The following is a 115,343-nucleotide window of genomic DNA, read 5'->3' as shown; positions in this document are numbered from 1 at the left end:
GGGTGGTGCATCACTGGATTCGTGTGATGTTGCTAAAGCATCCTGAGATGAGGAATGTGGAGTTGAATTAAGCCTTGGCCGAGGACTGAAAACGGGAAATGTATGCCGCTCACTTTACTGCGAGCGGCATTTTTATTTAAAACGGTCATCCTAAACATCGAGGAACGAGCGTGATTCAGGATCTACCCACCGAGAGCTTTGAAGTTCCTAGCTTATCGCCATCTCCCAGCGAGTTGTTAGCAGATTCCTAGTCTCGTCTAGACTCGCTGGAATGACCCAACTTTGAATACAAGCCAAATAGTTGGGTACGTGAGTAACGTATCTCTTAACAACCGTCATACTGAACAACGAGGGACGAGGTGATTCAGGAGCTACCCACCGAGTGCTGTGAAGTTCTAAGGTTATCGCCATTTCCTAGCGAGCTGTAATCAGATTCCTAGTCTCGTCTAGACTCGCTGGAATGACCCTAACTTTAGTTTATGGTGTCGAGCCCAAGTCTTAATATCAACCCACCAACTCTTTACGAATGATCTCCGCGCCCGCACTTAGCGCATTAAGCTTAGCGGTCGATACTTCGCGAGACAAAGGCGCCATACCACAGTTGGTACATGGGTAAAGCTTGTCGGCATCAACGTATTTCAATGCCTCTCGCAGTGTGTTCGCCACTTCTTCTGGCGTTTCAATTTCGTTGGTTGCAACGTCAATCGCACCAACCATCACTTTCTTACCGCGAATCAACTCAAGCAACTCAATAGGCACTCGCGAGTTATGACACTCAAGCGAGATAATATCGATATTCGATTGCTGCAATTTAGGGAATACTTCTTCGTATTGTCGCCATTCAGTGCCTAGCGTTTGCTTCCAATCTGTGTTCGCTTTGATGCCGTAGCCATAGCAGATATGCACCGCCGTTTCACATTTCAGCCCTTCAATCGCACGCTCTAAACATGCAATGCCCCACTCGTTCACATCATCGAAGAACACATTGAACGCAGGCTCATCAAACTGAATGATGTCGACACCTGCCGCTTCAAGCTCTTTCGCTTCTTGATTGAGGATCTTTGCAAATTCCCAAGCCAGCTTTTCACGGCTACCGTAATGATCATCATAAAGCGTGTCGATCATCGTCATAGGGCCTGGCAGCGCCCACTTGATAGGTTGCTTAGTTTGCTGACGCAAGAACTTGGCATCTTCAACAAACACGGGCTTTGTGCGGCTTACTGGGCCAACCACAGTCGGAACACTTGCTTCATAACGGTTGCGAATGGTCACCGTTTTACGGTTTTCAAAATCTACGCCGCTTAAATGCTCAATAAAGGTCGTCACAAAATGTTGGCGAGTTTGCTCGCCATCACTGACGATATCAACGCCTGCCAGTTCTTGTTCTTGCAAAGCGATACGTAGCGCATCGCGTTTGCCATCAATCAGTTCTTCACCTTGCAGTTTCCACGGTGACCAAAGTTTTTCTGGTTCGGCCAGCCAAGAAGGTTTCGGTAAGCTGCCAGCCGTTGAAGTCGGTAATAGTGTTTTCATCGTCATTCCTTTCTAGATTCTCGTTGTCGATTACGCGTAGTTTGCAGACCATTGTTCAAGCACAGATTGATAAGGTTTGATGAAATGCTCCTCGGCAAATTTCCCTTGTTCAACTGCCAGTTGGCTGCGCTCTTCTCGGTCGTAAACGATTTGAGTTAGCGAGTGGTCTAGGTTTTTTAGGTTTGGCTGGTAGCAATTACCGGCAACCGCATTGGCATTATAAATTTCTGGTCGGTAAATCTTCTGGAATGTCTCCATCGTGCTTATCGTGCTGATAAGCTCTAGGTTTGAATAGTCGTTCAACAAGTCACCGAAGAAGTAGAATGCCAACGGTGCAACGCTGTTTGGCGGCATAAAGTAGCGCACCTGTAAGCCCATCTTCTTGAAGTACTGCTCCGTCAACGAAGATTCGTTCGGCTGATATTCAAAGCCCAAAACAGGATGTTGGTTTTCAGTACGTCGGTATACTTTGTTGTCCGATACGCTCAGACAAATCACTGGCAACTTTTTGAAATGCTGTTTATAAGACTCAGAATTAACGAAAGCTTTGAACAGTTTGCCATGCAAATCACCGAAGTTCGCTGGGATGCTGAACTGTGGCTGGTTTTTGTTGTGGTCCAACAGCAAAACGCTAAAGTCGTAATCACGCACATATGAAGAGAAGTTGTTACCCACAATGCCTTCGATGAGCTCGTTAGTGTTGTGGTCAACAATGTTAGTTTTGAGCACTTCAATCGAAGGGAAGGCTTCGCCACTGCCTTGGATATCCATATCAACAGAGATGATTTCAAGCTCAACAGAGTAGCGGTCACCTTGCGCGTTATCCCAATATGCCAAGGCATTAAAACGATTGTCGATCATTCGGAGTGCATTGCGCAGATTCTCTCGGCGGTAGTTTCCTCGAGCCAGATTAGCAAAGTTGGTAGTGATTCGCGTGTTGTCTGATGGTTGGTAATTCTCATCAAAGCGAATGCTTTTGATAGCAAATGTGAAATCGTTATTCATCGTGAGTTGGTATCCTATTTCCTTAGATAAAGCAGACTTTTCCTAACTCTGTGCATGGGGACATTTTTGTTTTTTGGTTTTCCCAATAGTTAGGTTCAACAGCACTTACGACGAACAGTTCGTTCTAAAAATGACGGTCGCAGTGCCTAACACCAGAGCAGTCCTTTTTTTATACTTGCTTCACGAGTTGAGTAATATTGGTATTGTTTCACATTGAACATGAAAGAAATTCATAGTGGGAGTTCCAACCCTGATGGAACTACCGTAGATACTGTTTTTCATTTACATCAATACACATACCTTGGCGAGCATAGTAAATTAAGAAACTGGTAAGGGGTTAACAGTACGTAAACCAGTTTTAAGCCTAAAAAACGCATTATATAAACAAGACGCTAACTGGAATATAGGACAGCGTAGCTTAAATAGCACTTTTCACATTCAATCATTTATTCAAGCATTCGTTTAATCAGAAGTACCTTACATTTAATGTTTTCGGAAACATTATTATTTAATTATATTATTTATTTCTTTTCCTGTATTTGCCATCTCAAACGTAAAGTTTCATTTTTCTGTTGTAAAAGCACATATAACCTCATACACGAATATGACAACTTCATTGATGAGCTTTGTCACCCAACTATTACATGAAGCTCGAAAAAACCAATAATAAAACAAACATAAGCCACTGTTTTAATTTAAATTAAATTCAGGAAGCTGTAATGACCACATAACGACACTTTACTTAGTTTGGCATAACAAAAACCTCAACAATAACATGGTTAATACTTATAAATTTCACTTCTATCAATAAAGAAATTTAAACATAACATTAGAAAATAAAAATTAAGTAATAACTTAAAAAGGTAAGACTTAATAACTACATTCTTATTTATTATAGTTGAGTAATGAATTTAAAAACTATGAGACATTAATCCCACGAATCTATACTTTTCCTTTTTTTATTAAAATACAAGATGCAATATTTCACCGCTCAATTATTGAGCACCAATTAATAACCAGTCCATAATTATAAAACACCCATAGAGTTATTGTTAAAACCCAATAATAACCTTTATGGGCTGACTAATAGGAAAAAACAATGGAAAAACAGCATCTTTCCGCGAGTATTATCGCGCTCGCATTACTTGGTTCTCTAGCTCCAGCACATGCTGAAGATACATTAAAAGCTTACACTTCGACCTTGCTACAGCTCGATGATAGCGATGCACGCTCGAAGAAAATCCGCTTAATTTACTCCTTAGAAAATGTCTGGAATCAATCTTTGCTGCCGAATGGAGCTAAGGAAGCCAAGTTGCTTCTAAACGGAGGTTCTGGTTTCGACATGACTAATGTACCGAATAAAGAGCAGATCTATGGTTTTGCCACCGGTGGAGACTACCGTTACACAATCCCAACAGCCTTTAAACTGGCACTGAGTTATTTAAATGGTGCCCCTTTACGTCATATGAGCCATGCTCCAGAAAACACTATTGCAACAGCATCCGTAAGTGAGTCTCTGGACTTTAATCTTGGCTTCAGTGCTTCTGATTCTCCAAATATTAGCGGTGGTATCTCCTGGAGCAACCGCGTAACTTACGATCAACCAGAATTTCAGACGGTGGCTGATTTTGATCAGACCAATGAGAGCATTAATTGGCTTATCGAAAACCAAACTATCCGCCACAATACTCCACCTAAAGACTGGTTATTGTACCGTTGGACCAGCTGTGACATGGGCAACCTAATTGACTATAGCGAATTACCTGTCGTGATGCGCTCTGACTTTAAACCGCAAGTCGGTGTTGTATATCGAAAAAATGATATTCAAGATGGCCTAGATACGTCAGAAGTCAAGCTGGTTGCAGGTTGGCGAAAAACCAATTACTACTTTGGTCGTGACTGGTGTAGCTGGTATACCACCCCAGAAAATACCTGGAAGAAAAATCGTGATAGCAGTCAATGGACAGAGACTAGCCGAGCCGTAACTATCTCTTGGAATGACGCGCTCTACCACTAACTTATTAGCCTGCGGCCACGGAATGAATAAGTGGCCGCCGTATTTACTAATGAAATAAACGGTAAGACATGACAAGTAATAAAAAACTCTTGACTGGATCGGCGCTAGCACTTGGTGCAGTACTCGCCATATTTCTAATTAATTCAAATAACAAGAATACCCAGACCGAACCTGTTGCAAGCCTAGACGAGCAAATCAAGACAGAAGATGCTGCGACAATGAATGTCCCCCCTCCTGAGAGCGATGCTGCTCAAGAGGTGGTTACCGTTCCAACACGACAAAATAACAATGACGCCTCTTCCGACGTCATTTCATCTACACCTTGGATATCTGCTCCATTAAATGAATTGAGCAATGAACTGTACGATTTTATTGAAGCTGAACAGGTGAGTTACATCAGTACAACCGACTATCCATTCGACGAGCAAAAGCAAAAACAATTACGAACATTAGCGAAGCAAGGGGTTCCTATCTTGTTTGACAACACGGAGTCATCCTATTTGGATAGCTACGGTGTCAGCGAAACCAAAGTCGTTTCAGAGTATTTTGGCACAGCGTCAGAAGGTGATGTCATCATTGCTACCGGAGTGCAGAATGAAGATGGCAGCATTCATTATCTTGTTTTGCCTTTGAAGGGCAAAGATCTCAACGATAACAGTAAATTGATTGAGGACACTAAGCTCGCAATCACTCTACTTAAAGAACAGAAGCATGACTTGATAAAAGAGAGACAAGGCGAGCATAGCGAATAAAAATAAAGGAAGATAGCTTCTCCTATTCCATGGCTATCTTCCTTAAAATAACTCCAGTCTCAATCAAGAAAAATTCATTTATCTTCCCTCCGGCACCCTATCCGAAATCACCATGCCATCTTTGATGGTGATGATGCGTTTGGTGCGCTCTGCTAGGGCGTTATCGTGCGTCACGATGATCAAGGTTCTGCCTTCGGCGTGGAGTTGATTGAACAAGGCTTCAATCTCTGCGCCGGATTTTGAATCCAATGCACCCGTTGGTTCATCCGCTAAGATGATTTGCGGATCGTTGACCAAGGCTCTTGCAATCGCAACTCTCTGCTTTTGACCACCAGAAAGCTGGTTTGGTTTATGGTCTAAACGATCCCCTAGCCCGACTTGCTCTAGCAATTTAGCGGCGCGCTGGCGACGTTCCTTGGCTTTGATGCCAGAGTAAACCAACGGCAGTGCCACGTTATCAAGCGCCGTCGCGTATTCCAATAAGTTAAAGCTTTGGAAGACAAAACCGATCTTTTGGTTACGAATGCCAGCCAGCTCATTCGCACTTAAACTTGCGACGTTTTGGCCGCCAAGTTGGTACTCGCCATCGGTGGGCTTATCTAAACAGCCGAGCATGTTCATCAACGTTGATTTGCCTGAACCGGACGGGCCAAGAATCGAAAGAAACTCGCCTTGATTAATGGTTAAGTCAACGCCGTCTAGCGCGCGAACTTCCGCCTCCCCGCTTGAGTAGTATTTACAGATGTTGGTCAGCTCAACAAGCGACTTGTTCGACATGTTCTCTCCAGAGTTATTGTTGTTATTCACTTTGTAGCGCCTCCAACGGGCTGACTTTTGCGGCTCGGTTTGCAGGTAACCATGCAGATGCCACACCAATGATCACTAAGGTGAGGATGACAATCGCGACAACGACCCACGACAACTCAGGGACAGGTTTACCCAGTTGTTCATAAAAGGCATTGCCCTCTAAAGGAATGGAACTGATGGCAGACACCAGCGCGTACGTCACGCCTAAGCCAAGCGCGCCCCCCATCATCATTGTCAATAAAGACTGCACTAAATAGTGCATGCGAATGGCCGTTGGAGTTGCACCGACTGCCATGCGCACGCCGATATCACGCGTAGATCGCTTTACGGTGGCATACATCACATTGGCGATGCCAACGCCAGCAACAGCTAACGTCACGAAGCCGATAATGCCAAGAAAACTCTGCAAACCTATCAGAAACTGCTGCATACTCTTTTGTTTAAGGAACATATCATCGACTTGGACGACCTGTTCATCACTGACACTTGCCCCGTGCTTACGGGCAATCACTTGCCTGATCGTCTTTGCTAAGGCTTCTCGGTCTACATCGGCTTGTGGTTGCACATTGATGCCACCAATTTCACCGTTGACATGAAATCGCGTCCACGTCGCTAACGGCACAAAGCTGGAATAGTTGATAAGATCCCCCAGTTCTATTTGAGCGCTGTTTTTCTCCAATACGCCCACAACGGTGAACTCCTCATTGCCGATTTTTACCTTTTTCCCCACAGGGTTGACTTGCAATGTGACTGTCGCAAACCAACTAAAGTCCTCATTCGGGTTGAATAAGTCGGCTGCCAGTTCATAACCCAGTACAACGACTTTGCGCGTCTCTTTTTGATCGAGTGGATTTAACCATCGCCCCCCCGCCATCGGCACCAAATTGGTCATGGATTGAAACTCGCTCGTGACCGCTAACGGCTCTTGCCACGAGCTTCTGTCACCAACGGTGATACGCTCTTTCCACTTCGCAGTTGGCGCAACGCTTTTTACATCGGGTAACGCTCGAACGACCTCTGAATCGTCCATTTTTAATGTCAGAAACTTGCCTTGGTGAAAAGCACCGTGGTCGACGGTGGCCATCCCTCCGGTCAAATAGATCAAGTTGCCGTTACCATTTTGTGCGGTTTTCAATACGCCCTGACGAATGCCCTCACCTACCGCCAACATAGCAGCGATACAGAGGGTCGCCCACGCTACAGCCAGAATGGTCAAACCCAATCTCAACTTTTCTGCGGCCATTTCTTGGAAAATTTGTCTCATCGGTAACAACATGACTAGGCCCTCGCATTCAAAGCAATGACTGGTGTGAGACGTGATGCTCGCCTTGCTGGGAAATACGATGCCATCAATGCCAAGATAAGCGTCACAAGTAAGGACCAAGCAATGGAATCTGGCGTGATCACAGGTAAACCCATCCATTCCGGTAATGCCATGCTGCTTAGGACAGATACCACTGCATACGAAAACATCAGACCTAATGCCGTGCCCACGGCTACCAAAATAAGCCCTTCAAGAATAAACTGACTGAGTATGGATTTTTGAGTCGCCCCGATCGCTAAACGCACACCGATTTCACGCGTGCGCTCCGTGACAGATAAAAACATGATGTTGGCAACGCCAAGCGCACCGACCGCCATGGTCATCGCACCGCTCGCTCCGAGAAAAATCTGAATGCCACGTAAAATTCCACTGATGACCGCCGCACCTTCACTAAAATCGGGTAATTCGATCGCATCTTTATCACTTGGGTCAAAATGAAGCTGTTTGGCGAAAAAGTTCACGATATTTTGTCGAAACGACGGTGCATCCATCCCGTCTCTCGGCTTCATCAATACCATCCAAGGTTTCGCATCCCACAAATCGCGGTACGTTGTTTGAGGAATGAAAACCGTGCGGCTATCGCCGAATGAAATGCCAGTGTCCTCACCAACGGTTATCCCAATCACCAAAAACGGAATGCCGTTGATTTTGAGCCTATCCCCGATTTGGATTCCGCCCATTTGCGCAATTTGATCGCCTAACACCGCCACGCGAGTGTGGTTGTCCATATCACTTGGTGACAGATTTCTCGAACCGGATTGCAGCTTGCGTTGCATTAAAGGAAAGTAAGACGTATCAATACCGCTGACCGTACTCGATAAGTTCTGTCCTTTGAGATTGGTGATATTCGCATCCCATTTGGCGTAAACGCTCGACGCCTGTTGCACGAAGCCCGACTGTTTGATCATGTCGACTTTTTCTTGTGGAATATCAATTTGTCGTCTTGAAGGTAACCCTTGCCACGGTTTACTGGTACTCGACGGAAACACCACTTGCACATTGTTGATCATAAAGGAAAACGACTGGGTCTGATGGCGATAAAAGCCTTCGCCAAGTGCGATTAACACCACCACAGAGATCACGCCCCAAGCAATCGCGATAATGGCCAGCACGCTCTTCATGCGGTGCGCCATCAACGTTTGCCAAGTTTGCTGCAACAGGCTGCTCATGAATGAAAAGCCCGAGAGATCAACGCCATGGTATCGTCATCGAGTTTCCCTGCGGTTTGCAGTAAGCCGATTCTCTTACGCCAGTAGCTGTACAAGTTGGTTTGTAGACTGTTTTTCGCCTCAAACAAGCTGTTGTGTGCGCTGATAACTTCCGACACTTCAAGCAGGCCAGCGTCGTAAAGTTTCTCTTTGCTTTGCAACACTCTGGCGCGCGACTCAACCAGCTCGTTCGCTATCAAAACTTGATTCCAGTTGATATCGACCTGCGTAAACTGCTGAACAACTCGTTTCTGAATATCAATTTCCACTCTACGCATATCTTGCTTGGCGCTTAAAATGTTCAACGATGCTTCGTCCACTTTCGCTCGCACTGCACCATTGAGGTCAATCGGCAAACTCAAACTAATCCCAGCGTTAAACTCGCCGTTTGAACGATTGTCACCATCGCTGTAGCCCACACTGCCTTTGACGGTCGGGTAGTATCCACCTTTAGCTGAATCTTTCGCGAACTCGCTCGCTTTCACCATCTGCGCCGCCACCAACAGCTCTGGACTGCTGTCTTTCGCCAGCTTTAGCCATTGCTCCTGGGAGTCCACCAACATCGGCGGCTGAATCAAAGAATCCGTTCGAATTTGGTCGACACTCTCCGGCATTTGATTGATTAACGCCGCAAGCTCTGCTTTTTTCACTTCGAGATCGGCTTTTGCATTGAGGATACTTGCTTGCTCAGAGACTTGATTCGCTCGCATCTCTTCAACATCAACCGACTTCACTTTGCCTGCTCGATAGCGTTTCTCGATGATGTTGAGAAGTTCCTTCCCCTCCTCCAGCTTGGACTGCGCCAATTTGAGGTCGCCCTGTGCGCTTGCCACATCTAGGTAAGCGGTGAGCAACTTCTGCGCAAGCTCGTTATGTGATTGAGATAGCTCTAACTGTGCTTTGAGATAATTGGCATTCGCTTGATCCAGTTCCGACCACAAACTGCTATCCCAAATAGTTTGAGATAAGGTAGCGCCGTAACTGTTGGAATGGCTTGAGGACTCATTCCAATCCGCTGACGCACTGGCACTTAAACCCGGCAATAACGCACTGCGGCTACTCTGTACGCCAACCTCGCCAAGCTGGACGCCGATTTTCGCTTTTTCGTAATTTGGATCGTTCTGCTTTGCTTGTTGCCAAGCTTGTTCAATAGAAATTGCGTAGGTCGGCAAACTGAGCGTGGCAGCCAACAATGCAAAGGCGATTTTTGATCGTTGCAGCTTAACCATGCGTCGCTCCCATCATGCTGTTGTCGATGACCTCTTCATCAAGCTCCACGCCATCAAGCACTTCGACATTGATGCCATCTGACAGACCGAGTTTCACAGGTTGTTTATGAAACCCTTGTTCTGAGCTGTCGGGGATCAGAACATTCGGTGCGTCACCATCAAATTGCAGAGCGCGCTCCGGTAGAGTGAGCACATTTTCAGACTTCTTCAGAATGATTTGAGCCGTCGATGAAAAACCAGAACGAAGCAACACATCTTGTGGGATCTTGAGTTCTCCCACTTCAACCTCAAAACCGTTATCAAAACTTTTTGCCGAAGCATTGCCCTCTGGTGAGTTGAGGTTCTCAGATTGAATCGCCACTTTGGTTAGCACACCAGAAATCGCCACATCAGGATAAGGCGCCACCGTCAACATAACGGGCATTCCCGGAGACAACTGCGCAGCATCATGCTCACTGACGCTACCTTTAAAAATCAGACTGTTCATGTCGGCCAATGACATCATTTCAGTCGCTGCTTGGCTTGATTGAGTCGAGATGATCGGCTCTCCGACCTCAACTTTCTGGTTGAGTACCGTGCCATCAATTGGCGCGTAGATCGTCGACGTTAAACGCGCATCACCGATAGACGCCTCACCACTGCGGATGAGTTCGAGATTCTGGCGCTTTTGCAATACGTCCGCTTGCGCAGATTTGACTGCCGAGCGCGCACTTACGTATTCGTCGTAGTTACTTGGAATAATGTCCTGCTTGACCAAGCTTTCTAAGTTGGACAGTTTTTGTTTGGCGGATTCCAGATCGGCTTCACTACGCATGAGTTCTGCCGATGCATCCGTTAATGCTTGGGGGGTTGGGTTTGGACGCACTTTGATCAGCGGCTGGCCTTGCTTCACCTTTTCACCAACTTTCGCGTAAATTTCACCGACGATACCGTCGATTTGTGACTTGATAGACACAGAGTGTGCAGGGACAATTTTACCAACAGCCACAGCTTGCTTTTCAATCGTGCCTTTTTCCACAATCAATGTAGGCAGCAATTCTGGTTGAGCAGCAGATTGGAGATAGAAATACGTACCACCGCCGAGCAGCACGATGCTCACAGCGGAGACAAGCCAACGTTTCGTCATTATTTATTCCAACAATTATTGGGTAGTCTAATGACTACTCCTAAAACACAAAGTTGAAGGAATAATATCCTGCTTTAATAGCGGTTTGGTTGTCACAGTTGGTATGGTTTTGTCAGTCGCCTCTGACAATCAAAGATTAAAAAATCTCGACGAATCACTCAGCAAAGACGCAGTCTACGATGGCGACTAACAAGCTCTGTAACCGCTCGTTTCAACCGCCACCCATTTCATTCTGAACAATGTGCAAAATGACGCTACTCTATATCCTCCAATCGCATATCCATACAGTCTTGCGCCTCACGTCCTAAAGCAGGAAAAACCGCATGCGCTTTTAAAATGCCTTGGCTGATAAAGCCACATTTCTCCAACACACGAATACTCGCGTGGTTGCCAATATGCGGGCAGTGCGAATGCGCGTTATACCCAAGCTTTGCAGGTAAACAACGCCAAGTTTGCAGGCTTGGGTTGCATAGCCTTTTCCCTGATAGCGAGCAGAAATACCAAAATGGATTTCGCTGCTGTCTTGCTCAGGTATCAGCACCAGACAACCAATAGGAGTTTGAGAAGTGAGTTCTTCAATAGCGAAGACAAATCGCCCACCTTTTTCTAGGTGCTTTGATATTGAGCTCAGTGCGCCTGCCAGCATGTCGTCACTTAAAAAGGCTTGGAATGCATTCCCTGTCATTATGGCTAGGTCAAACTTCTTACCTAACGAAAACTGGGTTGCGTCGAGATGAAGAAAACGTAAGTTACTCCTACTTTTGGCTTTGTCCTTTGCGTGTTTGAGCATCCCTTCAGAAATATCAATGCCAATGGCTTCGTTGAGTTGCTCAGAGACTGGAATCGTGACAATGCCGGAACCACAACAGACATCCAGTACACTTCGAGCATTGGTTTCTTCGATTAACCTTGTGATGAAAGCAATGTCGTAATGGTAATGCTGCTCGTATTGGGCATCGTATTCAATGCCCGACCCGAACTCGGTTAAATCTTGTGTTTTCAAAAACAGTCCTTGTTTGTTACTTATTTCAGCGGTGTGACTTTTTCAGCTCTAGCATCAAGTATCGACACACATAACCAACACCAGATACGTAACCAATCACATTTTCTAAGGAAACCACTTCCAACCCCGCCTGCTGACAGAGTTGTTCAACTTCACTTTCGGTATATGCCGTATGCACGACCGATCCACTATAAGTATTTCGAGGCAAATCTTGTCCATCCGGATCGTGGTATTGAAAGCTGATAAAACATCGTCCATTCGCACTTAGCTTACGCGAAATGCACTCCAGCAGTTGTTGAGGCTCTGCTAGAAACTCAGTAAAACCAAGTGCGGTGATAAGGTCGAAGGTTTGCTCAAACAAAGGGGAAAATGGCTCATCGAGGTTATGCACCGCGACGCTTTGATAGAGGTTAGTTTGGCGCGCTTTATCAACCATTTTGGACGAGATGTCTAAGCCATGGATGGTGAGATCTGGATAGTGATTTTTTACGACATGACCGATACTGCCTGTCGCACAGGCTAGGTCGAGTGCCGAGCCTTGCTCGATGGGAAAGGTTTTTAACTTCCCAGAAATCCAACGTGGGCCGACGTAATGGCTGTCATCCACCAACTTTTGATAGCGCTCCGACACATCATCATACATTTTTGCTACGTTCATCGTTTCCTCCTTGATAACCATAACGATGCTCGAATGTAACACGTAATATGCACCTAAGCACTTATTAAATAGCTAATTTTTTATGAAACGTAACCGACTGGTTATTCAGCGCTAACCAGTAGAAATAGATGAAATTTTGAAAAGTATTGGCCTGTGATTCCGATGGGATTTTTAAGTGCATAAAGAGAAAATATGTCCTGATAATCTGTCTTAGATTATTCAACTAATCTTATTTCCATCATTCTATTCGCTGTATATAAAAACAATATTTAAATTAACATAACAAACCTATCGCTTATTATTTTTCATTTAAATAATGATTCTTATTGTTAATATCACTCTATAATTAAAGTGCTCAAATTCTCATGTTGTATTAACTTGAGGTTTAATTTATGAAACTAACTCCTTATTTAACTGCTGTTGTTTCGGTCAGCTGCGCTTTTGGCGCATTCGCAGCCGATGATTCAAAAGCACTTTTAGAAGATGCACTGAGTGCTGCACCACCGACTATTCGCGATAAAGTAACAGTGATGGACTGGAACAATAATGTTCTGCAAGAAGGTTCTAGCCAATACACTTGCTTCCCAACGCCTCCTCAATTGGAAGGCACAGCGCCAATGTGTATGGATGGTCCTTGGATGGAGTGGGCAGACGCTTGGATGAACAAAAAACCTTTCCAAGCCAAAGCATTAGGTATTTCTTACATGTTAGCGGGTGATGGCGGTGCCAGTAACACCGACCCATTTGCAGAAGGGATGACGGACGATAATCAATGGATTGTGGAAGGACCACACTTGATGATTATTACGCCAGACCAAGCGTTGCTCGACTCTCTACCAACCGATCCAAGTTATGGTGGCCCATACGTGATGTGGAAAGGCACTCCATACGCACACATTATGATTCCCGTTGGAGCGAGAAAATAAAAAGAAAAAATCCGATATTCAGTATTTTGAATATCGGATTTTTATTTCGTTATCGAGCCAACCAAATTCTCGCCAATATTCCTATCGGCGTTGTGATGCCTGTCGTAATAGAGGTCACTTCACCATTTCTTAAAATATAAATGGTTGGAGTCACGCTAATTTTCCATTCACGCATAATATCGCTTGAAGGATCGTTTATGTTTTCAAAACGATATTCTTTTGCCTGCATAAACTGCGCCACGCGCTCATTCGGTCCCGATGAGCCAGAAACGCCAACTACGGCATAGTCATCACTCAGCCAGCTCACGCTTGGACTTACAAATTTACAAGCGGGACACCAAGTCGCCCAAAAGTAAACAACGACAGGTTGTTCATGACTTTGCGCGATTGCATCGAAATATTCACCATCGCTCAATACGGAGCTCAATGGTGGTGCCTCCTGTTTAGGAATATCTTTAGTGCGATACCAATCCATCACGATGGAAATGACGGTGACAATGAGCACCATCTGTACGATTTGAATGAGCCAATATCGGAATGTTCTACGCTGCTTTGTCGAACTCATTGAATGGTTCCCCCACTCGCTTGTTTCACCGCGCTTAAAACAACATCATCAGTCAGAATCACAGGTAACGGGATACCTTGTGGCGCCGCCGGGCCATAGACGATGTTAAACGGCACACCGTAACGCCCATGAGCTCGTAAAAAGTCCGTTACCGAGCCGTCCGGATGTGTCCAATCCCCTTTTAACGTCGCCACATTAGGACTTTGAAGCAAAGAATAAACCGGGTCTTGCCATAAAACGCCGATCTTGTTCGCTTTACACGTGACACACCAATCCGCAGTCACATCAACAAACACCACTCGCCCATTATTGACGTGCTCTTCAATCGCTGAATTAGAAAGCTTCTGCCACGCTAAGTCCTCAGGAAGCGGTGTCGCCCATTGATTTGCGGTGACACTGCCAAGTAGCAGCCCGCCAGCAATTAAGATAAGCGATGCAGAACCGGATACCACGAGTGCTTTATCGCCATGAACGCGTTTAACGCGAATCATCAGAACAATAAACGCGACTAAACCGACGAGAATGACCCAAAACACTGGTAAGTGATTGGCCATCAAAGACAGTAGCCAAACGCTGGTGGCCAACATCATCACACCAAATACGTTTTTGACCACGTTCATCCACTGACCCGGCTTCGGCAATTTAAGCGCAATGCTTGGGAAAATTGCCACCATAATCCAAGGCAACGCCATCCCCAACGCTAAGGCGGTGAAAATTGCAAACAGCGTAACTACATCCGCACCCAAAGCAAACGCCACGGCTGTTCCTAGGAAAGGCGCAGAACACGGCGTAGCAAGCAAGGTTGCAAACATCCCTTGCACATAGTGTCCAGCTAACGAGTTGTCGCCTTTCGACGCGAGCCATGTACTGGTGCCAGACGAAAGACGGATTTGAAACAGTCCTAGCATGTTGGCGCCAAACAAACCTGTTACCAGAACCATCAATCCTAAAAACCAAGGGCTTTGGAACTGAACGCCCCAGCCAATGGCACTACCTGTCAGTTTGAGCGCCAAAATAAAGCCAGCGAGAATCCAAAACGACGTTAAGATGCCAAGTGAAGACGCAACAAACTGAGCGCGGATTTGACGACGCTCGATACCTTGAGCGGCAACAATACTACTGAGCTTCATCCCCAAAACCGGAAGAACGCAAGGCATGATGTTGAGAATCAAACCACCTAGCAACGCGAACAGAAAAATACTCACTAAAGACGTGCTCGGCAGTGGGTCTACTATCGCCTCAGCTATTGCTTGAGTGGTTTCTTCTGCCAACAAGTTGGCGTCTTTGATGGTCACAAACAGCGACTGATCACTTAACTCCACATCGCCTAACCAAGTATCCACCAAATAGCTCGCGGTAACGGTATTTCCCTCTTGATGTATACCTTCAAGCTTGAAGCTATAGTCTCGCGTTGCCTCATCGACACCGTCCACCAACACTTGTGGTTGGTTCCAACCTTGAGTGTTCGTGAGCTTGATTTGCAACTTCGATTGGTTTGCATCCCAACTTGCTTGAGTGACATCAATAAACGGCGATGGCTGGGGCACATTGCTCACCGCTTGGGCGTAACTGAACATCACCTGCTCGTCGATTTGCAGCTCAGAAGGCAGGAAGGTCAGTTGAATTTGATAGTCCGTCAACACACAGATGGTGGTGCAGGAAGAGAGCGTGAGCACTGCATCAATCGTGACGGGTTTCGACATATTGTCGATATGCAGCGTCATTGGGAACAAAGTGTCACCTTTGTAACCGAGAGTCTCAATGCCCAATAACTCGAACTTTTGCGGATATGGCCATTGCCAATCAACCTTGCTCAGGTTTTGCGAGTTTTGCCAATCTATCGATGGCGCGACACCACCCTCGCCCGGCGATCGCCAATAAGTTTTCCAGTCTCCGGTTAACTTGACATCCAAATAACCTGTAAGTGTTTTGGCTTGCGGATCTTGCTGACCAGTCAAAACAAAACGCGTTTGCACAGGCGGATGCTGTGGATTGGTCATCCATCCCGTGTCGGTAGTTTGCGCCGAGAGATTAAGAGAGAACAAACCCAACACCAACGCCATAAAGAATATGGACGCGAGTTGAGTCAGTTTGGTAGTTTGATTCATAGTAATTCCTAATAATAAAAACAAAATGTGTTAAATCGCTGACGTTATTGGTCAGAAAACACGTTTTTATTCTTGGAATACACAGAAAGTCAGATGGACTCGATACTTACGACCTATCGGCTCCGTCCAATATTGTGCGCGAATATAAGCGCAGCACATCCAAATAGCCGACGCCAAAAGACCGACAAACAGAACAACAATAAATGCATCGATCTGATGTTGAGAAAATTGAATTAACTTTTCAGACAATTCGCATTTGCTAGTTTCTTTAGCATCAATCGACTTGACGCTCGAACCCTCATCAGTAAGTGAAACAGCAGGCGATACCGTCTCGTACTTCATAGAGCATGACGATGCAAAACCTGAATTTTGCATCAGACACACGACAACCACCCAGCCAATAATCGCTAGTAGCCATTTCACCCGTTTATGTGGTGTGTGATGTCGTTTAGTCAATAAACTCATAAGAATTCAGATAAAGTAGGAACGAAGAAGATAATACGCGAGTCGTCATAAAGCTCAAGTTGTATCCACAAATAACATTAAGAAGCTTCACTCACTAAGCTCTAATCTAGCTTGCCATAAATATATGCCAACTCTGCGACGGTTTTCGCTGAGAACTTTTTCAATAGGTTAGCGCGGTGTACTTCAACCGTGCGCATTGCAATGCAAAGTTCGTCAGCAATTCGAATGTTGCGCTTGCCTGCAATGATCAAACGTAAAATGTCTTTTTCTCTGGGAGTGAGCGATTCATACGCCGATTTTGCCGCCGCCATATCAAGGTTTGCAGCCGACTGCGCTTGTCCCTGCAAAATGGCTTGTGCCAACTCATCGCCTTTGACTGGCTTTTGGAAAAAATTGACCGCGCCAGCTTGTAATGCATCGACCGCCATCGGGACATCACCATGCCCCGTCAGGTAAATAACGGCCAAGGGACTGTTGGCTTGATTTAAAATTTGATGGACTTGCTGACCACGAAGATTTGGCATTCGACTATCAAGAATGATACACCCCGCTTGCTGAACGTCCACCTCATCGAGGAAAGACTGCCCATCAGCAAAAGTGGTGACGTTGAAGTCATGTTCTTCCAACATAAAAGCGAGCGAGTCACGCACCGATTCATCATCATCGACTACAAAAACAGGTAGCTGCTTTTCACCGCTGCTCATTGAATGCTCCTATGCCTAGTTCAGATTAGTTTTGATATGGAAACACGAGCTCAACCAAACAGCCATGTGGCGCTGTCGAGCTGATGAGAAACTCGCCACCATGCATTTCCATTACATCACGACAAATGGCTAACCCCAGCCCGAGCCCCTCTTCTTTGCTACTCACAAACGCTTGAGTCGGATTCTCTTTCTGCAACCCTGTGCCGTTGTCCAATACTCGAATGGAAAGTTGATTGACTTGGTAGTCACTATGCAGGGTAATTTTACCTTGATAACCTGACGAGTGATATTTCTCTTGGAACAAAGTACACGCATCAATCGCGTTACTGATCACATTAACTAAAACCTGTTGAACGCCCACAGCGTCGACAAGTACCGGACGGACGTTCCCTTCTATACTGGTCACAATCGAAATATTTTGCTTCTGCATTCGAAAATGGAGCAACTCAATCGTGTCATCAATGAGTAGTTGAAGGTCGCACGGCGCTTTGTCGACACTACGCTTGCGGATCAACGTTCTTAAGCGCTGAATAATTGCATCGGCTCGTTCAACTTGCCCCTGTATTTTCTCAAGCACTGGGACAATATCTTCATGAGGGCGCTTTTTGGCCAAGCGAAGTAAACCGCCTTCACTATAATTGCGAATAGCTGCCAATGGCTGATTGAGTTCATGAGCAAGACTAGTGCCGATTTCTCCGACAATCGCGACCCTTTGTGAATGTTCTAACTGTTCACTTTTCTCTTTTAATCGTAACGATGTCTGCTCCAACGCTTGCTTACTCTTACTAAATCGATACTCAAGCCAAAAGTGGTACGCGTTCAACACAATCACAAACATGAACAGCGCCCATGCCCATTCTTGATGACTACGCAGCCAGCGCAGCGCCTCACTCCACCAAGGTTGTTGCAACGGATGGAGGTCTAGCGCCTGATAAAGTTTGTCGATGCTCAGCAAGCTGACGGGTGACGTCCAACCTGACGCGCCTGCCGCAATAATCGCAGGGTGATCTGGCGGCATAGCAAGCAAGACTTGCGCAATCTGTTTGGCGAGCTGAGCTGAGCCACGCTCTGTTTTAGCAAATGACCAGTTTGGATATAACGGCGTAGAAACAGCGCACGAAGAATGTTCATTTAGCTGTTGATTTAGGACTCGAAAATCACCTTGCTGTAACAGACCTTCATTTTGCATCTGTTCCAATAAACAAGCAGGGACGACAGCGGCTTCCACATTGCCATCACGCAATTGATACAGGTTGGCGTCAATAGGAAAGCCAAGGTAACGGACATCAGCAAAGAAATCGTTCGGATTAAGACCCATTTCCAAGATTTGATAGCGCATCGTTAGATAACCACCAAAGGCTTTTTCTGATACTGCCGCAACGGGAAGCCCTGAGACATCTTGCAATGTTTGATGGCTTGAATTGGCTCGAACCACCAGCACCGAACCAATGCCGTAGTTCGAATTTTGCGGCACTCGGCTGGTTAGCGTTACCATCCACGATAGCGCGTATTGCCTGCCCAATCGCACGGCTTGACCGGGGTTAGTTAAGATGAAATCCATCGTCTGAAACTTCACCGCTTGGCCCATTTCATCCAAGTTAAGGGGATGAAGAACAAAATGCACATCGGAAATTTGCTGATTGAGCCAATCAATGGTCGGTTGCCATCTCTGCTCAGCATAAAGATGACCGCGTATCGCTAACACGCCCACTTCGACTTTCTGCTTGGCCTCTGGCTGCACTGCCTTTTGCTCTTGCAGATCTGCTTGTTCAGAAACAGCGCCCTGAGCTAAAGATGCAAAGGCAACCAAGCAAACAATCCAAAGCTGAAGCCACAGTGCTTTTTTCATGATGAGTCGAATCGTTCCTTCGAAAATAATGAAGCAAGAATAACAGCTACCTTCCCTAAACCACATTTGTTTTAGATCAAGTTTGATCTGGGTATGTGGAAATCCACAATATAAGCCTCGCGGTGCATTTCTCACAATGGAATCAGTCAATTCAAATACAACAAAAAAGCAGGTGAGTTATGGATTCCACCAAACGTCGCTTTCTCAGCGCGGTCACAGCTGGAGCCGCGTTAATTCCAGTCGCGGGTATTGGCACGGCAACCGCGGGAAACATTATTCGCAATAACCAGTCCGCCGATCGAAAAGGACAAGTGGGGAAACGTTATGCCATGGTGGTGGATTTACGAAAGTGCGTCGGATGCCAGGCTTGCACCGTGGGTTGCAGCATTGAAAACCAAGCACCTATCGGTCAGTTCCGAACCACAGTAAAGCAGTACGAAGTCACGCTGGATGATGGCTCTACAACCACACGAGAAGCGAAAGCCTTTATGCTGCCTCGCCTTTGTAACCACTGCGAAAACCCACCCTGCGTGGCTGTGTGTCCGGTTCAAGCGACCTTTCAGCGCGAAGATGGCATCGTCATGGTGGATAACAGTCGCTGTGTCGCCTGCGCGTATTGCGTACAAGCCTGCCCTTACGATGCGCGTTTTATCAATGAGGACACCCTCACCGCAGATAAATGTACCTTCTGTGCTCACCGTCTAGAACAAGGTCTATTGCCTGCCTGCGTGGAAACCTGTGTTGGCGGTGCACGTGTAATTGGTGATTTGAATGATCCATCAAGTGAAGTCCGCCGCTTAATTGCGAAGCACCAAGACGACATCAAAGTGCTAAAACCCAATGAAGAGACCAAGCCACACGTGTTTTACATCGGCATGGATGAACGCTTCACCAGCCATATCGACGGGCAGCCAGCTATTTATGACCCACAAGGAGAGCACGCATGAACATCACCGAAGTGTTAGTCCAACCTCAAGCGATGGCTTGGCTACCGTGGGCGGTGCAGTATTTCTTCTACATCGGTTCGGCTTATGCTGCCGCTATTTTATTCCTAATCGCCCTATTATTTGAAAAACACACCAGCCACAGACTGCGCGCTGCGCTTGTGCTGACGCTGGCCATCGGCGCCATCGTGGGGCCATTAGCGTTAACTGGTGATTTACACCAACCGGGACGCGCTTGGCATTTTTACGCGCACATCACGCCGTGGTCATGGATGTCTTTAGGGTCGCTTTTCTTGCCTGTTTTCTCAGGTTTAGCGGCAATAACCGCATGGCTGTATCTCCGCCAGGATCTGATCAAATTACGTGATCAGCCAGGGAAAGTACTGCCTCTAATTTCAAAGCTGTCACTGGGTGAATGGGTGCTCTCTCGTAGAGCCATGCTTATGGTGTCTGCCATCACTGTGCTATCAGGCATCACCATTGCAGTCTATACAGGCGCTGAAATTGCGGTCGTTAAATCACGCTCGTTATGGCACCAACCAGCATCACCGATTCTTTGGTTTGTTACTGCTTTTATGGGCGCGGTTGGCTTCTCTCTGCTGATTTGGCTCTTGCTGCCTAGTCAGTCAAAGACGCTAACATCTGGCGATACTAATTTACTAAAAAAATCGGTGGTTACCAGCGGTGTATTAACGCTGATACTGCTACCCATTTGGGCATCCAACAATTCCGCATTTTCGCTCTATTCCAGCGCGCAATGGATACAAAATATAGCTCTGCTCACTTTGGTTATTTTAGGCAGCATCATCTTCGCGCTTATGACGATGAGAAACGCCAAATCGTCAACAACGTCTCGTATGCATCGTGTCATGGGCACGTTTTGTCTGTCGTTGATCACGTTGGCAAGTGCGTGGCTGATTCGCTGGTTTACCATCATGGAAGTACAAACCATCGCCAAGTTCGATGCAGGGCTGTATCCATACCAACTCACTATGGATGGAAATGGCTGGATAGGCATTATCGGCATGCTCGGATTATGGCTTGCACTGGCATTGCTCGGATCAGAGCTGGTTCAACCAAAACGAAATATAGAAGCAAAAGCATCATCACTCACCTTAACTGAACGCTAATCAAAGAGGATTTCATTATGGATAACAAACGCCGTCAGTTTTTGAAATCAGGCATTGCAGTGGGTGGGCTTGGCGCATTCGCTGCGGGTTACGCCACCACCACCAAACATATGGTCGAAGGTGCGCTCGAAGGCACCGCAGGAGAAAAAACGCGTGATATTCACCACGGTAACTCGCTTGAACCAGAATACACGGTCAACAACAAAGGCAACCTGATCCCGAATCCAAATCAGCGCGTTGCGCCATCCATGTGCTTTGGTTGTTGGTCACTGTGCGGGTTGCGTGTACGCATTGATAACCGCAACGACGAGATCTTGCGTATCAGTGGCAACCCATATCACCCGCTGTCTCATCAGCAACACATTCCTTTCGAAACGCCAGTCAAAGATGCTTATTTGAGTTTGGCAGGAGAAGCGGGCCTTGACGGCCGTTCCACCGCCTGTGCAAGAGGAAACGGGATGCTAGAAATTCGCAACAGCCCGTACCGCATTACTCAGCCGCTGAAACGAGTTGGCAAACGCGGCGAAGGAAAATGGGTTCCCATCAGCTACGAGCAATTGATAGAAGAAGTCGTTGAAGGTGGTGATTTATTTGGTGAAGGCCATGTTGATGGCTTACGCGACATTCGCGATTTAACAACGCCCGTTGATCCTGAAAACCCAGAATATGGACCGAAAGCCAACCAATTGTTAATGACCAACGCTGGTAACGAAGGCCGAGACGACATTTTCAAACGCTTCGCGTTCAATAGCTATGGTACGCGTAACTTTGGGCATCATGGCTCTTACTGCGGCTACGCATTTCGTGCTGGCAGCGGTGCATTTATGAATGATTTGGATAAATTTGCCCATTTAAAACCAGACTTCGATAATGCCGAATACATCATCTTTATTGGTATGTCGCCTGCTCAAGCTGGCAACCCTTTTAAGCGTCAGGCGCGTCAACTCGCCAATGCGCGAACAGAAGGTAGCTTGGAATACACCATCATCACGCCAAGTTTGCCTGCGGGGTCATCGAGCTTGGCGGCCGGTGACAACAACCGCTGGGTACCAATCAAACCAGGCACCGACTCTGCCCTCGTGCTTGGCATGATCCAGTGGATCATCGAAAACCAACGCTACAACAAAACCTTCTTAGCCCAACCGGGGGCGAACGCAATGAAACGAGCTGGCACCGCGCACTGGTGTAATGCTACGCATCTCGTGATAAGCGATGAGCAGCACCCGAGAAACGGCACGTTTTTACGCGCGTCGGATCTGAATCTGCCATTCGAGGGCGAAGCGTTGTCTGACTCCGACCCGTACGTCATCGTGGATGATCAAAGCGGCGAATTTGGTGTTCATACCCAAGCTGAGGAAGCGACACTGTTTGTCGATAAAACGGTTTCGCTTGCATCAGGCAAAGTGCGCGTAAAGTCGTCTCTACAAAGACTCAAAGAAGAGGCGTTTAAATACAGCCTTGAGTTCTACAGCCAACAATGTGAAATCCCTGTCGAACAAATTGTTGAACTAGCAAAACGCTTCACCAGTCACGGAACCAAAGCGGTGGTCGATACCCACGGCGGCAACATGCACACCAATGGGTTCTATAACTCGTTTACCATCATGATGCTCAATGCGTTGATTGGTAACATCAACATGAAAGGCGGCGCGATGGCCAAAGCGGGTGGCTACCCAACTTCCGCTGCGGGTCCTCGTTACGACTTCACCAAGTTTGCTGGCAAAGTCGGCCCGAAAGGCGTCTTTTTATCGCGCAGTAAATTCCCATACCACAAAACCAGCGAATACAAACGTCGCGTTGAGGCAGGAAAATCCCCTTACCCAACTCGCGCACCTTGGTATCCGTTTGCCGCGCCACTGCTGACAGAACACCTATCTGCGGCTATTGATGGTTATCCATATCGCGTTAAAGCGTGGATCAACCACATGGCGAACCCGATGTATGGTGTACCCGGTTTGAAAACACTACTGGAAGACAAGCTTAAAGATCCAAAGCAGCTCGGTTTGATTGTGTCTGTTGATGCATTCATTAACGAAACCACCGCGTTGTCGGATTACATTGTGCCAGACACCGTGACTTACGAAAGCTGGGGCATGGCAACGCCTTGGCACGATGTTCCAGTGAAAACCGTCACCGCTCGTTGGCCGATTGTGGAAGCGAGAACACAGAAAACCGCCGACGGCCGCTCGATTTGCTTAGAGAACTTTCTGATTGATGTCGCTAAGAAAATGCAACTAGGCGGCTTTGGTGACAACGCGATTCAAGATGCGCAAGGGAATTGGCACGCTCTCCACAGCGCTGAAGATTTCTACTTACGTTCCGCGGCAAACTTGGCGTATGTGAAAGGCGGCGTGCCTGAAGTTTCGGCAGAAGACATTGCGTGGTCCGGCCTAGAGCGTTTAATGCCAGCCATGCAGAAGACGCTGACAGCGGATGAGATGAAACGTGTGGCGTTTATTTTTGCTCGCGGTGGACGCTTTGAAAATGCAACCGAAGCGTATCAAGGTGAGCAAATGAAGCACAAATGGACACGACCAGTTGCGATATGGAATGAACGTGTCGGCAGCGCAAGAAACACCATGACCGGTGATTTCTACACCGGTTGCCCAACATGGCATCCACAAAAAATGGCCGACGGCACACCAATGGAAGACCAGTTCCCAAGCTCAGAATGGCCTTTCAGCCTGACTAACTTTAAATCCAACATTCACAGTGCGGTATCCAACCTATCGCCAAGGTTGAACTCGATAAAAGGCGTAAACCCAGTGTACATCCATCCAATCGATGCCGAACGCGCAGGCATTAAAACGGGTGATGAGTTTGTTATCGAGACTCCATCTGCAAGCACCAAAGCACTTGCGATGATAGTCAGCGGGATTCGCCCTGGCACACTAGGATTTGAACATGGGTTTGGTCATACCGAGCTAGGACAACGCTCGCACTGGATCGGCGATAAACAGCAACCCGTAAAAACTCGCAGCCAAGATGGTGTCAACATTAACGACATCGGATTAATTGACCCAACCCGAGAAGGGAAAGGCGTGTTGTTAGACTGGGTGGTAGGGGCCGCGGCTCGTCAATCATTACCAGCCAAAATCCGCAAAGCTTAGTAGACAACCAAACCTGAAGAGCTGCCATTTAGCAGCTCTTCACATCCTCTAAATATGTGGAAATCCACAATACCTTTCCTTATTGACAAGGCCGACAATATCGTCCCAGTGACTACCAAGTAGCACTTGGACATATTAATAAGAATTAAAGTGAGTCAGCATGTCAAAGATTCTTCCAGTGGTGACAGCCTATTTGCTAGCCACCACTATGGGCGCAAGCGCCTCGTCTATTCCGGAAAAAGCCAGCGTGTGTAGTGGTTGTCACGGCCAAGATGGTATGGGACAGCCAAATATCGCTCCGATGATCGCTGGTTTAAACGCGAATTATCTCAACACTCAAATCGAACTATTCCTTAGTGGTGAACGCCAAAATGTGGTCATGCAAGGCATGGCGAAGGAGCTTAGCGATCCTGCCGTTCGTAAAGAAGTCATGGATTACTTTGCTAACCTTCCAAGCTACGAGTTCACTAACCCAGAGCAACGCGGCGACCAAGCCGACATTCGTAACCCGTATCGTAAATTAATCTTCCAAGGTGATTGGGATAGAAACATTCCAGCTTGCGCGACTTGTCATGGAGCCAGCGGAATGGGCGTCGACAAATTCCCTCGCCTCGCAAGCCAACATGCTGATTACTTAAAAACGCAATTGATGGAATGGAAAAACGACACTCGCAGTGGTGACCCGCTCAATATGATGGGTACTATCGCGAAAAATCTCACTGACGAAGAGATTGAAAACCTTTCCTACTACTTTGCCTCATTACGTTACTAGGAGCAGTCATGAAACGTTTCTATTCTTTGTTCGCATTGCCTCTCATCTCTGCTGCTACTTTGGCCAACGAGCCACTGCCGGATCGTCAAACTGAACTGCCCGCGGTGAAAAAAGAGAATCACGGTGAATACTTAAAACCGCGTGATCTAGGCACCATTCCAAATACCGAATTTGGTGAGCAAGTAAAACGTGGTTATTCCCTATTTGTTAACTCGCAACAAATGCGCGGAAAATACGTTGGCAACGAACAAAACTGTGTGAATTGCCATATGGAAGCAGGACGAAAAGCCAACGCTGCACCTCTATGGGCGGCATACATGGCCTACCCTGCTTATCGCAAGAAAAACGATCGCGTAAACAGCTATGCTGACCGTATCCAGGGTTGTTTCGAATATTCCATGAACGGTAAAGCTCCCGCTTACGATTCGCCAGAAATTGTTGCCCTTAGTGCTTACGCCTACTGGTTGGCGATGGGCGGCTTGCTCGACAAACATGGTATGACGGATGAACCAATTCCGGAGCTAGACGCAAAAGCGTTGCAAGTTGGTGGAAAAGCAAAAGACTTCCCGCTGCCAGAAGCCATCGCGCAAGCATTACCAATTGAAGAACGAGGTAATGTCTCTGGACGTGGCTACCCAAAAATCGCCGCCCCTGAGCAAGAACCATCACCAGAGCGAGGGGCATTAGTCTACGAAAAGAACTGCGAAACTTGCCATCGCGCCGACGGTTCAGGCATAAAAGGCACCGACGGCCATTCTTACATTCCACCACTTTGGGGCGAATATGCGTATAACTGGGGTGCAGGTATGCACCGTATTAACACCGCGGCCTATTTTATTTACGAAAACATGCCGCTTGGGAAAAGTGTCCAGTTAAGCAAACAAGAAGCGTGGGATGTCGCGGCATACGTCAATAGCCACGAGCGTCCACAAGATCCACGATTTAAAGGCAACGTGGCCGCAAACGCAGAGAGATATCACCAACATCAAGGCTATTACGGAAAAACAATTAGTGGTAAGCAAGTCGGCTCGAATGCTTTCAAGAGCGGTACCGTCGAGTAAAAGACAACCATTCATCTTAAATACCAGTGCTCCCTGCTCAGGCTCTCTGGGCAGGGTTGTTTTACTCTCCTGAAGCAATCACTGCCCCCTCCAAACCAGCAACGTTAAGTGGTTTTCGGCTTCCAACATACCAATCTTCGCAGTAAAATAATGCGCCAAACGCGACTTTGTTTATATCTTAGAGCTTCCATATACTATGATGCCAAAAGTAAGAAACTCGTAAACTCCTGAATCAAAACAAGCGTGTCTAATAAAAAAAGAGTATTCTTAGGACAAATGAATCCAAAACCTACCCGATGAGTATTCAACCTAATTCCCGTCAGTTAATTTCATGCGAAGAATGCGGCCTTGTTGTTCGTATTCCCGATATCGATCAAGGGCAAAAAGCTCAATGTCCTCGATGCGCACATTCTCTGACAAAAGTGAATGCTAAGCCCTATCAAAGCGTGATCGCCATTTCATCGGCATGTTTGATCATGTTGGTGTTAAGTATCTCTTTTCCTTTTATGTCGTTCAGTGTGCAAGGGCTATCGCAAGAAATCACCTTATTGCATGCAGCCAAAATGCTGGCTGAATTTCAAAATGTACTTTTAGGTGTGTTGCTTCTCGCAACGGTCGTCGTATTGCCTGCTATCTATGTCGGTCTCATTCTCTTTCTTCATCTCGAAGCATTAAAAGCGCGTAAACATACGCCATCCAAAAAACAGCAACGAATGGCGAAAGTTTTATGTCGCCTTCTGTTTCGAGTCGAACCCTGGCTGATGGTCGATGTATTCTTGATTGGCGTATTAGTCAGCTTAATTAAAATCGCTTCTCTGGCAGACATTGGAATGGGGACTTCATTCTGGGCGTTCTGCGTTTATACCGTACTGGTAGTCAAATGTATTTCTATGGTTGACAAAAGCTGGCTCTGGGGACACTTCATTCCAGCCATCGTGCTGCCCGATGTAAATGAGGGCGATACGCACCATAACCACAACCATATTGGTTGCCATACGTGTCACCAACTCAACCCAATTGAAGCGAAAAAGCACCAATACTGCATTCGTTGTAAAAGCCCTATTCATAAATACAACCCAGCAGATAATTTACAAAAAGCTTGGGCGCTTTTGTTTGCGTCAGTCATTTTCTATATACCCGCGAACCTTTATCCAATGATGTATACCGTAAGCCTTGGACATTCAGAAGGTTCAACTATCATGGAAGGGGTAATACTGCTTTGGCATTTAGGTTCTTACCCTATTGCGATGGTAATTTTCTTTGCTAGCGTATTCATTCCAATGGCGAAAATGCTGGCACTCGCGTGGCTGTATTACAATGCGCAAAAAGCGCGATACCTTCCTCCCAAAGAAAGTATTTCACGCTTAAAGATATACCGCTTAACTGAGTTTATTGGTCGCTGGTCCATGATCGATATCTTTGTCGTTGCCATCTTAGTTGCACTGGTTCAGTTGCAAAACTTAATGGCGATTTATCCAGGCCCTGCTGCGCTCTCTTTCGCGGCAGTGGTCATTTTCACTATGCTTTCTGCAATGATATTTGACTCACGTTTGTTGTGGCAGTTGCCACAAAACGAAGTGCAGGAGCCGATTTCTGACAACTTAAACGAGAAAGCCAAATATGAGTGATGAGAACAACGTAACCGCTCAAATAAAACCGCAAAAGCAGATTTCTGCGATCTGGATTGTCCCGATCCTTGCGCTAGCCATGGGAGCGTGGATGCTGTTCCAATACATCAACAGTACAGGCCCACAAATTACTCTCCAACTGCCAACCGCAGATGGGATTGAGGTTGGTAAAACCGAGATCCGAGCACTGAATGTTAAAGTCGGTCTGATTACCGAAGTCACTCTCAGTGAAAACTACGATCACATCATCGCTAAGGCTCAGATGAATAAAGACGCGAAGCGCATGCTGCGAGATGACACCATGTTCTGGGTGGTGAAGCCTCGTATTGGCCGTGATGGTGTTTCAGGTTTAGAGACCTTGCTCTCTGGCGCTTACATCCAACTTCAGCCGGGTAAATCTAAAGTAGAAAAGGAGTACTTTACAGTATTAGATGTACCACCAGTCGCTTCTCCTGATGCAGAAGGCCTGCGTCTTGTATTAACGCACCGCGAAGCTGGCAAACTAGGTGTTGGTGACCCGGTTATTTATAAAGGCTTTACCGTTGGTCGTGTAGAGAAAACCAGCTTTGATGTTGATACTCGCAAGGCGCTGTATCAACTCTTTATTTTCAAACCTTATGACAGCTTAGTGCGCACTCGTACTAAGTTTTGGCTGAATTCTGGTGTTGATTTACAGCTCAATGCCGAAGGGTTTGAAGTTAAGTTTGGCTCGCTAGAGAGCATGCTAACGGGTGGCGTTACCTTCGATACCGTTCCAGGTCTTGAGTCCGGTGAACAACTCACAGAAGACATGGTTAATTTCCGCTTGTACGATGATATTAAGCAGCTGAGAGAGGGTATGTACGATGACTACATTGAGTTCGTCATGTTATTTGATGAATCGGTACGTGGCTTAAAAGCGAATGCGCCTGTTGAGTACCGCGGTCTTCGTATCGGTACCGTGACGAGAGTACCGATGCGTTTACCAACACCAGAAGAAAACTTCTCTGCGAAAAAAATTCCAGTTTTGGTGCGCGTTGAGCTCGGTCGAGTGTACGGAGATTTAGAATCCCAATCTTTATCTATGTTCAAAGAAAAGTTGAAGGAAGAGTTTGCTCGCGGTCTCCGTGGCACCTTAAAGACTGGTAACTTGTTAACTGGCGCGCTTTATATTGATGCAGACTTTTATCCTAATGATGATCAGTACGTTCCAAGTGAATATGAAGGTTTAGATGTATTTCCAACCATGCGTGGTGGTTTTGCCCAAGTTCAGCGCCAAGTTAATGACTTCCTAAATAAGATTAACAGCTTACCAATGGAAGAAACGCTTAACTCTCTCAATGCAACGTTAAAAACGTCGGAAAAGACGTTGGCGTCAGCAGAACGTGTCGCGGACAGTATTGATAAACTTTTAAATCAAAAAGAGACGCAAGAGATCCCAACAGATATTCGCCAAAGCTTGCAGCAGTTGCAAAAAACACTCGATGGTTATGGACCAAACTCAACCATGTACAATGAAATGGAAGCCACGCTCAAAGAACTAGAAAGCGTGATGACAGAGTTTAAACCCGTACTTAAACAGCTAAACGAAAAGCCAAACTCTCTCGTGTTTGGAGAAGATGAAATCAGTGACCCAATCCCAGTTAAAGGCCAAAACTAATGAAACGAGTATTCTTTTTGTCTATCGCGCTATTTGTCGGTCTAACGGGTTGCAGTAGCGCTCCAGAAACTAAAGGGGCTTTGTACCTTCTACCTAAGGCGGAACCAATGACGCTGAGCTCTTCTGATATCTCACAGCGCCCTACTTTAGTTGTTCGTCCAGTAAAACTGGCAAGTTATTTAAACGACAGTGGTATCGTTTACCGAACCTCTGAGACTCAAGTTATCCAGGCAAGAAACAATCAATGGGCGCATAGTATTTCCGAGCAAATCACTCAGAGAGTCGTCACAGAACTACGCCACAAACAGACTCATTACTGGCCGACTGAAATGAACAACCTGTTGGATCAAAATGATGAAGCCAAACTACAGCTTACGTTAAATAAATTTAATGGTAGCTACAAAGGCAATATCGAAATTGAGGGGGAATGGTTACTCATTAATGCTGAAGGTAAGGTAGAAAACAGTGCACCAATACAAATCTCTCAGCCTCTACAGGACGAAGGCTATGGAGCACTTGTCGACGCACTATCCGTCGGGTTGGAAGAACTGACTTCGGACATTGCCAAAAAAATCTAAGATCGATGTTAATTACAGGGAAGCAAGTTGCTTCCCTTTTTTGTGCTGCGAGAAGTTTTCCGATCGAAATAGATGTAGATAATCAAGCGAGACAAATTGATCTTAGTCAGACTGCAATCCGTTCTTTGGTGCTACTCTACGGCAAAATATAAAGCCCCATCCTATGACCTTATGTAGAGGTCTTGTTGATAAGGTTCTTGAGTAGCAATGTCGATTAACATTTCCGATTTAACCACCGCCCTAAATAAGGTGGAGCATATTCATAAAGTTCAGCTTGAAAATGTGCATCAGTTCTTTAAAGCAAACGAAGCTTTCTCGGTAAAAACGTTCAGCCAACTTATATCTAGTGACTCACTTGATGAGCGATTTAAAACCATCGACAAGGCCTTCTCTTTGCTTGGTGATGTGAAAACCTACCTTTTAGAAGCGTCTTACTTAGTTAAGTAAAAATCAAAAAGCCCCTGTAACTTAATTACCGGGGCTTTCATTTGTATCGCCGCTAAGTTGTGGAGTTACAACTTGTAGCGATCATCAATAACCGTTGTCTCTGGGAAGGTTTTACCCTCGTCCATCGCTTCCTCAGTCTCTTCTTTTACTTTGGTATCGATCCAGAAATTACCAATATCCATTGGATGAAGCACCCATTCTGTCGCTTTTGTCATGCCATCTTTAGGAATTTTAACCCAGCGCCAATGTGCAACTCGAGAATAAGGCACCATGTATCCAGGAACGATGATATTCGCTTTGCTGACATAGTTTTGGATTTGATGCGATAAATCGTAACGCTTCTCCTGATCAAACTCAGAGTCATAAGCTTCAATCAACTTGTCCAACTCAGGGCTGCTGTAGTTGGTGTGAGCATTCGTTTGTGGTCGATTCGCATTATCAGAGTGCAGGTATTCCCAATACGCAGGAATCTCACCAGAACCCATATTCAAGAACGCTAACTGATGCTTTTTCTCAAGAATGTATTTAAACGCAGATGAACCATCCACCAAGTTTAACGTGAACTCTAGACCAGCAAGTTTCGCTTGCTCTTTCAAGTACGCAATACGCGGTGTCCAAGAGTTGTATCCATAGGTGATAGCAAAGCTCAAGCGTTGGCCCTTGTCGTTGACACGAATACCATCTGCGCCAACTTTGTCAAAGCCCGCTTTTTCGAAATGTTTAACCGCCGCATCGGCATCAAACTTAGGCGGTGTATTGTTAGGATCATCGTATTCGCCATGACCAAAGCCGAGTCCATGTGGTTTACGTGAATAATCTCCACGCATGATATTTTCAATCATGCCGTCATAGTCAGTGGCTGCCATAACGCCTTTGCGAACTTCTAGGTCATCCAACATCGGCATCGCGGTGTTCATCCAAAGGCCACCAGCGCCTTGTGGTGCTTCGTTAAAGCCCCAGTACTTTTGGATATAGCCTTTTTTGTACACATCACTATCGGTTTTGTCATGCCAAAAGCTTGGTAGCACCATCTCAAAGTAGTCCAAGTTGCCTTTCTCAAAGTGCTTCATGGCAATATCAGGATCGCGAATCACCTTAATGCGGACTTTTTCTACGTTGTAGCGGTTTTTATAGTAGCGGTTGTTATACCCCCACCAATCTTCACCGACGTGTTTGAATGTCACGCTCTTACCTTTCTTCACTTTATCAATGTAGTAAGGCGCCGCAGTTGGCTCAGATTTAAAGTTGAACTTTCTGACGAAGTTATCAGGCATGCCATCGTTATTTGCGTCCTTTTCTCCTTCAAAGAAGTGTTCCGGACGAGGCTGAAAACCATTACTCGGCATGTTAATCATAACCATGAGCGAGTCATGACTTTGAGCTACAGCGAGATTGACTTTGATGGTGTAGTCGTCAATTTTTTCAACACCAACAACGCTGTTCGTGAAGAAGTCGTTGTACCACGGGTCGATAATGTCTTTTGACGTGTAGTACTTCATCATAAAGACGTAATCATCTGCCGTAATTTTTTCACCATCTGACCACTCGGCCGTTTCATCAAGCTTAAAGAATACGGTTTTGTTGTCCTCTCCAAATGCCCATGACTTAGCAAGTTGGGGGATCCATTTACCAGTATTTGGATGACGCTGAGCAAGCTTTGGTGAACCATCCATTAAATATTGGCGCAAGCCGGAGTTCGCATCTGGACCAACACTTCGTAATGTCTGAGGAAAGCTCTGAATGTAAGTACGATAAGTACCACCTCGTACCGCTTCTTCAGAGGCGAACAGAGGTTCATTGTTATTTGAAATCCATTCTATATCAGCAGGTAGCTCTGCCGCACTCAGTTGAAAACTGGCAGCGGTCAGTGTTGCAAGTACTGAAAATGGCAGTTTTTTAGTCATGTTTCTTCCTTGTTGTGTTTGCGATTAAGGTCGTAGCAAGGAAGACGGAGTGTGAAAGCTGCAAATAGAAAATACGCAGATAGGAAATAATAGGAGCGTAATATGAAGTGACTTCCTGCCAGCTTCTATATTAATTTCAAAGAGTTTCACTAGGTCATCCTAGACCTTACAACGCAGTGAATGCATCCTCGCCATAGTATTCTTTAGGCTTTTGTAACGCAAGTCATCAATAATACATGGTCGCATTTTCTATGCATCACAGTGAGTCATGTTACAAAAGTGTGATCGATACAGTACCAAGCCCTACTTTTCTCATAATAAACCGTAGAACCTTTATCCGAATAAGCTCCCCCCCTACACCAATTAAAGCAAGCAAGTAAGCGAGCAGATATAACTGGTTAAAATGAGCAGTTACTTACTACGGTTGGTATTTTTATTAGATACAAAAAAGGTGAGGCATCACAGCCTCACCTTTCTTTATACAATACAAGACTGTGCTTACATACTAGACAAGCTATCATTGATCGATTTCAACACTGCAGCAGGATCCACAGCTTGAGTAATTGGACGCCCAATAACAAGATAGTCAGAGCCTGACTGAATAGCCTCTACTGGTGTCATGATACGGCGCTGGTCACCTTGCTCAGAGCCAGCAGGTCGGATTCCTGGTGTAACTAACTTAAAGTCTTGACCAAGTTCGCTCTTAAGCAATGAAGACTCTTGAGCTGAACATACGACACCATCTAAACCAGCGTTTTTGGTCAATGTCGCCAGACGAATAACTTGATCCTGAGGCGCAATGTTCAAACCAATACCCACTAAATCACTTTGTTCCATACTGGTTAGTACCGTTACTCCAATCAGAAGTGGGCGATCTTTACCGTATGGCTCAAGAATTTCACGTGATGCCGTCATCATGCGCTCACCACCGCTCGCATGCACATTCACCATCCAAACCCCTAATTCCGCGGCTGCGCGGACCGCCTTAGAACACGTATTTGGAATATCGTGAAATTTCAAATCCAAGAAGACTGAGAAACCACGTTTGTGGAGTTCACGTACGAAATCAGGACCAAATAGCGTAAACATTTCCTTGCCAACTTTTAGGCGACATGACGCAGGATCAATTCTATCTACAAACGCAAGTGCGTCTGCTTGGTTATCATAATCCAGTGCGACAATAACTTTTTGGTCGATCATTTCATCTCCTAACTATTTTGGTTCTTATTAAATAAAAAGTTAAAAAAATGCAGCGGACAGAAACTCTGTCAGCTGCATTAAAATTATTCACCATCCAATCCGCGGATTGGCTTGATCGTCCCCCACCCTTTACAGGATGGGCAGTGCCAATAAAGGGAATGAGTAGAAAACCCACACTTCCGGCATCGGTAGTGTGGTTTCACTTTTAACTGTTCACCCACCATCGCTTGTAGCGTCGATAGACTGTCCTTCGCGCGACCGTCTTCTGCTTCAGCAATGTGGTAGTCAATTAATCGATAAAAGCCCTTCATGGTTGGATTTTTCAGCAGCTGTTTGGTCAGCAGCTCTTGTGCAGCCCCGACGTTCTCGTGGTGAGCAACCAACTGAGCCAACATTAACTCGGCTGATACGCCTGCTTTCTTATCAATACAAGCTCGCAGAAACTCTACAAGTTCATCTTCCTGGCCCAAATGATGGTAGCACTCTGCAATGGTTGGTAAGACATCGCTGATAAAGTCTTTGTCTTGCTCAAGCACACCCGTCAGGTATTTTATCGTGTGTTTATAATCTTCGGACTCTAGATAAATTCGTCCCAAAGCAATACTCGCTCGAACACACTTTGGGTCTTCTGCTAGGGCTTTTTTAAAGTGCTGTATTGCCTTATTAGTATTACCATCGGCTTGGTCGAGCATGGCAATTTCACACCAAAAATGAGCAATATTCGCACGCATTCTGGAGCGTTTATTACCCAACTTAGCCAATTGATTAGCGTAATAAATTGCTTTTTCCCATTCACGTGTTTGTTGGTAAATGGTTACCAATTGCTGAAGGGCCGCTTCTTTGTAATCTGGCTCTTCGACTAACTGTTCGAAGATTTTCTCTGCACGATCGAGAAAACCAGAGACCATGTAATCTTTCGCCAACTGTTGAAGTGCAAGATTCTTTTGATCCAGTGTTAAGCCAGAGCGAGAAATGAGATTTTGGTGAATTCGGATTGCACGGTCGACTTCGCCACGAGACCGGAATAGGTTACCCAACGCAAGGTGAGTATCGATGGTCTCGTTATCAACTTGGAGCAATTCAATAAAGTGATCGACAGCCTTATCTGATTGGTCAGAGAGCAGCAGATTAAGACCCGTCATATACTGACGAGAGATTTGATGAGATTGCTTCTGCTTGTCTTGCTGAGCGCTGCGATGCCCCATATACCAGCCATACGCAGCAGCTATAGGCAACAACAAGAAGAGTAGTTCAAGCATTAAAGTTAAGCCTTATCCTTATGCCTGTTTTTCGATGGCTGGCTTATCAGCAGGTTTGTTTGCATCTGTAGGTTCGTACTTTTTCAGTTTTTTCTTTAAACGACGAACTTGTAGCTGAGTTTTCAGCTGGATACTACCAAAGATAACCCACGCTAAAGCAAAGCCAACCACAAATACCACACCTAATAGTGTAGATAAGTGGAACTCTCCTTTGGCTAGAAGATAGTTAAAAGTCACGAGCTCTTGGTTTTGGGAACCTAACGCCAATGCAATTAAAAAGAGAGCTAAAACAGCAACGATTTTTATAATTTTCATTTACATCACCCTTCTAGGAGTAAATCGGTAAGATTATGCAGGAAAATGCTTCTTCAGACTACGTATATTAGCAATAATCTATACCCAAGTAACCTCAAGATGCTTAGTTTGTAGACACGCCTAGAAGTTAAAGTTACTTGGGTGTAGAAAGCTGCAAAGAAAACAGCCAGAATCAACAGCTCGCTTCGTAAACTGCTTGGATACATTACAAAAAAGCGGCATACACAAACGTATGCCGCTTTTTTCAAACTAATAAGAGTGCGTTAGCCAATATTTACACGCTCACGAAGCTCTTTACCAGGTTTGAAATGTGGAACGTATTTACCTTCCAATTCCACTTTATCGCCCGTTTTAGGGTTACGACCTACGCGAGGCTCGCGGTAATGAAGAGAAAAACTACCAAAGCCGCGGATCTCGATACGGTCACCGCTCTCTAGCGTAGAGGCCATGTGCTCTAAAATATCTTTTACAGCATCCTCTACCTCTTTCGCTGATAAGTGTGTTTGCTCAGCGCAGAGTCTTTCAATCAGTTCAGACTTAGTCATAGTTGCCCTCTTTGAGTATCTTTATCACTTATTATAGTAAGTAATACTAATTCCAACAAACACTTGCTGACAATTCTAGACAAATTTTATGCAAAATGCGCAATGAAGAAATGCCTTTTATTAAGATAGTTTACCGTCATTAGTATTACTACTTAAATATGCTCAAATATAAAAAAGGAGCCTTGCGGCTCCTTTTTTGCTTAAGCGAGTATATTATTCGCCTTTAGCAGCTTTGAAAGCGTCAGCCATTGCGTTACCGAATGCATTGTCATCTTGCTTGTTGATAGATGCCATTGCTTCTTGCTCGTCAGCTTCGTCTTTAGCTTTGATAGATAGGTTGATTACGCGGTTCTTACGGTCTACACCTGTGAACTTCGCTTCAACAACATCACCAGCGCTTAGGATTAGAGAAGCATCTTCTACGCGATCGCGAGATACTTCAGAAGCACGGATGTAACCTTCAACGCCTTCTGCGATTTCAACAGTAGCGCCTTTAGCGTCAACAGCAGTTACAGTAGCGTTAACTAGAACACCTTTCTTGTTGTCAGCAACGTAAGCATTGAATGGGTCGTTTTCCATTTGCTTGATGCCTAGAGAGATGCGCTCACGCTCAGCGTCTACTGCTAGAACAACTGCAGAGATCTCGTCGCCTTTCTTGTACTCACGTACAGCTTCTTCGCCAGCAACATTCCAAGAAATGTCAGATAGGTGAACTAGACCGTCGATGCCGCCTTCTAGACCGATGAAGATACCGAAGTCAGTGATAGACTTGATCTTACCAGTAACTTTGTCGCCTTTAGCTTGTGCTTCAGCGAATGACTGCCATGGGTTAGCTTTACACTGTTTCAGACCTAGAGAGATACGACGACGTTCTTCGTCGATTTCAAGAACCATAACCTCAACTTCGTCGCCAACATTAACAACTTTAGAAGGGTGGATGTTCTTGTTAGTCCAATCCATTTCTGAAACGTGAACTAGACCTTCAACGCCTTCTTCGATTTCAACGAAGCAGCCGTAGTCAGTTAGGTTAGTTACGCGACCAGTTAGTTTGTGACCTTCTGGGTAACGCTTAGCGATTGCTACCCATGGATCTTCGCCTAGTTGCTTAAGACCTAGTGATACGCGAGTACGCTCACGGTCGAACTTAAGAACTTTAACTTGGATCTCGTCACCAACGTTAACGATTTCAGATGGGTGCTTAACGCGCTTCCAAGCCATATCAGTGATATGTAGAAGACCGTCAACGCCACCTAGGTCAACGAACGCACCGTAGTCAGTAAGGTTCTTAACGATACCTTTAACTTCAGAACCTTCTTGTAGAGTTTCTAGAAGCTCGTCACGCTCAACGCTGTTTTCAGATTCGATAACAGCACGACGTGAAACAACTACGTTGTTACGTTTTTGGTCAAGTTTGATAACTTTGAACTCTAGCTCTTTGTTTTCTAGGTGAGCAGTGTCGCGGATTGGACGTACGTCTACTAGAGAGCCAGGAAGGAAAGCACGGATACCGTTTAGTTCAACAGTGAAACCGCCTTTAACTTTACCGTTGATGATACCAACAACAGTTTCAGCTTCTTCGTAAGCTTTCTCAAGTACGATCCAAGCTTCGTGACGCTTAGCTTTCTCACGAGAAAGTTGAGTTTCACCGAAACCATCTTCAACAGCGTCTAGAGCTACGTCTACTTCAGCGCCAACTTCAACTTCAAGTTCGCCAGCAGCGTTCTTGAACTGTTCAGCAGGGATAGCAGATTCAGACTTAAGACCAGCGTCAACAAGAACGAAACCGTTCTCGATAGCTACTACAGTACCTTTAACGATGCTGCCTTGTTGGAATTCTGTTTCGTTTAGAAACTCTTCAAAGAGTTGAGCAAAAGATTCAGTCATTTAATTAATCTTCAATAAATTAAACTTCCACGGGTATCCTACCGCATGGGGTTATTAAATTCGCCAGTCATCATCCTTGCGACCAACGCTCTTAGTCTAGCCGAGTATCATTACTCAGCTAGCTTCGATTCGATATATTGTAGTGCCTTTTCTACTACTTCGTCGATAGTCATCGACGTAGAATCTAGCACAAGCGCATCCTCAGCAGGGCGTAGTGGCGCCACTGGGCGGTTACGATCTCGGTCGTCACGCTCTTGGATCTCGCTTAAAAGGTCAGCAAATTTAACATCTAACCCTTTCTCTTGCAACTGTTTAAGGCGTCGATTTGCACGCTCTTCTGCGCTCGCATCAAGGAAGATTTTCGCTTGTGCACTTGGGAATACAATTGTGCCCATATCACGACCATCAGCCACTAGGCCCGGAGCGGCCTCAAATGCACGCTGACGACGTAATAATGCTTCACGAACACGTGGCAGAGCCGCAACTTTAGATGCTGCCATACCCGTTTCTTCTTTGCGAAGCTCCCCTGACACATCTTCGCCTTCTAGAACGACCTTAACTAAGTCACCCTCTGCGATAAATTGAACGTCTAGGTGTGTTGCCAGTGGGACAAGTGCGTCTTCTGACTCTGTGTCGACACCGTGATGAATCGCAGCGAGTGCAAGTACACGATAAATTGCGCCAGAATCTAAGAGTTGGAAACCCAACTTTTTCGCCAGCAACATACATAAAGTGCCTTTACCTGCACCACTAGGTCCATCTACGGTTACAACCGGAGTTTGAGAGGACATGTTCTTCTCCACCTATAGTTTCTTTTCAGCAATTTGCTCGGTTTTCGAGGCGCGCATTATACGGGTAATCGCCCTTTGGAGCGAGGAAAAATGTCGTGTAAAGCATTACACCTAATGCGCAATTGGATTCATCAATAAACATAAGGTTCAACAAAAACGGCGAGAGCTTCCACCCTCGCCGTTTTAAATGTCATGATCTTAGGTTCGATTAAACAATCGGTTTTTGACCACGCTCAGCTAACTTTAAGATCACGCTGTCAACAACTTTGCCCGCGACACCTGCTAGCTTGTCTGCCAGTTTTTTCTTCTGTACATAATGCACAGAAAGTACGGTTTTATCTTTGCATGCCGCAACAACGATATCATCAGATGTACTAATATCATCCACCAAACCAAGCTCTTTCGCTTGTGTACCGAACCAGTGCTCACCTGTGGCTACTTTGTCTAGGTCCAAACTAGGACGACGCTCGCGAATGAAGTCTTTAAACAAGACATGTGTTTCTTCAAGCTCTTGCTTAAACTTATCGCGCGCTTTATCGGTATTCTCACCAAACATCGTTAGCGTGCGTTTATATTCACCCGCGGTTAGTTGTTCGTACTCAATGTCATGTTTCTTCAACAGTTTGTTGAAGTTAGGAATTTGTGCGATAACGCCAATAGAACCCACAATTGCAAACGGTGCAGAAACAATCTTATCTGCGACACATGCCATCATGTAACCGCCACTTGCCGCAACTTTGTCAACAGAGATGGTCAGAGGAAGACCCGCAGCTTTGATTCGGTCCAGTTGAGAAGAGGCAAGGCCGTAACCATGAACCATACCACCGCCAGATTCTAAACGAAGTAATACTTCATCACCTTCACGTGCGACAGCCAAAATAGCAGTGATCTCTTCACGTAGAGACGCAACTTCTTTTGCATCTATACTACCGTTGAAATCAAGAACGAATAGGTGTGGTTCACGCTTGCTATCTAATGAACCGTCTTTGCTCGCTTGTTTGATCTCTTTTTCACGAGATTTGTTTTTCTCTTTCTCTTCTTTCTTGACCGCTTTATCTCGAGCTTTGATGAAAGCATCGTCGTGCAAATGATGTTCTAACTGCTCAACAGATTGTTTGTGTTGCTCTGAAAGGTTGGTAATCTCTAACTCCCCTTTCGCCGCACCCGATTTGCCACCAGCCGATTTTGCAATAATGAGCAGAACAATTATCGCAGCAACCACCGTGATAATTTGGGCCAGAAACAGACCATAATCTAATAAAAATTCCAACGAGAGCTCCTTTATCTCATTTCAGATGACGTTAGTATGTTACGCAGAAACATCAGCGAGAAGGCAGCGCGGTTTGTAACCACTTGTTCTGATTGATAGCATACCTAACGAAAGTTCTGGAATTGGTATAACACATGAATTGGTGTATTGTAACCATCTTGTCACGATTACCAAGATTTTCCATTGAGAAACAGGCGTTTTTTAGCGTCAATTAACTATCATGGACCCTCTTACAATAATAAGGATTTATCGCCGTGAACTACTCCGTTTCAGCTGATGCTCTAAAAGGTAAAGTCATTCTTGTTACTGGCGCTGGTAATGGCATCGGCCGTCAAGCCGCGCTTTCTTATGCCGAGCACGGTGCAACTGTTATTCTCTTGGGTAGAAATGTGCAAAACCTTGAATCTATCTATGATGAGATTGAAGCCGCTGGCTACCCACAAGCTGCTATCATTCCTCTGGATCTCAAGGGCGCAACTAAGCAAAATTACATTGATATGGCAGAGACAATCGAAGGACAGTTTGGTCGTTTGGATGGCCTATTACACAACGCAGGTGTCTTGAGTTCGCTGTGTCCATTTGATCAAATCAAAGAGGAAGATTTCGACGATATCATGCAGATCAACGTGAAAGCAGAAGTGTTAATGACTCAAGCACTACTGCCTGTGATGCGTAAATCAGAAGCTGGGCGTATTATCTTTACCTCTTCGACCGTCGGCCACTCGGGTCGCGCTTTCTGGGGGCCATACGCTATCTCTAAATTTGCCGTAGAAGGCATGATGCAAGTTTTGGCTGACGAGCTGAGTGATACGCCGATCCGTGTTAACGCAATTAACCCTGGTGCAACTCGTACTCGCATGCGTGAAAAAGCATACCCGGGTGAAGATGCAAATACTCTCAAAACGCCATTGGATCTCATGCCGCTATATTTGCACTTAATGGATCCAGCGGTTACCGATGTGAATGGTCAGTGCATCGACGCTCAACCGAAGCGTAAATAACGAATTCAGGTTACCTCACATAATCGATTGAAAAGGCAGCAAACGCTGCCTTTTTTCATTTCTCTCTTCATAAAAATCTTGCGACTTTCTGTCATAGAAATATACTGCACATATATACAGGTATTTATTATGCACGATATTATTCAGCACTTAAAAAGCCAGCACCTTGTTTGGCAAGCAAATTTAACGAAAACAGATCCTCAGCAGTTGCGGACTAGTTCCGGGTTTTCTGAATTAGATGATTTGCTCGGCGGAGGCTTTCCACCTCATGGCGTAGTGGAGATGGAATCTATTGGTAGTATTGGTGAATTGCGTTTGCTCGCTCCTTATTTAAAAGCCACTCAGACCAATGGTGTGACTGCATTTATTCAACCTCCCGCGTTAGTGAATTCTCTGTTCTTACACTACATCGGTTTGAATATAAACCAAGTGTGGGTCGTTAATCCAACTCACCCCAAAGATGCTCTTTGGGCTGCAGAGCAATGTCTGAAAAGTGGGGTATGCAGTAATGTTTTGTTATGGCAAGAAGAGCTTGAAATACATCAAGTGAAACGCTTACAGGTAGCGAGTGAACAAGGTACTTGCCCTCTCTTTATGCTTAAAACAGACACTATCAACCGCTTGTCTTTGCCTGTGTCACTCAGTTTAAAACTGAAAGGCGACGAGCAAGGGATTAATGTTGAAGTGCTGAAAAGGAAAGGAGGCTGGAATAGAGGTAGCGTTAGTATCGGCTTCCAACACCATTACCCGCAACTGGTGAAACCATCATCTGAAACTGTGCACTCGACTGTGGTCAATTTCCCACTGGCGAACCAAGGTTAGTGATATGGCTCTGTGGATTTACTTGCACTTCCCTCGCCTGCAGCTAGACGCATTCTTTGGTGATAACCAAGAACAACCCGTGGTGATTGTCGAAAGCCAACGTTGCCAGATTCTTCAATACAACGAGATTGCCGAACAACAAGGTATTAAGCCTGGTATGGGCTTAGGCAGTGCTGCGTCCTTGTGTCGAGATTTACAAGTGCATCCTTATCATCCACAAACCGAATTAAATAAATTACAAGAGGTAGCTCAGTGGTTGTATTTGATCACATCTGACGTTGTGTTGATGCCAAACCAAGGTATTTTGCTGCGTGCCACACCGATGCTCACCCTATATGAAGGGTTGGACAATTACTGGAATAAAGTCAGTAATCACTTAACTAAACTGCAGTTAAGCTTTCAATTTGGTTGTGGTTTTTCACCTCTGTCGGCCAAGTTAATGGCATTGGCAGGAGCGAATGTGCTTAGTGACGATAAATCTCTTATCGAACAAATGTTATTCCCATTACCGCTGCCTCTAACCGATTTATCGAGCTCTATGGTTGAAAAGCTGCACCGCGTAGGCGTTACTTCCTTAAAAGGGTTACTTGAACTGCCGTTGCAAGACATCGCACGACGCTTTGATATCGATTTGGTGAACTACGTTGGTCGACTGACTGGGCAGTTCAAGCATCCTGTCGACTTTTATCACCCTACCGAATCATTCCAAGTTTATTTAGAGCTGTTGTTTGAGATCGAAAACGTTCAGTGGATTGAAAAGCCGTTGGCCAAATTACTTCGTCAACTCGAAACCTTTCTTAAATTAAGAGATAAGGTCGCTTTTGAACTGTGTTTAACACTCCACCAGCGTGAGAAACAAGAGCAACACCTTCAACTCACTTCTGCGCAAGGTGATTACCTATGTCAGCGTTGGCAACAGTTAGCGAGTTTAAGCTTAGAATCACTCTCGCTTAATAGCCCAGTCACAGGGCTAACGTTAAAAGTCGTCCGTCAAGGTGAGTCTCTTAGTGCATCACGCGATCTCTTTGCTGGGCAAAAAGGGAACATGAATGCTTTAGAACTGCTCTCTTTACTGCAAGCTAAATTGGGGAAAAGTGCTGTGTTAAAACCCAACATCGCTTGTGATCCTAGACCAGAAAAGGCCAGTCAATATCGCCCTGCTGATGCTCCAGATGAAAAGGAGCACGCCATACCATCCATACTACGCCCCGCAATGCAATTGCCCACTCCCATTGCATTGCAAGAGCAAGTCTCTTTGGTCCACGGACCTGAGCGAATCGTTTCTGGATGGTGGGATGGTGATGAGATCATGCGTGATTACTACATTGCACACACCAAGCAAGGCCGCTGGTTATGGATATTTCGCGATCAGCACAAGCACTGGTTTCTTCATGGCTATTTTTGTTAAATCGACAGTTATTTTTGTTGGATCATTATGAGTTACGCGGAACTATTTTGTCAGTCTAACTTCTCTTTTTTGACTGGGGCTTCTCATGCAGAAGAACTGGTACTCCAAGCTGCTTTCTATCGCTATCAAGCTCTAGCTATAACGGATGAATGTTCGGTCGCGGGCGTTGTCAAAGCCCATGCGACCATCGAACAACATAAACTCGATATCAAACAAATCGTTGGAAGTATGTTTTGGTTAAATGATGAATGCCAAATCGTACTGCTTTGCCCTTGTCGCAAGGCTTATGCCGAGTTGTGTCGTATCATCACAAACGCAAGAAGACGAAGTGAAAAAGGCAACTATCAACTGTTCGAATGGGATTTGATGTCGATTCGACATTGCTTGGTATTGTGGCTGCCCACACATCAAGAGAGTGACCACTATTGGGGACGCTGGCTCAATCAACACCACGCTAATCGTTTGTGGGTAGCGATTCAGCGCCATTTGAGTAACAACGATACTGAGTACATTGCGCACTGCGAGCAGTTAGCACATGAATTTCAATTACCTATAACTGCCTGCGGAGGCGTTCTCATGCATGATGTTGAACGCTTGCCATTACAGCATGTACTTACTGCTATAAAGCATGGGTGTAGCGTCGATAACCTCGGTTTTGATCGTATTTCGAATACAGAGCGAGCGCTTCGTCCTTTTAAAAAGTTGATTCGGATTTACAAACCAGAATGGCTGGAAGAAAGTACTTACATCGCCGATTTATGCGAGTTTAAGCTCTCCGATTTAAAATACGAATATCCTACCGAGCTGATCCCAGATGGTTACACTCCCGACTCTTACTTACGTATGTTGGTCGAACGCGGTAAAAAGCTGCGTTTTCCTGAAGGCGTGCCAACAGAAGTCAATCAAACCATCGAGAATGAACTGGCGCTTATTCAAGAGCTGAAATACCACTACTACTTCCTTACTATTCACGACATCGTAATGTTCGCGAAACAGCAAGGCATTCTTTACCAAGGGCGAGGTTCCGCTGCAAACTCTGTGGTGTGTTATTGCCTGGAAATTACCGCCGTCGATCCTCGACAAATCGCTGTCTTATTCGAACGATTCATCAGTAAAGAACGTAAGGAACCGCCGGATATTGATGTGGACTTTGAACACGAGCGCCGTGAAGAAGTTATCCAATATATTTACAAAAAATATGGCCGTGAGCGTGCAGCACTTGCTGCAACAGTAATCAGCTATCGCTTTAAAAGTGCCGTGCGTGAAGTCGGTAAAGCACTAGGGATTGAAGAGACCCAATTAGATTTTTTCATTAAGAACGTTAATCGCCGAGATCGCAGCCAAGGCTGGCAAGCTCAAATTATTGAACTTGGCTTACAACCAGAATCTCTCAAAGGGCAGCAGTTTATCCAATTGGTCAACGAGATCACTGGCTTCCCACGCCATTTATCTCAGCACGTAGGTGGCTTTGTAATTTCATCTGGCCCTTTATATGAGTTGGTACCTGTAGAAAATGCCTCGATGGAAGATCGCACTATCATTCAATGGGACAAAGACGATTTAGAAAGCTTGAAGCTACTAAAAGTCGATGTGCTCGCACTCGGCATGTTAAACGCCATCAAAAAGTGCTTTCAGCTGGTCGAGAAACATCACCAGCGATCCCTCTCTATTTCCGAAATCACTCGCCGACAAGATGATCCACACGTGTACCGCATGATCCAAAAAGCCGACACGATAGGCGTATTCCAAATAGAGTCTCGTGCACAAATGAGCATGCTTCCTCGCCTAAAGCCTGCTTGTTATTACGACTTAGTGATTCAAATTGCAATTGTTCGTCCAGGCCCTATTCAGGGTGATATGGTGCATCCTTTTTTAAAACGACGAGATCACAAAGAGCCAGTCAGTTATCCATCGGAAGAAGTAAAAAGCGTTCTGGAGCGGACTATGGGCGTCCCTATTTTCCAAGAGCAAGTCATCAAGCTAGCCATGGTAGCCGCAGGGTTTAGCGGCGGCGAGGCCGATCAACTCCGTCGAGCGATGGCATCATGGAAAAAGAATGGCGATCTCGCTAAATTCAGACCAAAACTGATCAATGGTATGCAAGAGAGAGGTTATGACTTAGCGTTTGCTGAGCGCATTTTCGATCAGATTTGCGGCTTTGGTGAGTACGGCTTCCCTGAAAGTCATTCAGCGTCTTTCGCAGTGCTGGCATATTGTTCTGCATGGTTAAAATATTATTACCCAGCAGAATTTTACACTGCACTGTTGAACAGCCAACCAATGGGATTTTATAGCCCATCGCAATTAGTACAAGATGCTCGCCGACATGGAGTCGAAGTATTGCCGGTGTGCGTCAATCATTCAAAATATCAGCATCATCTCGTCTCACGCCCGAATGGCAGGCTCGGCGTGCAACTTGGTTTTCGCTTGGTGAAAGGCTTTAACGCAGAAAGTGCGCAAAGGCTTATTGAGCGCAAACCACTTAATGGTTACCGCTCGATTCAAGAAGTAAAGCAGATATTAAGAAGCCGAAGTGACATTGAATTATTGGCTTCAGCCAATGCATTTCAGATCCTATCGGGGAATCGTTATAACGCACGCTGGGCAGCAATGGATTCCTTATCTGACCTACCATTGTTTCACAAGGTCGAAGAACCCAGTGTTAGCTACCAAACTCAGCCCTCAGAATATGAAAATTTAATTGAGGATTACGCGAGCACGGGACTATCTCTTAGCCGCCACCCGATTAAATTATTAGAAGAAACGGGCAAACTCCCTCATTTTACCCGCATGAGGCAACTGGCAGAGAAACCGCATAGGTCATTGGTCACAGTGGTAGGCGTGGTAACGGGAAGACAATCTCCAGGCACCGCCGCTGGCGTGACATTTTTTACGTTAGAAGATGACACAGGCAACATTAATGTGGTCGTTTGGCAAGCGACAGCACGAGCCCAAAAGCAAGCGTATTTAGGCGCTAAAGTATTAATGGTGAAAGGCATTCTTGAAAGAGAGGGAGAAGTCACGCACGTTATTGCTGGCAAGTTGATTGATTGCACGCACTATTTGAATAATCTACAAAGTAAATCTCGCGACTTTCATTAGTACAGAGATATTAATAAGCGAGGCGTTAAAAAATCAGAGGGAGAGCTGCTCCCCCTCTGATTTCACTATATCTAATCATGCACTTTTAGAAAGCATCTGGCGTAATCGGTCTTGAGCAACTTCAACCAACAGATCTGGTTGGAATTTAGAGATAAAACGATCACAACCTACTTTTTGTACCATGGCTTCATTAAAGCTGCCGCTCAGAGAAGTGTTCAACGTAATAAACAACTTAGACATACGTGGATCTTGGCGCACTTCATGAGTCAGTTTATAACCGTCCATTTCAGGCATTTCAGCATCCGTAATCATCATCAACAGCTCTTTTTCTACGTCTTTCCCTTCATCACACCAGCGCTTTAAAACTGTTAGCGCTTCTAGTCCGTCACGACACTCGATGATATTCATACCCAATTGAGAAAGCGTATCGCGAACTTGATTACGAGCTGTAGATGAATCATCCACAATCAGAACATTACGCCCGACCATTGCTTGGGCAAGTTCTTGATCCAGAATGTCCGCTGAAATCGTGACGTCGTAATGCACGATCTCTGCTAAAACTTTTTCAACGTCAATAATTTCGACAATTTGAGAGGCATCCCCCTCTTTGATTTGCGTGATCGCCGTGAGGTAATTCGAGCGACCAGACGTGGAAGGAGGCGGCTGAATTTCAGTCCATGCCGTATTAATAATGTTTTTAACCGGACCGACTAAGAAGCCCTGCACCGTACGGTTGTACTCTGTCACGATCAAATTTTCTTCTTCCGCTTCACCACGCAAAGCTGGGAAACCTATTGCGCCACGCAAATCAATCACTGGCACCGCTTCACCTCGTAAAGAAGCGACCCCACGAATGTTGTAGTGTGAGCCATGAAGCTTGGTTAACGGTGGCAGCTTGATGACCTCTTTCACTTTGAACACATTAATCGCAAACAATTGGCGACTATTTAAAGTGAACAGCAGAAGCTCTAGTCGGTTTTCACCAACCAAGTTCGTACGCTGGTCAACCGTATTTAACACTCCGGACATACTACTACCTAAATTATGGATAATTCTTATTTTTACTCGAAATCAATACAGACACATCAACGTTCTAAACCCAAATAACCTTAAGATATTTGTTTTTCGAGCATGGCTTGAAAGTACAACGGTTTCAGCGCATTACTTCCCTTCTATTTGTATCAGACACAAAGTCACTCTAGACATTGAAAGCCACTTGGGTTTATTTACTTGAGCTTTTTAGGAAATTACATGAATGGCGCAGATATAGCAATGCAGCACAACTCAAATTCACCTTCTAATAATAGGCGATCAAAAAGGGTGAGCTGTTAAGCCTCACCCTAAATCATCTAAAAATGTATAGGCTCGACACCTAAGCACTTCATCATGTTTGAAGCAATTAGCCTTCCACAACCTTCATCAATAACTGACCATCATACAACGCTTGCTTGATCAACGCGGCACCAGGCATTGTGGCTTGCTTATAGAAACGAGATTCCACCAGCTCAAGATCTTGGTGATAAACCGGTAAACTCTGCTCTTCGATACAGCGACGCACCGCAGGATAAAGTACATCTTTTGCTTGGTTAATCACACCACCGATCAAGATCTTCTCAGGGTTAAATAAGTTGATCACAATAGCAATTGCGGAACCTAAGTAGCGTCCAAGCTTTTCAATCACATCAACTGCCAACGGATCACCGTTCGCTGCCGCTTCACAAATGCTCTCAATACTCATTTCTTCTTGTTCAGCAAGAATAGAGTCTTCGCCATCAGCAATTCGTCTTACGACTTCTTCACGAATGGCTTGAGAACTGGCAACGGTTTCCAAACAACCAATGTTGCCACAATGACAACGTTTTCCATTTGGATCGATTTGAATATGCCCAAGCTCACCAATGTTGCCGTGACGACCTTGCAAAACGCGCCCATCCAGAATGATGCCGGCACCTAAACCATGGTGAATAGAGATAAGGACGGAGTTGTCATTGTCTTGAGAATGGCCGAAAAGCTTTTCTGCTAATGCCCAAGCTCGCGTGTCATTGGCAATGAAAACTGGCAAGCCCGTTGCTTTGTATATCTCTGGTCCAAGAGCAAGATTTTCGACATTGTAATGAGGCATTTGCAGCACGACACCTTGCTCTGAATTCACAAGGCCAGGCAGCGTAATTGCAATACTGGTAACACGGTCAAGTTGATCCGCGTAAGTTTGGAAGAATTCATCAATTTCGTAGAGCAGACGCTCAAGCACATCGTCTTGGTCACGTTCGTGTATCTCGATTTTAGTATCGATCAACACATCGCCACCTAGCTCATGCAGAGCAATAGTTAAATAACCTCGCCCCAAACGCATTGACAGAAATTGCCACCCTTCGTTGTTGACCTGCAAACCGACGGCAGGTCGACCACGACTCGTCGCTTCTTGTACTGTGGTTTCATGAATCAAGTGCGCTTCAATTAATTCTCGAGTGATTTTGGTGATACTGGCAGGAGCAAGCTCACTCTGCTTGGACAAATCAATTCGAGAAATAGGACCTTTTAGGTCAATTAGTTTATATACACGACCAGCATTGACCTGTTTGATATGATCAATATGGCCCGGTTGAGCCATGTACATCTTGCACTCCGAAATTCTATAACGAGACAATTTTTTTACTTTGCGAACTAATTGTGAAGTGAATTAATAAATCCCCGTGACAAGCATCACGTATAAACCTGTTTGTTTGTGTATTCAATCAAATAACGAAGAATCTACTCCTGTTAAATTGTTTGAAAAATAACTTATTTTTATTCACTAAATTATGAAGCAACTCCTGTTACAGCAGCGCATTCTCTCCAATAGAGGCTGAAGCCTATGGAATATCTGTCTGTTTTACCGGGATTACTCTTAATGTAAACATTCTGTGCATATACTTATACTCAAGCAGCTTTAAGGTGTGGGCTCAGCAACGAGGCAGACCTTGAGAGCGATTGAGGAAAGTAAGGATAGAGTTCAAGTTACCTTTACACATACATTCATCGGAGAATCTATGACTTCCAAACTAAGACGAACAAAAATAGTCACCACGCTTGGTCCTTCAACGGATAAGGACAATGTACTTGAGGAGATCATCAAAGCCGGTGCAAACGTTGTCCGTATGAATTTCTCACATGGAACCAGTGAAGACCACATTCAACGCGCCAAAAAAGTCCGTACTATTGCGGCAAAACTTGGGCGTCAGGTCGCAATTCTTGGTGACTTGCAAGGCCCTAAAATCCGCGTATCGACCTTTAAAGACGGCCAAGTCATGTTAAATGTGGGCGATAAATTCACATTAGACAGTGATTTACCAAAAGGTGAAGGCAACCAAGAGTCCGTAGGGCTAGATTATAAAGAACTGCCGCAAGATGTGTCACCAAACGACATTCTGTTACTCGATGATGGACGCGTTCAACTGCAAGTCACCAGCGTCGAAGGCAATAAAGTGCATACCCGTGTGATTGTTGGTGGCCCACTATCTAATAATAAAGGTATCAACAAAAAAGGCGGCGGACTGTCAGCCGATGCGCTCACAGAGAAAGATAAAGCCGACATTCTTACCGCCGCAGAAATTCAAGTGGACTACCTTGCTATTTCGTTCCCACGTAACGGCGAAGACATGCATTACGCTCGACGCCTAGCCAGAGATGCAGGCCTCGAAGCCATGTTGGTGGCTAAAGTCGAACGAGCAGAAACCGTCGCGACTAATGAGTCTATTGACGATATTATTCTCGCATCCGATGTGGTGATGGTTGCACGTGGCGATCTGGGTGTAGAAATCGGCGATCCTGAACTTATTGGCGTCCAGAAAAAACTGATTCGCCGCGCACGCAGCTTAAACCGTATCGTGATTACTGCGACACAAATGATGGAGTCCATGATTACTAGCCCGATGCCAACGCGTGCCGAAGTAATGGATGTGGCCAATGCGGTTCTTGACGGCACTGACGCGGTGATGCTGTCTGGAGAGACCGCAGCAGGTAAATACCCCGTAGAAACGGTCAAATCCATGGCCGAGGTATGTGTGGGCGCAGAAAAGATGTCTGAGGCAAGCCTATCCACTTATCGTTTAGATCGCACCTTCGAAACCGCTGAAGAAACCATCGCAATGGCAACCATGTACTCTGCGAATCACATGGAAGGAATTAAAGCGATGATCTCGTTAACAGAATCTGGCAGAACAGCGTTGATGATGTCTCGCTTAAGCTCTGGCTTACCAATATTTGCCTTATCACGTAATGAATCCACGCTCAATCGAGCTGCACTATACCGAGGCGTGACACCGGTATATTTCGAGTCAAAAAGTGATGCAGGTTTACCGACAGCTCAAGCTGCGATTGCCAGCCTTAAAGAACAAGGGTTCTTGCACAAGGGTGATTTAGTCATGATCACTCAAGGCGATGTAATGGATGTCGTTGGTTCAACCAACTGCATGAGAATTCTGCAAGCATAACCTTTATACCTAACCCTATTAACCACAGAGATTAGGTACGCACACGAATGAGGCTCCGAAAACGGAGCCTCATTTATTTACACTTCACTTTGTATTTAGCTTATGTCGTTAATACAAAAGGTTATGCACTCTCTCTGCCATCAATTTCAATATTCAGTTGGTCATAGAGTTGAACCAGATTAAACCCCGCCTGAAGTCCGAGTTGATAATCATGCTCTAGTGATTCTTGGTCACTTAACAAAGAAGAAGAACGAAGCCCCTCTTTAGGCGCGATTTGTAAAATGAAAGTATCGTCAGGTGGAGCAGATATAAAGGCCTGAGTGAGCTCAAATGTTTGATAGTGAATCATCAGCATGTCGGCTAAACCTGAGTCAAAATTCTCACCGATTAAATGGCTTAAACGATACAAATTATCAGCACCGAACAACCAACGGCCTCCATTCAATAGCATTTTTCCGGCAAGCTTCGATTGATGGGCGGCATTAATTTTTTGTTGGAAGAACGAAGCCCAATCCAACTTCCATCGATTCACTTTTTGCTGCCATGATTGCTGCACCGAATTAATAGACTCTCGATACCACTCGACAGGCACATCCCCTACTTCACTTTGCGCTCTCGCTTCAATCTCCGAGAACGGTTCTGTTCGGATGACAATAATGTTGCGAGCATTCTGACGCCACGCTTCTTGAACAGGGATAGAAGCCGACACACCACCATCAACAAACTTATTGCCATTAACGTCGACAGGTCCGTGGTACAACTTAGGAATCGCGCATGTTGCTAACATGGTGTTAAACCACGTGTCACCCAAGATTGGTAAATATTGATCCGATAGCGTCTCTACATTTGTTACCGCTGCAAACGCACCTCGTCCTCCTAGTGCACTGCGGCCTAAATCAAGATCAAGCTTGTAAGGGAAATCTTGAATCCGCTCTAACGCCCACTCTAAACCCAAGTACTGCTGTTTTCGAATATAACGAAACAGATTAAAAAACTCAGGAGACGTTGTCAGTTCGGTAATAAAAGCTTTGCCCATACCGTGTTGACGACATAAGTAAGAGCATAAATTGAGTGCCCCAGCAGAGGTACCGTAGAATTCATCGAAAGGATCAAAGTTGGAAAGTAAAAATGCGTCTAATACGCCAGCGGTAAAAATCCCTCTCTGCCCTCCACCTTGCGTGACTAAAGCAGTTTTTCCATGCCTGAAATGCTCATAAACTTTGACATCAAGCTCAGTGTGGCTTTCTGTGATTATACCGCTGTTACGTATCATAGGCTCACGCCATTTTGTTAAAACGTTTGGTAAAAGTAGTTATCTTAAGCCGTTGTAATCGCAATGATACCAAACGACAAAAGTACTGAAAAAACAGTCACCACGATGATTAATGCGGATTTTAGATCGTGTTCCATAAACACCTCCTTAATATGTAACAAATTAATAACACCAGTGTGAAATATGTTCAAGATTTGCTTAATTTAGTCGCGCAATTTTGACTAACCCATCACAATTAGCTTAGTCATAATAAGGAGATAGGACATGAACCAAAAACTCAGCTGGCTGGTAGGAAGCATACTGCTCAGCACCGCGGTAAGTGCACAAGCCAATATTATCGTTACTCCATTCATAGGCTATACAGGTGGCGGTCAAGTAGAAGACGAAGGTGGCAATACATACGACCTCGATCCCGCAGTGAACTACGCAATTTCAATCGAGACGCCTTTTGAGAAAGGAAGAATTGGATTATTTTACTCCAACCAATCAACAGAACTTGAAAAGTTATCAAATTCGGCAGATATCCATTACCTGCAATTTCAAAGCAGCATGTACTACCCTGTTGCAGAAAACTGGCAAACCTATATTGGTGTTGGCTTGGGAGCCTCTTACGCAGATGTTGATTGGGTAGACAAAAAATACGGATTTTCGGCTAGCGCTTTTGCAGGGCTGGAATATGAGTTTTCAAAGAACTTTGCGTTGACAGCCCAATTGAGATGGTTGGGAACGGTCGTTGATAACGATACCTCTGGAGCCTGCACCCTACCTAATGACGGCTCAAACTGCATCATTAAGTTCGATACCGATTGGATGAATCAATTCCAATCAAATATTGGTTTTAGTTTCCGTTTCTAATTTTTTGTACACTTCACTTCGTAGGGCTCTCCGCAAAGAGTGCTGGGCGAGTCCTACACAAAGCAGATAGAAAATATCATCTAAAAATCATCGCTTAGAAAAGTAACGAAGCATTCTCTAGCGGGGTGCGCAAAAGATAGCCGTACGCCCTAGTTCATCAAAATAGTTTTAAACACCAAGTCGATTATTGGATTCTAGTCATTTGTTCCATACAACCAACCAATCCCCCACACAAAACCATAATCAAACTCAAATTTAACAAGATTAAAACCAGACAACGCACCTGAGTTAACATTTAGATTCTATTGCGCTAAGTATTATTAGAAGTTAGTCTGATTAGTGAAAACAGATAAATATTTCAGTTTTATCAAACACACATCAAAACTTTAAGATTAATAATCTACTTTCTCTCACAGTAACCAGAATATAGCTCTAGAAAATTATAATAAGCTAGAATTAAGGATAGAAAAGCTGATGGATAATAGCGGTCCTTTCTTCCAACGGTTTGCGCAAATATTACTGTGTTACGGAGAGAGCTTCATTCCTCAGGGAGTCGTATAGGAGTCAAATATGAAGCGAGAACAATGGGGATCCCGAGCGGGATTCATCTTAGCAGCAGTCGGGTCTGCTATCGGTTTGGGAAACATTTGGCGTTTTCCATACATGGCCTATGAAAACGGTGGCGGCGCATTTTTTATTCCTTACATTTTCGCCATGATCACGGCCGGTATTCCATTTATGATCCTTGAGTTCAGTATGGGACAAAAGTACCGAGGCTCAGCACCAAAAACGCTAGCGAAAATTCATTCTAAATTTGAATGGCTTGGCTGGTTCCAAGTTGGTGTTGCAGCAGTTATCGCCGTTTACTATGTTGCAGTTATCGGTTGGTCAATTTCTTACTTTGGGTTGTCGTTCACTCAAGGTTGGGGAACCGATACAAACGCATTTTTCTTTAGTGAGTACCTAAAGTTAGGTGATAACTCACCAACAGACTTAGGCAGTATTCAATGGAAGATAGCCTTATCTATGGTGATTGCTTGGGCCATTACTTATACCGCCATTGCCAAAGGCGTGAAATCAGGGATTGAGCGCGCATCTAAAATCATGATGCCAATACTATTCTTGATGGTGATTTTTTTAATCGGACGTATGGTTTTCTTGCCAGGAGCTTTGGATGGCGTTAACTACATGTTTGAACCCGATTTCAGCAAAATTTGGGATGTGAAAGTATGGGCAGCTGCGTACGGTCAGATCTTCTTTACCCTAAGCATCGGCTTCGCGATCATGCTGGCTTACTCTAGTTATCTGCCAGAAAAATCAGACATCACGAATAACGCGTTTATGACCGTGTTGATCAACTGTGGCTTCTCCATCCTAGCTGGTATTATGATCTTCTCTGTCTTGGGTTACATGGCTCAAGAACAAGGTAAACCGCTAACAGAAGTGGTATCTGCAGGCGTTGGCCTTGCTTTTGTTACTTTACCTGCGGCAATTAACTTATTACCCGCACCATATATTCTTGGTCCTCTGTTCTTCTTTGCACTGGTGGTTGCTGGTCTAAGTTCGCACATTTCTATCATGGAAGCCGTAACATCCGCCATCATCGATAAGCTAAAGTGGAGCCGAAAAAAAGCTGCAAACGTTGTAATTGGAACTGGTTTTGTGGTTTCTATGGCGTTCGCAACAAATGGCGGTCTATTGCTGCTAGACCTAGTAGACCACTTCGCAAACAACGTTGGCATTATGGTAGGCGGCTTGGTTGAGATTGTATTGATGGCGTGGCTATTGAAACGCGTGCCTGAAGTACGTAATTACGTAAATGAGCGCTCTGATTTCTCTATTGGTCAATGGTTTGAGATCTGTTTACGCTTCGTAACACCGATTATGCTCGCCATTATCTTGGCGACTAAGCTTTATGCTTTATTTACTGAAGGCTACGGTGGTTATGATCTAACTGTAGGCTGGGCACTTATCGCCGCACTATTTATCTTTGGTCTAGTGATTAACGCAGTGAATCGCAAGGAGACAGCGAAATGACAATCAGCGCAATTATTATGATGGTTATTGGTTTAGGTATCACTTGGGGCGGCGCGGCCGTTTGTATCAAGCGAGCCATGGATAAACAATAGCAGTATTGCATTCCAAACAAAAAACGCCGGTAAATACCGGCGTTTTTTTATGTTTCTTTTATTCTAGAAACTGTATTTGATGCCAACGGCACCACCAAGTTGTAAGTCAGCACCTTTGTAAAGATCTAGCTCTGGGTGTATTTGACCATAAAGATCCCAGCCGCGTGATAAATCCCAGTTCACACCGAGAGGCACACGCACGCCAAACTCATCATCCCACTCATACCAACCACCAACGCCAACATACCAGGTCACAGGCATGTTTTGATCGAATGTTCCACGTTTAGCGATGTAATCAAACGCCATACCATCGTTACCGATAATGCCGCGATACTTATTATCTAACTCAACAACAACACTCAACTGTTGATCGACAGCCATACCAACAGACAAGTTCGTTGGCTCATTTGCCGCCATTGCGGTACTAGAAACTAGTCCTGCTAATAAAATTAATTTGCTCTTCATACACGTTATCAATTATTAAAAAAACATCATGCGTTATTCAAACATAGTGGTGTTTCAATATGTCAACAATGAGTAAGCGCGATGTATGAAAAGACTGGCAAAAGTAAAGATGAGTTTAGGATCACACTCAGAAAGCACTTTAGCAATGGGAGAGGAACTAAAAAAGGAGGCCGAAGCCTCCTTTTATTCATTGTTATGAATGACGGTGATTAGCCGTGGTTACGGATCCACTCATCCATTTCAGTTTTTAGGTTGTCAGACTTAGTACCGAAGATAGCCTGAACACCACCTGCAACAACTACAACACCAGCAGCGCCAAGTTGTTTCAGTTTTTCTTGGTCAACAGCTGCTGTATCTGCAACCGCTACACGTAGGCGAGTGATACATGCGTCTAGACCAGTAATGTTAGCTTTACCACCGAACGCTGCAACCAGTTCACCACCCATGTCAGAGCCAGAAGTTGCTGCCGCACTTTCTGTTTCATCTTCACGACCAGGAGTTTTTAGGTCAAGTGCTGTGATTACGCCACGGAACACTACGTAGTAAATCACTGCGTATACTAGACCAACAGCAATCATTAGACCCATCTTCTGAGCGTTACCAGATAGAACTAGGAAGTCGATCAGACCATGAGAGAAAGAAGTACCGTGTACAAAGCCTAGAGTGTTAGAAACAATGTATGCAGAACCAGCTAGTAGAGCGTGGATACCGTATAGTAGTGGAGCAACGAATAGGAATGAGAATTCGATAGGCTCAGTAATACCAGTTAGGAATGAAGTCAGTGCAGCTGACGCCATGATACCCATTACTTTTGCGCGGTTTTCTGGTTTAGCACAGTGAGCAATTGCGATTGCTGCAGCTGGTAGACCAAACATCTTGAACATGTAACCACCCGCTAGCTGACCGAAGCCATTACCAGCAGCACGAGATGCTTCATCAGCAACTAGGTAACAAGTTAGTACGCCGTTTTGAGCTTCACCAGCAGCGTTAACACAAGAACCAGCTTCGAAGAAGAACGGTACGTTCCATACGTGGTGTAGGCCGAATGGGATTAGAGAACGCTCTACAACACCGTAGATACCGAATGCTAGTTGTGGGTTTTGGTGCGCAGCCCAATCAGAGAATGCAGAGATTGCACCGCCAATTGGTGGCCAAATTACAGAAAGGATAACACCAAGGATGATCGCTGCAAAACCAGTGATGATAGGCACTGCACGCTTACCAGCGAAGAAGCCAAGATACTCTGGAAGTTGAATTTTGAAGAAACGGTTGAATGCCCAAGCAGCCACACCACCGACAAGGATACCACCTAGTACACCTGTATCGATTTTCTCAACACCCATAACACCCGCCATTACACCTAGCGTTGCCGTCATGATGCCGTAACCAACGATTGCTGCAAGACCAGCAACACCGTCGTTATTAGTGAAGCCTAGAGCTACACCTACTGCAAATAGAAGTGCCATTTGGCCGAATACTGAACCACCAGCTTGTTCCATAAGATTAGAAACGATCTCTGGAATAAAGCTTAGATGGGCAGCACCCACACCTAATAAAATACCTGCAACTGGTAAAACTGATACTGGAAGCATCAGCGCCTTACCAACTTTTTGCAGGTTAGCAAAAAGGTTCTTAAACATGTTTATGCTCCTGATAAATTTATAAGTATTATTTGGGCACTAACGGCACACCCCCGTAGCCTAAAGGTTAGCACCCAATGAAAATGTAACCACAACTGCATTATATTTTCCGGCTCTAAATATATATTGATGACCCTCAAACTTTCCACACAGTTACGAAATTTAGTTTCAAAACAAGTCTTGGATCACACCCAAAAACAGCTGATGAAAAGGTTTGCATTGCAGTTATATTGCTGTTTTATAAAGAGTTTATTATTTATATAATTAATTTTAAGGCGTAAATAAAATACGCCCAATGTTATTTTTAGTAACAAAATTACATTTGTGATTTTTGAATGTTATTAAATCAACATTTTTAGTAAACATTAAACTCATGAGTATATCTGTTGTTTTTATCAACAAAAAAGGAGCATACGCTCCTTTTTTATGCTCTTATTGATTTTTCATCGCAAAAAAAGATTTCGGAAATTTTCGGTGGTTTTTTGTGCCACTTCAGAAAGAGAGCACGATTTGAGTTGCGCAATATAAGAAGCCACCTCGACAACATAAGCAGGTTGATTCTCTTTACCTCGGTGAGGGACTGGAGCCAAGTAAGGAGAATCTGTCTCAATGAGAAGCTTCTCTAGAGGTAGAGTCTTCACCACTTCTTTCAACTCTGTAGCTTGACGGAAAGTGACAATCCCCGAGATAGAAATATAAAACCCCAGCTCAAGTGCAGCTTCAGCAAATGGAAGATCTTCTGTAAAACAGTGGATAACACCACCACATTTCTCCGCCCCACCCTTACGCAAAATATCTAGAGTATCCGCACGTGCGTTTCTAGTATGGATAATTAAAGGTTTGTTAAGCTCCACCGCAAGATCAACGTGTTGCTCAAAACGCTCTTTCTGTAACGCTGCCGTTTCTGGCTTATAATGATAATCCAAGCCTGTTTCACCAATGGCAACGACTTTTTCATTCGATGCGTGGTGACGTAGCACGTCCATCGAAAAGTCGCTTTCAACATCAAGTGGGTGTACACCGCACGAAGCATAAACATTCTCATAAGGCTCAATCATTTCCATCATTTTAGGGAAAGAATCCTGCGTAACTCCCACAGAAAGCAGCTCGGTTACCTTTGCTTGTTTAGCTTTGTTAATAACGTCTTCCACATTGATGTGGAGATCGTCGTAATTCAATTTGTCTAAATGACAATGAGAATCTACGAACATAATACCTCTCGTGATTCAATTAACCAGTTCATTGATAGTAGCTCAAGGTTTAGACCAGGAAAGGCTTGCACCTGAGCTTTGAGGTCCATCAGCGCCTTCGCTGATGAGTACAAACCGTTGTAGTTGTTCGGCTGAAACTTTATAGCGCCAGGAAGCATTTGTGCTTCTGATACACCAAACTGCGCTTTCTGAGCGTCTGTCAGTAAATACCACGCCCAGTCTAGTGATTGCTCCGAGTGTTTAGCCATTAAAGAAGCACACTCAGAAATGTCTGAGGCAGGAGAAGACATCGCCTTAATAAAAGTGCGCTCAAAAGCCAAGTAAGCATCGAGATCGCCATTATTTAACGCATCCAATGTTTTTATCGGAGAGCCCATATTCAGTTTTAAGGCGTAAGCAGGAACTTGCTGCGCCCCTTGTTCGCGCATCCATTGCATCGCTTGTTCCGTTGACGGCGGCGCAACAACCCAGTGTTGGCAACGGCTACGAATCGTTGGAAGCAGGCGCTCCTGATTGTGGGTAACGAGCAAAAACAAGCACTTTGCCCCAGGCTCTTCTAGCGTTTTTAACAATGCATTCGATGCCGATTCATTCATAGAGTCCGCTGGCTCTATAACAAATAGGCGATAACCATTAAGCTGTGATGATTCCTGAGCAAGACGGTTGCAAGCTCGAACTTGGTCCACCGTTATCGCTTTTCCTTCTTTTTCTGGTTTGATCCAGTGTAAATCAGGGTGGTTGTGTGATTGATTTAATTGACAGCTATGACAAAAACCGCACGCTTCACTGGCGTAATTTTGGCAAAGAAGTGCTTGGCTAAAAAACTCGATAAGTTTTTCGATGCCTAAGCCTTGCTCGCTTTGCAATAAAAGCGCACCTGGTACTCTGTCCGACTCTAGCCCTACTTTGAGGTTATCCCATACTGGCTGCAACCATGGATAATCATTTAACATGAGTCACCTAAATTTAAGTTTCACTTATTATTGACGAGCTAACCACTCGTTAAGAGCGTCCCGAATATCACGCGACACGTCTTCGATCGCCTGCTCAGCGTTAATGATAATGATAGAAGGATCAGCATGAGCAATCTCCAAATAACGCTCTCGTGTACGTTCAAAGAAGCTGATATCCATCTTCTCGATACGATCGAGCTCACCACGCCCACGCGCACGCTCAAGCCCAACGCGAGGGTCGATATCCATATAGAGAGTGAAAGCAGGTTTAAAATCACCAAGCGTTGTGTCTCGAAGGTTTTTCATTAGCGACGCGTCAATCTGACGGCCACCACCTTGATAAGCCTGCGACGACATATCGTGGCGGTCACCCACCACCCACTGACCGTTCGCCAAAGCTGGTTTGATCACGTTCTCAACCAACTGGACACGTGCAGCATATAGAAGAAGCAACTCCGTCATGTCTTTAAGTTCTTCGCCTTCATGCTCTTCTTTCACCAGAGCGCGCATCTTTTCTGCTAGCGGCGTGCCTCCTGGCTCACGAGTATTTACGATATTTTCAATACCTGCCGCTTTTAGCGTATCTAAAACGGTTTTAATCGCAGTGCTTTTACCCGCGCCTTCTAGGCCTTCAACGACAATAAAGTTTGCTTTCATCATTTGTTCTTTCTTAGTTCTCTTAAATAGGCTCGAACAGCACGATTGTGCTCTGCAAGGGATTTCGAAAATACGTGTCCGCCCTTTCCACTTGCTACGAAATATAAATAGTTGCTGCTTTCTGGATTCAAAGCCGCTTCAATAGAGGCTTCACCTGCCATCGCGATTGGGGTTGGAGGTAAGCCATTGATGGTATAGGTGTTATATGGTGTCGGCGTGCGCAAATCTTTCTTACGAATATTTCCGTCGTAAGCATCACCCATACCATAAATAACCGTCGGATCCGTTTGTAAACGCATGCGTTTGTTCAATCGGTTGATAAACACAGAAGCGACGCGCTCACGCTCAGAGTCAATGGCCGTCTCTTTCTCGATGATAGACGCCAGAATCAAGGCTTCATATTTGTCTTGCAATGGCAGCTTTTCTTGACGAGCTTCCCAGTTAGCATCCAGAATCTTATTGAGTTTTCGATGCGCTCGTTTTAATAACTGGCTTTCACTTGCACCCGCCGTGTAATGGTAGGTTTCTGCTAAAAACAGTCCTTCCAGCTTTTCTCGCTCAATACCCAACTTTGCTGCCATGTCTTTTTCTGAGAGATCGGTTAAGTCATGCTCTAAATAAGGAGCACTTTTCAATTGCTCTACCCACTCAGAAAAGCGGCTGCCTTCAACAAAAGTGATCGCAAACTGGTATTCTTTTCCGGTATTCAGGTGCTCCAATGCTTGCGAAAGCGACATACCAGGCTCTAGTTGATAAGTACCCGCTCGCACTTGCAACAGGTCTGGATATAAGTGAGGTATTAAACGGATGTACTCCGATGTTTCAATTACCTCATCTTCAACTAAGGCGCGCATGACATGATGAAAGCTTGTACCACTTTCTACAGTAAACAGCTGAGGTTGTTCCAATAGAATAGGCCTTTCAACGTATTGTTTAGCCTGTGAAATTATATAAAAAACAGCTGCTGCGCCTATCACTGCGATCAGCACAACAAAAGCCAACAGTTTTTTAATCACGTAGTTAAATTCCCTTGCAGTCGTTGAGTCAATTTTCCTATCGGAAATATAGTCTTAGAGTTAGATGCCACTATGCTGCGAATTGGTGCGACACCTAATATTGAGTTACACATGAAAGCCTCGTCTGCGCTCAGCAAATCTGGAAGTATAAAACGCCCCTCGATGACTTCAATATGACTTACTTTTAGTAACTCAAGCACCTTACGACGCATTACGCCCGCAACGCCAGATAAGGTCAGCTCCGGTGTAAATGCTTTATTACCTTTAACCCAAAAAAGGTTGGCCATTGTAGTTTCAATGACATGTTTTTGCACATTTAACGTTACTGCATCTGCAAACTCGGTATCGTCGATTTCAGCCTTGGCGAGAATCTGCTCTAAACGGTTGTTGTGCTTGTGTCCAGCAAGTAAAGGTTGAATCCCGAGACGAGTCTCACAAACGCCCAAATCCACACCTTTTTCTTGCCAAGAAGAGTAATGAGAAGGGAACGCAAAATTGGAGATAGTCACGATAGGGCCTTCAATCCCATTAGGACTATACCCTCGCCCACCAATACCACGGCTAACGTGAATTTTCACCCCAGCTTGTGCGTCAGATAAAGCCGCTTTGCTTGCCCAATCACGCACAACTTGCCAGTCAGGGGAAGAGATCTTCAATACGTCAAGGCAGGACTTCATACGCTCAATGTGTTCTTGCCAGTAAACCAACTCTCCGTTTTGGGTCAGGATGGTGGTAAAACCTCCATCACCGTATTGGAATGAGCGATCACCCAGTTCTACATGCGTTTGTGGAACTCCATTTACCCAAAACATTCGCGTACCTTCAAATTAGCAGACAACAAATAAAACAAAACGGCTCAATGCTAAGCATCGAGCCGTTAGAATACAAGTTTCGCTTATCTAAATAAGGTTAGATAGTGTTACTCAGCGAACTTTTTGAAGATCAAAGAACCGTTTGTACCACCAAAGCCAAACGAGTTACAGATAGCGTATTCCATACCTTCAACTTTGCGCGCAGTGTGCGGCACAAGGTCGATGTCTAGACCTTCTTCTGGATCATCAAGGTTAATCGTTGGTGGAACGATTTGGTCAACCAAAGACATAACCGTGATAATTGCTTCAACAGAGCCTGCTGCACCTAATAGGTGACCAGTCATAGACTTAGTTGATGATACAAGTACTTGCTTCGCACCTTCTTCACCAAGAGCACGTTTCACGCCCTTGATTTCTGCAACGTCGCCAGCAGGAGTAGATGTACCGTGAGCATTCACATAACCTACTTGGGTGCCTGTGATGTTCGCGTCACGCATTGCCGCTTCCATCGCAAGTGCACCACCAGAGCCATCTTCGCTTGGAGAAGTCATGTGGTAAGCATCACCAGACATACCAAAACCAACCAGTTCTGCATAAATCTTCGCGCCACGTGCTTTCGCGTGTTCGTACTCTTCAAGCACCATCATGCCAGCACCATCGCCTAGAACGAAGCCATCACGGCCTTTATCCCATGGACGAGACGCTTTTTGAGGTTCGTCATTACGAGTAGATAGCGCTTTAGCTGCACCGAAGCCAGCCATGCCAAGAGGCGTAGACGCTTTTTCTGCGCCACCAGCAACCATCGCATCTGCATCGCCGTACGCAATCATTCGTGCAGCATGACCGATGTTATGTAGGCCAGTAGTACATGCTGTAGAAATCGCGATATTTGGACCACGAAGACCACGCATGATAGATAGGTTACCTGCAACCATATTTACGATGGTCGAAGGAACAAAAAATGGGCTAACTTTGCGAGGGCCTTTTTCTACTAATGCAGTGTGACCTGTTTCAATCAGATCTAGACCGCCAATGCCTGAGCCGATAGCAACACCAACTCGAGCCGCATTTTCTTCGGTAATTTGTAAGCCAGAGTTATCAAGAGCTTGAATACCCGCTGCAATGCCGTACTGGATGAAAAGATCCATCTTACGAGCATCTTTTTTAGACATGTACTCTGTGCAATCGAAATCTTTAACAAGACCTGCAAAACGAGTTGAGAAGTTCGTAGCATCAAAGTGCTCGATATTCACGATACCACTTTGACCTTCTAGCAGGGCTTTCCAAGATGATTCTACTGTGTTGCCTACCGGTGACAACATACCCATGCCAGTGACAACTACACGACGCTTGGACACGATATAATTCTCCGGGAATTGAATATTTCTATGAGAGGATAGAAGAAGTTAGAAAGAACACAGGCGGTCTAGGAGACCGCCTGGGAGAGCTAATTACTGAGCGCTGTTTACGTAGTCGATTGCAGCTTGAACAGTAGTGATCTTCTCAGCTTCTTCGTCAGGAATCTCAGTGTCGAATTCCTCTTCTAGAGCCATAACTAGTTCTACAGTGTCTAGAGAATCAGCACCTAGATCGTCAACGAAAGAAGCTTCGTTTTTAACTTCTGCTTCGTCTACACCTAGCTGTTCAACAATGATTTTCTTTACGCGTTCTTCGATGTTGCTCATTTTTCTTTTCCTTTACAGATTTCGCCTAATGCGATGATTCCGTAGTTTATTCGAACTATTGAAAGTTGCAAGGGGGTCCTTGCTGGTCAAACCACAAAATTAGCGAATTTAACCGAATTTCAATACATTTTTGACTTAAATCATGCACAAATCTTGCGCATAAGCATGACAAGTTCATGACAGTTAACTGCAACTATAGGCTATTTTTCACAATGTAAAATAGCTTATTTTGCACAAACTGTCTCATTAAACCATGTACATGCCACCATTTACATGCAAAGTTTCACCAGTAATGTACGCTGCTTCAGGAGAAGCAAGGAAAACTACTGCTGATGCAATTTCACGTGGGTCACCTAAACGACCAGCTGGCACGTTCGACAACGTTGCCGCACGTTGCTCATCATTTAGTGCCTTCGTCATGTCAGTTTCGATGAAACCAGGGGCAACAGTGTTCACTGTTACACCACGAGACGCAACTTCACGAGCCATTGATTTAGTAAAACCAATCACGCCCGCTTTCGCTGCTGCGTAGTTAGTTTGACCTGCGTTACCCATGGTACCAACAACAGAGCCTACGTTGATGATACGACCCGCACGTTTTTTCATCATGCCGCGTAAAACCGCTTTAGACATGCGGTAGATAGGCGTTAGGTTGGTATCGATGATGTCGTTCCACTCATCATCTTTCATACGCATCAATAGGTTATCACGAGTAATACCAGCGTTATTCACCAGAATATCGATCACACCAAATTCTTCGTTGATCGTTTTTAGTGTCGCTTCGATAGACTCGACATCAGTCACGTTAAGAGCTAGGCCTTTACCGTTATCACCAAGATACTCGCTGATAGCTGCAGCGCCACTTTCAGAAGTAGCCGTACCGATAACCGTCGCACCGCGCTCTACAAGAAGTTCCGCGATCGCGCGGCCAATACCACGGCTTGCACCGGTAACTAGCGCGATCTTACCTTCTAGATTCATCATGTTGTGTTTCCTTTTCTTATCGCAAGTTTTATCGCTTGATGGATTACTTCGCCGCGTCTAGCGACGCAACATCATTCACTGCTGCTGCAGTTAGCGTTTTCACGATACGTTTTGTTAGACCTGTTAAAACCTTACCAGGACCAAGCTCAAGAAGCTGTTCTACCCCTTGCTCGTGCATAAGCTCGACTGTTTCAGTCCAGCGAACTGGGCTATGTAGCTGACGAACAAGCGCATCTTTGATTTTTGCAGGATCTGTCTCAGCGACCACATCAACGTTGTTGATAACTGGAAGCTGTGGTGAGTTAAATTCGATAGACTCAAGAGCTACTGCAAGTTTTTCCGCTGCTGGCTTCATAAGCGCACAGTGTGATGGAACTGAAACAGGAAGAGGAAGCGCACGTTTCGCACCAGCTTCTTTACATAGCGCTCCCGCACGCTCTACTGCGTCTTTGCTACCCGCGATAACTACCTGACCAGGCGAGTTAAAGTTTACTGGAGAGACCACTTCGCCTTGCGCTGCGTCTTCACACGCTTTTGCAATCGCGTCATCAGCCAAACCGATAATCGCGTACATTGCGCCAGTACCAGCTGGTACTGCTTCTTGCATAAGTTGACCACGTAATTCAACCAGCTTGATTGCTTCTTTAAAATCAATAACACCCGCACATACAAGTGCTGAGTACTCACCTAGGCTGTGACCGGCTAGGTTTGCTGGTTGCTCTAAACCGAGCTCCTGCCATACACGCCAGATTGCAACAGATGAAGCTAGCAAAGCTGGTTGAGTGCGGAAAGTCTCGTTTAAATCTTCTGCAGGTCCATTTTGAACAAGCGCCCATAGATCGTAACCTAGTGCGTCAGATGCTTCTGCAAATGTTTGTTTTACTACGTCATATTGTTCGCCTAGTTCTGCAAGCATACCTACAGCTTGAGAACCTTGACCTGGAAATACGATAGCAAACTTGCTCATGTTGTTTTCCTTTAAGCAAAGTAAAAAGAAATAAGATGCAACAAGTGCACCTTAAATTTTGAATTCTCGTGAAACTTAGAACTTCACCAGAGCAGAGCCCCAAGTGAAACCACCACCAAACGCCTCTAGCAATAAAGTCTGCCCGCGTTTAATGCGACCATCGCGCACAGCTTCATCCAGCGCAGACGGTACTGTCGCCGCAGAAGTGTTCCCGTGTCGGTCTAATGTCACTACGACTTGGTCCAAAGACATTGAAAGCTTTTTCGCTGTTGCCGAAATAATTCGATAGTTCGCTTGATGCGGTACTAGCCAGTCTAGTTCAGACTTATGCATGTTGTTGGCTTCAAGCGTATCTTTTACTAGTTTCGATAACTGAGTGACAGCGACTTTGAATACTTCGTTACCTGCCATATGAAGCCATTTGTCAGCATCTTGACCACGCTCAGGTACAGGTAGGCTTAGTAGCTCACCGAATTGACCATCCGAGTATATGTGGGTAGAAATAATACCTGGCTCTTGGCTAGCGCCTACGACAACGGCTCCAGCACCATCACCAAATAGGATAATGGTTGAACGGTCTGTCGGATCACACGTTTTAGACAAAGCATCTGAACCAATAACAAGTACGTTTTTACACATACCCGATTTAATATGTTGGTCTGCAACAGATAATGCGTACACAAAACCAGAACAAGCAGCGGCTAAGTCAAAAGCTGGACAACCTTTAATGCCAAGCTTTGCCTGCACCTGACACGCAGATGAAGGGAAAGTATGGCTACTGCTCGTTGTGGCTACGATAATCAGGTCGATATCGTTTTTATCAATACCCGCCATATCGATAGCGTTTTCAGCTGCGTAGAATGCCATGTCCGCTACAGTCTCATTTTCTGCAGCAATTCGACGCTCTTTAATACCCGTGCGAGCAACGATCCACTCATCACTTGTATCTACCATTTTCTCTAGATCTGCGTTTGTACGCACCTGAGATGGCAGGTAGCTGCCAGTACCTAAAATTTTGCTATACATGAAGACTAATAATGCCTCTCGAGTAAAACCGCTTCCAAACGATCGCTAATACGGCTTGGTACTTGTCGTTTGACCTCGTGTACTGCCTCGCCAAGTGCATTGACAATCGCAGATACATCCGCACTTCCATGGCTTTTTATGACAATGCCGCGCAATCCTAGCAAACTTGCGCCGTTATACTGGTCGGGGTTCAGTGTTTTTAGTTCATTAAATAGCCGAGAAAACAACTTTCTAGCAATCCAACCCTTTATCGTTGACGCCATCATACTGGTTTTAATTTTTTCGATAAAAAGTTGAGCTGTTCCCTCACTGGCTTTTAAGCATACGTTGCCGACAAACCCATCACATACAATGACGTCTGCAACATCATGCAAAATTTGATTACCTTCAATATAACCAACAAAGTTAATCGCGTCGGTCTGAGAAAGCATTTCTGCGCAACGTTTGACTAAATCGTTACCTTTAATCTCTTCTGCGCCAATATTGAGTACAGCAACGCGAGGAGGACAACCTAAGTGTTCTTCTGCTAGTGCACTGCCCATTACAGCAAATTGGAACAAACTATCAGCATCGCACGATACATTCGCACCTAGATCTAGCATCCAAGTACGCTTTCCAGTAATCGTCGGTAAAGCTGAAACTAAAGCAGGACGTTCAATACCAGGAAGTAACTTAAGAATGAAACGCGATAGTGCCATTAATGCACCGGTGTTGCCACCACTAACACAAGCATCCGCCTTCTGCTCAGAAACCAAATCGATAGCCATACGCATGGAACTATTTTGGCTATTACGTAGTGCCAATGAAGGTTTTTCTGAGTTCGAGATAACTTTCTCACTATGAAGAATAGTCAAGCGGGAACTGGTCGAGGTACCGAGTTGAGATAATTGAGACGTGATCAGAGATTGATCACCTATAAGAATCACTTTTAGCTCTGGGAAATGAGACAGTGCCTGCACGGCGGCAGGCACTGTTACGCGTGGACCGAAATCCCCGCCCATTGCATCAAGTGCAACGGTAATACTTTGCAAAGGTTCAACCTTACTTGTTGATAACCTTTTGACCACGGTAGTAACCTTCAGCAGTTACGTTGTGGCGTAGGTGAGTTTCACCAGAAGTCGCGTCTACAGATAGAGCAGCTGTAGTTAGCGCATCGTGTGAACGACGCATACCGCGCTTAGAACGAGTTTTACGGTTTTTCTGTACGGCCATTGACCCTACTCCTATACTATTGGGTTAAAAACCTGAAGAAGAATCGGTTACCACACCTATTACTTTTTCAGACTTTTCAAAACGTCGAATGGATTCGGTTTTTCTTCCTCAATTTCTTCAGGAATCTCACCAAAAACCATGTTATTTGAATCAACGCTACAATCCGCTTCATCGTGCATCGCAATTTGAGGTAATGCTAAGATGAACTCGTCTTCAACCAGTTGTATAAGGTCTAATTCACCATATTCATTTAGATCTACCAAATCATAAATTTCTGGTGCTTCCTGTTCCGTTTTCTCACCGTAGTAAGGAGTAGAAAGGAATTCAACTTCGCACTCATGTGCGAATACCTCATTACAACGCTGACACTCTAAATCGACTTCGATGTTAGCTTTACCAGAGATAACAACAAGTCGCTGTTCATCCATCCCAAATGACAATGAGACTTCTGCGTCGCGTTTTACGCCTTCAGTTGTTTCCGCTAAGCGCTTGAAAAGACTAGCTTGGATGATGCCATCGTAATCCAATCGTTTCTGTGCAGCTTTTGCTGGGTCAACCGTTCGCGGTATTTTTACCTTTTGCATAGGGCGCGAATATTATCTTCCAAATCAAAATTAGTCAAAGAAAAAGGCAAAAAAGTTGTACTTTTTTACGCTTAACATACAGAGCATTAGCCAGAATCATTTTTGATCGATTATCCTATCGGAAATGCTCCCACGAATTGTAATTCAAAATGAAAAATTACCAACTGGTTTTAGCCTCAACCTCCCCTTTTCGTAAACAACTGCTTGAAAAGCTTTCACTACCGTTCATTTGTTTATCACCTGATTGCGATGAAACACCGTTTGACCAGGAAACGCCTCTTGAACTGGTGCAAAGATTGGCCCAAGAGAAAGCAACATCTTGCCAGACGGATAAAGCAAGTTTAGTTATCGGCAGTGACCAGGTTTGTGTCATTAATGGTGAAATCGTTGGCAAACCTTTAAATAGAGACAACGCAATAAATCAACTTTTGTCTCAAAGTGGAAAAGTCATCACTTTCTATACTGGTCTTGCGGTACATAACACCGTCACAAACCATACAGAAGTCGGCTTTGATTCTTTCGAAGTACACTTTAGAGATTTGACGCTTGAACAAATCGAGCGCTACGTCGACAGGGAAGAACCTTTTTACTGCGCAGGCAGCTTTAAAAGCGAAGGAATGGGAATTTGTTTGTTTAACAAATTAGTGGGGAAAGATCCGAATACACTTGTCGGGCTACCACTGATTGATTTGATTGATATGTTGCATGTTCAGGGACTCGATGTCCTTTAATCCAAAGACTATAAAAGGGAGCCACAGGCTCCCTTTTTATGTCCACGAGGAAAACATGGTTACGCGTTTCTTAAACCCGCCAACACTTTTTCTAGCTTCGGTTCCATCGGTGCGTTTATTTCCATCCACTCATCATTTGATGGGTGTTGGAACTTGATGTTTGCCGCGTGTAGGAACAAACGATCTAAACCAACTTGACCTGTGTAAGCATCAAAGCGACGGTCACCGTAGCGATCATCCCAAGCGATTGGGTGGCCCGTGTATTGTGTATGAACTCGGATTTGGTGAGTTCGACCAGTAATCGGACTCGCTTGAATCAATGTTGCTTGTTCAAACTTTTCCAAAATCTTAAAACGCGTTTCAGACGGCTTACCGTTAGGGTTAACACGAACAATACTGTTCACTTCGTTTTTAAGCAGTGGCGCGTTCACAACCTTACAACTGCTTTTCCATTGTCCCATGACAAGAGCTAAGTAAAACTTCTTCACTGTCTTTTCACGAAACTGGGCTTGCAAGTGACGAAGTGCAGAACGCTTCTTAGCAACCAGCAAGATACCTGAAGTATCACGGTCAATACGATGCACAAGTTCAAGAAAGCGAGCTTGAGGACGAAGAGCTCTAAGCGCTTCGATCGCGCCAAACTTTAAGCCACTGCCACCATGCACAGCGGTGCCAGATGGTTTGTTTAGAATTAACATATGATCATCTTCGAAGATGATCATATCTTCCAACTCTGCGACTTTGTTTAGTTTCGTACTTGGCGCGACATCGTCATCTTTTTTCTCGACTGTCACCGGTGGAATACGAACGAGATCGCCTGCTTTTAACTTGTACTCTGCTTTTATACGCTTTTTATTTACACGTACTTCACCCTTACGCACGATTCGGTAAATCATGCTTTTAGGGATGTCTTTTAATTGGTTGCGCAAAAAATTATCAATGCGCTGACCCGCCATATCTTCGTCAATGTCGACGAACTGGACTTTTGTTCTTATTTCGTTCATGGGCTGTATTGTAAACTCAATTTCGTGCGACTTCACATTATTCTTGTCGTAAAAGAAACACTTGGTGGCACATACTGGTCTAAATTTCGCCAAGCTTTTGTTTAAATTATTAAAACTCTCAATCAAGTTCTCAATTTGTTTTCTGTCTTGAACAGTTTGCACATCTCAATTGCTTATGAAACAGCCAGTTATAAATTAGAAATTTTGAGTTTAGCGGCAAATTTTCTATCGTTTGCGTGAAAGCAGATTGCTGATAGCCACGCGCACTGCTATAGTTCACAGCTGCTAAGGAAGGTTTGGTTACATTTTATTCATTACCAATCATTTATCCTCAAGCAATGTGAGTAGATCGTTGAAGGTCGAGTGCAGCATTGGCGTGAGACACATCGAATTCAACACTCTTGCCACCCTACTCCTCGCATATTCACGTTGAGTACCTACCGCCCAAATAGCGGGTCACAAGTCTACGTTTCCAACAGAAACCACAAGAGGCTTGTGATGACTGAAGTGCCCGAGAGCATCCCCTTCCAGCCGGGAGGCTGCAAAATACAAGCCATGGGATCAGGCACCGTGAAAGAGCGAAAAAACAGTGGCAAGTCGACAAGAAAGATATAAAAGAAAAGACAACGAGAATTTTCAATGAAAAGAATGTTAATTAACGCAACTCAAAAAGAAGAGTTGCGTGTCGCTCTGGTTGATGGCCAGCGACTTTTCGATCTTGATATCGAGAGTCCAGGTCATGAATCTAAAAAAGCGAATATCTACAAAGGACGTATCACACGTATCGAACCAAGCTTAGAAGCCGCATTTGTTGATTACGGCGCCGAGCGTCACGGTTTCCTCCCTCTCAAAGAAATTGCCCGCGAATATTTCCCTGAAGGTTACACCTACCAAGGTCGTCCAAGCATCAAAGAAGTGCTAACGGAAGGCCAAGAAGTTATCGTTCAAGTGGAAAAAGAAGAACGTGGAAGCAAGGGCGCAGCTCTTACTACTTTCATTTCTCTTGCTGGTAGTTACCTTGTTCTGATGCCTAACAACCCTCGTGCTGGCGGTATTTCTCGTCGAATCGAAGGTGACGAGCGTACTCAACTAAAAGCCGCATTAAGTACTTTGGAACTGCCTCAGGGCATGGGCCTAATCGTACGTACTGCTGGCGTTGGCAAGAGTGCTGAAGAACTTGAGTGGGATTTGAATGTACTACTTAACCACTGGGGTGCAATCAAAGGTGCAGCGGACTCGAACCCTGCTCCATTCTTAATCCACCAAGAAAGTAACGTTATCGTTCGTGCAATCCGTGACTATTTGCGTCGTGATATTGGCGAAATCTTAATTGACAGCAACACCATCTACGAACGTGCAAAAGAGCACATTCAATTGGTGCGCCCTGATTTCCTTAACCGCGTTAAGAAATATGAAGGCGAAGTTCCACTATTCAGCCACTACCAAATCGAAAGCCAAATTGAATCAGCTTTCCAACGTGAAGTGCGTCTGCCATCTGGTGGTTCTATTGTTATTGACCCAACCGAAGCACTAACGTCTATCGATATCAACTCTGCTCGTGCAACCAAGGGCGGCGATATTGAAGAAACAGCCCTAAACACGAACCTAGAAGCAGCCGACGAAATTGCTCGCCAGTTACGTCTACGTGACTTGGGTGGCTTAGTGGTTATCGACTTTATCGATATGACACCTGTTCGCCACCAACGAGAAGTAGAAAACCGTCTACGTGAAGCCGTTCGTCTTGATCGCGCTCGTGTACAAATCGGTCGTATTTCTCGCTTTGGTTTGTTGGAGATGTCACGTCAACGTTTAAGCCCTTCTCTAGCAGAAGCAAGCCACCACATCTGTCCTCGCTGTAGCGGTACTGGAGTCGTTCGCGACAACGAATCTCTAGCACTTTCTGTACTTCGTTTAATCGAAGAGGAAGCACTGAAAGACAATACAGCGCAAGTTCTCGCAGTTGTACCTGTGCCAATCGCTTCTTACTTGTTGAACGAAAAACGTCGTTCAGTGAACCATATCGAACGCATTCAAGAAGTGAAGATTACGGTTGTTCCAAACTCTGACATGGAAACGCCGCACTTCGAAGTTATCCGTGTTCGTGAAGGTGAAGAGTTCGATCTGATTTCTTACCTACTTCCTAAAAAACTGGAAGCAATGAAAGAAGCGGAAGGTAAAGAGCCAGCGGAAGTTGACGTAAAACCTAAACGAATCGAAGAACCTGTTCTTAAAGGCTTTGCGGCTCCTTCTCAAACGGCACCAGCACCAGCAGCTAAACCTGCCCCTGAGGCGAAGAAGAAAGAACAGAAAGTTGAACAAGAAGAAAAACCTGGACTGTTCAGCCGTTTGTTTAAAGCACTTGGTAGTTTCCTATTCGGCGGTTCTGAAGAAGTAAAAGAAGAACCGAAACCTCAGGAAGAGAAAAAGCCAAATCGCGATAATCGACGCAACAAACGTGATCGCAATGATCGTCGTCGCAATAACAACCAACGCGATAATCGTGAGAACCGCGACAATCGTGATAACCGTGATAACCGACGTCGTCGTAAGCCTCGTGATGAGCAAGCGAATGAGCAAAACGAAGCTCAACAACAAACCAATAAACAGCAAAACCGCAACCAAAAGCGTAAGCCTAAAACTCAACAAGCAGATAAAGCTCAAGAGCAAAAAGCAAATGCAAAAGTAGCGGAAAAAGGCCTGCAGCTAGCGGCAGAAGCTCGAACTGAAACAAAACCAGAAGAGAGCAAACCAAAGCAACAAAACGCGAAAGCAGAAAAAGTGAAGGAGCGTCGCCAACGTCGCAAACTGAACAAGTCTGTACGCGTTAAAGACCAAGAAGCGGTTGAGAAGAAAGCAGAAGAAACGGCGGTTAAGACTCAAGAAACGGTTGAAACCAAAGTTGAGAAGCCAACAGAAGCAGCGGTAGAAGCACAACAAGACAACAAGCAAGCAGAGTCTAAGCAACGTCGTAACCGTCGTTCGCCACGTCACCTGCGTGCAAGCGGCCAGCGCCGTCGCCGTGGTCGCGATCGCCGTCCTAACCCGTTCCGCCTGCGTAAAGGTGGTGTAGCTTCTCCTGAGATGGCTATGGGTAAAGTAATGCCACGCTACATTCCGAAACCTGCACCTAAGAAAGAAGAGCAAGTTAAGGAAGAAGCAGTAGCAGCAGTACCTACAATGCAAGGTGGCTTTGCTTGTCCAGATATGGCTATGGGTAAAGTGATTATTCGCCGCGAGCAACCTGTTGTAACAGAAGCGCCAGTTGTTGAATCAAAGGTTCAAGAAACAGTTGAAGCGAAAGTGGAAGCTCCAGTAGTAGAAGCACCTGTTGTGGAAGCAGTAATCGCAGAAAAAGCTGAATCGGCAGTAGTAGAAACAGCTTCGGTAGAGCCTATCGTTGAAACTCCTGCAACTGAACATGCTGAACCGGTTGATGCCATTGTAGAAACGGCACCAGCTGAAGAGCCTGTCGTTGAAGCGGCAAAAGAGGTTGCAGCCGAAGCGCCAGTAGCTAAACCAGAGCCTAAAGTCGAAGCCATTAAAGTTGCGGCTAAGCTAAACGCTAGCGCACCGATGACGAAAGCACCTGGCCCTCAAGAGCTACGCGAAATCACTGTTGCAGCAGCACCGTTCAAAACCGAACGTTACCAAGCTAAAGGTGCGGGTAGCCAAGTGGCTAAAAACCGCGCATCGGCAGAGATGACAAAGCCTAACTTTAACTAGGCTAAATCATTACGTTCAACTGCTTAACGGCATAAATAAATTAAAGGCTACCATCTGGTAGCCTTTTTTATCTTCATATTTTCCCAATAAATTGTTCATATAAATACCAATTCGTGATCACATTTGTACGCCATTATTCGTATCATTCTTGAACTTAATCACACTTTTCGGTAGCATGCGCCGACTCAAGTTTTCGACACCATTCTGATGCTGCTCTTTTAATACTACGGTTTACACTGCAATGCTTGATTAGAAATCAACCACTCAGTGGCTTGTGCAAATACGAATATGTGTCGGGTTTAACTCATTGCAAAGAGAACTTAAAAACAAACATGTTCGAATTTCCCCAATTTTCTAAGCACTCCGTAAAAAATGATGTGCTATCAGGCTTAACCGTTGCGCTTGCATTGGTTCCTGAAGCTGTCGCATTTGCGTTCGTCGCAGGCGTAGATCCTATGGTCGGTCTTTACGCTGCATTCATCGTTGGTCTTATTACTTCCATTTTCGGTGGTCGTCCTGGCATGATCTCTGGTGCAACAGGTGCCATGGCTGTCGTAATGGTTTCGCTTGTCGCGACTCACGGTGTCCAGTACCTATTCGCAGCCATCATGCTCGCTGGTATTCTTCAAATTGCCGCTGGTATGTTTAAATTGGGTAAGTTCATCCGTATCGTGCCTCACCCTGTGATGATCGGTTTTGTGAACGGTCTGGCTATTGTTATCTTCCTAGCTCAGTTGGGTCAGTTTAAAGCGCCAGACATCAACGGCATGCTTACTTGGCTACCACAAGACCAAATGCTACTAATGCTTGGTTTGGTTGCGCTGACTATGGCAATCATTCACTTTCTACCAAAAATCACAACAGCTGTACCCTCTTCACTTGTTGCAATCGTAACGGTGACCGCTTTAGTGGTTGGTTTGGATCTGGAAACTCGCACTGTTGTTGACTTCTTGCGTACAATGTCTGGTGATGAAGCTGCAACACTCGCAGGTTCACTGCCGACCTTCTCTATTCCGGCGGTGCCATTTACGCTAGAAACTCTACAAATCATTCTTCCATACGCGATCATTCTAGCGGCCATTGGTCTAATTGAATCTCTGCTAACGCTGACAGTTTTAGATGAGATGACGAACACTCGTGGTCAATCTAACCGCGAATGTATAGGTCAAGGTATGGCAAACATGACGTGTTCTGTGTTTGGCGCGATGGGTGGTTGTGCAATGATTGGTCAGTCGATGATCAACGTAAACTCAGGTGGTCGCGGTCGTCTATCTGGTATCGTTGCTGCTATCGCTCTATTGATGTTTATCTTATTCGCTTCTTCGTTAATTGAAATGATCCCACTCGCTGCTCTGGTTGGTGTGATGTTCATGGTTGTAATTGGTACATTCGAATGGGCAACATTTAAACTAGCGCGTCGCGTACCGAAGCAAGACTTCTTCGTTATTGTTCTTGTGACCGTTGTTACTGTTCTTACTGACCTAGCCGTTGCCGTAGCGGTTGGTGTTATTGTTTCTGCATTAATGTTTGCATGGCAACACGCTAAGCATATCTATGCCGACACGTGCTTAAACGAGGAAGGTTCAAAAGAGTACAAGATTCACGGTCCTATTTTCTTTGGTTCTGCCGCTAACTTCTTGGAGTTGTTTAACGCGCCTGAAGATCCAAAAGATGTGATTGTCGATTTTGCAGACTCTCGCGTGACGGATCACTCCGCAATTGAAGCGATTGAAACACTAGCAGAGCGTTACAACTCTCAAGGTAAAACACTACACCTTCGCCACCTAAGTCCAGATTGCCGCAAGCTTTTAGATAAAGCGGGTAGCTTGGTTGAAATTAACGTGAAGGAAGACCCAAGCTACAAAGTCGCAACCGACATTCTAGCGGGTTAACACGAATAAAAAGGGATGGGCTCAGCTCATCCCTTTTCCTATTGTCTTTAAGCCCGGCGATTATAGCTTCTTCAAAATCGCGTCTGATGCCTCTTCGATTAAATCAAGCACCAGTTCAAAGCCATCTTTTCCACCGTAATATGGGTCTGGGACTTCATCGTAATCTGACCCAGAATGACTTAAAAATAACGATACTTTGTGTCGATACTTCAACGGACAAATATCCAATAAATCGGCTAAATTTGCTTTATCTGCGGCTAATATCAGGTCAAACTTTTCAAAGTCATCAATGGTAACTTGACGCGCACGCATTCCTTTAAAAGAGTAACCTCGCTGCTTTCCTGCGGCCATTGCCCTTGAATCCGGTGGGTTTCCTGCGTGGTAGCCAATCGTACCTGCCGAATCAACCTCCACGGCAATACCCAACTCTTGAGCTTTCGCTCTTAACACTGCTTCTCCGGTTGGTGACCGACAAATGTTTCCCATACAAACAACAAGTATTTTCTTCATTTTATTCCCTGAATTATCGGTGGTTTTTCTTCACGATATGTTGGTCTATCATAGCGAGATAAATCAATGAACCCAAATTAGCTTGGGCACAGCACGAAAAGGAATTGAGGAAGTATTATGTCTATCGAAGAAAATAAAGAAGCACGCCATAAGGCTCGCCAACAAAAAGTCAAAGAACAGGTAGACGCAAAAATTGCTGCTGCTCAAGAGGAAAAAGGTCTGCTACTGATCATTACCGGAAATGGTAAAGGTAAATCGACATCAGGGTTCGGTACGATAGCACGCGCAGTAGGTCATGGTTTGAATTGTGCTGTCGCGCAGTTTATTAAAGGTACTTGGGATAATGGTGAGCGCAACCTACTTGAGAAACTCGGCGTTGAATTCCAAGTAATGGCGACCGGCTTTACATGGGAAACTCAAAACAAAGCCGCTGATACCGAAGCAGCGCAAGGCGTATGGCAAGAATGTAAGCGCATGCTCAAAGATGAATCTATCGATGTGGTTCTTTTTGACGAGCTGACGTACATGGTGAGCTACGGCTACATTGATTTAGACGAGGTCGTTGAAGCGCTGAACAACCGCCCTAAAATGCAGTCGGTTGTCATTACTGGTCGTGGCGCTCATCGCACTCTGATTGAAATGGCTGATACCGTTTCTGAAGTGAAGAATGTAAAGCATGCATTTGAGTCAGGCGTCAAAGCGCTGAAAGGTGTCGACTGGTAAAGCTCACCAGCAGAATTAAAAAAGGGTTGGCTAATGCCAACCCTTTTTGCTTTGGCTCGAATCTAATTGAATAGATTCTTTATCAAACCATCGACTGCTTCTTTGGTTTTTTCGTCTTTGATCTTGTCCGTTAGCTTCTCTACGCCACGATCGATTTCTTTCTGAGCTTTCTGCTTCAGAACATCATCAAATACGAGCTTGAATTTAGGATCCGCCCACTTACCAGACACATTGATTGGAATCGTGATATCTTTCAGCTCATCTATATCTTTGCCGCCTTGGCCTTCTAGGCTACCTACGACTGATGTGCTGATAGTAAAGTTAACAGTTTCATTGATGTAGTTTGCGGTGCCTTTACCACGAACACGGAGCAATGGAGACTGAGCTTGCATATTATCCGTTGATACGACACCTTTATTGAGCTTCAATGTCGCCGTCATCGCACTAAAATCTGTTTTCTTAACTTCATTGGTGCCTTCGACTTTTTGCCCTTTAAATTTCGCGTAGTTTTCACGAATCAATTGAGCAACGTTGATGCCATTTACCGCACCGTCAGCAAAATTGATAACAACCGTACCAGAAAGATTCTTCTTGATACCGGTAGGCGTTAGACTCTTACCGGTAACATTCACATCAATGTTACCCGTCCCTTCAAGCTTGTCGTTATCAGCGACATCAATAAGTAACGGTTGAACTTTCACGCCTTTGATTGACTTTTTCACACTGTAAGTCGCTGGTGATTGGCGTGCATCTAACTTCGCTGTCGCTGAGATTGTGCCTTGGTACAGCTTCGAACTAAATGAAGTAAGCTCAAATACGCCACGATTTACAGTGAAGCTCGTTTTTACCGCTTCCATCTTCGCATTTGCCGCTTTGAATTTGTCGATGGTAATGTCACCCTTTACATCTAACGTTTTCAACGCAGACAAATCAGGCTCAACCTCAGACCCAGCTGGAGCACTCTCGCCACCAGAAGCAGGCTTATTACCTTCGGAATCTTGCTGATCTAATCCTAAGAATTCATCAAGATCGATATTTGGGCTGTGGAGAGCAAATCGTACTTTAGGAATATCGCCAAGTGTCACATCTGCCTTACCATCTAAGGCGATAGCATTCGCTGTTAACTTCTCTAGGACAAAACTCAGGTGGTTTTTCGTTAGGTCGAAAGACAGATCAGACACCATGTCGACTGTCATCGGTGACTGAGGTAAAGCATCCCCCTCAAAAGTCGATTTAAGAGTTAACTTATCCAACTGCACTTTGCTGATAGCCTTGTCCACGCTAAGTTGACCAGCACCCTGCATATCTAACTTCATACCACCAGCGTCGCCTTTCATGGCATAAGTCAGGTTATTTACTTTATCGAATTCAAAAGTATCTAAACCGATCGTTGCCGATTCAATCTTATTGGCAGGGTCAGAGTATGTCGCATCAAAGTTGATGTTCTTTAGCGCGTAGTTTGCCAAACCTTTTTCTAGCTTAAAGTCGGCCTGACCTTTCGCTGTGAACTTTTGGTCATTCATTTCGCCCTTCACGCCAAAATCAGCCGTTGTCCAGTTGTCAAAAGCGAATTCGGAAAGGTTTAATGAGATATCATAAAGTTTGGTGTAACTACCGGCTTGCTTATCCTGCATTTCTAATGAGCCATTAGAAACCGTAACACCAGCAAGATTAATGCTCCAATCAGAGCCAGAAGGCTGCGTTTCACCATTTTGCGTAGGCGCAGTATCGCTCGCTTGCTCTGCTTGTTGTGTTTGGGCTTTCGTCAATGCATCAATATTCTTGCTGCCATCTTTCTTGGTTTCGATATAGAACTCAGCCCCATCAAGCGTGACGTTTCCAATTTCAAGCTGTTGACTAAAAAGTGGCATGACAGAGATATCTACACCAACGGTATCAACTTTGAATAAATTGGGTTTACTAAAGCCTTGTGGGTTTCGCAATTCTGTATGTCCCAACTCAAAGCCGATCGATGGGAAAAATTGCCAACTGATATCTCCTTCAATCACTAGTTCTAAACCGGTTTGCTTTTGCGCTTGCTCAACAATAAGGGGCTTAAACTGGTTAGGATTGACGAAGATGGTTAACGCTAAAATTGCGACCAAAATGACCACAATCGGTATTGCTAGAATTAAGAGCAGTTTCTTCATTTGTTTTTCCTTGCTCGAGTGTTTTTACAATTATAAGCGCAGACTCCATTTACCGCTGACAGTTCCACAAAAGCGTGAAAAATGTCTGGTTTTAACCTGCAACTGACTAATTTAAAAACAAAAAAAGAAGTGGCACTTAAGGTGCCACTTCTTCTCTTAAAAATAAAGCGATATAGCCGTCTAAAGGCTTAAGCTTTCAAAAGTCTTGCAATGTGAGCTTTTAATACATCGATTGCGATACGGTTTTTACCACCGCGAGGAACAATAATGTCCGCATATTGCTTAGAAGGTTCGATAAACTGCATGAACATCGGACGTACTGTTTGTTGATACTGCTTGAGAACAGATTCCATAGTTCGGCCTCGTTCTTCCACGTCACGCTTAACACGACGAAGCAAGCAAATATCTAACGGTGTATCCATAAATACTGTCGCGTGCATCAAATCACGAAGACGAGGGTCAGTAAGAAGAAGGATACCTTCTAGAATGATCACCTTTTTAGGCGTCATTGTGGTCGTGTTACTTGTTCTTGTGTGTTCAGTGTAGCTGTACTCAGGTACTTCTACTGCTTCACCACGTACCAATTTTTCAAGGTGCTCACACAGTAGGTCGTGGTCCAACGCACTCGGGTGATCGTAGTTCGTCTTTACTCGCTCTTCCATGCTTAGGTGGCTTTGGTCGTTGTAGTAGCAATCTTCCGTGATGACACCGATTTGATGATCGCCTACTTTCGCGCGAAGCTCATTATAAATAGTGCTCGCGATCAGACTTTTTCCAGAAGCAGAAGCGCCAGCAATACCTACGATGACGCATTGATTATTATCAGACATTAGTTTGCACCCGATGATGATTTCTAGTCACATAAAAAGATAAACTGCCTGATTATAGGGAGTTCACCCCATAGTTACTAGCTGGAATTAGGGTTTAGTCATAAGTTTCTGCCTGCTCAGAGGATTAACCTCCGAGCAAACGTTAAAATGTGCAATTATCAACCAATAGGCATAGTAAACTTAGTTCACCATTGTAAAGCTAATCGCATCTGGTTTTGCTTTGCCTTGCCAAAACATCGTGCTACATACGCGATCGGCAAGCTGCTTGTAATACCCTGCATGCTCACTTTCTGGGCGCCTTGCTACTGTTGGCACGCCAGCGTCAATATCTTCTCGCATAGAGATATGAAGCGGAATTTGTCCTAGCAGTGCTAAGCCAAACTCTTGCGACATTTTTTCTGCACCACCCATGCCAAAAATATGCTCTTTCGCGCCACATTGACTACAAATGTGATAACTCATGTTTTCCACAACACCGATAACCGGGACATGGACTTTGTTAAACATTGCCGCTCCCTTTCTTGCATCGGCAAGCGCCAAGTCTTGCGGTGTCGTGACTAACACACTACCTGTCACCGGAATCTGTTGTGACAACGTCAACTGTATATCACCCGTGCCTGGCGGCATATCAATCACCAAATAATCTAAATCGGGCCAGTCTGTTTCCGTTAATAACTGCGACAACGCTTTTGAAGCCATTGGACCGCGCCATATTGCCGCTTCTGATTTGTCCACTAAATAGCCGATAGAGTGAGTATAGATGCCGTGAGCGAAAATGGGCTCCATCCACTTACCATCACGAACTTCTGGTTTTGCATCTTCTTGCCCTAACATCATAGGGACGGAAGGTCCGTAGATATCCGCATCCAACAATCCCACTTTCGCCCCAGATTGAGCAATCGCCAACGCTAAGTTAACCGCAGTCGTTGATTTACCGACCCCACCTTTCGCAGAACTAACGGCAATGATGTTCTTAACACCTTTAACCGGATTGGCCACTTGAGTTTCTAATGCTTTAACTCCAAGGCGAATATTGAATGGGAATTCAGCCACTTTACCTGCGGTTTGTTGCTGTTTAATCCAGTCATGCAATATGGTTTGAAGCTCATTACTTGCGAATGGCAACGTTATCTCAACAGAACCTTGCGCCGTAATCGAAATTGCGCCATGAATATCTGCCCAATTTTCCACCAACTGTGGATACTGGAATTGGTTAAACCAGTGACATAAATCTTGTTTTGAAGTGAACTGATGCATAAGTCCTCCTTTTAGATGCCATGCTAACACCGTCCTCCCTCAACCAGAACCCCAAAAAAACTAAGGCATTCCGCAGTTTGACACCTTGGAGTTAGTGAGTTCATGGGGTAGTATTATCCATCAAAATTTATTTATACCTATCAAGAAAAGCGAATATTAAGTATGGCAAACGATCCAAGAAACTTTCCGTCAAGGAAAATGCTGGTAACTTGTGCCCTTCCGTACGCTAACGGTTCGATCCACCTTGGTCATATGCTTGAGCATATCCAAGCGGACATTTGGGTTCGTTACCAACGCCTACGCGGCAACACTGTAAACTTCATCTGTGCTGACGATGCTCATGGCACGCCAATCATGCTTAAAGCGCAACAGATGGGTATTACTCCTGAAGAAATGATTGCCGCAGTTAGCGAAGAGCACCAGAAAGACTTTGCTGGCTTTGATATCAGCTTTGATAACTACCACAGCACACACTCAGATGAGAACCGTGAGCTAGCGTCACACATTTATCTTGAGCTGAAGAAAAACGGCTTTATCTCTAGCCGCACAATTTCTCAGTTGTTCGACCCAGAAAAAGAGATGTTCCTACCGGACCGTTTCGTAAAAGGTACGTGTCCAAAATGTAAGTCAGAAGACCAGTACGGTGACAACTGTGACAACTGTGGTGAGACTTACAGCCCAACAGAACTGATCAATCCTAAATCTGCGGTTTCTGGTGCGACACCAGTAATGAAAGATTCTGAGCACTTCTTCTTCGACCTGCCTCAGTTTGAAAGCATGCTAAAAGAGTGGACTCGCTCTGGCTCGCTACAAGCTGAAACCGCGAACAAGATGCAAGAGTGGTTTGAATCAGGTCTACAACAATGGGATATCTCACGTGATGCACCATACTTTGGCTTCGAGATCCCTGGTGAGAAGAACAAATTCTTCTACGTATGGCTAGACGCGCCTATCGGCTACATGGGCTCTTTCAAAAATCTATGTGACAAGCGCGACGACCTAGATTTCGACGAGTATTGGAAAAAAGACAGCTCAGCAGAGCTGTACCACTTCATCGGTAAAGACATCGTTTACTTCCACAGCCTATTCTGGCCAGCAATGCTAGAAGGTTCCGGCTTCCGTAAACCAAACAACGTATTCGTACATGGCTACGTAACGGTAAACGGCGCGAAAATGTCGAAGTCTAAAGGTACTTTCGTAAAAGCAAGCACTTACCTAGAGCACCTAGACCCTGAGTGTCTACGTTACTACTACGCTGCGAAGCTAAACAGCCGTATCGACGATCTAGATCTTAACCTTGAGGACTTCACTCAGCGCGTAAACGCTGATGTTGTTAACAAGATCGTTAACCTCGCATCGCGTAATGCAGGCTTCATCGCGAAACGTTTTGAAGGCAAACTGTCTGACAACTTTGCAGAGCCTGAGCTTTACAACGAATTTGTTGCTGCGGCTGACCGTATCGCTGAGCTTTACGAAACACGTGAATTTGGTCGTGCAATCCGTGAAATCACGGCATTGGCAGACAAAGCTAACCAATACATTGATGAAAAAGCACCGTGGGTTGTAGCAAAAGAAGAAGGCAAAGATCAGGAGCTACAAGACATCTGTTCTGTCGGTATCAACCTGTTCCGTGTACTGATGACTTACCTGAAACCAGTGATGCCTGCGCTAGCTGCACGTACTGAAGCATTCCTAAACCAAGAGCTGACTTGGGAAAACATCGCTGCGCCACTAACAGGCCACGAGATCACTAAGTTCAAAGCACTGTTCAACCGTATCGATCCGAAGAATGTTGAAGCGATGATCGAAGCATCTAAAGAAGATGCGGCGGCAGAAATGGCGGCGAAAGAGAAAGCAGAAGCGGAAAAGAACAAGGCTAGCCAAACTGAGCTAGACAAAGAGCCAATCGCTGAAGAGATTGAGTTCGACGCTTTTGCAGCAGTAGATATGCGTATCGCTCGTATCATCTCTTGTGAAGAAGTGCCAAAAGCAAACAAACTGCTTAAGTTCCAACTGGACATCGGTGGTGAAACTCGTCAAGTGTTCTCTGGCATCAAGTCAGCGTACAAACCTGAAGAGCTAGAAGGCAAACTAACGGTAATGGTAGCAAACCTAAAACCTCGTAAGATGAAGTTTGGTATGTCAGAAGGCATGATCCTAGCAGCGGGCCCTGGTGGCAGCGACTTATGGATTCTTGAGCCACACGAAGGCGCTCAACCTGGCATGCGCGTAATGTAAGTCGCATTCCAAATATAACACTATAAAATCCCTGCCAATTTGGCAGGGATTTTTTGATCATATTCACAACTTTGGTGAATCCATGCACCAATAACGACCGCCCCAAAAGAACATTTAACATAACCAGTTGTTTTAATTTAATTTTTGTTTGGCATCAAAACTGCAAACCTTCCTTGCTAGGTCCAAACACTAACAAGGAGTTGGTTATGTTTGTTTTGATTTCCACATTATTATCTATCGCTATTTTAGCCGGAATATATCACTTATCTTCTAAACGAGAGCAGCAACACGCGCGTAAATATCAGCTGTTAACATTATTGCGAGATGTTGTTCATCTGCTGAGACGCCATCGAGCTGCGACGCACTACTCACTTCAATTTCAACAAAATAACGAACAAGAATTAGAAGTCCTTCATAACGATCTCACCAACAAACTGCATCTTTTGGTCGAAACCTCACGCTTTGAAAATAAACCCATGTATCGCGTGCTGCAGATCAAAGTAGGAAAACTGCTTGAACAATGGAACGATCACAGTGTTGCAAGGAACCAGATGGAGCATGGTAAGTTAATTCGTCATTGCTTGTTCTTGATGGATGAAGTCACGATTGCTTGGTTAGCGGTAGAACAACGAGATGATCTACATAATGAGTACCACATGAACTGGCAAAACATCATGGATAGCTTAGAAACCCTGACTCAATTGAGAATTAGCATTCAAGACTTGGGAGAGCAAGGGGGGAATGAGCGTTTCAAAAATTACGCATCGGTTATGACACGTAAGCTAAATCAATTAGCAGTTATCGCTCCGCTTAGTATCGTTTCTCCTGCTTCCACACGCTCAATACAGACATTAAATAACTATGTGACAGGAAGTCATGTCGATTTAACAGAAGCAGAGCTTTATGGAGTCACATCAGACTTATCGTTGACCATCTTCAATACTTACGACCACGTACTTTCAGACATCGTTGAAGCATTGTATCTACCGTTGCCCAAACTCTCTGTAGCTGTAGCAAGATAAGCTCTATACAGTGCCGTGCCAATTGTCACAACAGGAACGTAACTGGTATTTATGGGTAAAAAAAACCGCAGACCTTAGGTTCTGCGGTTTTTCATTCATCTAACTTCTCAGCGCTTAGCTGTCATCTTCTGTGAAGTTCGTTGGTAATTGCTTTTTCATCTCGTTCCAGATTAGCGCGCTTTCCATACCATAGTGACGAATCACAACTGGCAGTTGTTCACGCTGACCACTTTCACAAGTTTCTAGCAACTGATGGTAAAACTTCAGCGCTAGCTCACGAGAAGCTGGGTTTGAGAAGTAATAGCTACCAACGCGATCATAGAGCTTCTTCAAGCCATTAAAAATCAAACCGTAAATCTGATTCCCTGAATGGAATGCTAGGCGTTGGAACAACATGTAGTCGTAAAAGTTGAACGTTTTAGCAATCAAGATTTCTTGACGCTTCGCTTCATCTTTCTCGTTGTCTTCTTTCACGTTCTGTAAGACTTTCTCAGCATAAGGTGAAGAAGCGATGAAATCGTCCCAAGAAGCAGCATTCATTAAAGCTTCACAAGATTCAATTACATTCTTGATCGTGCGCTCAGAGTTCTCTTTATTTGCTTTAAATGCATAACGCATAAAGATAGGGCTGATGTTGGTACGTGCTGCAAGCAAATCTTCTACAATGTTTGTTGCGTTATCTACGTCCAACGTCATCAACGTATCCAAAATATGCAGACCAGAGGTCTCCATAAATTGGTTTACCTTCGTTGGTTTACCGTGTTGGATTGTTAACCAACCATCACGGGCTAGTCGTTGAAGAACCTCTCGTAAAGTCGTTCGAGTAACACCAATTAGCTCAGACAGCTCGCGTTCAGCAGGTAAAATAGAGCCAGGAGGAAAACGGCCGTTCCAAATGCTCTCGATAATATATTTTTCTGCGAATCCCGCAGGGCTTTTCGCCTTTATGACCATTCTACTTTTTATCCAATATTGATTTCTGAGGGTCGATACTACTCATCATACCACTACTTAACGGTTTGAGAAAATTTACGATCAATAATTGAAACGATTCTACAATATAGAGTTAATACTCTATATGTTATGTCAATCTAGGACGGTCTGACGTGCGAGTGAAAGCGGTAAAATCTGAATTTTCGTTTAATTAAACAGCTCACAAATTGCGGAGAAATAAAGACTACTGCGTCACAATTTTATATTCAAAATATGAAAAATTACTTTGTATATCACAGTTAATATTCTTTCTTAATTTGCCTTTTCTCGTCACTGACCGTCATTTAAAATCCAAGAGGATTTTTTTGAGCCTTTCATGATATAGTAACGCCGTTTTGATCGCGTTATTACATTTAAAAAGTCATTTTAGTCGGTAGCATCACGTTTTGTTATTGACTAATAAATGCCTGAGTGTAGAGTTTGCGGTCGAAAGTGAGCGGTGCTTGAGTTCAGGGGAAGTAACTTGGCAAGACTGCAATAAACAAAGGATTGTTGTTTTACTAAGTTATTGTTTTAAAAGACTAGTTAATAAGTCTAACAAACAGATACTTAAGCACTATTGTAGTGTCTATTCATAATTTTGTTATAAAGAGAATTATCATGCCGATATCGCTCGGAAACGCTTTTATCAAGAACTTTCTTGGTAAAGCGCCTGATTGGTACAAAGTTGCCATTATAGCCTTCTTAATAATTAACCCGATTGTATTCTTCCTAATAAACCCATTTGTTGCTGGGTGGTTGCTGGTTGCTGAATTTATTTTCACGCTTGCAATGGCATTAAAATGCTACCCATTACAACCTGGTGGTTTACTTGCTATTGAAGCCATCGCTATCGGCATGACTAGCCCTGCGCAAGTTAAGCACGAGTTGGTGGCAAATATTGAAGTATTACTGCTTCTGGTATTTATGGTTGCGGGCATCTACTTCATGAAGCATTTATTGCTGTTCATTTTTACCAAAATTTTACTTGGTATTCGCTCCAAAACCCTTCTATCACTTGCGTTTTGCTTTGCCGCTGCATTTTTATCTGCGTTTTTGGATGCTTTGACGGTTATCGCCGTTGTTATCAGTGTGGCGATCGGTTTCTACTCTATCTACCACAAAGTGGCGTCAGGTAATCCGATTGGTGACCATGACCACACACAAGATGACACGATCACTGAGCTAACGCGTGATGACTTAGAAAACTACCGCGCCTTTTTACGCTCATTGTTGATGCACGCTGGTGTAGGTACTGCGTTAGGTGGCGTAACCACTATGGTGGGTGAACCTCAGAACTTAATTATTGCAGACCAAGCGGGTTGGTTATTTGGTGAATTCCTAATCCGTATGTCTCCAGTGACGCTACCCGTATTTTTCTGCGGTCTCATCACTTGTGCTCTAGTCGAAAAGCTTAAAGTGTTTGGCTACGGTGCAAAACTTCCTAACAACGTTCGTCAAATCCTCGTTGACTTTGACAATGAAGAGCGCAAAACGCGTACCAATCAAGACGTTGCAAAACTATGGGTTCAAGGACTTATTGCTGTTTGGTTGATCGTGGCATTAGCCTTGCACTTGGCGGCGGTAGGCTTAATTGGTCTTTCAGTGATCATCTTAGCGACGGCTTTCACTGGCGTCATTGAAGAGCATTCCATGGGTAAAGCGTTTGAAGAGGCTCTGCCTTTCACTGCACTACTTGCGGTATTTTTCTCGATCGTTGCGGTAATCATCGACCAAGAGTTGTTTAAACCAGTTATCGACGCGGTGCTTGCCGTTGAAGATAAAGGCACTCAGTTAGCTCTGTTCTATGTCGCGAATGGCTTACTATCAATGGTGTCGGATAACGTATTCGTCGGTACGGTTTACATCAATGAAGTAAAAACAGCACTCATTGAAGGTCTCATTACTCGCGAGCAGTTCGACTTACTGGCAGTTGCTATCAACACTGGTACTAACCTACCATCTGTTGCTACGCCAAACGGTCAAGCGGCATTCCTATTCCTACTCACCTCGGCTCTCGCTCCATTAATTCGTCTGTCTTACGGTCGAATGGTTATCATGGCGCTGCCTTACACCATCGTTCTTGCGATTGTCGGGCTAATGGGCATTATGTTCTTCCTAGAGCCTGCAACGGCTTCTTTCTACGATGCAGGCTGGATTTTACCTCATAGTGGTGATCTGACTCCCGTAGTCTCTGGCGGTCACTAAAATTTGAGTTGATTAGGAAACTTATCCACGTTAAAAAGCTCTGAGTATTCAGAGCTTTTTCTATTTCAGACAGGAACAAAAACGTGACTATTTTAAATTCACTTAACCAGTTTTCGAAGGGACGCTTATCGTGGCTGCTGCTTCTGCTATTCGTCGTTTTCTTTGAAGCATGTGCCCTCTATTTTCAGCACGTCATGATGCTTGCACCATGTGTCATGTGTATCTACGAACGAGTCGCGATGATGGGAGTGGGTGTCGCTGCAATCGTTGGTCTTATGGCACCAAATAACCCAGTTTTCCGTTGGCTAGGTTTGATTGGCTGGGGATTAAGCTCTTACAAAGGACTGTTGCTTGCTCAGCAGCACGTTGATTATCAGTTTAACCCATCACCATTCGCGACTTGTGATTTATTCGTAACATTCCCTAGTTGGGCTCCGCTTAATCAGTGGGTTCCTTGGATGTTCGAAGCATACGGCGATTGCTCGAAGATTGTTTGGCAATTCCTCGATTTATCAATGCCACAATGGTTAGTAGTTATTTTCGCTGGCAATTTAATTGCTTTAGCATTAATTGTGATCGCACAATTCTTCCCAGCAAGACGCACTAATCCGATTCGTTAATCCTTCAGAGAAATGATAACGAAAAAAGCCGACCAGATGGTCGGCTTTTTACTGAGTAAACATCGCGGCTATTTAACTTAACCACGTTAACTCAACCACGTGATTGACCACAACACTGCTTGAACTTTTTGCCGCTCTCACAAGGACAAGGATCATTGCGCCCGATACCTTTGAATGGGTTTAGGCTTTGAGCCTTATTGCCTACCATCAACTCATCCGCACCTAACGCCACTTCACCGACCATCAAATCAAGCTGGTCGATCAAGTCTGCAAGAGCTGGAGGCGTTTCAATACCGGCGTCGCGCATCTGTTGCTGCGTTGCCGACTCATCGATAGCCAGCATCAAAGTGGTCAGTAATGCTTGTAGCATACGCTGCAATCCATCATTGAGCTCAACGTCTTGCCATTGTTCTTCAATCATTGGCCAAACAGACATAAAGCCTTCGGCAAAATCAGCAAGTTGTTCAGGTTCTTTGCCTGTTAGCTCTAGCACGGAATATTCGTTTCGTTGAATTCGGTTGTGCTGCTTGTGAATTTGCTCTTCTACTGCCGGTTGAATCGCTTTGAATCCTTCACCTAATAGCGGCTCTAACCACTTTTCAGGAGCGAGTGGTTTTGTCGTCAGATTAGCAGCGAGCACTGCGCCTTCGATAAATAGGCAAGATTCATCGATGTGAATTTCGCCTTTCTCAATCAATGTGTATTGCATGACATCTGGTTTCCCATAAATTTGGCGGCATTATACCTCAGAGCATAAAAGCACGTAACCGGGAGTTGCGAGTTTGACTGTATTGAGTGCTTTGAGTCTTTTAATGACAAACTTAGCTGACATCGCTACAATCGCCCTCCTTTTTATCACCAAACTGTATTAGGCAAACTATGCGAGTTGTACTAGGCCCAATGGAAGGCGTTTTAGACCATTTGATGCGCCAAATCCTGACCGAGATAAACGACTATGACCTATGTGTTACGGAATTTGTTCGAGTCATCGACCAGTTATTGCCCGATCATGTATTTCACCGTTTATGCCCGGAGCTGTTGCAAGGTTCTCAAACCGCATCAGGTGTGCCAGTACATGTGCAATTGTTAGGACAAGAACCAAACTGGATGGCTGAGAACGCAATTAAAGCGGCAAGCCTTGGCGCTAGAGGCATCGATATAAATTTTGGTTGCCCAGCCAAAATGGTCAATAAAAGTAAGGGCGGTGCTGCTCTACTTCAGCACCCTGAGCTAATTCACCGTGTGGTTAAAGCTTGTCGAGAAGCCGTTCCAGAGGCTATTCCTGTAACCGCAAAAATTCGTCTTGGCTGGGAAAACCCTGAAGATTGCTTTGAAATTGTTGATGCCATTCAATCTGCTGGTGCAAATGAACTCACCGTTCACGCTCGGACTAAGCAGGGTGGTTACAAAGCGTCTGAGATAAAATGGGATTACATCAACCAAATTCGCGAACGTTTTGATATTCCGCTTATTGCGAATGGCGAAATCTGGAATTACCAAGACGGTCAACGTTGCATTGAAACGACTGGCGTTGACTCTTTGATGGTGTGCCGCGGCGCTTTCAATATCCCTAACTTGGGCAACATGGTAAAACACAACCACCAGCCAATGTCATGGCCCGAGGTGGTTGAGCTACTGATCTACTACTCCAAGTTTGAGATGAAAGGCGACAAAGGCTTGTACTATCCAAACCGCGTAAAACAATGGTTCTCTTACTTACGTCAGGCCTATCCTGAAGCAAAAGATCTATTCAGAGAAATCCGAACGTTTAACAAAGCCGCGCCGATTGTTGAGCATATTCAACGTTATCGTGATGAGTTAAATTCTCAGGTTGCATAAAATCTGAGCATTGCAAAGGGCGAACTGCTCGCCCTTTAAGCGCTTAGATCTTCGTAGCAAATCTTATTTTTGCCTGTACTCTTGGCTTGATATAACTTTTCATCCGCCGCTTTAAATAACTCATCAAAGCTTTCCACTCGGTTCTCTTTACTGAACACCACACCGCCAGAGATCGTAAAGCCTTCTTTAGTCACGCGTGTCGAGCGTTCGTCTATGGCTTTTTTTACCCGCTCTAAAATTAGCTTAATGCCTTCCGAGTCTTCGTCGTAAATCGCCAACACAAACTCTTCGCCACCAAATCTTGAGGCGACATCTGTGTGGCGAATATTTTCACGTATACATTTTGCAACTAGCTGAATCGCAGAATCGCCGACATCATGACCATAGGTATCATTGATCTTCTTGAAGTTATCAATATCGAACACTGCTAATGCAACCTGTTTTTTCGTCATCTTATTGCGCCACACGGTTTGCATTCCTCGACGGTTCAACAAGCTCGTCATCGGATCTCTGGCGGCGAGATCTTTAAAATAACGTCGCTCACTATGCATATTCACATAGAACAATACGACTGTGCTCAAAACGTAAATAGAGATCGCAACAATAAGGCTGTATTTTTCGAACACCGCTAGGTTCTTAGCTTCATCCCAAAGGTTGTACTCGTAATACATGCTGTGATTCGCACTCAATCGCTCTAACTCGACTGGTTTGATTCGTGTACTGTTTGAAGGAATGGATTGTAAATTGGAAACCAAATGAAACTTACCAACAAGACCTAGCGACGAAGCCATCAACGCATTGACATCAAAATCAATGGACAGCACACCTTGATGCCTCCCTTTTTCGTAAACAGGCACCGTCATACTAATGATTTGACCTTCCATCGAATCCAACATCGGCCCAGGTCCGGCCAATGTGATGTTCACTTTATCTTGTGCGGTTTTTTGCCAAAATGGGCGCGCTTTTAGCGTTGACCAAAGCTCTCTAGTGAAGTTTTTCGCGTACGTGTCAGGAGACGAAATGACGTAACCACGCTTATCGATGTAATGAATACCAACGATATGGGATTCAATATCGTGCAGAAAAGACAATGACGGTGCAAAACCCGCCTTTTGTTCAGCTAATCGGTTAATCGTTGAACCTTGCTGACATAAGCTTTCATCGCCCACAATCATGTAATCAAGATCAACCGCAGGTAACCCCTCACTGTAGACACTCTCTAGCAACAAGACGTCTATCGGCCAAATATAACAAAGCCCCTTTTTGACTAAAGAATTGTGCTCTTCAGACAATGGGTTAGCGTAATTCGTATAGTTAGTAAAACTATAATCTAAGGCGGTGAGGACTTTAATACCACGGGACATGGCACGATCAATACGTGCATACTCAGAATCAATATAGCGATTGACCGCATCGTAGTAGTTTTTTGTCGTAACAAGCAAAACCACTACAAATAATGCGAGGGGAAAAAAGATGACAAATGAGAGACTAAATCGCCTTTGGTTAACCATTGAGTACCATGTATGTGAAAGGTAGATCGTCTCTTATCAAACAATGGGATTACGCTGTCTTATCAACTGGCAATGCGTAGCGCGCATCGCCAGATAATCAGATAACCAACAAATGTGTACGCATTGTAGGAGACTGTTTATATATTAAAGAAGTTTAATCAATATAGAATGTAGTGTCACTTCAGTTGCCACAATTTGAAGCTCTGTGCAGGTATATTGACAGAAAGATGACCCTTATAATCAATAAGTTCGTGTCCATCCAGAAGTGACGAAAGATGGGTAGCCTCCAAACCAAGTTGCCACAGAGGCAAGTCAATTGAACACTCATCGCCACTTAGATTCATCACAACAACGATCGCTTCACTTCCAAGTACGCGCGCATAAGCCAGCACATTGGTATCGCAATGCAGCCATTGAATACTACCAGACTGTAAAGACTTGTACTGTTTGCGTATCGAAATCCATTGCTTGTAAATCGACAGCCATGCTGAGTTTTCGATTTCATTCCAAGGGAAACAGCGACGATTATCCGGGTCCAGCCCTCCCTCTAGTCCGACTTCACTCCCATAGTAAATACAAGGTGTACCGACGTATGTCATGAGCAGAGCAAGTGCGATGTTCATTTTACGCTTATCACCATCAACCAGTGTGATAAAACGAGCAGTATCATGACTATCGAGTTGATTTAGCTGCGATAGCTGATTCGAAAATGGAATTTTTGCTCTGGCTTCGTCCAACCATGCTTTAAACTCCAAACCATCAATGTTGATTGGTTCATACATAATATCTTGCTGCGCGATAAAAGCTCGAACTGGATGAGCAAAACCGTAGTAGTTCATCGCCCCATCTTCTTGGTCACCTTGCAGCCACTGTGTTGCTTCAAAAAAGTGCTCACCTAGCACATAGGCATTCGGATTGACTGACTTCGTCGCATGGCGAAACGCTTCAACATAATGAGCATTGTTTTTCGCTCCCTCTCCTTCGCCAAGCATATGAATAACATCAAATCGCCAACCATCGACTGAGTATGGTGGCTTAAGCCAGTGCTTAATGACAGATGCTTCGCTTTGATAGATATAGTCACGCACTTGTTCATTTTCGAAGTTCAGAACCGGTAAGTTACCAATGCCCTTCCAACCAATATAGTGATTGGTTTCGCCTTCAAAAAAGTAGTAATCGCGGAACTTTGACTGCGGATTGCCATACGCCCCTTCTCCTTTTTGTTGGATATCAAACCAAGGATGATGCACTGACGTGTGGTTAAACACCGCGTCTAAGACAATCTTCATATTCTTACCACGGATTTTCTCACACAGTTCAGCAAACTGATCATTGGTGCCGAACATAAGGTCAACAGTGAAATAATCGGTGGTGTCGTATTTATGATTACTTGGTGAAGAAAAGATCGGATTAAAATAAAGCGCAGTAACGCCGAGCTGTTCAAGATAGTCCAACTTTTGTTCCACACCTTTGAGGTCGCCGCCAAAGAATTCACGTGCCCCGGTATTTTGGTGAGAGCCTACCGATTCTCCCCACGATTTAATGATCGCTTCTGAATCATGCTGAGCATAAGCTTTACGAATGTCAGATTCACTTTTACTAGCAGAAAAACGGTCAGGAAAGATTTGATAGAACACTTGCTCCTGGACCCAGCTTGGTGGTTGATGGTTTACATTCAACTTAAAGTGGAACTCTTTGGGTGGAATACGCTTTTGTACGCCTCGTGCATCGAGCCAGTATTGTTGTCCATCTTTGAGAAGCTTAAACACATAATGTGTGACATCTCGATCTCGATTTGGGCGGAACGATGCTTCCCATAGTAACAATTCCCCAGCAGTTCCTACTTGAGTCATGTCGACCAGACATTCTTCATTGTCCGGCTCAAGACGCACATATACGGAATCAAAATCCAATGTCTCGGTTTTCAGTCTGACTGTGACTTGCTCTTGATTAAAAGCTAAACCATCAATAGTTTGACTATGAAAAATAAATGGCAGGTTCATTATGGGCACTCCTCGTCATCGGATATGCCACTATGTTATTGAAGAATTAGAGACAAGAAATCCTCCTTGCGAGTTGGCATATAAGCCAATTTTCCCAAGGAGGATCACACTTAGTAGGCGTAGTGACTTGTCGGATACCGCTTAGTTCAACAAGAGACTGTCATCTGCCAGCTCTTCACCACGCACTTTGGAGAACATATCCAACAAGTCTGGTACTTGCATGTTAGCGCGCTGCTCTCCAGCCACATCAAGCACAATTTCACCTTGGTGAAGCATTACGGTCCTATCGCCACATGCTAATGCGTCTTTCATCGAATGCGTCACCATCATCACGGTTAAATCGAACTCATCGACAATACGTTTAGTTAAGTCGATAACAAACGCCGCCATACGAGGATCAAGCGCAGCCGTGTGTTCATCAAGCAGTAACAACTTACTCTCCGATAACGTCGCCATCACAAGGCTAACGGCTTGTCGTTGTCCACCGGACAGCAACCCAATGCTATCGCCCAAGCGGTCTTCTAAACCAAGCCCTAGGATGCTAATTCGCTCTTGGAACAGCTTGCGACGTTTAGTAGAGAGCGCCAACCCCCAGCTGCGTTTTTTACCACGCATGTACGCTAAAGCCATGTTCTCTTCTATCGTTAGCTCTCCACAAGTTCCGGCCAATGGATCTTGAAACACTCGTGCGCATTGCGTCGCACGCTGGGCAACCGTCTGCTTGGTGACGTCTTTGCCATCAATGATCACCTGACCACCTATCATCGGTGTCTCACCTGTCACCGCACCAAGCAACGTCGATTTTCCTGCGCCATTAGAACCAATCACGGTAAGAAATTGATGCTCTGGAACCTCTAAAGAGACGCCTTTCAATGCACGATTTTCTAAAATTGTCCCTGGGTTGAACGTGACCTGAATGTTATTAAGTTCAATCATAACGCCTCCCCCGAACCATTTTTTGATGCCGCTTGTTTAGCATCGGTAACGCGTTGTTTCGCTCTCATGCTCTGTTTTAATTTTGGAGCAATAAGCGCGACAGCCACCAATACTGCGGTGACAAGGTTGAGGTCTGATGCTTGCAAACCAAACATGCCAGAGCTCAAAGCGAAAGCTACAGCAAGACGATAAAGCACCGAACCGATGATGACAGCAAATACCGCAACCCAAATTTTTCGCCCGGGAATAAGGGTCTGGCCCAAAATCACAGCAGCCAAACCAACCACAATGGTGCCCACACCAGAGGTCACATCCGCAAAGCTGTTCGTTTGTGCAAACAACGCGCCTGCGAATCCGACAAACCCGTTGGATAAAGCCAAGCCAAAGTAGGTATAAAAGCCAGTGCTCGCCCCTTGCGCAGAAACCATACGCGCATTCACGCCCGTGGCTCGTAAACCAAGACCAAAGTCGCTGTTCAGCAGGCGAATGACAAAGAAAGCGGACAAAAGAACTAAGACCCCAACAACCAGAGGACGAATGAACATCGGATCGCCCAAGGCTTCAAACGGCGTGAGAATCGTATCCTCTCCAAGCAACGCCATATTAGGTTTGCCCATAATACGAATATTGATTGAAAATGCCGCGATCATGGTAAGAATGGAAGCTAACAGGTGCAAAATACCACATCGAACAGCCAGAAAAGCGGTTACCCAACCCGTCATACTACCGGCTATCATCGCCATTATTGTCGCAAGCCAAGGATTAATACCTGCGACAATCGCCGTTGCAGCCACCGCCGCGCCCATTGGAAAGCTGCCATCCACACTCAAATCGGGGAAATCGAGAACACGAAACGTAAGATACACACCCAAGGCAACTAGGCCATAAATCAAGCCAATTTCGAGTGCGCCAAAAAAAGCAAATGCAGACATAACTGCTCCTTTCTGCATGTTCAGGCTGGCTAATACCAACCTGGAACTTAAGACTTCTAACGTATACTCCCATTCTTCTCTAGCAGAATGCTCTACACGAGAAGTCCGGCGAGTATCAATTTTGGGGCAAGCCTCTATCAACAGACGTTACGATCTTAACCCCAAAAGAGCGTTACTTATTGCATGCTTGTCGCACGTTCAACCACAGAACTTGGCAGCTTGATACCGAGCTTAGATGCTGCGCTTTCATTAATTACGAGGTCAGAGCCCGTCGCGACTTTTACATCCAACTTGCCTGGTTCTTGACCATCAAGAATCGCCGCCACGTAATCCGCGGTTTGTACACCAACCTGGTAGTAGTCAAAACCTAGACCGGCGATCGCACCTTTTTCGACATATGACGTCGCACCACCAAATACAGGTTTTTTCGCTTGATTCGCTGCCACAATCATCCCTTCAATCGCACTTGCAACTGTATTGTCTGTTGGGGCGTAAAGAATGTCTGATTTCGCTGCAATCGCTTGAGTCGCAGACTGAACATCAGCACTTTTTAGTGCGGTCGCTTCAACCACTTGTATGCCTTTTGCTTCTGCGCTTTCTTTTAGCAGTTCAACCAAAGTCACGGCATTAGCTTCACCGGGATTAAATACAACCCCGATGCTTTTCACCTGAGGGAGAATTTCTTGGATGAGGTCGACATGCTGAGCAACGGGTGAAAGATCAGACAGGCCAGTTACGTTTTTGCCTGGTTGTTCCATCGACTTAACCAATTTCGCACCGACCGGATCTGTTACCGCAGTAAAGACAACAGGAATAGAGCGCGTTGCCGATACCAAGGCTTGTGCCGAAGGCGTCGCGATACCCACTAACACATCAGGATTTTCGCCGACATACTGACGGGCAATTTGCACTGCAATCGCAGGGTTACCCTGTGCGGTCTTATAATCAAATTCTAGATTTTTGCCTTCTTCGTAGCCTTTCGCTTTTAAACCATCAAGCAATCCTTGACGCGTCGCGTCTAACGCGGGGTGTTCGACAATTTGTGAAACTGCAACGGTTGCAGTGGCGGCCAGTACATTGGCAGAAGAGAAAATAGCAGTAGCAGATAGAACGGCAGTGGCTAATAAACGTTTCGTTTTCATCATAACTCCTTGATGTGACTTCGTCCTTGTTTCGCGAGCATTCAACATGAATATCGACTCGTGAATTCAAATGTTTGAAGGGGGTAATGTTGTGTTCGTATAACTGTGCACTTCTTGCGCATCTTGTTTTTATTATTACTACTAAGTCTTAGTAAAGAAAAGAAAGATTTAACACTAAAGCAACATTTGTGATCGGGGGGCTTCTTCATCCGGAAAGAATCTTTGGTAAACAAAGCTTCACTCGCTTCATCAACGACCGTCAAAGTAGGTAATAGAGGCAGGATCAAAAATGGAGCGGCTAGTGCACACTCCATTTCAAACAATTTAAATTAGAACCAACGCTCTAGTGACGATTTATCGAGCTGGCGAAACGCTCGGTTCAGTATTATCGCAAGCTCTTTATAACGAGGGCGAGCTTTAACAGGCTCTAGTGCAAAACCTGTTTCCACAATTTTTTGATGCAGCTCCCGATACCAAGATGCCAGAGAAGGCGGCAGTTTCGTGTTGGATCGAGCACCAAGCCACCAAATCCCTTGGAGTGGCAAGCTAATCGCAAACAAGGCGACAACAATAGACTGAGGTAACGCGTGGTAATTGTTGAATGCCATTTGAGTGAGTACGCTGATCGCAGCGACGGCTGGCATGACTTTAATGCCAAAGCGAGTCGCCTTAATGATACGCTGTTCCGGAAATATGGCGCTTAGCTCTTTACGAACCGGCCAGATCTCCATGTAATTCTGGCCATCTTTCAGGCTATGGATCAATCCGACTTTATTACTCATACCGCTCTCTCACTAAAAAATAGTTGAACATTTCAACTGAAGGTACAAAAAATTGATGAAAGTTAATATTCTTTCAAATTTTTTTTGTTATCATTGCTTATTATCGCTATCCTTTGCAGACCCTCAATCTCATTGTTGCTGTTATTTACAATTTAAGCAACTCCGAGATATCTATCTGCACGGATCGCATCATAGTGATGGATGGGTTCATCACTATTTCTTTATATGGAATTAGAACAATTTTTGACCAGGATTAGTACGCAGCCTTCTGGGTATCGGCTATTCTTGTGATTAATTTTTCATTCTTTAACTGATTTTTTATCAGACGAATAACAGGTAGTCATACATGTCTAAGCTAGTTTTAGTTTTAAACTGCGGTAGTTCTTCTCTTAAATTTGCCGTTGTTGATGCCGAGAACGGCGACGAGCACTTATCAGGTCTTGCTGAGTGTCTTCACCTTCCTGAAGCTCGCATCAAGTGGAAACTTGATGGCAAGCACGAAGCTCAACTAGGCAATGGTGCAGCTCACGAAGAAGCACTAGCGTTTATGGTAGAAACTATTCTTGCTTCTAAGCCAGAGCTTAAAGCTAACCTAGGCGCAATCGGTCACCGTATCGTTCACGGCGGCGAGCAGTTCACTCAATCTGCACTAATCACTGATGAAGTTCTAAAAGGTATTCAAGACGCTGCAACATTTGCACCTCTTCATAACCCTGCTCACATCATCGGTATCGAAGCGGCTAAGAAAAACTTCCCAGAGCTGAAAAACGTTGCTGTATTTGACACTGCGTTCCACCAAACTATGCCTGAAGAGTCTTACCTATACGCTCTTCCATACAATCTATACAAAGAACACGGTATCCGTCGTTACGGTATGCACGGTACTTCTCACTTGTTCATCACTCGTGAAGTTGCTGGCCTACTAAACAAACCAGTTGAAGAAGTAAACATCATCAACTGTCACCTAGGTAACGGCGCGTCTGTATGTGCAATCAAGAACGGTCAATCTGTAGACACTTCTATGGGTCTTACTCCACTTGAAGGTCTAGTAATGGGTACTCGCTGTGGCGACATCGACCCTGCGATCATCTTCCACCTGCACGACGCTCTAGGTTACTCTGTTGATCAAATCAACACGATGCTAACTAAAGAGTCTGGTCTTCAAGGTCTAACTGAAGTGACTTCTGATTGTCGTTTCGTTGAAGACAACTACGGTGAGAAAGAAGAAGCAACACGCGCAATGGACGTGTTCTGCCACCGTCTAGCTAAGTACGTAGCTGGCTACACTGCTTCAATGGACGGCCGTCTAGACGCAATCACTTTCACTGGCGGTATCGGCGAGAACTCTGGCCCTATCCGTGAAATGGTTCTAAACCGTCTTGGCATCTTCGGTATCGAAGTAGATAGCGAAGCTAACCTTAAAGCTCGCTTCGGCGGCGAAGGCGTTATCACGACTGAAAACAGCCGTATCCCTGCAATGGTTATCTCTACTAACGAAGAGCTAGTCATCGCTGAAGACACTGCACGCCTGACAGGTCTTTAATTGAATTACTGGCTAGCCACTCGGCTAGCCAGATTTTCATTCAAACGAATTTCTTAGAGGCTCAACTCCTATTCTTCGAGCTTCATGGAATAAGAGTTGAGCTTTTATCCCCCAAATAGCTAAAGGTACTCTACGAATGTCTCGTACTATTATGCTTATCCCTACTAGCGCAGGCGTTGGCCTAACAAGCGTTAGCATGGGTGTTCTTCGCGCTATGGAGCGTAAAGGCGTTAAAGTTTCTTTCTACAAGCCAATCTGTCAGCCACGTTCAGGTGGTGATCAACCAGATCTGACTTCAACTATCGTTGGCCACAACAGCGATATGAAGATCGGTGAACCAATGGCAATGTCTGTTGCTGAAAGCCTAATCGGTAACGACAACATGGACGAGCTGCTAGAAACCGTTGTTGAACGTTACAACCAAATCAACAAAGACGCAGACGTTACGCTAATCGAAGGTCTTGTACCTACTCGTAAGCACCCATTTGCAAACCAAGTAAACGCGGAAATCGCGGCAACACTTGGTGCAGAAATCGTGCTAGTTGCGACTCCAGGTACTGATAACCCAGCGCAACTGAAAGAGCGTATCGAAGTAGCATGTTCTAACTTCGGCGGCACTAAGAACAAAAACATCTCTGGCGTTATCATCAACAAGTTAAACGCTCCTGTTGACGAAGCTGGCCGTACTCGCCCTGACCTATCTGAAATCTTTGACGATGCAGATAGCGCAAAACAAAACGAATTGAAAGTGATGGAAATCTTCAACACTTCTCCAATTCGTGTACTAGGTTGCGTGCCATGGAGCATTGATCTGATTGCGACTCGTGCAATCGACATGGCTAAGCACCTGAAAGCAGATATCATCAACGAAGGTGACATCAACACTCGTCGCATCAAGAGCATCACTTTCTGTGCACGTTCTCTGCCAAACATGATTGAGCATTTCAAACCTGGCTCTCTACTTGTTACTTCTGCAGACCGTCCTGATGTTATCGTTGCTGCTTCTCTTGCTGCAATGAACGGTGTGGATATTGGTGCTGTACTGCTAACTGGCGGTTACGACATCCCTCGCGAAATCGAAGGTCTATGTAAGCCAGCGTTCGACACTGGTCTGCCTATCTTCAAAGCACAAGGTAACACTTGGCAGACATCTCTAAACCTACAGAGCTTCAGCATCGAAGTACCTGCAGACGATAAAGAGCGTATCGAGTTCATCAACGAGCACGTTGCTGGTCACATCGACGGTAACTGGATCGAGTCAATGACTGAAGGCACTCAGAAGTCTCGCCGTCTAAGCCCACCAGCGTTCCGTTACCAGCTAACTGAACTTGCTCGTAAAGCAGGCAAGCGTATCGTTCTTCCAGAAGGTGACGAACCACGTACTGTTAAAGCGGCAGCAATCTGTGCTGAACGCGGCATTGCAGACTGTGTGCTTCTAGGTAACCCAGAGGAAATCCGTCGCGTAGCAGCTCAACAAGGCGTTGAGCTAGGTACTGGCGTAACCATCATCGATGCCGATGCTGTTCGTGAAAACTACGTTGCTCGTCTAGTTGAGCTGCGCGGTGCGAAAGGCATGACTGAAGTTGTGGCTCGTGAGAAGCTACAAGATTCAGTATTCCTAGGCACAATGATGCTTGAGAACGACGAAGTTGACGGACTAGTTTCTGGTGCTGTTCATACTACGGCGAACACTATCGTTCCTCCGTTCCAAATCATCAAGACTGCACCAAATGCGTCTATCGTATCTTCAGTATTCTTCATGCTTCTGCCTGATCAAGTACTGGTTTACGGTGACTGTGCGATCAACCCAGATCCAACCGCTGAACAGCTTGCTGAAATCGCTATCCAATCTGCTGACTCTGCAGCAGCATTCGGTATCGACCCTCGCGTTGCTATGATCTCTTACTCTACTGGTGAATCTGGTAAGGGTGCAGACGTTGATAAAGTACGTGAAGCAACTCGCATCGCGAAAGAGAAGCGTCCTGATCTAGTGATCGACGGTCCTCTACAGTACGACGCAGCTATCATGGAAAACGTGGCAGCGTCTAAAGCGCCTAACTCTCCAGTAGCAGGTAAAGCGACAGTATTCGTATTCCCAGACCTAAACACGGGTAACACGACTTACAAAGCGGTACAACGTTCAGCTGACCTAGTTTCTATCGGTCCAATGCTGCAAGGTATGCGCAAGCCTGTAAACGACTTGTCTCGTGGCGCGCTAGTAGACGATATCGTGTACACAATCGCTCTAACAGCAATCCAAGCAGACCAAGAAGCTAAATAATCGCTTCTGACATCTAGTTGGACAACTATCCAAAGCCCTCGATTCGTCGGGGGCTTTTTCTATTGTTGGCCACACAGCAAAGAGGCTATGAGCAATAGCACTAATACGCTCTTATGAATATAGCGCCATAAATACTCCAGCCCCAACCACAACACAACCTGTCATCACGGGTGCGATTAGGCGCCAAAGCTTCTTATCCCCTATCGCGATAACCATCCCCATTTTCACAATGGTATTAACCGAAGCGGCAATCAAAATGCCTAATGCAGCAGTGGTCACGCTTAATGTTTGCGTACTTTGACGCCCGAGGGTTAACGAGATCGCATCAACGTCAGTAATCCCTGATAAAGCAGAAAGGATCAACACACCCGCGTTGCCGAACCAGTCAGACAAAGCGTGAGCAAGCAGCATAATCACCGCCAACACGAGGCCAAAGAACAGTGCCGACTGCAAAGCAAGAGGGTTCGTTTGCTTATTTGATTGCTCAATCTGCTCAACTTCACTTCTGCGCCAAATCCACCATGCCGGAATGTACAGCGCAACCATCATCGCCATCACAATTGGCCAAAGCAGTTTCACTAATTGTGGATTGATAACAGACAGTACGATAAGTAAACGAGGGAACATGGTTCCGCAGCTCAAAAGAATACCACTAGCGAGTAACGGGCTGATGCTCGCTTGCTCACGAGAAAGATGGGAAAACTGCAATGTTAATGCTGTCGAAGAGCTAAGCCCCGCAAATACAGACGTAAACAAAATACCTCGCTTCGCCCCGCCGATCTTTATCGCAAAATAACCGACAAAAGAGATACTAGCGATCAGCACAACCATCCACCAAATCTCATACGGGTTAAGTGCATGCCAAGGGCCGTAAGATTGATTTGGTAACAGTGGTAACATGACTATCGAGATAAGTAATAAACGCAGTGCTGCGTCTAACTCATACTCTTGCAGTTTTTGTAGTGCTTGATGTAGCTCTCTTTTGTTATCGAGCACCACAGCGGTTATGACGGCCGTTGCTGCAGCTAAAACAGCCTCACCCGACACGGCAAGGTTACCCAGAACAAACACCACCATGATACTAACCACGCCAGTGATGCTCACATCTCCGCTCTTTTTCTGCTGTATAACAAAAGCGATGCAAGTGAGGATGACTAAAGCGATAAGCGCAAAACCAATGAGTAAAGGTGTATAGATGTTGGCGAGAATGCCAACTAAACCACCGAGTAAACCGACTAAAGAAAAAGTACGAATGCCTGCTACACGACTGCCTTCTACGCTATTGCGCATCACCCAGCCACGTTGGGTGCCAACAATTGCCCCTAGTAATAGAGCAATAAGCAGATTCCAAATTAGATGCTCGCCACTGACAAACTCATTGATATCCATGCATCACCCCGTTAAAAAGCGGTTGTTATATCATTAGTTTATTTGAATATGGGTAAGAAGCTGTGACGATGAGAGGATAATCAGAAAATGGCCCCGGTTCCCTGCTTACCATTGCGTCTTATAATTTCATTATTCTTTTATCTACCACCAAAACGTAATAGAACGAAGCGGCCCTCCCTGTTCAATTTATCAGCATTATTTACATTTCAACTGAACTTTCTTACTAGAACTACGTAACGAAGATGGACTGCAATTAAGCAAACTCACACATAAGTAAGGAATACATATGAACAACCCCATCAACAACTCACTGCTAAAGCTTGGTTTAGCTGCAATTCTGTTCAGTTTTTCTTCATTCAGCTTTTCTGCCCCAAGCATTAAAGGCGTTGATCAAGATATGTCCAGAGGAACGGTAACCGCAAAAATGGCTCATGCTGACGACAACGGATGGATGGTCGTCCACCGAACGGACGAATCAATGAAGCCTGGCCCTGTTATCGGCTATGCCCCACTAAAGATGGGACAGAATGAGAACGTGAATGCAATTTTGATGGAACCGGTTGAGTCTGGCGACATGCTGATGCTAATGGTCCACGGAGAAAAAGGGGGAATGAAGACTGGCGTATTTGAATATACACTCGGAGCCAAAGAAGATGGCCCTGTAAAAGTCGACGGAAAATTAGTGATGGACGTCGTACGCGCTAAGTAGACGAGCGCACACTTAAGAGTCACTCTCCTGCTCCTAGTATTTAGTTGGCATCAAAGTACTTAACGATATTGCTAACCGTTAAGTACTTTTTCATTTCTGATGGAGGTAGCAAACTAGCTAATTATTTCTCTTCCATGAGGAGAGTTTAAGTCTAAATCAGGCCCTTTGGGTACGACTTGCGTCGGGTTAATCCCAGTGTGGCTGAAATAGTAGTGACGTTTAATATGGTAGAAATCCGTGGTTTCTTCGACGCCTTCGACTTGATACAGCTCTTTTAAGTATCCTTGAATATTTTCGTAGTCTGCGATGCGCTGCTTATTACATTTGAAGTGGCCCACATACACGGCATCGAAACGGATCAGAGTCGTAAACAAACGCCAATCAGCCTCAGTAATAGTATTCCCCGCTAAATAACGATGCGTCGATAGGTGCGAATCGATTTTATCTAGCGCAGCGAATAAAGAATCGAATGCTTCTTCATATGCCTCTTGCGTGGTCGCAAAACCACAGCGATACACTCCATTGTTGACGTTTGGATAAACAAAATCGTTCCACTCGTCAATAACATGCTTTAGCTGTTCTGGATAATAGTCATCGTGGTTTCCTGTTAACGCATTGAACTCCGTGTTAAACATACGAATAATTTCTGACGACTCATTCGACACGATCGTATTGGTCTTTTTATCCCAAAGCACAGGCACAGTTACACGGCCTGTGTAATCTGGTTTGGCCTGCGTGTAGATTTGGTGCATACGAGTGTGACCAAATAGTGGCTCAGGAAGCCCCATTTGCCAGCCTTGGCTTAACATATCAGGGCAAACAACCGTGACATCAATATGTGGTTCTAAGCCTTTCAGCTTGCGGAAGATGAGCGTTCGGTGTGCCCAAGGACAAGCAAGAGAGACATACAAATGGTATCGACCAGACTCTGGTTTAAACTCCGCATCAGGTTCGTTTTTAATCCAGTTACGGAATCCGGCATCTTCACGCACAAATTTGCCACCATTTGATTTTGTGTCATACCAGACGTCATGCCAAACACCTTCGACCAACTTACCCATGATTGCGCTCCTCTCATTCTGTTTATGTCTATATTAGCGTTTCCTATCAAACAGAAAATCACTGAACTTAGGACATCATGTTCAAGAAATTCGAATGTATAAAAAAAGCGCGACCCGATGAAGGTGTCGCGCTTAAGCCCGTCACAGGCTGAATTTATACACTAACGTGCAAACAAGATACCGCGTGAACGTCGTTGCCTTGAATCGTTGGCTTCGTCTTCGCACACTCTTCGGTTGCTTGTGGGCAACGAGTGCGGAACACACAACCCGATGGTGGACTGATCGGCGAAGGAAGGTCGCCTTCCAGCATTTGGATTTTCTTACTGCGTTCAATGTTCGGGTCCGGAATCGGAACCGCTGACATCAATGCGCGTGTATATGGGTGCTTAGGATCAGCAAACAGCGCCTCCGCCTCACCGAGCTCGACAGCATTACCCAAGTACATGACCAAAACACGGTCTGAGATGTGTTTAACCACTGACAAATCATGCGCAATGAATACCAGAGAAAGGCCTAGTTCTTTTTGAATCTCTTTAAGCAGGTTAACAACCTGAGCTTGAATAGATACATCAAGCGCCGATACTGGCTCGTCACAAATGATCATCTTAGGCTTAAGGATAAGCGCACGCGCAATCCCGATACGCTGGCACTGACCACCCGAGAACTCGTGCGGATAACGGTTGATCACATTTGGTAGTAGACCCACTTTCGCCATCATCTCTTTAACGCGGTCTTTCACTTCCTGCTTAGACAGTTCTGGATAGAACGTTTCAAGAGGCTCAGCAATAATGTCGCCAACCGTCATACGTGGGTTAAGAGAAGCCAAAGGATCTTGGAAAATCATTTGGATTTCTTTACGCGTTTCACGACGTTGGACGTCTTTCATCTTAGTTAGATCTTGACCCAACCAAACTACTTCTCCATCCGTCGCTTCAACAAGACCGATGATGGCGCGCGCAAACGTCGATTTACCACAACCTGACTCACCTACTACACCAAGCGTTTCCCCTTCGTATAGTCGAACGTTCACCCCATCAACCGCTTTTAGGCTTGAAGGCTTTGACCATGGCCATGCCGATTTTGACGCAATGCTGAAGTGAACTTTCAGCTCTGAAATGTCCAGAATTAGCTTTTTATCTACTGCGTTCATTTGTTCCAAGCCTCCCATTCAGAAAAACATGCGCGCTGACGGCCATCACCAAATGGAGTCAGAATTGGCGCTTCACGCTTACAACGATCCATCACTCGGTGACAACGCTCTTGATAAGGGCAGCCCGGTGGTAGACGAAGCAAGTTTGGTGGATTACCAGGAATGGTTGGCAGAATTTCACCTTCCGTATCAAGGCGAGGAATCGCCTTCAGTAGACCCTCTGCATAAGGGTGGCTTGGATTATAGAAGATCTCGTTTACGTTGCCGTACTCCATCGTACGACCTGCATACATCACCAGCACCTTATCACACGAACCTGCAACAACACCAAGGTCGTGCGTGATCATGATGATCGCCGTGTTGAACTCATCTTTAAGCTCATTAAGCAGGTCCATTATCTGTGCTTGAACCGTCACATCAAGTGCTGTTGTTGGCTCATCGGCAATAAGCAGTTTAGGACGACATAACAACGCCATCGCGATCATTACACGCTGACGCATACCGCCTGAAAACTCATGCGGGTACATCGTGATACGCTTACGCGCTTCAGGGATTTTCACCGCTTCCAACATGCGTACTGATTCTTCAAACGCTTCTGCTTTGCCCATGCCTTTGTGCAACATTAGCACTTCCATCAACTGGTCACTGACTTTCATGTAAGGGTTCAGTGACGTCATTGGGTCTTGGAAGATCATCGCGATCTGTTCAGCGCGAACTTTGTTCAGTTCTTTTTCTGGTAAGTTTAAGATTTCTTTGCCTTCAAACTTTGCACTACCAGAAATAATACCGTTTTTAGCCAAAAGGCCCATGATTGCGAATACGGTTTGAGATTTACCTGATCCCGATTCTCCAACGATCCCTAAGGTTTCGCCTTGGTTGAGAGAGAAGTTCAAATCGTTTACTGCGGTTACGATACCATCTTGCGTGGTGAATTCGACGCGCAGATCTTTGACATCTAATAAGCTCATCATTGCTTCCTTAATCTTATCTTTTAATTATCTGTCTTTTGGATCCAGCGCATCGCGCAGGCCGTCACCAACGTAGTTGAAGCAGAATAGCGTCACAACCATGAACACTGCTGGGAATGCCAGCTGCCAGATTGCCACTTCCATTGTCTGTGCACCTTCTTGTAGAAGGGCTCCCCAACTTGTCATCGGTTCCTGAACACCAAGACCAAGGAATGATAGGAATGACTCCGTCAGGATCATGCTCGGGATAAGTAGCGTAGAGTAAACCGCTACGATACCCAGTACATTCGGCACGATATGACGAGTGATAATTTTCCAGTTGCTAACACCACACACATGTGCAGCTTCGATGAACTCTTTGCTACGTAAGCTGAGTGTCTGACCACGCACGATACGCGCCATATCTAGCCATGCGATAGCACCAATCGCGACAAAGATCAGCATGATGTTACGACCGAAGAATGTCACAAGTACGATAACTAGGAACATAAACGGTACCGCGTACAAAATCTCTAGAATACGCATCATCACACGGTCAACTTTACCGCCGATAAAACCAGATGCTGCGCCATAGAGCGTACCAATCAGTACAGCTACAAATGCACCCATGACCCCCACCATCAACGAAATACGACCGCCGATTAGCGTGCGTACGTATAAGTCACGACCTAAGCTGTCGGTACCAAACCAATGGTCAGCATTCGGTGCAACGTGCATCGCGTACCAGTCAGTATCATCAAAGGTGTGCGGTGCGATCATTGGCAGAATAATCACCGCCAACGTCATTAGAACAAGAAGGAATAAGCTCACCATTGCCGCTTTGTTGCGCATAAAACGGATACGAGCATCTTGCCAAAGACTGCGACCTTCAATCTCCAAGTTTTCGGAGAACTTCTCAATCGCTTCTAGGTTTTCTTTTTTCGTTAACATAACCAAACGTCCCTGTTAGTAGCGAATTTTCGGGTCAATCATTGCAAGTAGAATATCTACAATCGCGTTGAATAAAATGAATAGGAAACCAATCAGGATGGTTACACCCATTACTAGCGAGTAGTCACGGTTAAACGCAGCATTAACGAATAGCTTACCAATACCTGGTAGACCAAAAATGGTTTCGATAACAACAGAACCGGTGATGATACCTACGAAAGCAGGACCCATGTAAGAAACAACAGGGAGAAGTGCCGGCTTAAGAGCGTGCTTGATGATAATGTAACGGTAGCTTAGACCTTTAGCACGAGCCGTACGAATAAAGTTACTGTTCAGTGTCTCGATCATCGAACCACGCGTAATACGAGCGAAGGTTGCAACATACAGTAGTGACATACCAATGACAGGAAGCACTAAATACTGCCAGCTACCATCTTGCCAACCGCCCGCAGGGAAGATATTCCAGTGAAGCGAGAACAGATAGATAAGAGCAGGTGCCAATACAAAAGAAGGCATTACCACGCCGAGCATCGCTGTCGACATGATGGTGTAATCAATCCAAGTATTCTGCTTGAGCGCAGCAATGGTGCCGACGGTAACCCCCATAATCAGGGTAAAGATAAAGGCGATAAAGCCTACTTTAGCCGAAACAGGTAAGGCAACTGCGATCAGCTCGTTAACCGAGTAATCAAGGTATTTAAATGACGGCCCGAAATCCCCTTGGATAACATTGGTCAAATACGTGGTGTATTGTTCAAATACAGGTTTATCTAAGCCATATTTAGCTTCGATATTTGCCATTACTTCGGGTGGCAATGGACGCTCTGTCGAGAAAGGGTTTCCCGGTGCAAAGCGCATAAGAAAGAAAGATACGGTGATCAAAACCAACATTGTTGGGATCGCCTCAAATATCCTTTTTGCGATGAATTTAAGCATAAACTCACTCTTTCAGTCTGTGACAGTTAAATTAAAGAAGTCGTCCAATTCTTTTGGACTAAAGATAGGCGCTACATGCAATTTCTCACATGTAGAGCCTCATTTTTATAGTTCTATCGAGTTACGAATTACTCTGTGATGTAGAGATCTTTAGAGTAAATCTTGTCTTCCGCGTTATTGACTGGGAAGCCACCAACTTTCGGTGATAGTAGACGTGATTTCACGTACTGGTAGATAGGTGCGATTGGCATATCTTTTGCCATCAACTTCTCTGCTTCTAGGTAAAGCGCTTGACGCTCTTCGTCAGAAGTTGAAGCAAATGCTTTGTTCATGATTGCATCGTACTCTTTGCTGTCGTAGTGAATACCACCAGTAGTGTTATTACTCATCATCAGCGTTAGGAAAGATGAAGCTTCGTTGTAGTCGCCACACCAACCTGCACGAGCAACCTCAAAGTTGCCAGAATCTTTGGTAGATAGGTAAGTTTTCCACTCTTGGTTTTCTAGCGTAACGTCTAGACCAAGCGTCTTCTTCCACATTGAACCCAGTGCAACCGCAAGTTTCTTGTGATTCTCTGACGTGTTGTATAGAAGGTTAAATTCAAGAGGGTTGTCTGCACCGTAACCCGCCTCTTCCAGTAGACGCGCCGCTTCAGCATTACGCTCTTCTTGCGTCATTTTGCCGTATGCAGGGATTTCTGGGTTGAAACCCGCCGTGATTTCAGGCGTTAGGAAATAAGCTGGCTTTTGACCTTGTGCTAGGATCGCATCAGTCACGATATTACGGTCAATCGCATAAGAAATCGCTTTACGTACGCGAACATCATCAAACGGCTTTTTCTTCGTGTTGAAGATGTAGTAGTAAGTACACAAGTTACCCGACACAGACACGTCTTCTGGATGCTCTTGCTTCAAACGCTTGAAGTGCTCTGTAGGCAGTTCATTCGTGAAGTCGATTTCACCTGCTAGGAAGCGGTTCATTTCCGCTACTTGGTTTTCGATTGGCAGGAAAGTAACTTGATCAAGCGTCGTGTTTTCGTTGTCCCAGTATTGTTCGTTACGTTTTAGAACTAAACGCTCGTTTACAACCCAGTTGTCAACAACATAAGCACCGTTACCTACAAAGTTTTCAGGCTTCGTCCATTGATCGCCGAACTTTTCAACGGTTGCTTGGTGAACAGGTTTCACTGTTGTGTGGCCCATCATCATCACAAAGTATGGTACAGCAGTGTCTAGCTCAACCACCAAAGTGTGGTCGTCAACTGCTTTAACACCCAACTCACTCTTGTCTTTTTTACCCGCAACAATGTCTTTTGCGTTCTTCATCTTGGTGTATTCCATGTACCAAGCGTATGGAGAAGCAGTTGCTGGGTCGACTGCGCGTTGGAAGCTGTATACAAAATCACCTGCAGTAACAGGATCACCGTTAGACCATTTTGCGTCTTCACGTAGGTGGAAAGTGTATGTTTTGTTGTCTTCAGTTTCCCAAGATTCTGCAACACCAGGGATAGTGTTACCGTCCGCATCTTGGTTTACTAGGCCTTCAAGAAGATCGCGAATCACGTGGGATTCTGGAACACCTTGAGATTTATGAGGGTCTATTGTCGCAACTTCTGTACCGTTACCACGCACCAATTCTTGAACAGCAGCAAGTTTTGGCTCTTTAGAATCAGATTTAGCTTCAGGGGCTGGAGCCGGAGCAGGCTCAGCAGCTTGTTTCTCTGCAGGCTTTTCGCCACAACCAGCTAAAGCGAGAGAAAGACCAGCACCAATAAATAAAGCGCGCGTGATTTTATTCTTATACATGCGTAAAACTCCAAATTTTTTCGTTAGCATCCATGACTTCTTTGTAAGGGCCTGGAACGGTCAGAGTTTTAGATTTTTTTAGTGCATTTTCTGAGCACAAAAGCCTAAAACCTTACAAAGACTGCGGCACACATTAGCAATCATTGAAGTAATTTGCCATAAAAATGTAGCAAAAAAACCAATAATCCTGACTAAACCACACATATCTAGCAGTAAACTCTAATCAAAAAGTATTCACCAGCCAAATGGAGACCAGAAGCGAAATTCCACAGACAAAACTTTCGATTAATCTATATTTAAACCATTTGATAGCATCTTATGCTAGATATTTACATATTATTTAACATTTATGACAAATGAAGTCTAACAAATAATTGTTTATATATTGGGCTAAAAACTTTTATTGTGAAGAATATCACCAGAGCGAGTACGGGTTGTGTTGAAGCCAAATGAGCAGAATTATGAAGATAAGTACAAAAAAAGCTAAGTGCCATTGACACTTAGCTTTTTTCACTAGAATGAGGAGTGGGTTCTATTTTTCCCAACGCTGTGCAGCTTGGTGATCAGTATCGCGCGACTCAATCCAACGATCTTCACTCGTCGTGCGTTCTTTCTTCCAAAATGGTGCTTTGGTTTTCAAGTAGTCCATAATGAACTCGCAAGCATCAAATGCTGCTCCGCGGTGTGCACTTGAAACACCAACAAAGACGATTTGATCACCGCTATCCATATCACCAACGCGATGAATCACGCGTACGCCCAATAATGGCCAACGTGATTCAGCTTGATCGCAAATGTAGCTCAAGCTCTTCTCAGTCATGCCTGGGTAATGTTCCAAGTGCAAACCAACAACATTATCGCCAAGGTTCATATCTCGAACTTTACCAATGAATGTTACGACAGCACCAGCAGCCGTACCTTCGGATAAACGTTGATATTCGTGATCAACGGAAAAGTCTTCAACTTGTACAGAGACGCGTGGGTCCATCTTAACCTCCGGTTACCGGTGGGAAAAATGCAACTTCATCCCCCGCTTTTACTTCGGTATCAAGTGGGACAATAGATTGATTAACAGCAGCAAGTAGCTTTCCTGGCTCTAAAGCCAAATCCCACTTACCATTTTTATCAGCGCCCTCTTCCACGAGATGCGCGCGAATCGCTTCAACCGTTTCAAATTGATCATCTAATTCGACACTGTCGATACCAATCAGCTCACGAGTCTGAGCAAAAAAAAGTACTTTAATCATGATTCCGCCTTGAAGTGTCCAGATTTTCCACCCGTCTTTTCTAGGAGACGAACTTGACCGATAACCATGTCTTTTTGCACCGCTTTACACATATCGTAAATCGTCAGTGCAGCAACAGAAGCCGCCGTGAGCGCTTCCATTTCTACGCCCGTTTTACCTGCAAGCTTACAAACAGATTCAATACGAACTTTGTTTTCTGACTCAATAGCCTCCAACTGAACTTCGACTTTAGAAAGCAGCAGAGGATGACAAAGTGGAATCAAATCCCACGTTTTCTTTGCAGCTTGGATACCAGCAATTCGAGCCGTCGCGAACACATCACCTTTATGATGCTGCCCGGAAACAATCAGTTGCAAGGTTTCTGGGGCCATGTGAACAAATGCTTCTGCACGTGCTTCACGAACCGTTTCAGCTTTTACAGACACGTCGACCATGTTGGCTTCGCCAGACGCGTTGATATGGGTAAATTGAGTCATTGTTTTTCCTTCGCTTTTAGGAAAGGTTATACAGATAGGTGCGGCATGAAGTTACAAGGGCGATGGCTTGCATCTAACTGCTGCTTGATGATCTTCGTCCAGCCAGTGCGGCACGCGCCTGTTGAACCAGGCATTGCGAAGATAACTGTATGGTTAGCAAAACCTGCAATTGCACGCGATTGGATCGTTGACGTACCAATTTCTTCGTAAGACACCATGCGGAATAACTCACCAAAACCTTCTACTTCTTTATCAAACAGAGGCTTCAGCGCTTCTGGCGTGCTGTCACGTGACGTGAACCCTGTACCACCAGTAATCATGATCGCTTGAACATTGTCGTCCGCAATCCACTGAGAAACAATTGCGCGAATTTTGTACATGTCATCAATAACAATTTGCTTATCGACAACATTGTGACCCGCTTCTTGAGCGTGTTCAACAAGGTAGCGACCAGAGGTATCGTTTTCTTCGGTACGAGTGTCAGATACCGTTAGAACGGCAATATTTGCAGGTTGAAATTTGCTTTCAGCGTGACCCATGTGTTCACCTATTCTCTTTTAACTTTGATACGTTTGGTATCGATTCTAGAAAAGCAAGGGAAAGCTAGCCTATAAATAAGCTTTCCCTACAAAATTTGAGTTGATTTAGCCGCCGATAGATGCCAGATGCGGCGTCATACCCGTATTACCATCGTGCAAGAAGTGACTTACCGACTTAGTTTGTAACTGCGCTTGGATGCGTTCAATAAGCTCGCTTTCTTGCTCATCACGTTCCAATAGATCACGTAGTTCTACACCGTGGTCTCCAAACAAACACAGATGCAGCTTACCCATCGCAGAGACGCGTAGTCGGTTGCAGCTCTCACAAAAGTCTTTTTCATAAGGCATGATTAGACCAATTTCACCCTTGTAATCTGGATGAACAAACACTTGCGCGGGGCCGTCATTATGAGAGCGCACTTTAAGCAGCCAACCGTTCGCAATCAACTGATTACGAATTGCTACGCCGGACACATGATGCTTATTGAATAAATCATCCATCTCACCCGTTTGCATCAACTCGATGAAGCGCAGTTGGATTGGACGATCTTTTATCCAGTTGAGAAATGCTGGCAGTTCTTGATGGTTAAGATCTTTCATCAAAACCACATTAACTTTGACTTGCTCATAACCAACTTCAAACGCACGCTCGATACCATTCATCACCTCAGTGAACTTATTTTCACCCGTGATTTGATGGAACATGCGCGGATCAAGGCTGTCCACGCTAACGTTGATGTGAGTTAAGCCCGCTTCACGCCAGTCTGCGACTTGCTTCGCCATGCGGTAACCATTGGTCGTCGTTGCAACTTTTTGGATACCAGGCGTCGTCGCCACTGAGTGGATAATGTCGGTAAAATCTTTGCGTAAACTTGGTTCACCGCCAGTAATGCGCACTTTTGACGTGCCACAATCAGCAAACGCTTTTACGACCCGTTTGATTTCAGGAAGAGATAAAAAAGACGAGTTTTTATTGCCCGAAGGCTTATAGCCATCAGGAAGGCAATAGGTACATTTGAAATTACATACGTCGGTCACAGACAGACGCAAGTAATAGAACTTACGATGAAATTTGTCTTCGAATTGTTGCGCCACGGAACACCTTTCCAAACACGGGAGGCATGGCCATTTCCAATCATGCCCTTGTGACAGTACGCCACTGGCTCAAAACGCTTATCCTCGGACTTAGCAATAGTGAGCTCGGAGTTATGGCAACCAGAGATATGAAACCTCTGATAGCTTTGCGGTGTAAAATACTTAATATTTGTACTGGAATCCAGACTTGAGTGATAAAAAACTCTCTAGAGACACAATTTACCGCTAAGTGAGTACCTTTCAAGCACTCCTTAAGATAAATTGTAGCCGTTTTTTACAAGATTATTAGAAGAACGTAATGAATATCTACACGGATAAAAAAGTGGTCGCTGTTGGCGGTGGTCATGGCTTAGGTCGAATGTTGGCCGCACTACGGGATTTTGGCGGCAATGCAACTGGCATTGTCGCCACAACAGACAATGGTGGCTCAACAGGAAGAATTCGTCACTGCCAAGGTGGAATCGCCTGGGGCGACACACGGAACTGCATTAATCAGCTGATCACAGAACCGTCGATCAGTTCAATGATGTTTGAATATCGCTTCAAAGGTACTGGCGAGCTTGATGGTCATAACCTCGGTAACTTGATGCTTACGGCGCTCGATAACTTATCGGTCAGACCGTTAGATGCCATCAATCTGATTCGAAACATGTTAAAAGTCGACGTTAACATTCTTCCAATGTCTGAACACCCTTCCGATCTTTCCGCGTTATCCGTGGATGGAAAGTGGGTCACGGGAGAAACGAATGTAGACGAGATGGACACCGATTTACGTCGTCTCGGTCTATCACCAGAAGTTCCTGCAACTAAAGAAGCAGTGACTGCACTGGCAGAAGCAGACGCTATTATTCTTGGTCCTGGCAGCTTTTTAACCAGCATCATGCCTCCTTTGCTGTTGCCTGAGCTCGGCAAAGCCATTGCCGCCAATGAGAAAGCAAAAGTCATTTTCGTTGCCAACTTGAGCCCGGAGTACGGCCCAGCCGGACGAATGACCATGGCACAAAAATTAGAATGGTGTGAGCGTGCCTGCCAAGGTAGGAAGATAGACGTGGTTCTAGCAGAGGAAACCGAGCAAGAAGTCTTGAGCCAGTGGAATGTAGTGACGGAATCGTTAGCTTCGTCGAACCGAGATTGGCGTCACGACCGAGATAAACTCAAGCTCGCTATTGAAAGCCAGCTAAGGCTTTCGATTTAAAAAACGCCCTCTAAAGCTAGGGGATAGCTTCAAGTTTACTCGCTGTCAACAATGAAAAAACCCTTCACGTACGTGAAGGGTTTTGTGTAAGAGCCTCATCAGAACAATGCATTACTGCTGCCAATCACGATAAGCGTCGCGTGTTTCGTGCAAAAGATCGAACATCGTTTTTAACTCGTCTGACTCTTCAGCTAACTCATCTGCTTTGGCTTTTTTATCTATCGACATCGCCAATTGACAAAGGCGGTCTGCTCCAAAGCTCGCTGCACTGCTTTTTAACGCGTGACTGATTTCTTTTAGGTAACGCAATCGCTCTGTCCCTTGAAACTGAGATAAATTCTCGATGTAGGTATCCATCTCCCCTAAGAAAATATCGAGTAAAACAGGAACATTATCACTGCCAATCTCCATCGACAGTTCATCGATTTTTTGCTGATTTAATACATTCACACTCATACTTTTTGCCGCTCCTCCTTGCCATTCCAAGCCTGTAACTTGCGGTAAATCGTCGACGGACTGACATCAAGGTATCCCGCTGCTCGGGGGATATTGCCATCACACGCTTCAATCGCTTGCTCTATCGCCATTTTTTCTGTCATCCACAACGGCATAATCTCAGACGCAGTCATCACTTTCGGCTCAATGAATTTCGCCACAGAAGACGGACGGTCAAGCGGTTGATTCAGCGGTGGCGGTAACATATCCAACGTGATTTCTTTACCGTTGTTTAGAACAACGATATTGCGCAGCACGTTTTGTAACTGACGAACGTTGCCTGGCCACTCATAACTATTAAATCGGTCGATTACATCAGGCGCAAAACGCACGAAGCTTTTTCCTTCTTCGTGCGACATATAGCCTAACAGTGAGTATGCAATTTCAATGACATCTTCACCTCGTTCACGTAAAGGTGGCAAATGCAAAGGAATGACATACAAACGATAGTACAAATCTTCACGGAATC

General features: G+C 45.0%; 102 protein-coding genes and 1 riboswitch (2 of these 103 running past the window's edge). Of the genes, 34 read left to right on the top strand and 68 right to left on the bottom strand.

The features are described from left to right. Positions 1-71 carry the end of a DUF2955 domain-containing protein gene (locus tag D8S93_RS03305; protein WP_152811952.1) on the top strand. It extends 949 nt beyond the left edge of the window, so only the last 71 of its 1,020 coding nucleotides appear in the window; the start codon falls outside the window, past its left edge; the stop codon is at positions 69-71. A 433-nt stretch (positions 72-504) separates the two neighbouring features. On the opposite strand, the gene D8S93_RS03300 is transcribed toward D8S93_RS03305, so the two are convergent. Together D8S93_RS03300 and D8S93_RS03295 are read right to left on the bottom strand one after the other, a co-directional pair. Next, positions 505-1,533, bottom strand: coding sequence for a methionine synthase (locus D8S93_RS03300; RefSeq protein WP_152811950.1), 1,029 nt, complete (start codon positions 1,531-1,533; stop codon positions 505-507). Positions 1,534-1,563: 30 nt separating this feature from the next. Then, positions 1,564-2,538, bottom strand: coding sequence for a DUF1852 domain-containing protein (locus D8S93_RS03295; RefSeq protein ID WP_152811948.1), 975 nt, complete (start codon positions 2,536-2,538; stop codon positions 1,564-1,566). Positions 2,539-3,637: 1,099 nt separating this feature from the next. Between D8S93_RS03295 and D8S93_RS03290 the strand changes: the two genes are divergently transcribed. Together D8S93_RS03290 and D8S93_RS03285 are read left to right on the top strand one after the other, a co-directional pair. Then, positions 3,638-4,555 (top strand): leukocidin family pore-forming toxin, encoded by a 918-nt coding sequence (locus D8S93_RS03290; protein WP_053809756.1) that lies wholly within the window; start codon positions 3,638-3,640, stop codon positions 4,553-4,555. A gap of 68 nt (positions 4,556-4,623) precedes the next feature. Continuing rightward, positions 4,624-5,307: a topoisomerase I gene (locus D8S93_RS03285; RefSeq protein ID WP_152811946.1), complete on the top strand. Its 684-nt coding sequence runs from the start codon at positions 4,624-4,626 to the stop codon at positions 5,305-5,307. 78 nt (positions 5,308-5,385) lie between these two features. Here D8S93_RS03285 and D8S93_RS03280 read toward each other — a convergent pair whose 3' ends face one another. The 7 genes from D8S93_RS03280 to D8S93_RS03250 form a co-directional block, all read right to left on the bottom strand. Continuing rightward, positions 5,386-6,084 (bottom strand): ABC transporter ATP-binding protein, encoded by a 699-nt coding sequence (locus tag D8S93_RS03280; protein ID WP_152812092.1) that lies wholly within the window; start codon positions 6,082-6,084, stop codon positions 5,386-5,388. Positions 6,085-6,106: 22 nt separating this feature from the next. Further along, positions 6,107-7,390, bottom strand: coding sequence for an ABC transporter permease (locus D8S93_RS03275; RefSeq protein WP_152811944.1), 1,284 nt, complete (start codon positions 7,388-7,390; stop codon positions 6,107-6,109). A 2-nt stretch (positions 7,391-7,392) separates the two neighbouring features. Then, positions 7,393-8,607: an ABC transporter permease gene (locus D8S93_RS03270; protein WP_152811942.1), complete on the bottom strand. Its 1,215-nt coding sequence runs from the start codon at positions 8,605-8,607 to the stop codon at positions 7,393-7,395. Further along, positions 8,604-9,875, bottom strand: a complete 1,272-nt coding sequence (locus tag D8S93_RS03265) for a TolC family protein (protein ID WP_062906933.1) — start codon at positions 9,873-9,875, stop codon at positions 8,604-8,606. The genes D8S93_RS03270 and D8S93_RS03265 overlap by 4 nt, the downstream gene beginning before the upstream one ends. Continuing rightward, entirely contained in the window at positions 9,868-11,001 is a 1,134-nt protein-coding gene (locus tag D8S93_RS03260; RefSeq protein ID WP_152811940.1) for an efflux RND transporter periplasmic adaptor subunit, read from the bottom strand. The genes D8S93_RS03265 and D8S93_RS03260 overlap by 8 nt, the downstream gene beginning before the upstream one ends. A 331-nt stretch (positions 11,002-11,332) precedes the next feature. Further along, positions 11,333-12,004, bottom strand: coding sequence for a class I SAM-dependent methyltransferase (locus D8S93_RS24990; RefSeq protein WP_227483954.1), 672 nt, complete (start codon positions 12,002-12,004; stop codon positions 11,333-11,335). A gap of 25 nt (positions 12,005-12,029) precedes the next feature. Beyond that, positions 12,030-12,662, bottom strand: coding sequence for a class I SAM-dependent DNA methyltransferase (locus tag D8S93_RS03250; protein WP_025499952.1), 633 nt, complete (start codon positions 12,660-12,662; stop codon positions 12,030-12,032). Positions 12,663-13,054: 392 nt separating this feature from the next. Here D8S93_RS03250 and D8S93_RS03245 point away from each other — a divergent pair, with 392 nt between their 5' ends. Then, the gene (locus D8S93_RS03245) at positions 13,055-13,588 is read left to right on the top strand and encodes a hypothetical protein (RefSeq protein WP_012841605.1); all 534 of its coding nucleotides are present in this window, start codon (positions 13,055-13,057) and stop codon (positions 13,586-13,588) included. Between the two features lie 49 nt (positions 13,589-13,637). On the opposite strand, the gene D8S93_RS03240 is transcribed toward D8S93_RS03245, so the two are convergent. The 5 genes from D8S93_RS03240 to D8S93_RS03220 all read right to left on the bottom strand — a co-directional run bounded on the left by D8S93_RS03240 (position 13,638) and on the right by D8S93_RS03220 (position 19,279). After that, entirely contained in the window at positions 13,638-14,153 is a 516-nt protein-coding gene (locus D8S93_RS03240; protein ID WP_152811936.1) for a protein disulfide oxidoreductase, read from the bottom strand. Continuing rightward, the gene (locus tag D8S93_RS03235; RefSeq protein ID WP_152811933.1) at positions 14,150-16,261 is read right to left on the bottom strand and encodes a protein-disulfide reductase DsbD family protein; all 2,112 of its coding nucleotides are present in this window, start codon (positions 16,259-16,261) and stop codon (positions 14,150-14,152) included. The genes D8S93_RS03240 and D8S93_RS03235 overlap by 4 nt, the downstream gene beginning before the upstream one ends. Before the next feature lie 66 nt (positions 16,262-16,327). After that, on the bottom strand, positions 16,328-16,726 hold the full coding sequence (locus D8S93_RS03230; protein ID WP_031780603.1) for a hypothetical protein: 399 nt from the start codon (positions 16,724-16,726) through the stop codon (positions 16,328-16,330). Positions 16,727-16,827: 101 nt separating this feature from the next. Then, on the bottom strand, positions 16,828-17,430 hold the full coding sequence (locus D8S93_RS03225) for a response regulator transcription factor (RefSeq protein ID WP_005397090.1): 603 nt from the start codon (positions 17,428-17,430) through the stop codon (positions 16,828-16,830). A gap of 25 nt (positions 17,431-17,455) precedes the next feature. After that, a complete protein-coding gene (locus D8S93_RS03220; protein ID WP_152811931.1) occupies positions 17,456-19,279 on the bottom strand; it encodes a sensor histidine kinase in 1,824 nt (607 codons plus the stop codon). A gap of 179 nt (positions 19,280-19,458) precedes the next feature. Between D8S93_RS03220 and dsrO the strand changes: the two genes are divergently transcribed. From dsrO to D8S93_RS03175, 9 genes are all read left to right on the top strand, one after another. Then, positions 19,459-20,226 carry a sulfate reduction electron transfer complex DsrMKJOP subunit DsrO gene (gene dsrO / locus D8S93_RS03215; protein ID WP_006742661.1) on the top strand — a complete coding sequence of 256 codons (768 nt, stop codon included), beginning with the start codon at positions 19,459-19,461 and terminating at the stop codon, positions 20,224-20,226. Continuing rightward, positions 20,223-21,353, top strand: coding sequence for an NrfD/PsrC family molybdoenzyme membrane anchor subunit (gene nrfD / locus D8S93_RS03210; RefSeq protein ID WP_152811929.1), 1,131 nt, complete (start codon positions 20,223-20,225; stop codon positions 21,351-21,353). The genes dsrO and nrfD overlap by 4 nt, the downstream gene beginning before the upstream one ends. Positions 21,354-21,370: 17 nt before the next feature. Further along, the gene (locus D8S93_RS03205; protein ID WP_152811928.1) at positions 21,371-24,463 is read left to right on the top strand and encodes a tetrathionate reductase subunit A; all 3,093 of its coding nucleotides are present in this window, start codon (positions 21,371-21,373) and stop codon (positions 24,461-24,463) included. Positions 24,464-24,671: 208 nt separating this feature from the next. Continuing rightward, a complete protein-coding gene (locus tag D8S93_RS03200) occupies positions 24,672-25,235 on the top strand; it encodes a c-type cytochrome (RefSeq protein ID WP_413743270.1) in 564 nt (187 codons plus the stop codon). A gap of 8 nt (positions 25,236-25,243) precedes the next feature. Continuing rightward, a complete protein-coding gene (locus tag D8S93_RS03195; RefSeq protein ID WP_152811924.1) occupies positions 25,244-26,296 on the top strand; it encodes a c-type cytochrome in 1,053 nt (350 codons plus the stop codon). 296 nt (positions 26,297-26,592) lie between these two features. Beyond that, positions 26,593-27,924 carry a paraquat-inducible protein A gene (locus D8S93_RS03190; protein ID WP_046874435.1) on the top strand — a complete coding sequence of 444 codons (1,332 nt, stop codon included), beginning with the start codon at positions 26,593-26,595 and terminating at the stop codon, positions 27,922-27,924. Further along, complete coding sequence (gene pqiB, locus D8S93_RS03185; RefSeq protein WP_152811922.1) at positions 27,917-29,563, top strand: intermembrane transport protein PqiB; 1,647 nt, start codon at positions 27,917-27,919, stop codon at positions 29,561-29,563. The genes D8S93_RS03190 and pqiB overlap by 8 nt, the downstream gene beginning before the upstream one ends. Next, positions 29,563-30,141 carry a membrane integrity-associated transporter subunit PqiC gene (locus D8S93_RS03180; RefSeq protein ID WP_152811920.1) on the top strand — a complete coding sequence of 193 codons (579 nt, stop codon included), beginning with the start codon at positions 29,563-29,565 and terminating at the stop codon, positions 30,139-30,141. Before pqiB ends, D8S93_RS03180 begins: the two co-directional genes overlap by 1 nt. Positions 30,142-30,348: 207 nt before the next feature. Continuing rightward, positions 30,349-30,588: a hypothetical protein gene (locus D8S93_RS03175; RefSeq protein ID WP_005397103.1), complete on the top strand. Its 240-nt coding sequence runs from the start codon at positions 30,349-30,351 to the stop codon at positions 30,586-30,588. Between the two features lie 65 nt (positions 30,589-30,653). Here D8S93_RS03175 and D8S93_RS03170 read toward each other — a convergent pair whose 3' ends face one another. The 8 genes from D8S93_RS03170 to sohB form a co-directional block, all read right to left on the bottom strand. Beyond that, entirely contained in the window at positions 30,654-32,492 is a 1,839-nt protein-coding gene (locus D8S93_RS03170) for an extracellular solute-binding protein (protein ID WP_152811918.1), read from the bottom strand. A 498-nt stretch (positions 32,493-32,990) separates the two neighbouring features. Next, positions 32,991-33,692 (bottom strand): orotidine-5'-phosphate decarboxylase, encoded by a 702-nt coding sequence (gene pyrF / locus D8S93_RS03165; RefSeq protein WP_152811916.1) that lies wholly within the window; start codon positions 33,690-33,692, stop codon positions 32,991-32,993. Between the two features lie 83 nt (positions 33,693-33,775). After that, positions 33,776-34,951, bottom strand: a complete 1,176-nt coding sequence (gene lapB, locus D8S93_RS03160) for a lipopolysaccharide assembly protein LapB (RefSeq protein WP_005376665.1) — start codon at positions 34,949-34,951, stop codon at positions 33,776-33,778. Between the two features lie 18 nt (positions 34,952-34,969). Beyond that, positions 34,970-35,266 (bottom strand): LapA family protein, encoded by a 297-nt coding sequence (locus tag D8S93_RS03155; RefSeq protein WP_005397112.1) that lies wholly within the window; start codon positions 35,264-35,266, stop codon positions 34,970-34,972. Between the two features lie 263 nt (positions 35,267-35,529). Next, positions 35,530-35,811 carry an integration host factor subunit beta gene (ihfB, locus tag D8S93_RS03150; RefSeq protein WP_005385816.1) on the bottom strand — a complete coding sequence of 94 codons (282 nt, stop codon included), beginning with the start codon at positions 35,809-35,811 and terminating at the stop codon, positions 35,530-35,532. 213 nt (positions 35,812-36,024) lie between these two features. After that, on the bottom strand, positions 36,025-37,695 hold the full coding sequence (rpsA, locus tag D8S93_RS03145) for a 30S ribosomal protein S1 (protein ID WP_005385817.1): 1,671 nt from the start codon (positions 37,693-37,695) through the stop codon (positions 36,025-36,027). Positions 37,696-37,805: 110 nt separating this feature from the next. Then, positions 37,806-38,486, bottom strand: a complete 681-nt coding sequence (gene cmk, locus D8S93_RS03140) for a (d)CMP kinase (protein ID WP_005397113.1) — start codon at positions 38,484-38,486, stop codon at positions 37,806-37,808. 208 nt (positions 38,487-38,694) lie between these two features. After that, positions 38,695-39,756, bottom strand: coding sequence for a protease SohB (sohB, locus tag D8S93_RS03135; protein ID WP_152811914.1), 1,062 nt, complete (start codon positions 39,754-39,756; stop codon positions 38,695-38,697). Positions 39,757-40,010: 254 nt separating this feature from the next. Here sohB and D8S93_RS03130 point away from each other — a divergent pair, with 254 nt between their 5' ends. From D8S93_RS03130 to D8S93_RS03115, 4 genes are all read left to right on the top strand, one after another. Continuing rightward, positions 40,011-40,757: a YciK family oxidoreductase gene (locus D8S93_RS03130; protein ID WP_006743161.1), complete on the top strand. Its 747-nt coding sequence runs from the start codon at positions 40,011-40,013 to the stop codon at positions 40,755-40,757. 129 nt (positions 40,758-40,886) lie between these two features. After that, the gene (imuA, locus tag D8S93_RS03125) at positions 40,887-41,579 is read left to right on the top strand and encodes a translesion DNA synthesis-associated protein ImuA (protein ID WP_152811912.1); all 693 of its coding nucleotides are present in this window, start codon (positions 40,887-40,889) and stop codon (positions 41,577-41,579) included. A gap of 4 nt (positions 41,580-41,583) precedes the next feature. Further along, entirely contained in the window at positions 41,584-42,987 is a 1,404-nt protein-coding gene (locus D8S93_RS03120) for a Y-family DNA polymerase (RefSeq protein WP_152811910.1), read from the top strand. Between the two features lie 27 nt (positions 42,988-43,014). Then, positions 43,015-46,089: an error-prone DNA polymerase gene (locus tag D8S93_RS03115; protein ID WP_152811908.1), complete on the top strand. Its 3,075-nt coding sequence runs from the start codon at positions 43,015-43,017 to the stop codon at positions 46,087-46,089. A 75-nt stretch (positions 46,090-46,164) separates the two neighbouring features. Here D8S93_RS03115 and D8S93_RS03110 read toward each other — a convergent pair whose 3' ends face one another. Next, entirely contained in the window at positions 46,165-47,118 is a 954-nt protein-coding gene (locus tag D8S93_RS03110) for a chemotaxis protein CheV (protein WP_152811906.1), read from the bottom strand. Positions 47,119-47,488: 370 nt separating this feature from the next. Next, positions 47,489-48,706: an ROK family protein gene (locus D8S93_RS03105; protein ID WP_005398213.1), complete on the bottom strand. Its 1,218-nt coding sequence runs from the start codon at positions 48,704-48,706 to the stop codon at positions 47,489-47,491. Positions 48,707-49,118: 412 nt separating this feature from the next. On the opposite strand from D8S93_RS03105, the gene pyk reads away from it, so the two are divergent. Next, positions 49,119-50,561 carry a pyruvate kinase gene (gene pyk, locus D8S93_RS03100; protein ID WP_005398214.1) on the top strand — a complete coding sequence of 481 codons (1,443 nt, stop codon included), beginning with the start codon at positions 49,119-49,121 and terminating at the stop codon, positions 50,559-50,561. Positions 50,562-50,682: 121 nt separating this feature from the next. Here pyk and D8S93_RS03095 read toward each other — a convergent pair whose 3' ends face one another. Then, positions 50,683-51,834 (bottom strand): patatin family protein, encoded by a 1,152-nt coding sequence (locus tag D8S93_RS03095; protein WP_005398215.1) that lies wholly within the window; start codon positions 51,832-51,834, stop codon positions 50,683-50,685. 44 nt (positions 51,835-51,878) lie between these two features. Then, positions 51,879-51,971 carry a YnhF family membrane protein gene (locus D8S93_RS03090; RefSeq protein ID WP_152811904.1) on the bottom strand — a complete coding sequence of 31 codons (93 nt, stop codon included), beginning with the start codon at positions 51,969-51,971 and terminating at the stop codon, positions 51,879-51,881. Positions 51,972-52,098: 127 nt separating this feature from the next. Between D8S93_RS03090 and D8S93_RS03085 the strand changes: the two genes are divergently transcribed. The 3 genes from D8S93_RS03085 to D8S93_RS03075 all read left to right on the top strand — a co-directional run bounded on the left by D8S93_RS03085 (position 52,099) and on the right by D8S93_RS03075 (position 54,818). Next, positions 52,099-52,689, top strand: coding sequence for an outer membrane beta-barrel protein (locus tag D8S93_RS03085; protein ID WP_104974994.1), 591 nt, complete (start codon positions 52,099-52,101; stop codon positions 52,687-52,689). A 570-nt stretch (positions 52,690-53,259) separates the two neighbouring features. Continuing rightward, positions 53,260-54,726: a sodium-dependent transporter gene (locus D8S93_RS03080; RefSeq protein ID WP_005398219.1), complete on the top strand. Its 1,467-nt coding sequence runs from the start codon at positions 53,260-53,262 to the stop codon at positions 54,724-54,726. After that, positions 54,723-54,818, top strand: a complete 96-nt coding sequence (locus D8S93_RS03075; RefSeq protein WP_005372963.1) for a MetS family NSS transporter small subunit — start codon at positions 54,723-54,725, stop codon at positions 54,816-54,818. Before D8S93_RS03080 ends, D8S93_RS03075 begins: the two co-directional genes overlap by 4 nt. Positions 54,819-54,881: 63 nt before the next feature. On the opposite strand, the gene D8S93_RS03070 is transcribed toward D8S93_RS03075, so the two are convergent. From D8S93_RS03070 to yceD, 15 genes are all read right to left on the bottom strand, one after another. After that, positions 54,882-55,283 carry a hypothetical protein gene (locus tag D8S93_RS03070; protein WP_005396996.1) on the bottom strand — a complete coding sequence of 134 codons (402 nt, stop codon included), beginning with the start codon at positions 55,281-55,283 and terminating at the stop codon, positions 54,882-54,884. Positions 55,284-55,492: 209 nt separating this feature from the next. Next, positions 55,493-56,923 carry a PTS glucose transporter subunit IIBC gene (gene ptsG / locus D8S93_RS03065; RefSeq protein ID WP_152811902.1) on the bottom strand — a complete coding sequence of 477 codons (1,431 nt, stop codon included), beginning with the start codon at positions 56,921-56,923 and terminating at the stop codon, positions 55,493-55,495. Between the two features lie 443 nt (positions 56,924-57,366). Then, positions 57,367-58,134: a TatD family hydrolase gene (locus D8S93_RS03060; protein ID WP_152811900.1), complete on the bottom strand. Its 768-nt coding sequence runs from the start codon at positions 58,132-58,134 to the stop codon at positions 57,367-57,369. After that, on the bottom strand, positions 58,125-59,087 hold the full coding sequence (locus D8S93_RS03055) for a DNA polymerase III subunit delta' (protein WP_152811897.1): 963 nt from the start codon (positions 59,085-59,087) through the stop codon (positions 58,125-58,127). The genes D8S93_RS03060 and D8S93_RS03055 overlap by 10 nt, the downstream gene beginning before the upstream one ends. 27 nt (positions 59,088-59,114) lie before the next feature. Further along, positions 59,115-59,747, bottom strand: coding sequence for a dTMP kinase (gene tmk / locus D8S93_RS03050; protein WP_031780597.1), 633 nt, complete (start codon positions 59,745-59,747; stop codon positions 59,115-59,117). After that, entirely contained in the window at positions 59,744-60,760 is a 1,017-nt protein-coding gene (gene mltG, locus D8S93_RS03045; protein WP_319802951.1) for an endolytic transglycosylase MltG, read from the bottom strand. Before mltG ends, tmk begins: the two co-directional genes overlap by 4 nt. Beyond that, positions 60,757-61,572 (bottom strand): aminodeoxychorismate lyase, encoded by an 816-nt coding sequence (gene pabC / locus D8S93_RS03040; RefSeq protein ID WP_152811895.1) that lies wholly within the window; start codon positions 61,570-61,572, stop codon positions 60,757-60,759. The genes mltG and pabC overlap by 4 nt, the downstream gene beginning before the upstream one ends. A gap of 107 nt (positions 61,573-61,679) precedes the next feature. Next, complete coding sequence (gene fabF, locus D8S93_RS03035; protein ID WP_005396984.1) at positions 61,680-62,930, bottom strand: beta-ketoacyl-ACP synthase II; 1,251 nt, start codon at positions 62,928-62,930, stop codon at positions 61,680-61,682. 93 nt (positions 62,931-63,023) lie between these two features. Further along, positions 63,024-63,257, bottom strand: coding sequence for an acyl carrier protein (gene acpP, locus D8S93_RS03030; RefSeq protein WP_004406112.1), 234 nt, complete (start codon positions 63,255-63,257; stop codon positions 63,024-63,026). Positions 63,258-63,503: 246 nt separating this feature from the next. Beyond that, positions 63,504-64,238, bottom strand: coding sequence for a 3-oxoacyl-ACP reductase FabG (gene fabG / locus D8S93_RS03025; protein WP_031780596.1), 735 nt, complete (start codon positions 64,236-64,238; stop codon positions 63,504-63,506). Between the two features lie 46 nt (positions 64,239-64,284). Continuing rightward, on the bottom strand, positions 64,285-65,208 hold the full coding sequence (fabD, locus tag D8S93_RS03020) for an ACP S-malonyltransferase (RefSeq protein ID WP_145532884.1): 924 nt from the start codon (positions 65,206-65,208) through the stop codon (positions 64,285-64,287). A gap of 75 nt (positions 65,209-65,283) precedes the next feature. Then, positions 65,284-66,234 (bottom strand): beta-ketoacyl-ACP synthase III, encoded by a 951-nt coding sequence (locus D8S93_RS03015; protein WP_005396980.1) that lies wholly within the window; start codon positions 66,232-66,234, stop codon positions 65,284-65,286. A gap of 5 nt (positions 66,235-66,239) precedes the next feature. Further along, positions 66,240-67,265, bottom strand: coding sequence for a phosphate acyltransferase PlsX (gene plsX, locus D8S93_RS03010; RefSeq protein ID WP_012841590.1), 1,026 nt, complete (start codon positions 67,263-67,265; stop codon positions 66,240-66,242). Positions 67,266-67,275: 10 nt separating this feature from the next. Next, the gene (gene rpmF / locus D8S93_RS03005) at positions 67,276-67,446 is read right to left on the bottom strand and encodes a 50S ribosomal protein L32 (RefSeq protein ID WP_005396978.1); all 171 of its coding nucleotides are present in this window, start codon (positions 67,444-67,446) and stop codon (positions 67,276-67,278) included. Between the two features lie 59 nt (positions 67,447-67,505). Further along, complete coding sequence (gene yceD, locus D8S93_RS03000) at positions 67,506-68,030, bottom strand: 23S rRNA accumulation protein YceD (RefSeq protein ID WP_005396977.1); 525 nt, start codon at positions 68,028-68,030, stop codon at positions 67,506-67,508. 149 nt (positions 68,031-68,179) lie between these two features. Between yceD and D8S93_RS02995 the strand changes: the two genes are divergently transcribed. Beyond that, entirely contained in the window at positions 68,180-68,761 is a 582-nt protein-coding gene (locus tag D8S93_RS02995) for a Maf family protein (RefSeq protein ID WP_005396976.1), read from the top strand. 59 nt (positions 68,762-68,820) lie between these two features. Here the strand turns inward: D8S93_RS02995 and rluC are convergent, their stop codons facing one another. Further along, entirely contained in the window at positions 68,821-69,765 is a 945-nt protein-coding gene (gene rluC, locus D8S93_RS02990) for a 23S rRNA pseudouridine(955/2504/2580) synthase RluC (protein ID WP_053808939.1), read from the bottom strand. Between the two features lie 639 nt (positions 69,766-70,404). On the opposite strand from rluC, the gene rne reads away from it, so the two are divergent. Both rne and D8S93_RS02970 read left to right on the top strand, forming a co-directional pair. Beyond that, entirely contained in the window at positions 70,405-73,488 is a 3,084-nt protein-coding gene (gene rne, locus D8S93_RS02980) for a ribonuclease E (protein WP_152811893.1), read from the top strand. A gap of 332 nt (positions 73,489-73,820) precedes the next feature. Beyond that, positions 73,821-75,380: a SulP family inorganic anion transporter gene (locus tag D8S93_RS02970; RefSeq protein WP_005396973.1), complete on the top strand. Its 1,560-nt coding sequence runs from the start codon at positions 73,821-73,823 to the stop codon at positions 75,378-75,380. Between the two features lie 60 nt (positions 75,381-75,440). Here D8S93_RS02970 and D8S93_RS02965 read toward each other — a convergent pair whose 3' ends face one another. After that, complete coding sequence (locus D8S93_RS02965) at positions 75,441-75,890, bottom strand: low molecular weight protein-tyrosine-phosphatase (RefSeq protein WP_152811891.1); 450 nt, start codon at positions 75,888-75,890, stop codon at positions 75,441-75,443. 117 nt (positions 75,891-76,007) lie between these two features. Between D8S93_RS02965 and cobO the strand changes: the two genes are divergently transcribed. Next, the gene (gene cobO, locus D8S93_RS02960) at positions 76,008-76,613 is read left to right on the top strand and encodes a cob(I)yrinic acid a,c-diamide adenosyltransferase (protein WP_005396966.1); all 606 of its coding nucleotides are present in this window, start codon (positions 76,008-76,010) and stop codon (positions 76,611-76,613) included. A 62-nt stretch (positions 76,614-76,675) separates the two neighbouring features. Here the strand turns inward: cobO and D8S93_RS02955 are convergent, their stop codons facing one another. From D8S93_RS02955 to apbC, 3 genes are all read right to left on the bottom strand, one after another. Then, positions 76,676-78,763 (bottom strand): AsmA family protein, encoded by a 2,088-nt coding sequence (locus D8S93_RS02955; protein WP_152811889.1) that lies wholly within the window; start codon positions 78,761-78,763, stop codon positions 76,676-76,678. Positions 78,764-78,951: 188 nt separating this feature from the next. Next, positions 78,952-79,593 carry a uridine kinase gene (gene udk / locus D8S93_RS02950; protein WP_005396962.1) on the bottom strand — a complete coding sequence of 214 codons (642 nt, stop codon included), beginning with the start codon at positions 79,591-79,593 and terminating at the stop codon, positions 78,952-78,954. Between the two features lie 180 nt (positions 79,594-79,773). Next, complete coding sequence (gene apbC, locus D8S93_RS02945) at positions 79,774-80,850, bottom strand: iron-sulfur cluster carrier protein ApbC (RefSeq protein WP_152811887.1); 1,077 nt, start codon at positions 80,848-80,850, stop codon at positions 79,774-79,776. Between the two features lie 162 nt (positions 80,851-81,012). Between apbC and metG the strand changes: the two genes are divergently transcribed. Both metG and D8S93_RS02935 read left to right on the top strand, forming a co-directional pair. Next, entirely contained in the window at positions 81,013-83,088 is a 2,076-nt protein-coding gene (gene metG / locus D8S93_RS02940; RefSeq protein WP_134647364.1) for a methionine--tRNA ligase, read from the top strand. 206 nt (positions 83,089-83,294) lie between these two features. After that, complete coding sequence (locus D8S93_RS02935) at positions 83,295-84,110, top strand: hypothetical protein (RefSeq protein ID WP_152811885.1); 816 nt, start codon at positions 83,295-83,297, stop codon at positions 84,108-84,110. Positions 84,111-84,224: 114 nt separating this feature from the next. Here the strand turns inward: D8S93_RS02935 and fadR are convergent, their stop codons facing one another. After that, complete coding sequence (fadR, locus tag D8S93_RS02930; RefSeq protein WP_005396954.1) at positions 84,225-85,064, bottom strand: fatty acid metabolism transcriptional regulator FadR; 840 nt, start codon at positions 85,062-85,064, stop codon at positions 84,225-84,227. A gap of 639 nt (positions 85,065-85,703) precedes the next feature. Between fadR and nhaB the strand changes: the two genes are divergently transcribed. Further along, on the top strand, positions 85,704-87,290 hold the full coding sequence (gene nhaB, locus D8S93_RS02925) for a Na(+)/H(+) antiporter NhaB (RefSeq protein ID WP_005396952.1): 1,587 nt from the start codon (positions 85,704-85,706) through the stop codon (positions 87,288-87,290). Positions 87,291-87,373: 83 nt separating this feature from the next. Beyond that, a complete protein-coding gene (gene dsbB, locus D8S93_RS02920) occupies positions 87,374-87,910 on the top strand; it encodes a disulfide bond formation protein DsbB (protein ID WP_005396949.1) in 537 nt (178 codons plus the stop codon). A 91-nt stretch (positions 87,911-88,001) separates the two neighbouring features. On the opposite strand, the gene D8S93_RS02915 is transcribed toward dsbB, so the two are convergent. Next, a complete protein-coding gene (locus D8S93_RS02915) occupies positions 88,002-88,619 on the bottom strand; it encodes a YecA family protein (protein WP_048625767.1) in 618 nt (205 codons plus the stop codon). Positions 88,620-88,789: 170 nt separating this feature from the next. On the opposite strand from D8S93_RS02915, the gene dusC reads away from it, so the two are divergent. Continuing rightward, on the top strand, positions 88,790-89,749 hold the full coding sequence (dusC, locus tag D8S93_RS02910) for a tRNA dihydrouridine(16) synthase DusC (protein ID WP_104974980.1): 960 nt from the start codon (positions 88,790-88,792) through the stop codon (positions 89,747-89,749). 35 nt (positions 89,750-89,784) lie between these two features. Here the strand turns inward: dusC and D8S93_RS02905 are convergent, their stop codons facing one another. The 6 genes from D8S93_RS02905 to yfbV form a co-directional block, all read right to left on the bottom strand. Next, a complete protein-coding gene (locus D8S93_RS02905; RefSeq protein WP_152811883.1) occupies positions 89,785-91,260 on the bottom strand; it encodes a sensor domain-containing diguanylate cyclase in 1,476 nt (491 codons plus the stop codon). A 176-nt stretch (positions 91,261-91,436) separates the two neighbouring features. After that, entirely contained in the window at positions 91,437-93,263 is a 1,827-nt protein-coding gene (gene malZ, locus D8S93_RS02900; protein ID WP_152811881.1) for a maltodextrin glucosidase, read from the bottom strand. 141 nt (positions 93,264-93,404) lie between these two features. Next, on the bottom strand, positions 93,405-94,199 hold the full coding sequence (locus D8S93_RS02895) for an ABC transporter ATP-binding protein (protein WP_114323289.1): 795 nt from the start codon (positions 94,197-94,199) through the stop codon (positions 93,405-93,407). Beyond that, the gene (locus D8S93_RS02890) at positions 94,196-95,131 is read right to left on the bottom strand and encodes an ABC transporter permease (protein ID WP_054574798.1); all 936 of its coding nucleotides are present in this window, start codon (positions 95,129-95,131) and stop codon (positions 94,196-94,198) included. The genes D8S93_RS02895 and D8S93_RS02890 overlap by 4 nt, the downstream gene beginning before the upstream one ends. A gap of 176 nt (positions 95,132-95,307) precedes the next feature. Beyond that, positions 95,308-96,273: an ABC transporter substrate-binding protein gene (locus D8S93_RS02885; protein WP_047010059.1), complete on the bottom strand. Its 966-nt coding sequence runs from the start codon at positions 96,271-96,273 to the stop codon at positions 95,308-95,310. 329 nt (positions 96,274-96,602) lie between these two features. After that, positions 96,603-97,055 carry a terminus macrodomain insulation protein YfbV gene (yfbV, locus tag D8S93_RS02880; RefSeq protein WP_005380809.1) on the bottom strand — a complete coding sequence of 151 codons (453 nt, stop codon included), beginning with the start codon at positions 97,053-97,055 and terminating at the stop codon, positions 96,603-96,605. 346 nt (positions 97,056-97,401) lie between these two features. Here yfbV and D8S93_RS02875 point away from each other — a divergent pair, with 346 nt between their 5' ends. Next, positions 97,402-98,598, top strand: a complete 1,197-nt coding sequence (locus D8S93_RS02875) for an acetate kinase (protein ID WP_005396635.1) — start codon at positions 97,402-97,404, stop codon at positions 98,596-98,598. A gap of 136 nt (positions 98,599-98,734) precedes the next feature. Further along, a complete protein-coding gene (pta, locus tag D8S93_RS02870; RefSeq protein WP_152811879.1) occupies positions 98,735-100,879 on the top strand; it encodes a phosphate acetyltransferase in 2,145 nt (714 codons plus the stop codon). Positions 100,880-100,990: 111 nt separating this feature from the next. On the opposite strand, the gene D8S93_RS02865 is transcribed toward pta, so the two are convergent. Then, positions 100,991-102,268: an MgtC/SapB family protein gene (locus D8S93_RS02865; RefSeq protein ID WP_152811876.1), complete on the bottom strand. Its 1,278-nt coding sequence runs from the start codon at positions 102,266-102,268 to the stop codon at positions 100,991-100,993. Positions 102,269-102,554: 286 nt separating this feature from the next. Between D8S93_RS02865 and D8S93_RS02860 the strand changes: the two genes are divergently transcribed. Further along, positions 102,555-102,977, top strand: coding sequence for a hypothetical protein (locus D8S93_RS02860; RefSeq protein ID WP_152811874.1), 423 nt, complete (start codon positions 102,555-102,557; stop codon positions 102,975-102,977). A gap of 113 nt (positions 102,978-103,090) precedes the next feature. Here the strand turns inward: D8S93_RS02860 and D8S93_RS02855 are convergent, their stop codons facing one another. The 11 genes from D8S93_RS02855 to moaA form a co-directional block, all read right to left on the bottom strand. Further along, positions 103,091-104,038 (bottom strand): glutathione S-transferase family protein, encoded by a 948-nt coding sequence (locus D8S93_RS02855; RefSeq protein ID WP_152811873.1) that lies wholly within the window; start codon positions 104,036-104,038, stop codon positions 103,091-103,093. Between the two features lie 154 nt (positions 104,039-104,192). Continuing rightward, positions 104,193-105,206 (bottom strand): murein tripeptide/oligopeptide ABC transporter ATP binding protein OppF, encoded by a 1,014-nt coding sequence (gene oppF, locus D8S93_RS02850; RefSeq protein WP_006742812.1) that lies wholly within the window; start codon positions 105,204-105,206, stop codon positions 104,193-104,195. Continuing rightward, positions 105,185-106,156 carry an ABC transporter ATP-binding protein gene (locus D8S93_RS02845; RefSeq protein ID WP_005396641.1) on the bottom strand — a complete coding sequence of 324 codons (972 nt, stop codon included), beginning with the start codon at positions 106,154-106,156 and terminating at the stop codon, positions 105,185-105,187. The genes oppF and D8S93_RS02845 overlap by 22 nt, the downstream gene beginning before the upstream one ends. A gap of 27 nt (positions 106,157-106,183) precedes the next feature. After that, positions 106,184-107,086 (bottom strand): oligopeptide ABC transporter permease OppC, encoded by a 903-nt coding sequence (oppC, locus tag D8S93_RS02840; RefSeq protein ID WP_005396642.1) that lies wholly within the window; start codon positions 107,084-107,086, stop codon positions 106,184-106,186. Between the two features lie 15 nt (positions 107,087-107,101). After that, positions 107,102-108,022 carry an oligopeptide ABC transporter permease OppB gene (oppB, locus tag D8S93_RS02835; protein ID WP_006742810.1) on the bottom strand — a complete coding sequence of 307 codons (921 nt, stop codon included), beginning with the start codon at positions 108,020-108,022 and terminating at the stop codon, positions 107,102-107,104. A gap of 128 nt (positions 108,023-108,150) precedes the next feature. After that, positions 108,151-109,827, bottom strand: coding sequence for an ABC transporter substrate-binding protein (locus D8S93_RS02830; protein ID WP_005396644.1), 1,677 nt, complete (start codon positions 109,825-109,827; stop codon positions 108,151-108,153). A 532-nt stretch (positions 109,828-110,359) separates the two neighbouring features. Further along, entirely contained in the window at positions 110,360-110,815 is a 456-nt protein-coding gene (gene moaE / locus D8S93_RS02825; RefSeq protein ID WP_152811872.1) for a molybdopterin synthase catalytic subunit MoaE, read from the bottom strand. A gap of 1 nt (position 110,816) precedes the next feature. Beyond that, positions 110,817-111,074, bottom strand: coding sequence for a molybdopterin synthase sulfur carrier subunit (moaD, locus tag D8S93_RS02820; RefSeq protein WP_005396646.1), 258 nt, complete (start codon positions 111,072-111,074; stop codon positions 110,817-110,819). Continuing rightward, complete coding sequence (gene moaC / locus D8S93_RS02815; RefSeq protein WP_152811871.1) at positions 111,071-111,550, bottom strand: cyclic pyranopterin monophosphate synthase MoaC; 480 nt, start codon at positions 111,548-111,550, stop codon at positions 111,071-111,073. Before moaC ends, moaD begins: the two co-directional genes overlap by 4 nt. Positions 111,551-111,576: 26 nt before the next feature. Further along, the gene (gene moaB, locus D8S93_RS02810; RefSeq protein ID WP_005396648.1) at positions 111,577-112,089 is read right to left on the bottom strand and encodes a molybdenum cofactor biosynthesis protein B; all 513 of its coding nucleotides are present in this window, start codon (positions 112,087-112,089) and stop codon (positions 111,577-111,579) included. A 105-nt stretch (positions 112,090-112,194) separates the two neighbouring features. Then, the gene (gene moaA, locus D8S93_RS02805; protein WP_005396649.1) at positions 112,195-113,184 is read right to left on the bottom strand and encodes a GTP 3',8-cyclase MoaA; all 990 of its coding nucleotides are present in this window, start codon (positions 113,182-113,184) and stop codon (positions 112,195-112,197) included. Further along, a riboswitch (molybdenum cofactor riboswitch) is annotated at positions 113,173-113,307 on the bottom strand. (Overlaps the previous gene by 12 nt.) A 175-nt stretch (positions 113,308-113,482) precedes the next feature. Between moaA and D8S93_RS02800 the strand changes: the two genes are divergently transcribed. After that, a complete protein-coding gene (locus D8S93_RS02800; RefSeq protein ID WP_152811870.1) occupies positions 113,483-114,379 on the top strand; it encodes a YvcK family protein in 897 nt (298 codons plus the stop codon). A gap of 111 nt (positions 114,380-114,490) precedes the next feature. Here D8S93_RS02800 and luxU read toward each other — a convergent pair whose 3' ends face one another. Both luxU and luxO read right to left on the bottom strand, forming a co-directional pair. Then, positions 114,491-114,835 (bottom strand): quorum-sensing phosphorelay protein LuxU, encoded by a 345-nt coding sequence (gene luxU, locus D8S93_RS02795; RefSeq protein WP_152811869.1) that lies wholly within the window; start codon positions 114,833-114,835, stop codon positions 114,491-114,493. Continuing rightward, on the bottom strand, positions 114,832-115,343 hold the 3' end of the coding sequence (gene luxO, locus D8S93_RS02790; protein ID WP_005396653.1) for a quorum-sensing sigma-54 dependent transcriptional regulator LuxO. 895 nt of this gene lie beyond the right edge of the window; only the last 512 of its 1,407 coding nucleotides appear in the window; the start codon falls outside the window, past its right edge — the gene reads right to left on this strand; it ends in the stop codon at positions 114,832-114,834. The genes luxU and luxO overlap by 4 nt, the downstream gene beginning before the upstream one ends.

The sequence above is a fragment of the Vibrio sp. VGrn 2 genome (assembly GCF_009361695.1).
Lineage (GTDB): Bacteria > Pseudomonadota > Gammaproteobacteria > Enterobacterales > Vibrionaceae > Vibrio > Vibrio diabolicus.
The sequence above is the reverse complement of the archived record's forward strand: the minus strand, read 5'-3'. Positions and strand labels throughout refer to the sequence as shown.

Bases quoted from the DNA above. Each gene is read 5' to 3' on its own strand.
- D8S93_RS03300 (WP_152811950.1), bottom strand. From the start codon at position 1,533: ATGAAAACACTATTACCGACTTCAACGGCTGGCAGCTTACCGAAACCT.
- D8S93_RS03295 (WP_152811948.1), bottom strand. From the start codon at position 2,538: ATGAATAACGATTTCACATTTGCTATCAAAAGCATTCGCTTTGATGAG.
- D8S93_RS03290 (WP_053809756.1), top strand. From the start codon at position 3,638: ATGGAAAAACAGCATCTTTCCGCGAGTATTATCGCGCTCGCATTACTT.
- D8S93_RS03285 (WP_152811946.1), top strand. From the start codon at position 4,624: ATGACAAGTAATAAAAAACTCTTGACTGGATCGGCGCTAGCACTTGGT.
- D8S93_RS03280 (WP_152812092.1), bottom strand. From the start codon at position 6,084: ATGTCGAACAAGTCGCTTGTTGAGCTGACCAACATCTGTAAATACTAC.
- D8S93_RS03275 (WP_152811944.1), bottom strand. From the start codon at position 7,390: ATGTTGTTACCGATGAGACAAATTTTCCAAGAAATGGCCGCAGAAAAG.
- D8S93_RS03270 (WP_152811942.1), bottom strand. From the start codon at position 8,607: ATGAGCAGCCTGTTGCAGCAAACTTGGCAAACGTTGATGGCGCACCGC.
- D8S93_RS03265 (WP_062906933.1), bottom strand. From the start codon at position 9,875: ATGGTTAAGCTGCAACGATCAAAAATCGCCTTTGCATTGTTGGCTGCC.
- D8S93_RS03260 (WP_152811940.1), bottom strand. From the start codon at position 11,001: ATGACGAAACGTTGGCTTGTCTCCGCTGTGAGCATCGTGCTGCTCGGC.
- D8S93_RS03250 (WP_025499952.1), bottom strand. From the start codon at position 12,662: ATGAACGTAGCAAAAATGTATGATGATGTGTCGGAGCGCTATCAAAAG.
- D8S93_RS03245 (WP_012841605.1), top strand. From the start codon at position 13,055: ATGAAACTAACTCCTTATTTAACTGCTGTTGTTTCGGTCAGCTGCGCT.
- D8S93_RS03240 (WP_152811936.1), bottom strand. From the start codon at position 14,153: ATGAGTTCGACAAAGCAGCGTAGAACATTCCGATATTGGCTCATTCAA.
- D8S93_RS03235 (WP_152811933.1), bottom strand. From the start codon at position 16,261: ATGAATCAAACTACCAAACTGACTCAACTCGCGTCCATATTCTTTATG.
- D8S93_RS03230 (WP_031780603.1), bottom strand. From the start codon at position 16,726: ATGAGTTTATTGACTAAACGACATCACACACCACATAAACGGGTGAAA.
- D8S93_RS03225 (WP_005397090.1), bottom strand. From the start codon at position 17,430: ATGAGCAGCGGTGAAAAGCAGCTACCTGTTTTTGTAGTCGATGATGAT.
- D8S93_RS03220 (WP_152811931.1), bottom strand. From the start codon at position 19,279: ATGAAAAAAGCACTGTGGCTTCAGCTTTGGATTGTTTGCTTGGTTGCC.
- dsrO (WP_006742661.1), top strand. From the start codon at position 19,459: ATGGATTCCACCAAACGTCGCTTTCTCAGCGCGGTCACAGCTGGAGCC.
- nrfD (WP_152811929.1), top strand. From the start codon at position 20,223: ATGAACATCACCGAAGTGTTAGTCCAACCTCAAGCGATGGCTTGGCTA.
- D8S93_RS03205 (WP_152811928.1), top strand. From the start codon at position 21,371: ATGGATAACAAACGCCGTCAGTTTTTGAAATCAGGCATTGCAGTGGGT.
- D8S93_RS03200 (WP_413743270.1), top strand. From the start codon at position 24,672: ATGGGCGCAAGCGCCTCGTCTATTCCGGAAAAAGCCAGCGTGTGTAGT.
- D8S93_RS03195 (WP_152811924.1), top strand. From the start codon at position 25,244: ATGAAACGTTTCTATTCTTTGTTCGCATTGCCTCTCATCTCTGCTGCT.
- D8S93_RS03190 (WP_046874435.1), top strand. From the start codon at position 26,593: ATGAGTATTCAACCTAATTCCCGTCAGTTAATTTCATGCGAAGAATGC.
- pqiB (WP_152811922.1), top strand. From the start codon at position 27,917: ATGAGTGATGAGAACAACGTAACCGCTCAAATAAAACCGCAAAAGCAG.
- D8S93_RS03180 (WP_152811920.1), top strand. From the start codon at position 29,563: ATGAAACGAGTATTCTTTTTGTCTATCGCGCTATTTGTCGGTCTAACG.
- D8S93_RS03175 (WP_005397103.1), top strand. From the start codon at position 30,349: ATGTCGATTAACATTTCCGATTTAACCACCGCCCTAAATAAGGTGGAG.
- D8S93_RS03170 (WP_152811918.1), bottom strand. From the start codon at position 32,492: ATGACTAAAAAACTGCCATTTTCAGTACTTGCAACACTGACCGCTGCC.
- pyrF (WP_152811916.1), bottom strand. From the start codon at position 33,692: ATGATCGACCAAAAAGTTATTGTCGCACTGGATTATGATAACCAAGCA.
- lapB (WP_005376665.1), bottom strand. From the start codon at position 34,951: ATGCTTGAACTACTCTTCTTGTTGTTGCCTATAGCTGCTGCGTATGGC.
- D8S93_RS03155 (WP_005397112.1), bottom strand. From the start codon at position 35,266: ATGAAAATTATAAAAATCGTTGCTGTTTTAGCTCTCTTTTTAATTGCA.
- ihfB (WP_005385816.1), bottom strand. From the start codon at position 35,811: ATGACTAAGTCTGAACTGATTGAAAGACTCTGCGCTGAGCAAACACAC.
- rpsA (WP_005385817.1), bottom strand. From the start codon at position 37,695: ATGACTGAATCTTTTGCTCAACTCTTTGAAGAGTTTCTAAACGAAACA.
- cmk (WP_005397113.1), bottom strand. From the start codon at position 38,486: ATGTCCTCTCAAACTCCGGTTGTAACCGTAGATGGACCTAGTGGTGCA.
- imuA (WP_152811912.1), top strand. From the start codon at position 40,887: ATGCACGATATTATTCAGCACTTAAAAAGCCAGCACCTTGTTTGGCAA.
- D8S93_RS03120 (WP_152811910.1), top strand. From the start codon at position 41,584: ATGGCTCTGTGGATTTACTTGCACTTCCCTCGCCTGCAGCTAGACGCA.
- D8S93_RS03115 (WP_152811908.1), top strand. From the start codon at position 43,015: ATGAGTTACGCGGAACTATTTTGTCAGTCTAACTTCTCTTTTTTGACT.
- D8S93_RS03110 (WP_152811906.1), bottom strand. From the start codon at position 47,118: ATGTCCGGAGTGTTAAATACGGTTGACCAGCGTACGAACTTGGTTGGT.
- D8S93_RS03105 (WP_005398213.1), bottom strand. From the start codon at position 48,706: ATGTACATGGCTCAACCGGGCCATATTGATCATATCAAACAGGTCAAT.
- pyk (WP_005398214.1), top strand. From the start codon at position 49,119: ATGACTTCCAAACTAAGACGAACAAAAATAGTCACCACGCTTGGTCCT.
- D8S93_RS03095 (WP_005398215.1), bottom strand. From the start codon at position 51,834: ATGATACGTAACAGCGGTATAATCACAGAAAGCCACACTGAGCTTGAT.
- D8S93_RS03090 (WP_152811904.1), bottom strand. From the start codon at position 51,971: ATGGAACACGATCTAAAATCCGCATTAATCATCGTGGTGACTGTTTTT.
- D8S93_RS03085 (WP_104974994.1), top strand. From the start codon at position 52,099: ATGAACCAAAAACTCAGCTGGCTGGTAGGAAGCATACTGCTCAGCACC.
- D8S93_RS03080 (WP_005398219.1), top strand. From the start codon at position 53,260: ATGAAGCGAGAACAATGGGGATCCCGAGCGGGATTCATCTTAGCAGCA.
- D8S93_RS03075 (WP_005372963.1), top strand. From the start codon at position 54,723: ATGACAATCAGCGCAATTATTATGATGGTTATTGGTTTAGGTATCACT.
- D8S93_RS03070 (WP_005396996.1), bottom strand. From the start codon at position 55,283: ATGAAGAGCAAATTAATTTTATTAGCAGGACTAGTTTCTAGTACCGCA.
- ptsG (WP_152811902.1), bottom strand. From the start codon at position 56,923: ATGTTTAAGAACCTTTTTGCTAACCTGCAAAAAGTTGGTAAGGCGCTG.
- D8S93_RS03060 (WP_152811900.1), bottom strand. From the start codon at position 58,134: ATGTTCGTAGATTCTCATTGTCATTTAGACAAATTGAATTACGACGAT.
- D8S93_RS03055 (WP_152811897.1), bottom strand. From the start codon at position 59,087: ATGTTAAATGATTATCCATGGTTGCAGCCAGTATGGGATAACCTCAAA.
- tmk (WP_031780597.1), bottom strand. From the start codon at position 59,747: ATGATGAAAGCAAACTTTATTGTCGTTGAAGGCCTAGAAGGCGCGGGT.
- pabC (WP_152811895.1), bottom strand. From the start codon at position 61,572: ATGTTTTGGGTAAATGGAGTTCCACAAACGCATGTAGAACTGGGTGAT.
- acpP (WP_004406112.1), bottom strand. From the start codon at position 63,257: ATGAGCAACATCGAAGAACGCGTAAAGAAAATCATTGTTGAACAGCTA.
- fabG (WP_031780596.1), bottom strand. From the start codon at position 64,238: ATGAATCTAGAAGGTAAGATCGCGCTAGTTACCGGTGCAAGCCGTGGT.
- fabD (WP_145532884.1), bottom strand. From the start codon at position 65,208: ATGAGCAAGTTTGCTATCGTATTTCCAGGTCAAGGTTCTCAAGCTGTA.
- D8S93_RS03015 (WP_005396980.1), bottom strand. From the start codon at position 66,234: ATGTATAGCAAAATTTTAGGTACTGGCAGCTACCTGCCATCTCAGGTG.
- rpmF (WP_005396978.1), bottom strand. From the start codon at position 67,446: ATGGCCGTACAGAAAAACCGTAAAACTCGTTCTAAGCGCGGTATGCGT.
- yceD (WP_005396977.1), bottom strand. From the start codon at position 68,030: ATGCAAAAGGTAAAAATACCGCGAACGGTTGACCCAGCAAAAGCTGCA.
- D8S93_RS02995 (WP_005396976.1), top strand. From the start codon at position 68,180: ATGAAAAATTACCAACTGGTTTTAGCCTCAACCTCCCCTTTTCGTAAA.
- rluC (WP_053808939.1), bottom strand. From the start codon at position 69,765: ATGAACGAAATAAGAACAAAAGTCCAGTTCGTCGACATTGACGAAGAT.
- rne (WP_152811893.1), top strand. From the start codon at position 70,405: ATGAAAAGAATGTTAATTAACGCAACTCAAAAAGAAGAGTTGCGTGTC.
- D8S93_RS02970 (WP_005396973.1), top strand. From the start codon at position 73,821: ATGTTCGAATTTCCCCAATTTTCTAAGCACTCCGTAAAAAATGATGTG.
- D8S93_RS02965 (WP_152811891.1), bottom strand. From the start codon at position 75,890: ATGAAGAAAATACTTGTTGTTTGTATGGGAAACATTTGTCGGTCACCA.
- cobO (WP_005396966.1), top strand. From the start codon at position 76,008: ATGTCTATCGAAGAAAATAAAGAAGCACGCCATAAGGCTCGCCAACAA.
- D8S93_RS02955 (WP_152811889.1), bottom strand. From the start codon at position 78,763: ATGAAGAAACTGCTCTTAATTCTAGCAATACCGATTGTGGTCATTTTG.
- udk (WP_005396962.1), bottom strand. From the start codon at position 79,593: ATGTCTGATAATAATCAATGCGTCATCGTAGGTATTGCTGGCGCTTCT.
- apbC (WP_152811887.1), bottom strand. From the start codon at position 80,850: ATGCATCAGTTCACTTCAAAACAAGATTTATGTCACTGGTTTAACCAA.
- metG (WP_134647364.1), top strand. From the start codon at position 81,013: ATGGCAAACGATCCAAGAAACTTTCCGTCAAGGAAAATGCTGGTAACT.
- D8S93_RS02935 (WP_152811885.1), top strand. From the start codon at position 83,295: ATGTTTGTTTTGATTTCCACATTATTATCTATCGCTATTTTAGCCGGA.
- fadR (WP_005396954.1), bottom strand. From the start codon at position 85,064: ATGGTCATAAAGGCGAAAAGCCCTGCGGGATTCGCAGAAAAATATATT.
- nhaB (WP_005396952.1), top strand. From the start codon at position 85,704: ATGCCGATATCGCTCGGAAACGCTTTTATCAAGAACTTTCTTGGTAAA.
- D8S93_RS02915 (WP_048625767.1), bottom strand. From the start codon at position 88,619: ATGCAATACACATTGATTGAGAAAGGCGAAATTCACATCGATGAATCT.
- dusC (WP_104974980.1), top strand. From the start codon at position 88,790: ATGCGAGTTGTACTAGGCCCAATGGAAGGCGTTTTAGACCATTTGATG.
- D8S93_RS02905 (WP_152811883.1), bottom strand. From the start codon at position 91,260: ATGGTTAACCAAAGGCGATTTAGTCTCTCATTTGTCATCTTTTTTCCC.
- malZ (WP_152811881.1), bottom strand. From the start codon at position 93,263: ATGAACCTGCCATTTATTTTTCATAGTCAAACTATTGATGGTTTAGCT.
- D8S93_RS02895 (WP_114323289.1), bottom strand. From the start codon at position 94,199: ATGATTGAACTTAATAACATTCAGGTCACGTTCAACCCAGGGACAATT.
- D8S93_RS02890 (WP_054574798.1), bottom strand. From the start codon at position 95,131: ATGTCTGCATTTGCTTTTTTTGGCGCACTCGAAATTGGCTTGATTTAT.
- D8S93_RS02885 (WP_047010059.1), bottom strand. From the start codon at position 96,273: ATGAAAACGAAACGTTTATTAGCCACTGCCGTTCTATCTGCTACTGCT.
- yfbV (WP_005380809.1), bottom strand. From the start codon at position 97,055: ATGAGTAATAAAGTCGGATTGATCCATAGCCTGAAAGATGGCCAGAAT.
- D8S93_RS02875 (WP_005396635.1), top strand. From the start codon at position 97,402: ATGTCTAAGCTAGTTTTAGTTTTAAACTGCGGTAGTTCTTCTCTTAAA.
- pta (WP_152811879.1), top strand. From the start codon at position 98,735: ATGTCTCGTACTATTATGCTTATCCCTACTAGCGCAGGCGTTGGCCTA.
- D8S93_RS02865 (WP_152811876.1), bottom strand. From the start codon at position 102,268: ATGGATATCAATGAGTTTGTCAGTGGCGAGCATCTAATTTGGAATCTG.
- D8S93_RS02860 (WP_152811874.1), top strand. From the start codon at position 102,555: ATGAACAACCCCATCAACAACTCACTGCTAAAGCTTGGTTTAGCTGCA.
- D8S93_RS02855 (WP_152811873.1), bottom strand. From the start codon at position 104,038: ATGGGTAAGTTGGTCGAAGGTGTTTGGCATGACGTCTGGTATGACACA.
- oppF (WP_006742812.1), bottom strand. From the start codon at position 105,206: ATGGGAGGCTTGGAACAAATGAACGCAGTAGATAAAAAGCTAATTCTG.
- D8S93_RS02845 (WP_005396641.1), bottom strand. From the start codon at position 106,156: ATGAGCTTATTAGATGTCAAAGATCTGCGCGTCGAATTCACCACGCAA.
- oppC (WP_005396642.1), bottom strand. From the start codon at position 107,086: ATGTTAACGAAAAAAGAAAACCTAGAAGCGATTGAGAAGTTCTCCGAA.
- oppB (WP_006742810.1), bottom strand. From the start codon at position 108,022: ATGCTTAAATTCATCGCAAAAAGGATATTTGAGGCGATCCCAACAATG.
- D8S93_RS02830 (WP_005396644.1), bottom strand. From the start codon at position 109,827: ATGTATAAGAATAAAATCACGCGCGCTTTATTTATTGGTGCTGGTCTT.
- moaE (WP_152811872.1), bottom strand. From the start codon at position 110,815: ATGGACCCACGCGTCTCTGTACAAGTTGAAGACTTTTCCGTTGATCAC.
- moaD (WP_005396646.1), bottom strand. From the start codon at position 111,074: ATGATTAAAGTACTTTTTTTTGCTCAGACTCGTGAGCTGATTGGTATC.
- moaC (WP_152811871.1), bottom strand. From the start codon at position 111,550: ATGACTCAATTTACCCATATCAACGCGTCTGGCGAAGCCAACATGGTC.
- moaB (WP_005396648.1), bottom strand. From the start codon at position 112,089: ATGGGTCACGCTGAAAGCAAATTTCAACCTGCAAATATTGCCGTTCTA.
- D8S93_RS02800 (WP_152811870.1), top strand. From the start codon at position 113,483: ATGAATATCTACACGGATAAAAAAGTGGTCGCTGTTGGCGGTGGTCAT.
- luxU (WP_152811869.1), bottom strand. From the start codon at position 114,835: ATGAGTGTGAATGTATTAAATCAGCAAAAAATCGATGAACTGTCGATG.